Origin of the sequence: Bradyrhizobium sp. 134, from assembly GCF_023074155.1 — a bacterium.
Lineage (GTDB): Bacteria > Pseudomonadota > Alphaproteobacteria > Rhizobiales > Xanthobacteraceae > Bradyrhizobium.
This window is the reverse complement of the sequence record NZ_JADPKX010000026.1, coordinates 57,041-169,647: the sequence shown is the minus strand read 5'-3', so window position 1 is coordinate 169,647 and position 112,607 is coordinate 57,041. Positions and strand designations below refer to the sequence as shown.

Genomic DNA, 112,607 nt, shown 5'->3' with positions numbered 1-112,607 from the left:
TGAAGGTCAGCGACGAGTTCTCGCGCGGCACCACGATCTCGTTCTACCTCACGGGCCTCACCGTACTGCTGGCCTGGAAGATCGCGGCCGCGCGCTTCACCGCGCACGGGCTTCGCACCGGCGCCTTCGCCAACGGCCGGGCGATCATGATCGCCGAGTTCGGCCTTGCCACCTCCTCTAACACGGTCGACGACCTCGGCCAGCACGGCTACCGCCTGATGAGGTTGATGGAGATCCCCGCCAAGGAGCTGGCTTCGCCGCTGCTGCTGTCCTCGCTGGCGCCGCGCTTCGAGGAGCTGATCACGTACGCGCGCGAGCAGCGTATCGAGCACGTCTTCCTCTTGATGAACTGGAGCCGGCAGCACGCAATCGACAGCATCCTGGATGTGCTGAAGATCCTCCCCATCCCGGTGCATCTGGTGCCAGACGCCAACGCCGCGCGGTTCCTTCGCTATCCGCTCGTGAGCACCGGCAGCATCTTTACCGCCGAGCTGCGCCGCGCGCCCTTGTCCTGGAAGGAGCGCACGCTTAAGCGGGCGCTCGACCTCGTCGGCGCGAGCCTTGCACTACTGGTGTTCGCGCCCGTGATGCTAGTGACCGCGCTGCTGATCAGGGTGACCTCGAAAGGCCCGGCGCTTTTCCGCCAGACTCGCAACGGCTTCAACGGGCACGCATTCAAGATCTTCAAATTCCGGACTATGCGCGTGCTTGAGGACGGGCCGACAATCGTGCAAGCGCAGAAGAACGACCCGCGCGTCACCGCAATCGGCAAGTGGCTACGCAAGACCTCGATCGACGAGCTGCCGCAGCTGTTCAACGTGCTCAAGGGCGACATGTCGCTGGTCGGCCCCCGCCCGCACGCCGCCGCTCACAACACCGAATACGAGCAGATCATCGGCAACTACGCCTTCCGCCACCACGTTAAGCCTGGCATCACCGGTTGGGCCCAGGTCAATGGCTACCGGGGAGAAACTCGCGCGCTCGAGCTGATGGAAAAGCGAGTGCAACTAGACCTCTGGTATATCAACAACTGGAACATCTGGCTCGATCTCAAGATATTGGCTCAGACTGGAACCCTTGGTTTCACGCAGGGAAGGGCCTACTAACCCGCCCGCTGCTCATCCGAGAAGGATGCGAACCTCAAGCGAGTTTAACAGGGGGACAACAGTTCATCGTAGGTCTCCACGTACTGCCGCGCAACTTGTCGTATATCAAATCGATCCTCGACATCCTTTCGCCCCTGAAGAGAAAGGCGCTTGTACAAGTTCTGATCCGATAGAATTTTTTCCACAGTCGCAGCAATAGCTGGCGGCTCTTTAACATCCACGAGACCCACCTCACTATTTCCCATGACGTAAGGAACTCCGCCAGAGTACCGACCGGCCACAACCGGGATCCCAAGCGCGCGCGCTTCTATCAAAGTGACAGGACATATCTCCTGCAGCGACGGATGAAGTAGGATTGTCGTGCGCTGTATATGGAAATTCCGTAGTTCTTGGTTAGGAATACTTCCATGAACAAAGACATTCCGTTCTTGCGCGTAACGATCGAGACCGGGACCGAAAAGATGAAGTTCGGCCTCTACAATTCGGGACTGAATCAATCTGAATGCAGACACCGCCGCGTGAACATTCTTGCGAGGCATACCATTCCCAATCGTCGCTATTATCGGTGGGCTTGTAGGGAGGTTTTCCCCTCGAAAGGGCCACCTCGAAAGATCTAAGCCGTTAGGGACGACACGAATCTGACGCAAGAAGCCGGCATACCGCGTGTGGGGTGCGAGATAAGGCGCCACAACGGACAAATTCCTGATGCGAGGTGTCGTTCGTAATGCCATGAGCAGTCGGAAGAACCTATAAGCATCACGTTCAATCCAAAGTGTTTCCCACGCGCAATCGTGGCCGGTAACTAACGTAGGTCGCCCTGACCTTAGAGCGGCCTCCGCGAACTCGTACGTCCAATGAGCGTGGATGATATCGGGATTTATCCGAGCATACTCTTCTTTCAGAGCAGCGATTTCTGCCGAAAAGAGGCTAAGCGCTAAATCGCGAGCACGCGTGCGACGAGGCAGATAAACGACTTCAATTCCAGGCCGAACAACGCGCACGCGCTCGAAAATCTTATTATCGAGCGTAACTACGCTTACTTCATGCCCCTGACGAACGTACTCGACAGCGAGAACATCCACCGGGGTTGGAGCCATACCTTTAGGCAGGCCATCTATGTCACCGAGAACTGGCTCAAGCGCACTTGTTTCGATCGGACCAGCTAGCAATATCTTCATCGACCTCCCTCAACTCAATATTCTCGGCCGTCGCGTAAGCTCCAGACTTGGCCGAGCTGTGTGAGCCCCTTCCGTGGTCAGCGAACGCCAAGAGAGCCCCTCCGTCCAACTTGCCTGACCGACAACAAACGGCGCAAAATAATCAAATTTCCCGCGTGAGGAAATCGTCGCAAGCGACTTCAGCCAAAGCTTAAGCAGTTCATGCAAGCTTAAATACAAACAGAAACAAGAGCATCGCCCTTCAAGATCAAACTACTCGATTGCCGCGATCTTGGCGACATTCCCGAGAGTCACGGCCCTCCCTCCCCAGCGCCCGCTCGACTCCCTTGGCAAATTCGGCGACCATACCGTCAATCGAAAGCTTCTGAGCTTGCTCTCGGCATCTTGAGGAAATCTCCTCTAAGTTATCATTCCTTAACATCGTCACGACAGCAGCAGCATAGGAGTCAGCCGAGGTCCATGGCGTCGAAACAGCCCCGGTAACGCCGTCGATGACATACGCAATTTCGGGGCTGTGATAAGGATAATTAGTCGTCACAACCGGCAATCCGACGCTATAGGCGTCCAAGACCGCCAGGCCGACCAGTCCAGGCATGAGAAAGACCCTTGCCAAAAGCATCAGCTCGACCTTCTCAGCGCCGAACTTTGGACCGGTAACCTTGAGCCAAGGTCTCGTCGCCGCGGCTGCCTGCGCAACGGCCAAATCGGCCCCTCCTCCCACTATGACGAACTCAAAATCAGGAATTGTTGAGCGGACAATATCAAGTGCCTCAACTAGGAATTCGATACGCTTCTCGCGATACACCCCTCCCACGTAAATCCCTACATTGTTTCCGCGCAAGTCAAGCTCACTTCGAAGCTCTTTTAGCCGCTCCGGCGATATCGCTCGTTCAAAGCGCCGGAGCGCGTCGGTATCGATTGCATTATTAAAAACAGTGATCCGCGACTCTGGGAATCCCAGACCCGATAGAACCGACTTACTTCCTTCGGTATATGCGAACCACCAACTTACTTTCGTTGCCCAGAATCTCTTCCACCTTTCACTTAGAGAGTTCGGATTCTCAGCCTGAAAATTCCTCCCATGCCCGAAGAATGCAACCCGCTTCAAGTGAAGTAGACCCAACACCTGATATAAATAGTTTATCAGAAGCCTATTTTCCTGTTGCACTATAACAAGATCGCACGTAACGATTTCCCGAAATGCCAATTGCAGTAGAAGCCCACCATTTCGAAATTTCAGAAGCGGCACCTTGCGTCCCCAAGGGATCTGGACGGTATCCTTCTTCTCAAGATTTTCACCGAAGGGATTGCTGTAGCAAACTTCGTACTGAATCTGCTTTTCTCTCAAAGCAATTCTCAGCTTCTCATGGAATGGAAGCCGAAAATGATGCGAGATGGGAAATATGTAAACAACCCGCAATGTCATTTACGAAGTCCATTGGCTAGACCACGTTCGTGCACCTCAATCTCCCTAGCGTTGAAACGGCGGCCGATTGGTCGCGCTGGATTACCTCCAACGATATCATATGGAGAAACACTCGTGGTCACGACGGCCCCTGCCGCAATGATCGCGCCACGCCCGACTGTGATACCCGACAGAACAGTCGCGCCGAAACCAATCCACACGTCATCCTCGATGCAGATCCAGTTTCTTGGATCACTGACTAGTCGACCTGAACTACCAATCCAGTCCGCATCGCGGATCCAAACACCAATCTGATGCAAATCATGGTCCCTTCGCCCCACAATGCCAACGTTGTTTGCGATAAGAACACCGCTTCCAATCTTGCCGCTGCATTGAATTGAGCAAAATTTACCAATGTACACGCTGTCGCCAATGACCAATTGGCGGGCGGCACTAATGTACGAGAAGATGCCCAAATGAAAATTCTTCCCGATTTGAACCGATTTCCCTACGAACACCCGCCGCTTGGCCGTTAGCCAAGCCATTGCAAACCAGCCGCGGACCCAATTAGACATAAAGCTGAACCGTTGTAGACCAGGTGAACGAAGAAACGTATTATGGCATAAAGCCCACTCGAATTCAGCGGTACAATGAAGCTTTGGTATAGATGAGGAAGCATGTTGATAGAGCTAAAGGAAAGCCTTAAAGGAACGGCGATTTGGCGCCAGGTCTTGAAGCCCATTCGCGCTGAGCGTGAGAACGCGATCTGGCGATCCGCTGGAAGCCCGACACCCCCACCTCATTCAATCAAGGCGCGGAATATCCTCTGTTTAGCCGATTTATATCAGATAGACACACTCGTCGAAACCGGCACATTTCGGGGCGATATGATTGCAGCAACAAAAAATCGGTTCCGGCAGATCATATCAATTGAAGTGTATGAGCCGCTTGCTCAGGCGGCCGCTGATAAATTCAGTCGAGATGCGAACGTTAAGATCATTTGCGGGGATAGCGCCGAGGTCCTGCCGGACGTCGCTAGGCAACTCTCAACACCGGCCGTTTTCTGGTTGGACGGCCATTACAGCGGCCCCTCCACTGGGACCTCGACAGTTGAGACTCCCATTCTCGCAGAGATCGAAAGTCTCGCCACCCTCCGCCGGGGAATGAGGGATGTAATCTTGATTGACGATGCGAGGGCTTTTGGGACGGAGCGCGACTATCCGCCACTTGAAGATTTCGTCGAGCGTTTGAGCGAGATATTCGCTAGACGCCCCATCATTGCGAATGATGCGATTATAGTCCTTCCTTCCAGCGAAGCTGCCTAAACTCTGCAGGACTGTCTTACAACACCGTATTGGACCAGATCGGAGCTAGCGCTCTTCAACCGAAGCGTGCTCTCTAAATCGCTGATAAGCTCAGAGGGAAGAGAACCGTCTAAAGAAATTGGAATCCCCTTTGGGCGTATCGCCAGTTGAGGAGCTTTGCTCACCGCCTCTTGGGAGCGCGTCGTTTCACCTCTCTGCGAGGACTGGAATGGCTCATGCCCCCAGATGGAAGCGTAACCATCTCGACAGGTTAATTGCGGCGCGAACCATCCATAGCGCGTATCGGACAAGAAGGTTGCCCAGGCGCTAAAGCTCGAAATTGAGCAGAGAACAAAATCGCATGCAGACAACGCGAGTAGGTCGGATACATCACGGAATGGCATATCGCTGGTTGTGACGCATGGAAACCGCTCTGTAAGGGGACGCAGTTCTTCCAGCGTCGCATCTGATACTATGAGGATCGATACACGAGTGCCTAAGGCTCGAACGAGCTGAGTTGCGACGGCAACATACCACTCAATTGGAATGGCAATGTTAAATCGCCCGGCGTAGTCCTCAGTTGGAACGGAAAAATCACCTCTTCTTATGTGAAATCCCACTCTAAGGACATCGGAGCTGAACCGCCTGTTAAGCTCATACAAGTTCCGGATAGTACACTTCGTTCCCAAGAGCTCTGCTCTAAGAAAGTCCCGCGCATCTCGTAACGCTCGAAATCCACCCCACAGCCCTGAAAACGAGACTACGTAAGCGCCACGACGCCGTAGATCGTGACGCCTTGCAAATGCGACGACGGCCGCGTGCAAATCGTAATCAGCCGAGGCACGATAATCACTCTCTTCAAATTCGAACGTCGGAAGAGCTGCTCGAATAACATGATGAGTTATCCAATCAGCCCGCGAAGTCTCGAAGTAAGCGCTATAGTTGCGACGGTTAAGTCCCCAAGCCGGATGCAAAAGACGAAGCCCAAGTGCTTGAGCACCAATGAATGCCTTTGCCCATACAATTAGCTCGTTACCTAGCCCCGCTCCTTTTCCCTCAACTCGAGGAATTGCAAACCTTAAGCTCATGAGACCCCGCCATTAGAGGTATTGCGATTTAGTCCAAACGCTGAGCTCAATCCCGGCGAAAAGGAACTCATCAGATCAACAAACGGCGCCATCTCGCGAAGGCGGAGGATGGGAAGCGCGACCAGACAACACAATATGCCAGCTATGAGCAACTCGAGTAGGAGATGCGAAAGCTGCGTTTGGATAGATAGTCGAATAGCTACCTCGTTGCCGAGCAGGGCTCCGATTAGCGCAGCAACGCCCAGAGCTGTCCCAGGCCGCAGCAGCCGAAGCACCTCCGGGAGATCGCTCCATCTCTCACCAATTCTCCAATGTAAGAGCAGTGTGGCAATCAGCATCGAGCCCAATGGAGGCGCGGCAATAAGCAAGACGTCGTCTGACGGCGTTACAACAATAAGAGCAACGAGGCTCAATACCGCTGCTGAGGAGCAGAGATACCGATCAACGAAGCGCGCTCTCAATTCCAACGACATGCCGGCGGCTTGATTGATCGTTGAAATTCCGAAAGCGACAATCAAGAGTCTCAGCATCCATCCTCCTGACTTCCAGTTTTCTCCTAGCAACACACCTAAAATCGGCTCTGCTCCAATCATCACGAAAGCGACGATAGGAATTACTAAAGTCGCGAGACACAAGAGCGTCAATCGATACAACGCTTTGCTGGTAGAACGTCCTTCTCCTCGACTAGCCAGCGCTGCGTATAAAACTCCTGTTACGCGCCATACGGTCATTTGAAGCATCACGTCGGCAACGAATTGCGTTCTTTGATACAATCCGGATAGACTTGCGGGCGACCGCAAGCCCAATACAACGAGAGGCAACTGGACCCAAGCAACGTCCAACGCGCGAAGTCCATTCATAGCAACCGCCTCGACCAAAAGACGCCTCAGCTCCCTCGGATACCAACCAAGACTTACGGCATAGCGTCCGAGCAACAAACTAAGCACGAGTGTTACTAAAGAACTGGCTGCCGCACCGCCCGCAAGGCTCCATGCCCCCCAGTGATGAACGGCAAGAACGGCCGCGACGCCACCATTTCCGACGAGAATGCCGATAACCGAAATCGCGTTTACCCTCACCATCGCAAGCTCTCTCTGTAGGAGAGAAGTAGACGGAGTAGCCATCAGCTGAAAAATCACTGGAACCGACATGAAAAGCAGAAGATCTGCCTGCTCAGCAAAGGCAACACCATTTACAAGTCGCAGAATGGTCGAACCGACGGTCGTCAAGACGGCCAAGCCTATCGCAAGTATTCCTGCTACGACATAAGCATTTCCTAGGTCGCGCGCGGACACCACCTGCTGGCGCAGAATGGTGGTAGCCAGCCCGCGCTGCGAAAGATGCGTTCCGAAGACGACGATTGAATTCGCAAATGCAAAGATGCCGTAGTCACGAGGGGTGAGAAGCCTACCCAGTAGCATCGTCGTGCCGATTTGGACGCCGACAGACACGACTACAAAGGACAGATTCCATCCGATGGCCGAAGCTACCCTTTTTGCGTCATGATTCATTCTTGCACCTGAACCGACTACCGATACCGGTCTTGCCGCACCAGGCCAATTGCGTCTGCAACGTCGTCCCGCAGCCAGCGCTTTTCGGGATCGTAGTCATAGCTCGTTTGGCGGGGGAATAGCCAAAATGCATGCTTGAAGTCCAGCGAACTCAGCGAGTTTTTGACGTCTGTTAGCCAACGTAGCTCACTCTTCCTCGGCCCTTCATCTCGAGGCACCGGCCCAATTACCGCTCCCCACTCGCCCATGAAGATTCGTCGGCGGGGAATGCGTCTTAGGTCAGCCCACTTCGCAACAGCAGACAACCTTTCTGCAATCGAATCTTTCGAGAAGGAGGAATTTAGGTATCGCGCAATATCATTCTTAGCGTACCGACTTCTCTTGGGATCAATCTGATCGGAAGATGGTAGTGCCGCCGAAAGCGAGAACTGTTTGTCGGGCGGGTACGGAACGAGATAGCCCGGCACGCCATAGAATGCCGATTGGTGCGTGTAGGCAAATGGCTCATAAAAATGGAAAGAGTACATCAAGTTCGGGTCACCAAAATCGATGCCTCTCAACTGCAATAGCCCGTCGAGTTGACCACCGCAGCCGGTGACGACGATGGGCAAGCTCGATGCAAATCGCCTGATATCGGCGACGAGCGATACTTGCAACTGGGTCCAATCATACCCTACATCGTTGCACGGAGGGGGCTCATTTAGTAACTCCAAAGCGACCTGTGCCTCGTGGGTACCTGCCAACTGGAATGCAAGTTCACCAACACCACGCTTAAACGCCTCTCGTAGAGGCCTCTCCAGAAATATTTTCTTTCGGGTAGCGTCGCCATTGGGAGACCAAAAGTGAAGATCCACGACTACTGCGAGACCAGATGCTACAAATGAATCGGCAACCTCAAGAATTTGGACAATTGCCTTCAGACGATCTTCGTCGTCAGCTTGCAGTAGGGGTAGCGGATTGGTGACTAGCCTGACTAGCTCAACGCCCTGCCTTCGGAGTTCTCGAGAGAACGAAGGCGACTGAAACTCCGCATCGACGCGATAAGATAGATGCTCTTCGGGAGCATCGCCATGCGATTGGAGCGCCACAAGAGCGAGAACAGAGATACCGGCTCTTGCTTGGAGCACGGATGGGACGCCTGCAGACCCAACCGACGGGAAGAGGAGCAAGATCAAAATTCCAAGCTTGCCGAAGGACCGCCCGCAGCCCGCAGCTATCCTACTCATTGAAGCCGTGTGCGTATTCGGCACGCCCTTTCGCCCTTGGCTTGATACGTCGCATCTGCGCGCCGGATCGAACATTTGATCTGCGTGCATACTGCACTGCTACCAGCAAAAATAGCGCAGCTTCCCCACGCAATTCATAGCTAAATCCGAAGACGGCAAGCAAGACTACCAGCGACGCGATCATCGCACCTCCGTCAAATCCAGGAAACAAAGTACTGACGACAATCGACCGGAACGCAAGTGAGAACAAGGCCGCTATGTAAACCAGTAATCCAACGACACCGACCTGCGGAAGTAGTCCAAAGTACATACTATGAATACTGTTCTTCCAAACCGTCCCTCCCCAGAGAGGAACTATTACGACAGGCTTAACGCCCGCAGGCAGGCCCAGTGCTTGATTTTCGAATGACCATTCGTAGAAGTCTCGGAGAAGGCCAGCCCAAACAAGCTGACGGGTATCAAGCGTCTGCACTCGTCGCAACGTGTCTCCTACTATTGCTTTCGGGGCGATCGAATCGAGTGTCTCTGGATCAAGAGCAGACGGCAAAATCGTAGAGAAGAATATCGTCATCAAGAGGAGAAATCCGAGGAGCCAAATGCGGAGCGGCCGAGAAGGCCCCGGCTGAAGTGCAAAAAACGTAACGACGGCCGATACGGTAGCAATCGTTGCAGTGGCCTGTCTTGTGAGCAGAAGGGCCGGAACGAGAACGCAGAGGCTTAGCAACGCGAAATGTTCTTGCCGGCACGCTTGCCGAAATTGCAGGAGCACTGCGGCACCAACAATCATAGCTCCCTGCGCACTTAAGGCTCGTCCACCATCGTTAATGGTAGATTCCTCCAGATACTGTGCTTGTATGAGAAAGGTGGGCCCTAATACTATTCGAAGAAAGACGAGGCCGGCAAGTCCTGCTCCAGCAAATACGATTATCTTCTGCACCTTCGCCCAAAGCTGTTCATTCGGAGGCAATACGCATGCCATGAATAGCATGGCAGTAAACGGTCCATTGTTTCGAAGCGAGAAGAATGCATCGTAGGGACGAACAAGAAGTCCCCTTCCGAAGCTGACCAAAGTTAGCGCGGCAAGGACAACTAACAGCAGCACGCGGAGATCAAAGTGTAATTGCCGACGCAAGACCATTGTCACTGCGGCGACCATGGAGGCGCCGAGCACGGGCTCTGCCGTCGTAAGGTTGTACGAACCGATGAAAACAAGTGTTGAATGCCCGACAGCTTCACTATAGATGGCCGCTGCAAGCGAAAGCAGAGCCGAGAAAAGGAATAGCCGGAGGTCGAGGGCCATCCGTCGAGCAATCCGCAATTTTGCAGTCATCTTACCCTCTATTGCGCTAGGAATTCCGCGCCATCAGCCGTCAGATCAATAAGGCTCAAAATAGGCGGCGCGAATTCAATTTCCTTTTTCGTATACCCGGCTTGTTCCGCCCGAAACGTAAGGTGAGATTGATTGCACGAGGAACATCAGACTATTACAGCCGGAATTCTCACCGTTCTCTGCCTCTTCGCAGGACCTTTCGAACAGTCGTTCTAGCTGGCGTACGCTAAAGCAGTAAAGGGACGAAGGGATGTTTCGCGCGGCAACGAGAAGGCGCGCAATCATACCGACAGCTCCGCTCACATTAGCTTCTCTTCGGAACCAACCAGGCCCTCAGCAGCGTGAAGTACGGGGCAGCGACAACAACTGGAGCCCAAATTCCATAGTTGCGACTGTAAGCAATGTTAGGTTTGAACGGATACCCGAGCGGATGCTGCATTATTCTGAGGCGGTCCCACAGTCCAAGATCAGGCTGATTCCAATTCTTGCGGCCTGTATTTGCATCGCAGACGCCAGCAAAGCCAGCCATCACCCAGTTGCGAGCACCCATCTTCTTTGCTTTGATACCAAGAACCAAATCAGCATGCATCTGGACGTAGGCTGGATGTATATTTCCTATTCGGTGTGCAACGTCATTGGGCACTAGGACAAAATTTCCATTGACGGTGTCGCATTCGATCGGCCGCCGCGGGTCAGGAATAGCCTTTCGAAATTTCCAAGGGAACACGCGCGAAGCCCGAACTAGACCGCTATAAGTTGTGGTAACGCCGTCCTCGGCTGACATGGCGCCTACGATCACGTGCTCTCCTCCGACATGAACTCGCAGCTCATCCAGCGTTGCAATCGCTCGCTGAATAGAGTCAGGCTGAAGGTCAACGTCATCGTTAAGCCAAAGGTAGTAGTCATGACCTCGTTCTAGAGCTGCTCCGTAAGCGATCCTCATCCCACCGGCCCAATAGAGACTACCGTCTCCCTCAAAGAGCCGAACACTTGGAAACTCAGTCCGTATTGACGACGACGTCCCGTCGCTACTACCATCGTCCACCAGATAGATGGACAACCGAATTTGATCTGGAAGAGACGCTTGGTGAAGCGATCTCAAACATCGCAATGTTTTCTCGCGGCGGTTGAAACTCGTAAGGCAGACTCCGATCGTCTTCACAGCTTTTCTGCCGTTTCCTGATAACCAATCGAGAGATGTTGGATAACTTTGGCAGGAACGCCACCTGCCACACAATTACTGGGGATATCGCTAACCACCACACTGCCGGCTGCGACTATCGAACCATTTCCAATGCTCACACCTTTGGAGATCGTCGAACGGGCGCCAACGAATACGTCATCTCCGATCTTAACGGGCCGACTTATCAACTTCCAATCCGGCACGCTATATCGTCTTCCGACAGGCTTATGATTGTGGAAATCGGTATCGAATATCATGACATCAGCGCCAATGAGACAACGCTGCCCTATTTCGACTCGGACGGCTGCGCAGATGGTCGTGCCGCTCAATCCTGTATCTGAACCAATGTGTAGCGCCGCTCCAGGAGCCAAACACCGCAGAATGACAGGGCATCTGACCCCGAGCGCTGTACCACGCGGATCGCTCACGAGCGAAACGTTGTCGCCGATGATGATTTCTCCATAACGCGAACCGGACACAATGGGCAGCCCTAGATAGCGAACATTGGCACCGAGCGATATTCCCACCCAACGACTCGTTAGCCGTCCTATGATGGTAGTAATCTTCCACTTCAGCCCCAGCAATTTTCCCATGACAAGGTCACACTTTAAGATCGAAGATGGTCCGCAAGACGAACAACCTCGTTTCGAAAGACTTGAACTACAAACATGGGAGCCAGCACTAGATACCTCCGCCAAAGGCGGCGGGGCTCACACAGCAGTCGGAAAAACCATTCCAAACCGGACGACTGCATCCAGATCGGCGCCCTCCTGACGTCCCCCGCATGAAAATCAAAAGCAGCTCCCACACCAATCAAAACTGTTCCTGGGACGGCGCGCACGTGGTCGCGCATCCAGTACTCTTGCTTAGGTGTACTGAGGCCTACCCAGACGATATCGGGACGGGCCTTGTTTATGCGGGCAATATATTCCTCATCTTCTTTAGGAAGCAGCGCACCGAAGGGCGGGACGTCTATGCCTGCGACGATCAATCCGGGATACCTCTCGATCAGCTTTGCAGTCATCCGCTCCGCAACGCCCGGCTTTCCGCCGTAAAAGTAGTGCCTCAGACCCAGAGGAACTGAGGATCGGCAAACCTCATCCACCAAGTCGGGACCACAGACCCTGCTGATCTGCGAATGCCCTTTCCATCTGCAAATCCAAACTAACGGCATTCCATCTGGTGTAATGATATCTGCTCCCTCGTGGATACGACGCAATTCAGGATCGTCTTGCGCCCTCATTATACCGTGAACGTCACGAACGCAGACGTAGGCGGAAGTGCGTGACTTTGCACGCCCGACGATCTCCCGAACTGCCAACTGCATATTGATCAGACTAATCGGAACACCCAACACGCTAGCGGCTGGTAGCTTTCCCGAATGGCCTTCCATATAGCCCCCCACCTAACAGTTTAAAAGTTACTGATCATTGCTGGAACAAAGTGTAACGGAATTGAGCGACCTTACTCGTGGTCCCAATGACCACGTCTTCTCGTTTATAGGCCGTCACATTAGCCTTTCTGCACAGGTAAGAGGCAAACCTTGGCCCTAATGATTCGATTGCAGTTGTTCTTCAAGAACGGGACATGGCCAATCCGGATTGACCACGTGTGCACGAGCTGCGACTTCCACATTGAGCCAAGGTCTTCCTAGTGGTTCTCGGACGACCGAGTTGCCATTCTGCTGGGCCCGTCCCCGAAGAACGAGACGAATCGTGCCTCTTAGTTTGAGCATTGCTTGCCTGAAGCAAGGTCCCTTTCTTGATTGCTCTCCGAGCTACCGCCAAGGCCTTTCCTCCAATTCAATACCAGGAATAGCAACTCGGATCCCGATACGCGAAAGTTGACGGTTTAATGCTTCTCGCTCACGCAAATCAACAGAAGTCAAACCACTCAATAGACGATCCCGACTCTGCCATCCGCTGTTCGCCAGAATGAATGCCCCGACCTCAACGAAGTCTGCATCGACGATGCCGGCGTACTCGGAGACAACAGCTTGCTGATACCCGTTTCCAAGGAATGACATCGTGGACAAAGCCAAGCTATTCCTTCTGAGAGCGATCCACCCCTCCCAAGGCCCAAACTGGTACGACGCCTCAAGAAATTTGACCTTCGCCAGATCAAAACCGTTGCGTGTGGCGTCGATCGAAAACAGAAGAAGCCAACAAAAGGAATCGCCCGGATTGGATAAAAGCGAAGTTCGAACTTCAGCTACAGCCAAATCGGCATCATGATCGGCATCCTGGGACGTCTTTCGCTGCATACTTTCCTCAGCCACGCGCACTGCAGTGAGCGCCCTTGCTCTCAACAAGTCCGACTGGTCAAGCAACCCATATGAACGGCTAGTAATCCTCGCGAACGCAGTGGCCAACGTCCCAGATTTGAAGCGATCATCGTTCATTATCCGAAATGATAAATCCCGAGCAGGCCCCGTTATCCAGAAAGAAGGCATAACCACGAGACACCACGCGATGCAGGCGAGACCAACAGCCAAAAGCAGAAGACGTTGCATAAAGCGAGCCAAAGCGCACTCCAGCTACTCGATGTAACCGTATCTCCCGTAGTATTTCTGATAGTAGTAGCGCCCATGATACGATTCATACCGAGCCAAGACCTTGGTATCGGCTTTGTTCAATACAACACCGAGAAGCTTGTCTTGAATTTCGGGAGACGTGCGCAAGTTGTGACGAACAACATCTATGTTGGTCTTTCCCCACTCAACCACAAAGACATAGGAATCGACAAAAGACGAGGTGACGCGAACATCAACCACCGGCGCCATCGGAGGCATATCGAGCACAACGTAGTCGAATTTCGATCGCAAAAGCCCGATCAAGTCCTGCATAGCCTTGGAGGCAAGGACCTCATTTGTATGCAAGAGCTTCGAAGTCGTCCCAGCAGGCAAAACGGATAGTTTGGTTTCCGGGTCCTCAATCAAAGCATCTTCCAATGCCGCCCGCCGCGCGGCTACGTCGACCAGCCCAATCTTTGCGTCGGGGACAAGAGAACGAGAGAGCGAGGGATTGCGGAGGTCAGCGTCGACCAAGATAACTCGCGCACCACCGTGCGCCATTAGCTGAGCCAAATTGGTTGATAGCGTACTCTTCCCTTCGTTCGGTATTGTGGAGGTCACTGCGAGTACACGGTTCTCGCGAACGATAGTATTAAGATCGATCGCGACTTTGACCGAACGAATAGCCTCGGAAAACCGGGAAATTGGATTTTGAATGACATATCTCAGCAGATCGACATCCGTATCTCGCTTCCGTGTCAATCTGCCACCAAGAGCCGAAATCCCTGCCTCGGAAGAAACGGACAGGGAAGGAAGAATTGCGATACAATTCGTTCCTAGGATTTCTTCCACCTGCCCAGTAGTTCTGAACACTTTATCGGTCAGCTCACGAGCGGCCGCAACTCCAAGCGCAAGCATGAGCCCTCCAAAGAGAGCTGCCGCCAAGATGAACGGCGTCTTCGGATAGCTCTTCCCGAGTGGGGTCGTTGCCGCACTTATGACGCGAGCCTCCGTAATCGGAAACGACTGCTGCTGAACAGACTCCATGTATCGCTGCAAGAAATTATCGTACATCGCCTGATAGGACTGCGCATTGCTTTCAAGCTCGCGAAGTTGGATCTGAGCTTGATTGGTCAATTGCGACTCGGAAACAACATTGTTGAGGCTAGTCTTGATGCTCTCCTCTCGTGTAAGGGCGATGTCGTAATCGCTCTTGTAGGATTCCTGGATGCGCTTCAACTCGTCGATAATGTTCTTCTTGATCTCGGCCATCTGCCGACGAAGATTGACGGCGGCCAGGTGATCCGAGCCGTATTTCATCGACCAGATCGATTCCTTCGAAGCGAGATCGACATATTGACCGCGCAGCTTGACGATGGTGTCGTTCTTCAGCGCGTCGGCGACAGATGCATCTGGAACTTCCTGCTTGAGGATGTCGTTGATGCGGTCCATTCGCGCTTTGGATTCGGCGGTCGCTGCATGCGCCGTTATTAGCTGGCTATTCACCTCAGCCAGCTGCTGCTCGTTCATCAGCCCTCGCCCGGTGGCGATAATGTTGTTGGCGCTCTTGAAATCAACGACTGCCTTCTGCGCGGCCGAGGCTTGAGTTCGCAGCTCCTTGATGCGGTCCTGGAGCCAGACGCTGGCGCGACGGGTGGCTTGGTACTTCGCCTCGAGCTGGTCGACGATATAGGCGTCTGCGATCGCATTGGCGATCCTTGCGGCCTTCGCTGGATCTTTCGAGGTATAGCCGATCTCCATCACATAGGTGAGGCCTAGGCGCTTGATGGTTCGATTTTTCTCGAATAGGCCAAGCGCCTTGCGGGTCTGCTCGAACTCGGATGCAACGTGGCTCTCCGAGAAGAAACTAGAGACGGCGCCGATCACGGTGCCGAGCAGGCCCCCGCCGGAGCCGGTAAACTCGGGATCGTCGATCAGGTGCAGGTCGCGGATCACGGCGAGGCTAATGTTCTCGGACTTCAGGATCTCGACCTGCGTTTCCACCGTCGCGGAATCGATCGCGATGTCGCCGAGCACCGATTGCTGCTGGAACAGCTGTACCTTGCGGGTGTCGATCACCATCGTGGCCGTGGAAGTGAATCTCGGGGCCGCAGTGAAGAGATAGAGCAGCGCCACAATCACACAGGCCGAGACAATGGCAACAATGGTGGGGAACTGACGGCGAACGGTCTCCAGGTAAGAAGTCAGCGCAAAAGACGGAGAGCCGTCAGCCTCGGCGTAATCCCGGTTGATCTCCGAGGTCGGCTTGTTCACCTGCAACATCTAGCAATTCCTGAAAATGGATCGATGTGTGTTCTTGAGATTAATGTTCGCCAGAAACCCGGCTGCGTCCGGAGCAAGCCGGATGCCAAAGCCCGCGCTGCGCGCAACACTAGCACAACCCTGCCTGCAATTGAACGCGCTGGATGCAGTGCAACGCGCGGCTTGCGCTACTTTTTACATGAAGCTTAACGGCGCAAAAGCAAAGCGGCGCCCGTGGGCGCCGCTGCCGTGAGTTCTCATGGGCCGGCGCCGAGGCCGGTTCCGATCACCGCCGCTGGCTGACGGCGTTGGTGGTGCCGTTGACGCCGGCGCTCGCGTTCGGCGTGACCGTCGTCGCATAGTGGAGACCGCCGAAGGTGCCGAGGGTGCCGCCCGATCCGCCGTTGGCGAAGCCGCCGGCTCCGGTAGGGCCACCCGCGCCGGACGAGCCACCACCGCCACCACCGCCGGTCGCGGCGATCGCGACGTCGCCGGTCGCGGCCTGATAGGCGGCGATCACATCCTGGTTGCCGGTGTTGGCAATCGCGGCCTGGATCTCATTGGCATAGCCTTGGTCGGCCTGCGCGGCCATGCGGGCGACCTGGGCGAGGCCGCCGACGATCGCGCGCATTTGGTCCTTTGTGGTTGCAGGATCCTTCAGGAGCGCGATCAGGCCCGGGAGCGTGGTCGGATCGGAGGCGCCGAGATCGCGCACGCGCGAGATCAGCTGCGGGCCGCCGGTCGGATATTGCTGCAACAGGCTGCTGGGTGCGGCCTTGAAATCGGAAACGACGGTGGCCGGCAGCTGGCGCTGCGGCGGGTAAATGGCCGCACTGGCGGCCGAGGTAATGGTCGCGGCAAGGGCCGCGGCGGCAGCCATGCGAAGCGCAATCTTGATAACGCTCATAAACGAACCTCCAAAAATCAGCTGCCCCGAATTCGGTCTTGGCCCGGGCAAATGGCTGTGCAGTGCAGGAACCTAGCGGAAGCTAGAAGGGCTGTCCACTTATTCTAAAGACTTCGTAAACAGCGCAACTGCTTCAAAACTAGACAGTTTTGTGAAGCTCGCGGGCGCGGCGCAGGCCTCGCGCGGGCCGTGCCTGGCGCCCCTGCTGGTCCGGTGCGGCGATCGCCTCGCCTTGCGCCCGCGCCGCCTCGCTCGAGCGGAACGATTGCGCCAGGCCGGCGCCGAAAAGCGCAAAGAACGGAATGGAATAGCCGGGGATCTGGAGCGTGAAGTCCAGGCAGGAATGCAGCAGCGACAGGCTCGCGGTCGCCGCTGCCGCCAGCGGGATGATGGCGTCCCGCCGCCGGGCGAACACGCCGCGGCTCAGGATGCCGAACATGACCGCCCATGCGGCCGCCACCAAAAGCGCCATGGGGATGCCGACGTCGGAGGCGAGCTCCAGCGGCGTGGAATGGGCGATATCCCAGATTCCGCGAATCGAGATGTTGGGGCTGCGGTAGGGCGGGAAGGCCCATTGGAAGGTGCCCATGCCGGTCCCGAACCAGGGATTGTCGGCGATGATCTTCAGCGTGGACTTCCAGGCCTCGATGCGGCCTTCGTCGACCAAGCCCTGGCTGTCGAACCGGCTGGAAACGCGGCCGCCGAGTAGCTGCATCAGGCCGAGCGCCACCACCACGCCGGAGCCGAGCGAGATCCAGATTCCGGTCCGCGGCGGCAGGTCCTTGCGCAGGAACACGGTGAACGAGGCGATCATCGCGAGCAGCGACAGGCTGACGCCGGCGCGCGAGCCGGTCATGAACATCGCCATCAGGCAAATCAGAAGCGCTCCGAGATGCGGCAGGATCTGGCGCGGCGCGATCTCGGCCACGTCGCGCGACACGCGCTTCCACTCGATGTGCCGCTCCGGCAAGCGCCGCCGGACATCCTCCAGGATCAAGAGCATCCAGATCACCGCGCAGGAACCGAAATAGGCCGCGGCCGTGTTGCGGTTGATGAAGGTGCCGGTGACGCTGCCCATATAGGCGGTCTTGTCCCGCCACAGGATCATGGTGGGCTCGATCAGGAACGAAGCGACGCCATAAAGCGCGTAAAGGCTGCCGGAAACGGCGATGACCCAAAGCAGACGTCGGGCGCGCTCACGCTCGGCACCGACGGTGATGCCGAGGAGGATCGCCAGAATGTTGGCGAGCGGCGCGCCCAATGCGAAGAACGCCTCGTTCTTGACGATGGACGCCGACGGCGCAATCGGCACACCCAGGAGGTCGGACGCCTGCTTCCAGATCGGATTGAACGGCGCGATCCAGGGATGATCGGACAGCTGTTCATGCAGCACGAAGGCGTATCCGGCCACGATCAGCCCGATGCCCGCGATCATCCAGAAATGGGGTCGGCGCAAGTCGCGCGTCGGCGCCACTATCAGGGCGAGGCCCAGACACAGGCACCAGAACGCGATCGAGAGGTCGTTGGTCGAGCCGAACGGGAACGGCGCGCCGGCAGCGACGAAGAACAGGATGAAGGTCGCAGGCCAGCTCCACGACCAACTTATACGGGGAAGCGGAAAGCGCATCGTCGGTTAGCCGGCCTTTGGCTCTAGCTCTAGAGGAAGCAATCGATCGGATAGATCTTCAGATCCACATTCAAGCGGCTGATCCGGGTCTGCGCCCGGAAGCCATAGAACAGCCCAAGGTTATCACTCCCCTGATCGAGCTTTATTCCAGGGGTTAATTCGTCGGGTGGCACCAGATTGCCTATGTGGCGATTGATGCCGGATATCTCGATACGCCCCCCCTCCTCGCCGAAATGCCCGGCGAGTCGAGTGACCGTCACCTTGGGCAAGCCCCGCCGCTGATGGCAGACCTCCTCCTCCCATAGCTTTGTTTGTGGGACGAGAGGTTTGCCCGCGCCGTCGGGAACAACAATGTCTGAGAATGTGGGGTGCAGCATTCCGAAGAAGCGGCTCTCCTTGGAATTCGCCGACAGGCGCACTGTGAATGAAACTTCCCCCTTGGCACCCCGAAGGCGCTGAAAGATCGGCGCGTCGGGCTCGGCAGAGACCACGACATCGATCCGGTGGCGTACTCCGAACTCCCCCGCCGCAGCGGCAGCCTGCTCGAGCAAAACAGGACCCCCGATGATGAGGGTCAGAAAACACCAGAATGCTCGTCGTCGAAAGCGCATGACGCCCCTCGCAACACTGCGGGGTGACCGATGATCGGCACGCCTTGCTCAGTGGTGCCTTGATCCATAACCCGAACTGCGTCGCCTTGATTGCTAAACGAAAATGGCACCGGGACAAAGCCCCGGTGCCATCGTTTCGTGGATCAGGTTGGCCCCGCCTTACGGCGCCAGCTTGATGTTGTTGCGGAAGATCAGGGCGTCGTTCGACAGGTTCACCGCATCGCTGCCGGTCGCCATGATCACTCGCAGGAACTGCAGGAACTTGGCAGTTTCGACGTTGCGAGAATTCGAGACATAGAGCACGTCGCCATTCTTCATCATGACCTTGGTGGCCAGGAAGAAGCCACCCGGATCGCGGAAGTTCACGTTGAAGATGACCGGGACGGTCTCGGAGGTGTACTTGCTGACGTCGATGCCAAGCTGGGCAGCAACCTCACGCGGCTCGCGGCGATACAGATACACCGCAGCCGGATCGGCCTGACCATCCAAAAGACCACCGGCCTTGCCGACCGCTTCGCCGAGGTTGATGCGCCATGCGTCGAAGTTGAACTCGCCGCTCTGGCCGCTGGCACCGAACGCCAGGAACTTCTGCTGTTCGCGATAGACATAGACGCTGTCGTCCGGACGAACATAAATGTTGTTCTCGGGCGCCATCACGAGATTCTCGAACGGAACGGTTGCGCGCCGTCCGCCACGCTCCAGCATGACCCAGGTCTCGAAGCCCTGGCCCTTGATGCCGCCAGCGCGGGTGATCGCGTCAAGCACCTTATCCTTGGCACCCGCGGCACTCGCCGGATAACGCGCCGGCGCATTGACCTCGCCAAGAACGCTGATGAGCTGTGTCCGCTGCGAGGACATCGCCACCACGACCTGAGGCTCAATGGCGCGGTTGGAGATCTTTTCAATGATCGCGCGCTGAATTTGTACCGCCGTGAGGCCCGCCGCCTTGACCTGGCCGGCGTAGGGCACCGTGATGAAGCCGTCGTTGTCGACTGACTGATCCGGAATGGTGACAAAGTTGCCGGGTCTAACGCCGGCTTCCGCCGGGATGAACAGACCGCCCGCGGCGGCTTCGAAGATGGTAACCGCAACGACGTCGCCGATGCCGAACACGATGCTGGCCGGCGGACGGCGATCGGTGAACACGCCGGCAAGCCCCTTGGGCTCATGGGTGTGCAGGATCTTTACCGTAGCCGGATTGAGCGGCACCAGCTCATAGGCGGGCGCATTGTCGGTCTGGATCTTGTTGTTAACGTCATCCGTTAGCGGTCCCGAGCCGGGATTGGTTGCACAGGCTCCGAGCGCCAAAGCGACCGCCAGAAGCGCCGGCTTGAATACATAGGTCTTGGCAAAGGAATACATGAATGGCCCCTGAGTCCCCAATTACCTCCGATTGGTACGGCTTAGTGGGCAGTGCGACAAGAGTTCCCAGGTGCAACCGGCCGGAACCGGCCCAATGAGTCGGCCACTGTTGCGTGGGGGCCACGATTCAGCGCCCCTGTTAACCCATTGTGACTGTTTGTTGTAATCCGTGTGCCCGGTGAGGAGGCAATCTGCCCGCGAGGGCGGCGGCTCAAAAGCCAAGCTGGCGCGGTCCCTCTCTGCTAGTAGGATTGTCTCGAGCCATTTCATGGATACCGACGTGTCGATTTCGGTCGTTGCTTTGCTAGCGCTGCTCTCATCCCCTCTGGCGCGGGATCCCGGCTCCCATCCTGGCCATTGCGCGGGCGGGTTGCTCACGCCGCCCCGGACGGCCTGCCCGCTTCAGGTGGCGGGTGCGTCCTCAGTCTGGAAGTTCGCCCGCACCCAAGGCCCCAAAGAGGGTGAGAGCTTCGCTTCCATCTCCAAGACAGCCGAGACGATGCAGTCCGACCCGGAGTTCGCCGGCCTGATCGTCCGCTGCGCGCCTAAGGGCAAGATCGACGTGCTGGTGGCCCTGATCCGCCCCTTCCCGCCCAAAAGCCACCCCAAGGTCACGCTCGCCTCCGCCACAGGAGGCGCCGTGACGGTGGAGGCCAGCATGGCGGCGGGCGGTGCTGCCGTCCTTCTGCCGGACGAGGTCTCCGCCTTTGCCGCCGGTAAGTGGCAGACGACGGCCTCGCTTTCCGTGGTGGTGAAGGAAAGTGACACCGAAATCAAAGGCGTGGTGGCCCTGAACGGGCTTCGTGAAGCCTATAATTCTCTGGCGGCAAGTTGCGGCCAATAGACAAAATTTAGCCATACGACTTAAGGGTCTTTTTAGGGTGGGGAACCTAAGGTCCGGAGCACGGAGTGTTTCGGATGACCGAGCTTTTGATCTTCAGCTTTCTGGTAGGCGCAGTTCTGGGCCAACGCTTTCGCGTCCTGGTGCTCTTGCCGCTGACATTCGTCATGCTGCTCGTCGCGATCCCGGTTGGCTGGATGGCCAATCTGGGCTTCCTTGACGGCCTGAAGGGCGTCGTGCTCGCGGCCATCGCGCTCCAGGCCGGTTATCTCTTCGGCTCGGCCGCCCGCTTTGCTCTCGCCGCCGGTCGTGCCGCCCGCGTGTTTGCCCGTCCGCTCAAGACCGCCCGATGACCTCTGTGGCGCATCAAGAGTCCGCCTGATCCCCGCAGGCGACGCTTCGTTGATGTGGGGTTGGGTTCGGGCTCGGAGCTGCGTTGGCTGCAGAGCTCTGTTTGAAAACTCGCCTCCGGCTTGTATGGTGGCCTGACCCTTTCAGGATTCCTTCCAGGCGCACGTTTGTCCTTCGCTTATTTTGCCCTCATCGTTTGCCTTGTTTCTGCATCCGCTCTCGAAATTGCCGGCGCCAAATTCGGCGTTCAGCTCGGGATGACGGCTACGGCCCTGGGGCTATTTGCAGCGGTCTTCAGCGCACGAAAGGCCGACTACGAGCACTATTTGCGTGCCACGGTCTGGGGCCGCTGGGTCCTGATCGCCATTCCCCTCGGCATCGCAGCCCAGCTGGCGCCGCTATGGCTGAGTTGGGCGCATCCTATCTGGGTGAGCAGCCATGATGCTCTGGGTGGCCTGTCGCTTGGGCCAGTGACGGCGGATCTCGGCCTCACCCTGAATGCGCTGTTTCAAGCCCTCGCAGCGATCTCGTTGCTCAGCCTGACAATCCTCGTCGTCCGTGACCGCAGCCGTGCCGAACTGGTGCTGTTCGTGCTGAGCGGAGTAACAGCGGTGTCGGCTCTGACCTTGGATTTGCTTCCGGTCTCGCCCGCCCTTGCAACCGCCGTTCCTTCCGACCTGGCGACAACGATGGCCGGTCTTGGCGTCATGCTTAATCTAGCCGTCATGCAGCTGGCCGCCGAGCGGGCCGAAACGCGCCACTCGCTCGTTCGTTCGGTCACCATCGGCCTTTGCGGCCTTGTGGGCGCTCTGGCCAGCGCGGTTGCGGTTTTTGGCTTGTCGGGGACGAACAGCGCGATCGCCGCGGCGTTTGGCCTCGTGTTGATCTTGCTGATCCTTGTCATTCGAAGGATCGACTTATCGCCGTTGGCCGCAGGCGCGCTGTCCTTAGCCGCGCTGGTCGGAGCGATGATTGTCCTGAGCTTCTTGTTCGAAAAGAATGCGGGGCCGATTCTTTTGCGGCTTGTCCCGGATGTGGGAGCCGAAACCAGAGCCACACTTGAGCGAATGTTGGCCGACACGAGATGGTTCGGTGCGGGCGCAGGCACCTTTTCTGCCGTCGGCAGGATCTACCAAAGCGATGCCGGCGCGCCTTTGATGGCGCCCTCGACGGCTTTTGCCATCTTCGCGGATGCCGGATGGATCGGTTTTTCCGCCGCGCTGCTGGCGGGCATGTTGGCTTTGGGACGCTTGTTTGTTGGGGCTTTGCAGCGCGGCCGCGACTCGTTCTTCCCTGCGGCGGCCGCGGCCTGCCTTGTCTTCGCGCTGGTTGAGAGCTTCGCTGGCTCAGGACTGCTGCATCCGGCAGCAATCCTCTGTCTGTCAACGATCATGGGACTCGGATTGTCCCAAAGCATCACCCAGTCCGCACGCGGCACGGGCCATTAGTCGTTCGTCGTTAGACGTCGCGATCAGCGAGTGACGCCCAGTAGGTCGGGTTCTTGGGCATTTGGATGCGGACCCACCGATAGGACTTCTTCGACCACGGCAGGATGTGCCCGGTGAGATTATCCAGCACGAGATCGCCGGAGAACGTGCGCACCACGACCACGAGATGATGCTCACCCCAGGTCGTCACGACCTCGCTGAGCAACACCGATCGCGCCGGGAAGCCCTTGGCGATCAGATCGTGGCGTTTTGTCACGGCATAGTCGTTGCAGTCGCCGCTGGTGGGATGCAGCAGCCACTTCTCGCCGCGCAGCCCCTCCAAATTGGGCTCGGGTCGGATCGCGCTGTTGACCCGCCGATTGACCTCCTGAAGCTGGGCCATGCGCTCGGCCGTGAGCTTGAGACGTCCGCCCCTGAACACGATTTGCTGGGGTCGCGGCTTACACTCGCCCTCGTACTTCAGGCAAAAGATCGTGAATGCCATCGGCGCCAGGGTCGGCTGGTCGAACTTGATGTACTGGATGGCGCCGCGCAACGCCGACGGCGCACCGACAAAGGCGGCCTCGGCCTTGTGTTGAGCCGACCCAGCCAATAGAGCGGCGGCAATCGCCAGGAACTTTAAAGTCTTGCGCATGTCGCGCTCCCCATTTCTCGTTGGGGAAACGCTACGCGAGACGTCTTGAAATCCGGCTCAAAAGCCGAGCAATCCTTTAATCAAAACCGCCGCGCCTTCGTCAGAAACAATTAAGAATACCGATGCGTAACTTGTTCTGCTATGAGCGATCATGCCCTCCATTCATGACGCCAGACCCGATTCGACGAGCTGATGGGCCTTTCCAAGCGCTTCCGTAAGAACATCAAGCCTCGGCTTCCCGACGGCGTGAGGATCTATGCCATCGGCGATGTGCATGGACGCGCCGACCTGCTTCAGTCGCTCTTAACCGTCATCGACGCCGATCTTGCTCGGTCCGCTCCCGAACGAGCGATTCAGGTCTTTCTCGGCGACTATGTCGACCGGGGCCCGGACTCGCGCGCTGTGATTGATCTCCTGATCGAGCGCTCGAAGTCGCATGAGACAGTGTGCCTCAAGGGCAATCACGAGGTGTTCCTGCTCGAGGTCCTCAAGGACCCGGCGCGCCTGGAGGAATGGCGCCGCTATGGAGGCCTGCTGACCCTTGTTTCCTACGGCATCAACCCGACGATGAATCCTACGCCGGAACAGCAGATTGAATTGATCGAAGGGTTGAGGCGCGCGCTCCCGCCGGAGCATCTTTCGTTTCTTCAGCAGCTCCGCCCGTCCTTCGCGTGTGGCGACTTCTTCTTTGTGCACGCCGGCGTCAAGCCGGGCGTAGCCCTGGAACGTCAAAAAGAGGAGGACATGCTCTGGATCCGCGAGGAATTCCTCGAGTCCGAAAGACGCTTCGGCAAATATGTCGTCCACGGCCATACCCCGGTCAGCGTCCCGGATATCCGCTCAAACCGGATCAATATCGACACCGGCGCGTACGCGACCGGCAACTTGACCTTGCTCACAATCCAGGGCGATAGTCTGCTCGCAATTTAGGACTTTGCAGAGTTGCTGGCCAACTCCCGCGCCCTTCCACGCGGACATCGAAATTCATCATGAGCCGCATGATCTTGCTTCGCATCATTGGCGCCTGCATCGCAGTGATGTTGCTGCTTTACGCAGCATTGGGGTTTTACGGCGATCTCACGCGGTCGAACTTTAGGGCGAGCGATTTGTTCTTGGGCGAGTTTCCGCCCGAGAAGGTCAACGTAGCCGCTTCGGGCGTTCTGGCGCCCCTTTCATTAGACGGCGACTTGCTGGCGAATTATGCGGCAGCCAAAGCCGCGGACTTTCTTCACCATCCTGCAGCCGATGCGAACAGCAGGGCCACCGAGAACAAGGCGGCCCAGGATGCCGTTGTTGCGGCCCTGAAAGTATCGCCCATCCGGCCTGCGCTTTGGCTCACGCTCGGCACGCTGAAGGCGCAATCGGGTGAGCTGGTGACGCCCGCAGTGAAGATGTCTTATCTGGCCGGCGCAGTGCCGATCGCCGTCGCGTTCGCGCGGCTCCAAACCGTCACCTCGAGCGCGGCGGCAGCCGACGAAGAGATCAAGCTGCTGGCGCAATCGGACGTTCGCGCGGTGCTTGTCAACCGCTCTCGCTACGAGCAGCTCCTGATCGCGGCCTACCTGCAGGCCACTCCGCAAGGCAAGTCGCTGCTTCTGGACGCGACGCAGGGGACCGATCCGAAGTTCAATCAGATTTTGCGGCGGTACTGACGTTCGAGCGCGACTTGGCCTGCTGGATCGCCGTCAATTTCAACGCGTCGCTTTTGGCGCGATCGGCACGAAATCCTGCTCGCGGCGCGGTTGATCCGGCCGCCCCTGGTAGACGAACATACCCTTCTTGGTCGAGACGATGTCGCCGCGCTGCAGGCTGTCGTCGTTGAGGAGGCGTTCGGTCGCGACAAGGTCCGGATCCTCTGGGACCGGTTTATAGAGCTCGGGATTGTCCCGCCGCTCGCGCGAAACCTCCTTGGCTCGTCGCCGCGCATCTTCGATACGCTGACGCCATTCGTCACGGCTGACTTCCGGCTCGCTTGGTGGAAGATAGTCGCTGACCGAGGGCTCCGGGTCGGTCTGGGCCAAACACGACGGCGAACTCGCGAGACCGAAGCCGATTGCACCGGCAACGGTCAGGACCGCTCCAGACAGCTGCCCAAGCCGCCTTGCATGAGCTCGTGAGGTGTGGGGTCGCGCGGTTCGCACGCTGTAACTCCAGGCAGAGCACAAGAACGAGCAGGGGCCGGAAAATTCTCGTCCAGTCGATTCAATCTATACGTTTGCCGATTGCACGAAAGCCAAATCGCGGGCAAGCTTCGTGCTTTAGCTCGCGAGGGTATTGACCAGTGGTCCGCAACATTACTTTCCTAATTCTGGTGATCTTTTTAGGCACTCACTCTGCGACGGCAGGCCAGATCGAATACCCGCAAGTGATCCATACGCAATACGAAGCCGTTGATCAGAAGGCCGGCGGTCACTTCATCCTGTGGTCAGAGCGGGAAAAGATCTTCTATGGCCTCGACCAGAAGCTTTTCCCGGGAGCTCGGTTTGTCGACATCACCCAGGTAACCCCAAGCGTGGGTTCGATCACGCTCACCTATGTCGAGGTGCGGACCGTCAGCAGCACGACGTCGGATTATCTGTATCTGGCGGGAAATGTCCGCTTTCGCGTCAGTGGAATGGCGCTCAAATCCAGCAACTTCCCCACCGGCGGCGGAATGACACCCAACGCACAGTAGCCAGACTAGCGCCTGCTCGAACCACTAGTCCGCGTTCTGTTGCCGTGATAGGGGCGCGCGCGCCCTCCACTGACCAGAGGCGGCTGAATCTGGCTCGGAATATTCCGCGTAGCCGTGCTCGGCGCGGGCTGCGAGGGATTGACGATAATTACATTTCGATTGGGGGTCGATGGATCATTGACACCCTGGGCCCGAGCGCTAGGGGCCCACGTGCTTGCCGTCATAAGAAGCGTAAACGCGGTCAGGACTAGTCGTTTCATGAAAAGGTCTCCCAAGCGAGAACATCGGGAGGCGATCACCGTTCCTTCACGGTTGCTTGGGTCGTCATTGCCGAGGCACGGCGATCAACTTGCCGTCTCTCCAGACCCCCTGAGCCGCCATCCCGCTCGGCAGCTTGCCCGGCGCCAGGATCCGGGTGGCTGTGGGTCGCGAGGCGCTCTGGGCCGTTTGGGTTTTCTTCGTAGGGGTCGTCACGATGCTGGTGCTCGTCAAATTGGCCTTGTCCTTGGTCCCTTGTGCAAAAGAAGGTTGCACCAGAAGAGCCACAAACGTGAGTGCTATGAAACCGTCGCGCATGATCAAAATACCGGAAAGAGGAGCTCGTCGGACTGTCACAGCTTTCCGCCCAAAAGCAAGCCCCCGAAGCTGTTCGACGAGGGCTCTTGCAAGGCTGGCGTCAGAGCGGCTTTCGCAGAGATAGGATTTTGACGCGGAAAAACCTAGCGAAACAGCCTGTTCCGGGTTACTTGATCGGCCTTGATGACCGACCCCAGCGACACCGCCGCCGGCGCTCCAAAGACGCACGCGATCAAGGCCGGGTTTGTGCGCCTCCTGTCCGGGCGGATTCGCGATATTTCCGGCGACCCGCGGCAGATCCGCGAAATCGTCTACGAGCTGGCTCGCATCAAGCTTCTGGAACAATTCACCCATGGCGACGCACGGGAGTCCCGCGAGCTCCAGCAAGTGCTCGAGCGCGCCATCCGGGACGTTGAGCTTTCATTTGAACGCAGCGAGCGCGACGCGCTGTCCGCAGCGCCGGCGTCGGAGCTAGACGTCGCTTCGCATCAGTCGCCACTCGATCCCTCGGCTCCCCAGCCCGCTCCGCATCTGGCACCCGTTCCGCCTTCGCCGCCCGTCCCGACGCATGCGGAAACAGGACGCGGTTCTGTCGCACCGCCAAGACCGCCCGACCGGTCTCAGCGAAGCGGCATCCTCAACTCCCTCATCCGATTAGCCGCCATCCTGGTCATCATTGCCGGCGCCAGCGCCGCGGTTACTTATTGGCCGCGGTTGAGAACACAATCCCTCGCATTGTGGCAGTCCGCGACGCTCTCCAAGCGCAGCTCGACAAGCCCCGAGCCTCAACTCACCGTGGCTGTGACTCCATCGAGCGGTGAGAGCGTCGAACGCACACCGGATCAACCGAAGGAGCCGACGCCGGCTGCGCAACCCTCGATGCCGTTGCCGACAGCGTTTGGCGTCTACGCCCTGAGCGAGGGCCAGCTCCAGGAGCTCAAGCCGGTCCCCGGGAAGATTCCGGACCGTCGTGTCGCGATCTCAGCGGCAATCACCACGCCCAGCGCGACGACCCTTACAAGCGGAGATGTCAGCTTCATTGTGTTCAGGCCCGACGGTGGTGTCGATGCAACCGGGACCGAGGTTCGGGTGGTTGCAAAAGTCTCCCGAGCGATGGGCGTCGATGCAACCGGGAAAGCAGCCATGGTCACCGCCGGCGACACCTGGGTCATCCGCAGCATGTCCTTCCCTTACAAAGTAGGTCCGGTCGAGGATCAGCCGAGAATGCTATCGCTGCAGCCGGAGCAGGACGGCTTTACCCTTTCGCCGGGTCGCTACGTCGTGGTCGTCAAAGGTATGGGCTATGACTTCACCGTGGCTGGGACGCCGACTGATCCCAACCAATGCGTCGAACGCATCAATGCAACGAACGGCGCATTCTACTCACCCTGCCCGCCACGACGTTAAAGCGCGACGGGATTGGACGAATCTTCTTCGCGTCTACGGTTATTTTTTGGCTTTGTTGTCCTTCGGCACGTCCGCCGGCGCATCATCGACCTTGCCGTTGTTCGCGACGCACTTGCTCAAATAATCGCGCCGCTCCTTGACTGTCCCCGCGCTGCCGGCAGCGGGATTGCCGACTTGCTTTGGGGGATAGGCCTTGGCCAAAGCTGCGTCGCATGCACGCGCTACTTCTACCGTGACGGCCGAAGCCGTTACTGGTGCGCCAATAGCCAAAACAAATGCCAATCCCAGCGACGTTTGCAAACTTCTGGAGATCACCTGGCTCGCTCCTTCAATCCGTCCGAGAACGCTGGACGGGACCATATCAAAACCGGCAGCAGGGCCAAACGGCAAAGCGGCGCCGAATTGTCCCGTGGCAACTGCTCTGCGAGATAGTATGCTTCTCGGACCGAGATATCCATCGTGTCCAAACCTGCCGCGTTTTACCAGACGGCAGGCTGCCGAGCCAAACCCGCGATCCTAGCTATTGAGCTGCGGCGGCTTCAGGTTCGGAAAGCGCGTGAGCATCGCGGTCCTGATAAATCTCAAGTGAGCGATGGTGCTTGCCAATTCCTTGAGCCGCCGCTGGCCGTTGGAGATGTCGGCCGCAAAGAGATCTTGATGATGGCTGTCGATCGGCTCCCGTTCGAGATATTCATCGGTGCCGTTGCCGAAGGTGACGGATGCACGCGCAAGTGCGTCATCAACACGTCGTCCGAGGCCGACCTGCTCCCTCTCCGCATCGCGCAATGCCGTATCGATCGCGACCATGACGGCATCGATTCGAACGCGGTCCGTCTCCGCATCGCGCTCGATGGTACGGGCCTTGAAGCCCTTGTCCTCACGGCGGGAGCTGAGAAAATTGTGTGCGCGCGCTCTCAGGAACAGCTGAAACATTTGGGCCATCCCACGTTCGAGATTTGGACCGCTAACATCGGTCAGACGTAGTTAACAAAGCCTGAATCTTGTGGCTGCGCCGCCTGGCTTTGTGCGATCCAGGCCCGCCAGGCTCCTTCGTGTTTGGAATAGAGCTCAAGCCATCGAGCTTCGTCCACCGCGGCGGCTCCATCGCCCAGGCCGATTTGAACCGTCTCTCCCGATGTCATGTCCAGCGCTTCGAACTCCGCCGTTTCCGGAAGGGACAGCCCTATCAACACCCGCTTCCCTTGCGCATCAACGAAATACCTGCGGGGCGCGTTATACCTTTCAGTCATTCGAATGAGCCTCGTCCATGATCCAAGGACCTGGAAGATCTTTCAGGTGTCGATCATAGGCGCGAACGAAAACCATCAAAACAACGATGCAAATTATCGCGCCCAGCAATACAATCAGATACGTCATTTACGCCTACCCTAACGCGGGCCCCGGAAAAATCGGGGCGGCTAAACTTTCGCCGTCAATCGATATGTTCTAGGTGGCATTGGCTAGGCTCTCAAGAGCTGCGACAAGTTAACCTAACCGCACATGGTTATTTCGATCATTCCACAGAGATCGCTCGGCAAATAGGCCAGGCGCGAAATGCCACCATCACGACTGCGACCGACTTCGTCCCGCCCCTGTTGCCGCGGGAGTATAGGGCGCGTAGAGACGATATCTTGCCGATCGCTTGCGCGAGCGCCACGCCCTCGCGCCATAGCCGCAAGCAAAACCGCCGGCGAAGATCGACCCCAAGACCACAATTGCCAACATTTGAACGTCCCGTTTTTGCAGCGCGTTCCTCCCATTGCATTTCATCTTGTCGTTGTGACGACATCAAGATCGGCACCGCTGAAAGTTTTGTCAGGCGATGATGAAGTTTGTGCAAGAACTGATTGAAGTTTGGTCGTTGCCCGATAGCTGGGAGGCTGGAAATGACAAAACGTCTCACTGATTGAAGTTAGATCCGGCCGGATGTTAATCCGGGTTCACGCAGTCCATGCAACCTTCAGAACCGGCGCCGACAATTTCGGCTTCCACCCATTCAAAGCGCGGCAACGGCTGCTGATCAGCATTGACGCCTCCGTGGTAATACGGAGCCACGAAGTCCGGATTACGCGCGGTAAGGTTGAGCGGTTAGCTTAATCCGCGTTGATTGTTGCGAAGTCTCACCGATCGCTTATCCATCGTCTCACCGGGCTCCCCAAGCTCGGCCCCACCCAAGCAAAGCCGTCGAGCGACATGGGTCCGCTTGGCGGCTTTGTCCTTGTCGCGACGAGAGGATGATTTCGGTTATGGCGCGCAAGCCCTGGTCGTTCAAGGAAGACCGCCGGCTGATGGAGTTGGCCAAATCTTCGGCTACATTGGAGGAGGCGGCGAAACAGCTCGGACGCTCGCCCGATGCAATCAAGCGCATGGCCTTGCGCCTTGGTCTTGCATTGAAAACGAAGGCGAGCAAAAAGGCCTAGGGAGCGTGCGGTACTGTTCCGCCAACGACGCCATGGGACGACCGCGGGCGCTCGATCGGGTCGCAGGCGGAAGGCTCGAATCCAACCGCGTCAAATAAAACGTCCTCACCCTTTCTCGCCAGGGAACCAAACCAGCGCGCCCGCGTTCACCTCAACTTCATCGCGAGGTCTGGCCGTGGCACATCTTGCCATTTCCGTCATCCTGGTCTGGTTGGCTATCAATATCGCCTTCGTGGTCTTGCGCTTGCGAGCCGCCCGGCCACAGCATGGTGGCAGCACCCGGCAGGCTTCCATCGCGTCCTACAATCCCGCACCCGCTTCCCTCCGCCATCGAATGGGCCGCCAGAACTTGGGAGCGGAAGGTTAAGAGGCATTTTTCGATAGGCTCCCCGGTGCGGGGGCAGACGGGTCTCTCGCCCGCCCCCGAAAGGCCGGTTCCACATGCCTCGTCCGGCCATTAAACCCTATCTTAGCCCCTCTCAACTAGGATCGGCCGACGCTTCCCTCTGTTCCGCCGGGCCGAATGAGATTGCAGCGACCGACTTTCGCATTTGCGGCGCTCGTGCTCGCGAGCACGGCCGCGTTCGGCGTGGCCGGCCACTTTGCGGCGACTTCGTTCATTCGGTACCAGCAGGCCCATCAGCTCGACGAATTGACCGAGGTTGTTCTGCGTCGCGCCGAATTTGCGGTCGACTTTGCCGGCGCGAGCTTGGGCGAACTTGCGCGGCGCGACCTTGCTGATTGCGGGCCCGCGACGCTGCAGGCGATCCGGCTCCACGTCTACCAACGTTCCGCAATCAAGGACGTGCGCCTCGTCAACCCTGATGGCTCGGTGATCTGTTCCGCCTATTCCGAAACGCTGGAATTCGACAAGGGATGGATCGACCGCCGCGATATGCTTCCCTCGCGCGACAAGAGCCTTTCGCTCTTCCGTGTTGAGCAATTCGGCGGAGATGCTCTGGGCGTGCTCAAAGACATCAATGGCAATGCCGCACTGGTCGCCATTCTTGGCGTCAACGCCAGCCTGTTCGACATCATGCCCGCCGAGTTGCGCGCCCACAGTGAAGTGATCCTCGCCTTGAGCAACGGCGAGAAACTTGGGGAATTCCTGCTCGATCCCGACAAAGCCTTGCAGGCCCCGATCGATCTCGACAAGAATTCCGCTCGATTCCCCCTCCATGCGACCATCCGCCTCGAACGCGGCATCCTCTCGACGTGGAACAGCGAGGCTTACTGGCCGACGCTGGCCGTAGCGATTGCAATCGGCGCGCTTTTCGGCGGGCTTTTGGCGCGGAGCCGCCGCATGGAAGGGCCCGTCGCAGATCTCGATCGCGGGCTGGCCGCGAACGAATTCAAGCCGTACTACCAGCCCATCTTCGAGCTCAAGACTGGTCGGATCAAGGGCTGCGAGGTGTTGGCTCGGTGGCTCCTCAAAGACGGATCGGTCGTGCCTCCGATGAACTTCATCCCGCTCGCGGAATCCAGCGGCCGCATCCAGGTCATGACCTGGCAGATCCTGCGATCAGCGCTGTCGGATCTGCAGCCGCTGTTGAAAGTGAACAAGGATTTTAAGCTCTCCCTCAACGTCGTGCCAAAGCATCTCTTGAGCGCGGGCTTCATTGAAACGCTCCGCCGCACAGTCATGGCGGCACAAGTCTCCGCGCGCCAGATTGTCATCGAGGTGACCGAGCGCGACGAGCTCGACGATCTCGCACGCGCCGCAGCCGTGGTCAGCGAACTCAGGGACTACGGGTTTCGCGTCGCCATCGATGATGTCGGCGTCGGTCATAGTGGGCTATCTCGGCTCAAGGGCCTGGGCGCCAATACAATCAAGATCGACAAATTTTTCGTCGACACGATCACCGTGGACGCATCGACTGCCACGATCGTGGAGATGCTGGTCGCACTTGCGAAGGACCTCCAAATGACGGTGGTTGCGGAAGGCATCGAGACGGAAGAGCAGGTCCGGGCGCTTATTTCATCCGGCGTGGAGGAGGGGCAGGGCTATCTGGTCTCCGCCCCACTGCCCTTCCCGCGATTCAGCGAGCTGGTCGAGACACGCTGCTTGGCGCAGAACGCTAAATTGCCGACCGACGCGGTGTTGGTGGCCTGACTGGATCGAGCCTTAACCCGAGACGGCAAAACGCTCCGCACCGGGCCCTGCTCAATCAGCCTTAACGATACTCTCAGCTTTCAACGCGGCCTGGCTCCGGTCCGGCTATGGTCGTCCAATGCGCCGAAACCACCTTATCGCAGCCGCAGGAATCTGCTTCGCGCTCATCGTCTATGCCACGCTTGCGAGACTGGCGGGAAGACCCGTGCTTATCGGTCATCACGAGGCTTATTGGGTCGTCGTGATCGAGCGCTTCAGCGCCTACGGGCTGCTGGGATTTCTCTTGTCCTTCCTGTTGCCCGGTCGGCTCACCCTCGCATGCTCGCTTGTCGTGGCGGTCGCAATGGGGCTCGAAGTCCTGCAAGCAATGACGCCCGATCGTGATCCGGGTTTCCTAGACGTGCTGCAAAAAGCGGCAGGCGGGACCGTCGGGGTCCTCCTCGCTCAAACAATCCTGGCCTTCTTACCGAGACCGCCCTCCTGAGCAGATGCATGGCCTGCACGTCCGCATCGGGAAAGTCGCCGTCGCTATTTCGTCATCTGTCCGCGTAGTTCACCGCCCGGGTTCGCGGCCGTATGAATGTTGGCGTACCACTTCCCGGCCAGCAGATCCGCAGCCTGAGCTTCAGTGAGCGTCGCACTCCCCTGAATCGGGCTTTGGACCGTCTTGAACGGCAGCACGATGCCGGCGTTCTTGCCGGGCTCCACGGGGCCATGGAAATGTGCCCCCATCGCCGGCCCGGTCAAGCCGGCAAAGCTGACCGTATAGGTGAGGGTCTTCGCCTCGATATCATAGGTCGCCTCGGCCTTGCCTGTTCCAGGCGAGTTGTTCGGAGGCACTTCATTGCTGCCTTTGAGATCGGCCTGCAACTTCACCAGCTCTGCGTTTGCCGTTGCGGCTGTCATGATGATCAGCCCACCCAGCATCGCCGCTCCCAACAGTGTCGCGTAGCCTCGATCGCTGTCGTTCCTCATGGCATCCTCCTGCAGGCTCTGCGGCCCGCTGCGGTTAAACCCCGGCCCGCAATGGAAATTCCGGATAGAGATTTATGCCTGATTCGGAACAACTATCGCGAGAATCTCGGCTCCTTATACCCGGAGCCTGATCGATCGCGTGCGGGAGCTAGGCCGAGCGGCGCTGGCCCAGGAACTGGTTCGGCGTCAGGAGTTCTGCCATCTGCCGATGGGTGGCCTGGAGCGCCTCGATGGCGCCGTCCAGATCAAAATCGGCGTCCCGGACAGATGCGAAAAATTTAGCCGTCAGCGCAAGATCGAGCTTGACGCGGGTTGCGCCATCGCGGCTTTTGCGACGGTCAAGTGACAAATGGATGGCCCGCATTCTGGCCTCGGCAGGCGTGCAGCCACTCAGCCCGGCCAGTTCGTCATAAGTCATCCAGATCTGTGCCATGTTTCAGTCACTCCTTTACTCGGCCTCAGCTTATTTTTCGTGCTTAAAGCTTCGGTTGCCGCCGCGCGCGCGCCGACCATTTCGCAGCGATAGGGTCAATGCGAGCTAAACGAAGAAGGACTATCGTGCCGAGCCCCGGTGGGTTGCATACAGCGAAGATCGATCTATGCTCAACCGATCGATCAACTGTTGAACTGAGGCAATCACATTGGGACAGATCACTTCGGAAGCCCTCTCCTCGAGTGATGTCCTGTCTCGTGACGCCACGCGGCATGTCCCCGCCTTCGGCAAACGTCCCGCATGGCTGACGCTTGCGGTGCTCGTGCTGTGTGCCGATTTGTTGCTGGCGGCGGTTGCCTGGATAATCGTTGATTTCGCTCTGAGGTAAGCACACATGAACGACCGACCGACTGTCCTCGTTACGGGAGGCGCGGGCTATATCGGCTCGCATGCCTGCCGCGCATTGACCGCGGCCGGCTATCAGCCCGTCGTTTATGACAATCTGTCGACAGGTCATCGCGGCTTCGTCGCCGGCCCGCTGGTAACAGGCGATCTGCTCGACGGCGCCACGCTGGCGCGCGCCTTCGCTGAGCACAACATCACGGCGGTCATGCATTTCGCGGCGGCGAGCCTCGTCGGCGAGTCCATGACCGACCCGCAAAAGTACTACATCAACAATGTGCAGGGCACGCTGTCGCTCTTGCAGGCGATGCGCAATGCGGGTTGCCATCGTATCGTCTTCTCCTCGACCGGCGCCGTCTACGGCAATGCCGATTCCAAGGAACTGCCGGAAGACTTCCCCTGCGCGCCGATCAACCCCTATGGCGCATCGAAGTGGATGATCGAGCGCATGCTGGCCGATTACCGGTCGGCTTACGGCTTCGGCGCGTTCTGCCTGCGCTATTTCAACGCCAGCGGCGCCGATCCTGCCGGCGGCATTGGCGAATTGCGTGACAACGAAACCCATCTCATTCCGCGCGCCATGATGGCGTTACAGGGCCATGTGGATTTTGCCGTGTTCGGTGAGGACTACGACACGCCCGACGGCACCGCGATCCGCGACTACATCCATGTCACCGACCTCGCCGCGGCGCATGTCGCGGCGCTGAAACTGCTGGAACAAGGGCATGCCGGCGGCAGCTTCAATCTGGGCACCGGCTCCGGCTTCTCGGTGCGGGAAATCCTGACTGCCATCAGGCAGGAGACCGGGCGCGAGGTGCCCCACACCGTCAAACCGCGCCGCTCCGGCGATCCCACCTATCTGGTTGCCGATCCCTCCGCAGCGCGAAAAGTGCTGAATTTCGTGCCGCGACATTCGGATCTACCGACCGTGATCCGCACCGCCTGGGCCTGGCACCAGAGGGCTCATCCGCTTAAGCAGGCCTGACAACATCGTCGACGTCGATCTGGCCTTATGGTCTATTCCGTTCTGAGCCAAGCGATCCCGGCGCAAACGGATGGCGCGATCGCGAACGGCCGTCGAGCCCCTTGGGCAGCTTGTCGGCATTGAGCTTCACGACCGCACCTCTGGCGTCAGCGGCCGGCACCTCGTCCTGGCTGTAGATCAGCGTCGCCTCGAAGGTCACATCGGGGGCCTGCTCGGCCGTACCGGAACAGGTCGCCATCGCGCCGCTGCACACGCCCGAGAGCTTGACCTCGACCTCGTCGAGCCCGAACACGGTCGGCGGACCCTCGGCATGTCGCCGCGTGGTCAGAACCGCCGTGAAGCGCTGCTCGTCGATTCGGTAAGAGCCGCCATACGTGAAGAAGCTATCGCTGCCGGAGATTCGTCCCTCCGCCAGATGCACGACGCCCGTGCCCTGACCGCGCGGGGTCCTGAACCAGGCCGCATATTTGCCGTCTCTCATCATGAAAATATCCGCGGTAAAACTCAGGACGCATTTGCAACCAATACTAGGGCGCGACAATGATCCGCGCGGAGAGCATTCCGCCACGGTTAACACCCTGGAAAGCGAGCCAGTCAAATTGCTACCGACGCGCAGCGACGTGGGCAGCGCAGGCTCCTCCGCGCAGCGGGCAAGAAAGCTGGACCTCGTTGCATACCGCGCTAAAAACGATCGGCGTGCCGACCTCGTTTGGCAGCTTGCATACAACCGCTATCAACTCAGCCTTCGTGACAGCTAGCCTTCCTGTCGCGCTGGGAGGAAGTGGTCGAGATCGCCGCCGGTCAGCAGGCGACGCCGTATCAGATGACCGAGGCCACGCTCGCGCCCATTACAGGTATAGAGAGTGCAGCGGAGGGCCACCCGGTCGAGGCCGTCCCAGCCGAATGAAATTATCCATCCGGCCAACAGCTTGCCGGCGCACTGTTTTCTCCGGTCGCCGGTTTGAACCTCTTCCTGATAGAGTGCACCAATATCTGAGAGTGATTCCGGTCACACTTGCCTGGGCGTTTCGCTGCTAAGCATCGGCCCTGGACGGGGACCGGGCAAATATCGGTCGAACTGGATGAGATTTCCCATGAAAAGCCTGATCGGCGCTGTTGTCGGCGCGTGCTGTCTTGCTGCCCCCGCTTTGGCGGAGACGCCGGCCGCCATCGTCGAGGACGTGCAAGGCAAGATCGACGGCGTCGCGTTCATGGATTATGTGGCGCCGGGCAAGATCATCAAGCTGGGCCCCAAGGCAACCATTACGCTCAGCTATCTCAAATCGTGCCAGCGCGAGACCATCAGCGAAGGCGTCGTCATGGTCGGCACCGAGCAGAGCACCGTGCAACTCGGCGAGGTCAAGCGGGAAAAGGTGCCCTGCGATACCAACGCGGCAAAACTGTCGGAGCGGGAGGCGAACCAGAGTGCCGCGACGACCTTCCGCACCATGCGGTCGGACGCCAAGGGCAGCGCTCCGGCCAAGCTGCCGACGCTCTACGGCATCGCGCCGTTGGTGCAGGCCAAGAGCGGCAGCACCCTGGTGATCGAACGCACCGATGGCAAGGAGCCGACCATCAGCGTTCCCCTCAAGAGCGAGACGATGGTCGGAGGCAAGTTCTATGACTTCGCGAAGGCCGGGAAGTCGCTGACGCCGGGCGGCAGCTATCTCGCCATCCTCGGCGCCAAGCGTTACGCCTTCCAGGTCGATCCCAGCGCCACGTCGTCGCCGACGCCGATCGTCGGGCGCCTGCTGCGGCTCGAATAGGCAGCTAGCGACGGGGCGATGCGGCGGATCGGCAGACGGGACATCGTTGCAGCGATCCTGATTGCGCTTCTTGCAGGCGCCATCGTGACGTCTCCGCCGTTCCAGACGCTGCAGGGCCTGTCGCTCGACATCCTCACGGCACTGCGCGGCAAGCTCGTCGGCGACCCCCGCGATCCCGCCACATCACCGGTCGTCGTCGTGGCCATCGACGGCGAGACCTACGACACTCCGCCGTTCAAGGGATCGCCAACGCAGACCTGGACGCGCGAGATCGGCCGGGTTCTCGGCAGCATCGACGACGGCGGCGCCAAGGTCATCGGCTTCGATGTCATCTTCCCGAGCTCGATCGAGCAGTCGGAGATTCCCTTCGGCGACGCCTCGCTGGGCAGCCGCATGAGAGGCTTCGATCGGGACTATCTCATCGCCCTGCGGAAGCTTTCCGACAACGGCAAGCTGGTGCTCGGTGAAATCCTGAGCAACGACCGTCAGGAAAGGCCCGACCGCGCGCAGCAACTGGCGGTGAGAAACAATATCCGCGCCCTCAACGTCCATACCGACACCGACGACGTGATCCGGCGGATGCCGCTGAGCTTCTCGATCGACGGCAAGCCGGTCCCCGCGATGGCGGTCGAGCTCGCCGCGCGCGCGCTCGTAGTAAAGCCCGAGATTGCACCGTCCGGAACGACCGAATTGTCCGGTTATGCAATTCCGAGCGCGGTACCGAATACACTGGCGCTCAATTTTCGAGGACTGGGCCGCGACATTCCGACTTTCTCCTTCGCCGATCTGCGAGCCTGCGTCGAAAAAGGCGACCGCGATTTCTTCCGCCGCGCCTTCGGCGGCAAAGTCGTGCTGCTCGGCACCGCCCTGAATTTCGATGATCGCAAGCTCACCTCGATGCGACTGTCCGGCGGATATGACGGAACGCCGGGGCAACGATGCGCCCAGCCCGCTCCGGCAAGCACCGTACAAAAGGCCCGCAGCGACATCGCCGGTGTCTTCGTGCACGCCAACGCGGTGCGAAATCTGATCGAACGCGATGCGGTGACCGAGCTCGGCTTTCCGCTGCGGAGCATTCTCACCGTCGTGTTCGCAGCGATCGTGGCCTGCGCGGCCTGCGTGCTTGCACCGGGTGGCGCACTGATCGCATGGCTCGGCCTCACCGCGGTATACGCCGCCGTGGCCGTCAGTTCATTCGTCTATGCCTTGGCGCTGCCGCTGACGGAGCCGGCACTCGCAAGCCTTGCCGCGCTCGCGATGATGATCGGCTACCGTTTCGTGCTGGCCGATCGTGACGAGCGTTTCCTGCGCAAGAGCTTTGCGTTCTATCTCGCCCCCGAAGTGATCGACACCATGGTTGCCTCCGGCAAGATGCCGGCGCTCGGCGGCGAAATGCGCAACATCACCATGTTCTTCTCCGACCTGAGCGGCTTCTCCTCCATCGCCGAGACGATGACGCCGGGCGAGCTGGTGACGCTGATGAACGAATATCTGTCGGCCATGACCGACATCATCGAAAGCCATGGCGGCTATGTCGACAAATATATCGGCGATTCCATCGTCGCCATGTTCGGTGCGCCCGCCGACGATCCCGCGCATGCGCGCCACGCGGTCCATGCCGCACTGAAATGTCACGCAAAGCTGGCAGAGCTCAACGCCGGCAGCGCCGCTTTCGCCGGCCGCGGCCTGTCGCACCGCATCGGCCTCAACAGCGGCGAGGCCGTGGTCGGCAATATCGGCTCCCGCCGCCGCTTCAATTACACCGTGATGAGCGACACCGTGAACGTCGCTTCGCGGCTCGAAGGCGCCAACAAATACTACGGCACCGCAATCATGGCCTCGGAATCGACGATGGCGCAGACCGGCGACGGCTTCGCCTGGCGGGAACTCGATGCGATCCGGGTGCTGGGGCGCGGCGAGGCGATCAGGGTATTCGAGCCGCTCGCGGACAGAGGCGCGGAGAGCGCCGGGCAGAAAAAACTCGCCGCGGCTTACGCGGAGGGGCTCGCCTGCTGGCGGGCGCGGGAGTTTGCGAAAGCGGCTGGTGCGTTCGGGCGAATGGCGGAAATGGATCCGGCGTCAGCGCTTTTTGGCAAGCGCGCAACTGCGCTCGCTACAAATCCACCAGGGTCGGACTGGACGCCGGTGAACATCCTAGAACGAAAGTAGCGCGGCGTCGCACCGCTTTTCGGGTCCACTCCACGCTAAAACGGCAACCCCACATAATTCTCCGCGAGCAGGCGCTGGGCCGTTTCGGACGAAAGGAGGTATTCCAGTTCAGTCTGCTGGAGCCGGTCCTCGTATTCGAGCCGGTCGGGGAAGCGATGCAGCAGCATCGTCATCCACCACGAGAAGCGTTGCGCCTTCCAGATCCGCGCCAGCGCCTTGGCGGAGTAGCCCTGGAGCCCGGAATCATCGTCGTTCTGATAGTGCGCGAGCATGGCGTGGTAGAGATAATAGATGTCGGAGGCGGCGCTGTTCAGCCCGCGCGCGCCGGTCGGCGGCACGATGTGGGCGGCATCGCCGGCGAGAAACAGGTGGCCATAGCTCATCGGCTCGGCGACGAAGCTGCGCAAGGGCGCGATGCTCTTCTCGATGGACGGTCCCGTGATCAGGCGGCCGCCGACCTCGTCCGGCAAACGACGCTTCAGCTCGGCCCAGAACGCATCGTCGCTCCAGTCCTCCACCTTGTCGGTGAGCGGCACCTGGACGTAGTAGCGGCTCAGCACTTGCGACCGCAGGGAACACAGCGCAAAGCCGCGCTCGTGCTTCACATAAATCAGCTCCGGCGACACCGGTTTCGTGCGCGACAGCACGCCCAGCCAGCCGAACGGATAGATCTTCTCGTATTCCCGCAGCACGTCCTTCGGGATCGACTTGCGGCTGACGCCGTGAAAGCCGTCGGCGCCGACGATATAGTCGCAATCAACTCGGACGGTCTCGCTGTTCGAACGATAGGTCACGTAAGGCCGGTCCGAGGTCAGCTCATGCGGCGTCACGTCCTCGGCGTTGTGCACGACGTTGCCGCCGAGGCGGTCGCGCGCCTCATAGAGGTCGCGCGTCAGCTCGGTCTGGCCGTAGACCAGCACCGAATTGCCGCCGGAGTGCTTATGGAGGTCAATCTGAGAGAGCACCCCGTCATGGGCGATCTCGAATCCCTTGTGGATCTCGCCCTCGCGGTCCATCCGCTCGCCGCACTGAGCCTCGCGCATCAGCCTGGCGAAGCCGTGCTCGAGCACGCCGGCACGGATCCGGGCAAGCACGTGGTCGCGGCTGGATTTTTCCAGCACGACCGTGTCGATGCCCTTGAGATGCAGGAGCTGGGACAACAGCAGCCCGGACGGCCCGCCGCCGATGATACAGACCTGAACTTTCATATTGCGTCCTCCTCTGCACCTTCTTGCAGATTCAGCGCCGCTGACCGATGGAGGCTTTCGTCTTTGTCTTGTACTATTCGAACATGAGAAGCGCACTCCCCGCCCCGGCGATCCGGGTCTACAATTTGTTCGGCGAGTCCGGCGATCTGCCCGATGTCGTGCATTGCGAGACGATAGCGTCGCGCTCGGTGCTGCACGATTGGACGCTGGCCGTGCACCGCCATGCCCGGCTGCACCAGGTGCTGCTGATCGACCGCGGCGGCGGCGAAGCCACGCTCGACGGGCGCGTGGTGCAGCTGAAGCCGATGCAGATCGTCAACGTGCCTGTCGGCCACGTCCATGGCTTCCGGTTCGTGCCTGACACCCAGGGCTGGGTGCTGACCATCGCCGCGGAAATATTGGACGAAGCGCTGCTCGCCTCCGAAGGACTGCGCGGCGCCTTGTCGCGCTCGGCCGTGATACGTGGCACGCCGCAGATCCGGACCACCATGAAGCAGATCTTTGCCGAACACGCCGCGCGCGATTTCGGCCGGGCGCATGTGCTGCGCGCACTGTCGGCGGCCATGATCGGGCTGGTGGCCCGCGCGCTCACCGGCGAGAGCGGTGGCAACGGCACGGCTGAAAGCGGACTATTCCGCCGCTTCGAGGCGCTGCTGGAACAGCATCATCTGGAACGCTGGAGCGTTGCGGACTATGCGGGCGCGCTGTCGATCACGCCGACCCATCTCAACCGGGTGACGCGGTCAGCAACCGGCGACACCGCCTCGCACCTGATCCTCAACCGGCTGATCCGCGAAGCGCGGCGCAACCTCGTCTACACCAACTTGCCGGTCTCAACGATCGCCTATGCGCTGGGCTTTGAGGACCCCGCCTATTTCAGCCGGGTCTATGCCGCCGCCACGGGCGTGCCACCGCGCGCCTTTCGCGCGCAGCTCCACGGCGAGGAGACCTGAGACGATCACACGTCGAAGAACACCGTCTCTTCCGGCCCCTGCAAATTGATCGTGAAGGAGTACACGATCTTGCCGGCGCGTTCGCTGCGCTTTGCGATCAGAGTCGAGCGCCGGACCGGCTGCTCGATCAGGTTGAGCACGGGGTCGGCGGCGTTGGCGGCCTCTTCGTCCGAGAAATAGAGGCGCGTGTTCAGACCGATGTTGATACCGCGCGCGACGATCCAGACATTGATGTGCGGAGCGCCTTTGCGGTCCGTCTTGTCGATGATCGCGCCCGGCTTGATGGTCTCGAAGGTGACGAGACCACTCTCGAAGTCAGAGCCCGCGCGGCCCCAGCCACGAAATTCCTCGTCAAGCGCGCCGGTCGACCGATCGGCCGAATGGTTGTAGCGGCCGGCCGCGTTGGCCTGCCAGATCTCCAGCAGCACGTCGCGCAGCGGCGTGCCGCTGCCGTCGATCACCTTGCCCTCCAGCGTGATGCGTTCGCCTTGCGTGTTCGGCGTCACCAGCACGTTGGAGAAATCCTTCTCGAAAATGTCGAAGCCGGCCATGGCCGGGATCAACCCGATATGCACGTAGGGCCCGGCCGTCTGCGAGGCGGTTTCCTTGAGGTAGTTGAGCGGCTGCGGCATGGACCTAGTTCCCTGCGGTGCGATTTTCAAAGTAGGTGGAGCGCTGGCCGCGCAAGACGATGTCGAAGCGGTAAGCGAGCGAGTCGAACGGAGCCGATGCGTTGAGGTCGAGCGGCGCGACGAGACGCTCCAGCGCATCCTTGTCCGGGATCGTCGTCAGGATCGGGCAGGCCGGGATCAGGGGATCGCCCTCAAAGTACATCTGGGTGATCAGACGCTGTGCAAAGCCCGAGCCGAACACCGAAAAGTGGATGTGAGCGGGACGCCAGCTGTTGACGTAGTTGCGCCAGGGATAGGGTCCCGGCTTCACGGTGCGGAAGTAATAGTAGCCGGTGTCGTCGGTCAGCGCGCGACCGCAACCGCCGAAATTCGGATCGATCGGCGCCAGATAGGTGTCCTTCTTGTGCCGGTAGCGGCCGCCGGCATTGGCCTGCCAGAACTCGACCAGCGTATTCGGCACGCCGCGGCCGGTCTCGTCCAGCACGCGGCCGTGGACGATGATGCGCTCGCCGACGGGATCACCGTCCTTGGCGTAGTTGCGGATCAAATCATTGTCGAGCGCGCCGAGGTCGTTGTGACCGAACACCGGCCCCGTAATCTCCGAGTCCGAGTTCTCAAGCGACAGCAGCGCCTGGCGCGGCGAACGTAGCACCGATGATTTGTAGCCCGGCGCGTGCGCGGGCGGATGCATGGAACGGTCGCGCTGGAAGAAGCCGCCGTCACCGAGCGGCGGCGTGAACGGCTCGGGGTGGTTGAGGCGGGGATCCCGCGAGGCTGGCGCCTGGGCATGCATCGGCGTTGTCTCTCCCTGTGGCGCTCCCGTTGGGGCGCACGACTTATCGGGAGATGATGGCGCCGGCTATTCTCAAGATAAATAGATTGATTATAATGAATTCCATGAACAAAATCGATCATTTGGCGCTTGATGGCCACGCGCTGGAGCTGTTCCTGGCGGTGCTGGAGGAAGGTTCGGTGACGGCGGCCGCAACGCGGCTCGGCCTGACGCAATCCGCGGTCAGCCACGCCCTCAACAAGCTGCGGCGGATCGTCGGCGATCCGCTGTTTGCCAAATCTGGCCGCGGCATTGTGGCCACGGCGCACGCCCAGGCGCTCGCGGCAAAGGCGCGAGCGCTGATCGACGAGATGCGGAGCTTTGCCGGCGGCGTCACGTTCGAGCCGGCGAGCGCGCAGCTTTCGCTGACAATCGCCGCGAACGACTTCCAGCGCGACCTGCTGCTGCCGCGGTTCTTCGATCATGTCGCCGCGCAGGTGACGAGCTTGAACCTGCGCGTGATCCCCTCGCAGTCGCCCTCGCCGGCGATGCTGCGCGAAAACCGCTGCGATCTGCTGATCACGCCGCTGCCGCCATCCGGCGTGGACATCGTGCAGAAGCGCCTGCTGCAAGACCATTACGTTTGTTACTATGACCCCAAAGCGCGTGCCGCGCCGGCTACGCGCGACGCCTATCTCTCAGCTCGTCACATCACGGTGGTCTACACGGACAATGAGCGGCTCGACTTCGATCGCCGGCTTGCAGCCAACGGCTTCCACCGCGACATCGCGATCTCCGTGCCGAGCTTCTCCGGCGTGCCGTCCTTCCTGCGTGGCTCGCAGATGCTGGCGAGCATGCCGAGCCTGCTGGCGCCCGGCGTGATGCGCGGCTTCGCGCAGGTGCGGATTCCGCTGGCCTCGCGCACGCGAACCCTGGCCGAGCTGCCGATGTTCATGGTCTGGCACCAGCGCTATCAGAAGGACCCGGCGCATCGCTGGATCAAAAGCCAGCTCGAGACCGTGGCGGCGACGGCCTCGCACCCCTGAACACGCGGGCTGCGGCGCATAAGCCACACCCAAGTCCGGAAACGACTCTTCGAATGCGGTAGCCGGTCGAGTTCAACCGAACGGTTGATGCACGTTGTGTGATTCCGCGCCACGGTCGCGCAACTGGTGCGACGAGGTGAATATAGTGAAGAAGAATCTTGCGGCGCTCATGCTCGGCGCGACCGCGGCATGGACGGTCACCAGCGCCACCGCCGGAGAAATCGAAGACGTCAATGCGCGCCTCGAGGTGCTGGAAAGGCAGAACGCCGCAATCCGCAAGGAAAATGCCGCGTTGCGCGCGAACCAGCAGTTGCGCGAAGAAAATACGCGGCTGAAATCGCAAGGCGAACGCGCAACGAGCGAACCTGCCAGGACCGGGGCCCGATCACACCAGGACAATTCCGCATTCCGGGCGGTCACTGCTGTTTCGCAACAGGCCAGAAATCCGTTGCAGGCGTATGCCGCAGACCTACCGGTCAAGGCACAACTGCTTGCCGGTCCGGGACAGTTCAGGGCCTGGATCGAAGGCGGCGCCATCTTCAGCGGCGGGGATCCGATATCAGACACTTACGGTCTCACCGGACAGTTCGACCTGACGCCAAAGGTCGGATGGGAAACGGCTACTGGCTTCGATTATCGCTTCGCCGGATCTCCCTGGCACATCAGCGGCCAGTTCCGCTACGGCGAGGGAGGCAAGAGCACCGGCCTGGACTCACTGACGCAAACAATCGTCGTTGGCGCTGCGAGCCAGACAGGCACGGAAATCTTCGCCAATACTTACAAGGAAACCCGCTGGCTCGCCGATCTCGCGGTGGGACGCGACATCGCCGGCAGCGGACCGAGCACGCTTCAGCTGAAGGGCGGCCTTCGCGTTGCCGAATTCGTCACCCGGAGCTCAAGCTCGGACGTCCAGGCCGCGACCAGCACTGGTGCTGTGTTGCCTGGCTTTCCGGCGATCACCAGCTTTTCCACAACGCTCTCGACGTTGCGCGATACGCGCGCGAACTTCCTCGGCGCGGGACCACTCATCGGTGTCGAGGGCTCGGTCCCATTTGGCGGCAAATGGTCGTTCGATTATGCCGGCGACGCCGCCCTGCTACTCGGCCGGCAGCAGTCGGCGACCAGTTCGTCGACCCTGTTCTCGGTAACGCCGTCGGTCCTTTCTCCCCTCTTTCCAGTCGCGAATACGCTCTCGACGAGCAACGATCGGTTGTTTGCCGGGGTGCTCAGCGCCGACATTCAGGTTGGCGTCTCCTATTGGATGACGCAGAACCTGAAACTCGGCGCAGGCTATCGGCTCGATGCGTTCATCAATGTGTTCAACCAGGCAGGCTCCTCCAACTCCGGTCTGACGCCCGACCGCTACACGCACGGCCCCCGCGTCACGCTCACGGGAGCGTTCGACGCCATGTAAGCCACCCGGACCGTCCGCAGACCGGTTCGCGAACGGGCTCTCGGAGCGATTTCGGGCCGCCTTCGCGCAGCCGGATGCTCGGCGATGGCCTGCCCTTCGCCAAATCCACTGGTTGCGCACGGGGAGCCACGCTAGAATTCCACCCATGACAGTGACCGACATTGCGAGCCGGACCTACAATCACAGCTGGCGGCTGGATCCCATCATCCGCAGCCTGCTTGATACCGATTTCTACAAGCTATTGATGTTGCAAATGATTCGGGAATCCTACCCGAATCAGCAGGTGACATTCTCGGTCATCAACCGATCGCGCCATGTCCGGCTCGCCGAAATCATCGACGAGGGCGAACTGCGCGCCCAGCTCGACCACGCCCGCACCATCCGCTTCACCAAAAAAGAGCTGATCTGGCTTGCCGGTAATACTTTCTACGGCAAGACACACATGTTCTCGGCGGACTTCATCCGCTGGCTCGCCGAATTCCGGCTGCCCGAATACGAGCTGCGCAAGGTCGAAGGCCAGTACGAGCTGCACTTCCACGGGCCGTGGAGCCATACCACGATGTGGGAGATTCCTGCGCTCGCCATCCTCAACGAATTGCGCTCGCGGGCAGCGATGAAGGGCCGCGGCCGCTTCGAGCTCGACGTGCTCTATGCCCGGGCCAAGGCCAAGCTGTGGACCAAGGTGGAACGCCTGCGCAAGCTGGATGGCTTGCGGCTCTCCGATTTCGGCACCCGTCGCCGCCATGGCTTCCTCTGGCAGCGCTGGTGCGTGGAGGCCGTGAAGGAAGGCCTGGGCCCGTCCTTCATCGGCACTTCCAACGTGCTGCTCGCGATGGACAATGATCTCGAAGCCATCGGCACCAACGCCCATGAGCTGCCGATGGTCGCCGCGGCGCTCGCCAAGGACGACGAGGAGTTGCGCTGGGCGCCCTATCGCATCCTCGACCAGTGGCGCCAGACCTATGGCGGCAACCTCCTGATCGCGCTGCCCGACGCTTTCGGCACCAAGGCTTTCCTGCGCGATGCGCCGGAATGGGTCGCCGACTGGACCGGCTTCCGTCCCGACAGCGCGCCGCCGATCAAGGCCGGTGAGGAGATCATCAAATGGTGGGAGCAGAAGGGCCGCAATCCCAGGGACAAGCTGCTGGTGTTCTCCGACGCGATGGACGTGGGCTCGATCGAGGAGACCTACCACCACTTCACCGGCCGGGTGCGGCTCTCCTTCGGCTGGGGCACCAATCTCACCAATGATTTCGTCGGCTGCACGCCGGACGGCTCGTTCAACCTCGATCCAATCTCGCTGGTCTGCAAGGTGTCGTCGGTCGACGGACATCCGGCCGTCAAGCTCTCCGACAATCCCGAGAAGGCGACCGGCCTGCCTTCGGAGATCGAGCGCTATTTGCGCGTCTTCGGGGACGCCGGCCGCGTGCGGAAACCGGTGCTGGTCTAGCGCCAGAGCATTCTCTCTCCATCAGGTAAACCACTTGGGGCAAATGCGCGACATCGGCTCGCCGATGCCGCGTCAGTTCCGGTTCGGCGGCATTTGCAACGATCTGCCAGCATCCGCTTCACAACGCCTTCACCCTGCGACGCAGTCTCCTGGCATTTTCAAGTCGAGTTAAGCACCTTTGGCGCGTAATCCGCGTTATGAGCGGATCGCTCCGCTGGGGTCGTTGAGCGACTTGGGGAACGCAACGTGTTTCGCAGAACAGCGCCATCAACGAAGGGACGCAACTTCCTTCACGTGATCAAGCTCGTCTCGCCATTCGTCACGGTCGTCCTGCTGCAGGCGGCGATCGCCGGATTCAGCCTGGAGGTGATGTCCTCGGTTCGCGCCTATGTCGCGGGCGAAGCGCTATGGTCCCGCTCGCAGAAGAACGCCGTCTATTTCCTCAATCTCTATCTGCATTCGGGCGACGCCAGCCAGTTTGCGCAATATCAGACCTCGCTGGCCGTTCCCATCGGCGACGAGTTCGCGCGCTGGGCGCTCGAGCGCGATCTGGTCGACGTCGAGGCCGCCCGCATCGGCTTCCTGCAAGGTGGCAACCATCCCGATGACGTGCCGGGACTGATCTGGCTGTTTCGCTACTTCAAACAGGTCAGCTTTCTCAAGGAAGCGATCCGCGAGTGGGCTGCCACAGACCCCATGCTGCTGGAGCTCAGCGTTTTCGGCGAGGTCATCCGGTCAGAGCTGAAGAACGGGCCCGTCCAGGACAGCAAGCGCCTGCAATTATTGTCGTCGCGGCTGTCGGAGCTCAACACCCAGTTCACGGTGCACGCCAAGCGGTTCTCCACCGTTCTCGGCGAAGGCTCGCGCGCTATCAAGATGACGCTGACTGCCGTCAATATCGTCACAGCCATGACGCTGATCCTGCTCCTGATCTGGCACACGCGGCGATTGGTGCTGCAACGACAGGCGTTCGAGGATGCCTTGCATGCCGAGAAGGAGCGCCTGGCCTGGCAGGCGTCGCACGACTGGCTGACCGGCTTGTCCAACCGCCGCGCGTTCGAGGCCCGCCTGCAAAGCGAGTTGGACGGCACCGCGGCGAGTTCGCTGGGCCTGATCCTGCTCGATCTCGATCAGTTCAAGGACGTCAACGACAGCTGCGGTCACCTCGCCGGCGACCGCCTGCTCCGCCAGATTTCGCGCCTCCTGCAGCAGGAGCGGCGGCCGCATGACCTGGTGGCCCGGCTCGGCGGTGACGAATTCGGCCTAATCCTTCCGCAATGCACGCCGTACGACGCCGTCGATATCGCCGAACGGCTGCGCCGGGCGCTCGAGCTATCCGTCTTCGCCTGGGACGATCATTGCTTTGCAGTGACGGCCAGCATCGGCGTTACCTGCATCAGCGACGGCAACACCACGCTCGAGGACGCGATGCGGCGCGCGGATGCCGCCTGCTATCGCGCCAAGGAGAACGGACGCAACCGTGTTCAGGTCGACAACGGGACGACGGACGTCATCGTCGTCACCTCTCGGCAACGCAAGTCCGCCAGCGCATAGCAGCGCTCAGCACTTTATCGTATGGGCAGAATCCCGAGCCCCGCGAGATGCGCATCCAGAAATTGTTCGACCTGCTGGCGCAGCATTTGCGGCGGTACGGCCACCATACGCTCTTCGAGGCCGAGCGAGATGATCCCGTGCACGGCGGAAAACAGGGTGCGTGACAGCAGCGCGATCTGCACGTCGTCTGCATTCGGAAGCAGCCGCACCAGGGGCGCATGCATCAGCGCGAAGGCGTCCATCACCATCTGAAGGATGTCATCGGGGTAAGGGCGGTCGTCCTCCATCCGATGCTCGAACAGCGAGCGCAGCAGATTGGCGTTCGTCGCGAAGAATTCGAGGTAGGTCGCGGCCAGCCCGTAGAGCTGGCGAACGGGATCCTCGGCCGGAACCTGGCCCAACCGCAACGTCAGCGCCTTAACGGTCTCCCGATTCACGGTCAGGATCACCCCGTCGAAGTCGCCGAACTCGTTATAGACGGTGCCAACCGAGCAGCTGGCGGCGTCCGCGACGTCCCGGACTTTCAACGATTTCAATCCCTTAGCTGCAATAATGCCGCGTGCGATCTCCACGATCTGCTGCCGCCGGCGAGACTTTTTTCGATCTCGCAACGATTCATCTTGAACATTGTTCATTTTCAGGATACTCATTTGAACAATGTTCAAGTTAACCCGGAGACCTGCAAAATGCAAACCCTCGCTGTTGATATCGCTTCCACCTTCGTCGATGACGCCACAGCTCTCGTGACCGGATTTGGCCGCGCCCTCCTGCGGTTCGCGACGGGGCCGATCGATCGTATCGCAAATGCCTGCGACATCGCCGGTGTCCTGACTGAGCGCCGCGCGACCTTCCGGATGTGGCGGGCCAACCGTGGCCGTGCCCGTCATGAGGGCCGCCGCATTAGCCTGCTCGGCCGCCTCTCGCCCTTTCGCCGCCTCGCCCACCTCACCTGAGGCGAGCGCAGCCGGCACGTTCGGGTCGCCCCGAATGCAATATCAAACCGCAAGGAAGGACTTACCATGTCCCGACATTCGAGCCGATGCCGCGGCCTTCGACGATGCGGTTCAGGTTTCCCTCAGCGCCCTGAGCAATATCCTGGCAGGCGCAGCCTGTCTGGATAACGCCGCAACCGAACCATTGCGAACCAAACCACGCCACGCGGAGACCAACAGGATCGGAAGGTAAGCGCGCAGAGCAGGCCGGGGCGACTGTCGTCAACCCACAATAGCCCGTCGCATATCCTCTGGACCCAAAGTCCATCCGACAATGAAACTTCAGGCAGCCTTTCCAAAACAGGACTAGTCATGATCAGGGATTTGATGTCGTCACGCCGCTTCGCGCCGCTGTTCTGGGCGCAATTCTTCTCGGCGCTGAACGACAACGTGCTCAAGAACGCACTCGTCATCATCCTGCTTTACAGTGCCGCGACCGGCCACGGCGATGCGCTGGTGACGGTCGCAGGCGCCGTCTTCATCTTCCCCTATTTCATTCTGTCCGGGCTCGGCGGCCAGCTCGCCGACAAATACGTCAAATCCGTCGTCGCAAGGCGACTCAAATTCGCCGAGATCTTTGCCGCGGGCTTTGCCGCGGCCGGCTTCTTCCTGCACTCGGTGCCGCTGCTGTTCGCAGCACTCGCACTGTTCGGCGTCATCGCCGCGCTGTTCGGTCCCGTGAAATACGCGATGCTGCCGGACCAGCTCGAGCTCGGCGAGCTCGCGACCGGCAACGCGCTGGTCGAAGGCGCGACCTTCATGGCCATCTTGCTCGGCACCGTTGCCGGCGGCCAGTTCGTGGCCGGCTCCGCGCATATGGGCTGGGTCGCATCGGCCGTGGTCGTGCTGGCCCTGCTGTCCTGGGCCTTCGCCTCCCGCATTCCAGCGACGACGCCGTCTGCACCCGATCTGCCGGTCAACGCCAATCCCTGGACCTCGACGCTCGGCCTGTTGAAGACGCTGCACGCCGATCACCGGCTGTGGGACGGCACCGTGATCGTCTCCTGGTTCTGGCTGGTGGGCGCCATCGTGCTCTCACTGCTGCCGGCACTGGTCAAGGAGGTCATCGGCGGCACCGAAGGCGTGGTGACGTTGTGTCTCGCGATCTTCGCAATCGGCATTGCCATCGGCTCGCTGTTCGCCGCGAATCTGAGCCACGTTCGCCCGAACCTCGCGCTGGTGCCGATCGGCGCCATCATGATGGGGTTTGCCGGCATCGACCTCGCTTGGGCGATCGGCGTGACCGCCAAGGGCCAGGACATCACCGCCGCCGACTTCGCGACCTCGTTCGCGGGCCTGCGCATGCTCCTCGACTTCGTCGCTTTCGCATTCGGCGGCGGCCTGTTCGTCGTTCCGTCCTTCGCCGCCGTCCAGGCCTGGTCCGCCCCCTCCGAGCGCGCCCGCATCATCGCCGCCGGCAACGTGCTACAGGCCGCCTTCATGGTGGCCGGCTCGCTGTTCGTCGCGCTGCTGCAGGCCGGCGGATTGCACATCGGCTGGATCTTCTTCGGCCTCGGCGTCGCCAGCTTCGGCGCGGTCTGGTTCGTGCTGACGAAGTGGGGCAAGGAAGGCGTGCGTGACTTCGGCGGGCTGCTGTTCCGCGCGCTGTTCCGCACCGAGGTCCGCGGGCTGGAGAACCTGCCGCCTGCTGGCACGCGCATGCTGATCGCGCCCAACCATGTCAGCCTGATCGACGGGCCGCTGCTGCACGCCGTGCTGCCGATCGACGCGAGCTTCGCGGTCGATACCGGCATCGCCAAGGCCTGGTGGGCCAAGCCGTTCCTGCGGGTAGTCAAGCACTACACCATGGACCCCAGCAAGCCGCTGGCCGCGCGCGACCTCATTAAGCTCGTCGCCGCCGGAGAGCCGGTGGTGATCTTTCCGGAGGGACGCATTACCGTCTCCGGCTCGCTTATGAAGGTCTATGACGGCACCGCGATGATTGCGGACAAGGCCGACGCAGTCGTCGTCCCGGTCCGCATCGAAGGCGCCCAGCGCTCGCATCTCAGCTATCTCAACGGCAGCCAGATCAAGCGCTCGTGGTTTCCGCGGGTGACCGTCACCATCCTGCCGCCGGTCAAGCTTCCGGTCGATCCATCGCTCAAGGGCAAGACGCGCCGCAACGCCGCTGGCGCAGCACTTCAGGACGTGATGATCGACGCCATGGTGAAAAACGCCATGCTCGATCACACCCTGTTCGAGGCGCTCGGACACGCTTACCGCGATCGCGACACCGGCAAGGTCATCATCGAGGACGCGCTCGGCACCAAGCTGACCTATCGCAAGCTGATCCTGGGCGCGCAGGTCTTGAGCCGGAAGCTGGAGAACGGCACCGTCATCGGTGAGAATGTCGGCGTGCTGCTGCCGAACTCCGCAGGCGTCGCCGTCGTTTTCATGGCGCTGCAAAATATCGGCCGGGTGCCGGCGATGCTCAACTTCTCGGCCGGCCCGGTCAACGTCCTCGCCGCCATGAAGGCCGCACAGGTCAAGACCGTGCTGACGTCCAAGGCCTTCATCGAGAAGGGCAAGCTCGACAAGCTGATGGCTGCGATCTCCACGGAAGTTCGCGTCGTCTATCTCGAGGATGTCCGCGCCTCGATCGGCACGGCCGACAAGATCAAGGGCCTGCTCGCCGGTACTACGCCGCGCGTCGTCCGCCAGGCGAGCGATCCGGCCGTCGTGCTGTTCACGTCGGGCTCGGAAGGCACACCCAAGGGCGTTGTGCTGTCTCACCGTAATATCCTCGCCAACGCCGCACAGGCGCTGGCGCGGGTCGATGCCAACGCCAATGACAAGGTGTTCAACGTGCTGCCGGTGTTCCATTCCTTCGGGCTGACCGGCGGAATGATGATGCCGCTGCTCGCGGGCATTCCGATCTACATGTATCCCTCGCCGCTGCACTACCGGATCGTGCCCGAGCTGATCTACCAGACCGGCGCCACGATCCTGTTCGGCACCGACACGTTCCTCACCGGCTACGCCCGCTCGGCGCACGCCTATGACTTCCGCACCCTGCGTCTGGTGATCGCCGGCGCCGAGGCGGTCAAGGATCGCACCCGGCAGGTGTTCATGGAACGCTACGGCATCCGCATCCTCGAAGGCTATGGCGTCACCGAGACCGCGCCGGTGCTGGCGATGAACACGCCCATGGCCAATCGCCCCGGAACGGTCGGCCGCCTGTCGCCGCTGATGGAAAGCCGCCTCGACCCGGTCCCCGGCATCGAGGAAGGCGGCCGCCTGTCGGTGCGCGGCCCGAACGTGATGCTCGGATACTTGCGGGCCGAAAGTCCCGGCGTGCTCGAACCGCTCGCCGAGGGCTGGCACGACACCGGCGACATCGTGGCGATCGACGCTGCCGGCTTCATCACCATCAAGGGCCGCGCCAAGCGCTTTGCCAAGATCGCCGGCGAAATGGTCTCGCTGTCGGCGGTCGAGAACATCGCGACGACCCTGTGGCCGCAGGCCGCATCGGTCGCGGTTTCGATCCCGGATCCGCGCAAGGGCGAGCGTATCGTGCTGCTGACGACGGAAAAGGGTGCCGAGCGCAGTGCAATGCAGGGCCAAGCCAAGGCCATCGGCGCATCCGAGTTGACCATTCCCGCGGCGATCATGGTGGTGGACAAGGTGCCACTGCTCGGCACCGGCAAGACCGACTACGTCACCGCAACGACGATGGCTCGCGAGCAGGCGTCTGGACCAGAGCGCGAGGTGGCATAAGCGAGATGCACGAGGCGCCTCAATCAGGTGACGCGCGATGCCCGGGAGTGGTTCTGCTTCACGGCATCGCGCGAACCTCGGCATCCATGAAAAGTCTTGAACGGGCGCTCCGGGCAAGCGGCTTCGCAACGCTCAACATCGACTATGCCAGCCGCCGCAAGCCGATCACCGCGTTCGCGGACGATATCCATCCAGAGGTTGCCCGCTTCGCCGAACGTGATGCGCCGCTGTATTTCGTCGCGCATTCCATGGGCGGTCTGGTGACGCGCGCCTATATCGCAAAATACCGTCCGGACCGGCTTGCCGGCCTGGTGATGCTGGGCACGCCGAACGGCGGCAGCGAGGTCGCCGATCTCCTCAGCCGATATCGCCTCTACAGCGCATTCTACGGCCCGGCCGGACTCGAGCTCACCACCACGTCCACGCCCCGGCCTGACGCCCTGCCCGCGGTGGACTATCCCGTCGGCGTGATCGCGGGAAACCGCTTCCTCGATCCCGTCGCAGGTCTCTTCGTTCTGCCGAAGCCGAATGACGGACGGGTCTCGGTGCAAAGCGCGATGGTCGCCGGCATGGCCGACCATATCGTCGTGAAGGCGTCCCATACCGGACTTCCGCGTCACGCCGCCGCGATAGAACAGACGATCGCTTTCCTGCGCGACGGCCGCTTCCGACCGTCTGAATCTCAGGAGCCTGCTTCACTGCGCCGCTCCTGCGCGTAACGCACCAGTGCTGCGAAGCGATAGATGCCGTGCACGAACTTGCCATAGGGCATGGTGATGAAAAGCGCGAAAACTGCGCCCAAATGCAGCGCCAGCAGCGGGCCCATGGCGGCGGTGTCCCGCAAGAGCAGAAGCAGCATGCCGGTGAACCCGGTCAGGAACAGCATGGCGATGAAGCCGACATCCATGCCGTAGCGCTGCTCGTCGAGCAGCGCCGGATCGCGCCGCATCTTGGCGACGAACAGGCCGATCGGCCCGATGATCAGGCCGATGCCACCGAGCGTGCCGAGCACCACCGGCAGATCCCACCACGGATACGGCGCCTCGCGGCCGAGCAGATAGTGATACAGCGTGGCGACCGAGGTCGCGGCGAAGCAGAGCAGGAAGCCATAGAAGGTCAGGTGATGGAAAAGCTTGCGCCGGTCGGTCGGCTTGTCATCCTCATTGTAGCAGCCAACGCCGCCACCGTGGAGATAGCGCAGCTCACCAGCGTCGCGTATCGCCTGAAAGATCGAGCGACCGTCCGCACGGCCGCCGATCGGCGGACCGATATCTCGCCAGAAGGCACGCACGCTCATCACCAGCGCGAAGATCGCATAAAGGATGGCGGCGCTGAACAACGCTGCCATCGCGTTGTGCGGCATCAGCTTGTAGAACGCGCCGGGGCCGGTATGCACGCCAAACAGCACGCTGCGGTCGTTCAGGGCAGCGAAGCCGAGGATGAAGGCGGCCATGCTGAGCGCGGCGACGATGCTGATGACGAGACCGTTACGCGCGAAGGCACCGGACAGCGCCTGCGGCCAGGCATAGGCCACGTAGGATTCTGCGCGCGCGATCGCCAGCGTCTGCGGGACGTTGACGTTGAATTCGTGCGGCGGCGAGAACTGGCAGTCGACGTAGCAGGCGCCGCAGCCATGGCAGAGATTGGCGAGATAATTGAGGTCGCCATCAGAGAAGGCGCGCCGCATCTCCATGGCGGGAAACACCGCGCAAAGACCCTCGCAGTAACGGCAGGAATTGCAGACCGTCATCAAGCGGTCGGCTTCGTCCAAAATTCTGGTTCCGTGCATGGCTTTACTTCGTCAGACCTTTGCCCTCGAGCCATTTCTGAATCAGGGCTGCGACCTCGAGGTTGTTCTTGTCCATCATCACCATATGCGAATTGCCCTTGATGCCGGCCTGCGGGAGATCGACGATGTCGACGCTGCCCCCGGCTGCCTTGATGGCGTCCGCAAAGGCGATGCCATTGGCGCGGATCTTGGGCCAGCGCGAATCGCGCTCGATATAGTCGCCGTAGATGATGAGGGTCGGGATGTTCTTCAGCACATCCGCCTTGGCGGGATCGCCGATGCCGGCCGGCTCGATCGCAATCAGCGCCTTGACCTTGTCGGGGCGGGCTTGCGCGACCTTGAAGCCGAAGGTGCCGGCTTGGCTGTGGAACAGAAGCACCGAGGGGCCGACGCGATCGATCTCGGCGATATAGGCGGCGATGGTCGCATCGTCGGTCGTGGTCCAGCGCGGTACGTTCTGCTTGACGAAATTCTCGTAACCCTCGACGGGGAACTGGTTGCCCGGCAACAATCTTCGCTTGGCGGGATCGGGATCGTAGGAGTTCGGCCCATCGCCGATGCGGAAACGCTCGAACGGATTGGCCGTGGTCAGGAAGACCGGCTCGCCTTTGAAGATATCGGGGTATTGCGCCCAGCCCGCGCGTCCGCGCTCTACCGCGTCGGAATTATAGACCGCCCACCCCTTGCGCAGAAAATAATTCAGCCAGCCTTCGCGTCCGTCCGGCGTGGTCTCGTAGGTGACGCCGGTCAATCCCCCGCCGTGCCACATCAGCAAGGGATAGGCACCCTTCTCGTTGGCGGGCAGGAAATACTGCACGTACATCTGCTCGACCTGATACGTGCCGTTGGGATCGACCTTGGCCGGCACGCCGCCGGGCGCGAACACGACCTCCCTCACCGGCTTGCCGGAGATTTCGACAAGGCGGCCGCCGACATGGAACGAACCCATGTCTCGCAGCGTGATCGGCTCAGCCGCGTGGGCGTGGCCGACGATCAGCAGCGCCGCGATCGCGGCAGTGGCAATGCGTGACATGGTTTCTCCCTCTGCCTCTCCTTCGCCCTAGTTCTTGGCGTGGCGCGCCGCTTCCCGTCCTGCAATCCGTCCGAACACGCTGCCGATGGTCATGCCCATGCCGGCGGCATAGCCCTTGCCGAGCACGTTGCCGGCCATGATCTCGCCGGCCGCGAACATGTTCGCCGACGGCTTGCCGTCGGCCATCAGCATCCGCGCTTCCCTGGTCACGCGCGTGCCGAGATAGGTGAAGGTGATGCCGGGCCGCACCGGATAGGCAAGATAGGGCGGCGTCTCGATCCGCCGCGCCCAATGCGTCTTCTGCGGCGTGATGCCTTCGGTGCGGCAATCGTCCAGAATGGTGTGGTCGAAGGTGCCGGGCTGCACCGCGGCGTTGAATTCGGTGATGGTCTTTTCCAGTGTGGCCGGATCGAGCTCGAGCTTGCCGGCGAGCTCAGCCACGGTCTGCCCGGCGATCGGAGGAAACAGCGTCGGCATGAAGCTGGTGACAACGGTCGAGTCGAAGATGACGTAGGCGATCTGGTCGGGCTGCGCGGCCACCAGCCGACCCCAGATCGCGTAGCGCTTCGGCCAAATGTCCTCGCCCTCGTCGTAAAAGCGCTGCGCGTGCTTGTTGACGACGATGCCGAACACGACCGAATCGTGCCTTGTGATGATGCCACCGTCGAATTTCGGCGCGCGGGCGTCGATCGCGACCGCATGGCATTGGGTGGGGTCGCCGACCTCCTGCACGCCGTTGGCGAGCAGCATCTTCAGGATTGAGCCGCGGTTATAGGGCGTGCCGCGGATCAGGAAATTGTCGGCGGCGTCGCCCCAATATTGCTTCAGCCATTCGATGTTGGCCTCGAACCCGCCGGCAGCGGCGACCAGCGATGTCGCGCGTATCTCGGTGTCACCCTTGATCGGCCGCTTGAGGCGGGCGGCGAGGAACATGCCGTCCTCGATCACGAGGTCGGTGACCTCGGCGTCGTATTCGACGTCCACGCCGAGCTTCTCGGCGGTGAGATAAAGTGCGTTCAGCATCGCGCGGCCGCCGCCGAGAAAGAAGGAGTTGGTGCGGCCGAGGCTCAGCGTGCCGCCGAGCGAGGGCTGCCAGCGCACGCCCTGCTCCACGATCCAGCTCAAGATGTCCTTGGATTCGCGGATCATGTGCCGGGCGAGCACCTCGTCGGTCTGCCCGCCGGTGACGCGCAGGAGATCCTCCCAAAACTCCTCCTCGGTGTAGGGGCCGGTGAGGATTTCGGTTGCCTCGTCATGGGCGCAACGCATGTTGCGGGTGTGGCGCGTGTTGCCGCCGCGATAGAATTTTGGCGCGCCTTCGAGCACCAGCACCGATGCCCCACCGCGTCGCGCGCTGATCGCCGCACACAGCGCTGCATTGCCGCCGCCGATCACCAGCACATCGTATTTGCTGCTCATGCCGTCTGCCCGATGCGACGAAGTTGGAGACATTCTGCCCCGCCGGCGGCCCGGTCAATCCGGCTTGCCATTGCGCACCTTTGTATACAAAGATATACAGAAATCCAGCAAGCGCCATCGCTGCATGGGCAGGATGCGCGAGCCCACGGGGACGCATGGCAAGACGCCCGACAAAGGTAGGCGGCTCGATCGCGCGCGGCGGCGGCGTGGCGCTCGGCGAAGCCGTGTTCCGCTCGCTCTGCGAGGCGCTGCAGGCCGGCAGCTACCGTGCTGGCGACCGCCTTCGCGAGGAGGAGGTCGCCCAGCGGCTGAAGGTCAGCCGCACCCCGGTGCGGGAAGCTCTCGGGCGGCTTGCGGCACGCGGGTTCGTCAAACCTGCCGGCGGCCGCGGCCTGATCGTACGCAACCTCGACATCTCGGAGGTGCTAGAACTCTACGCCATGCGCGAGATCATGGAGGGCGCCGCTGCCCGGCTTGCGGCCGAGCACGCCTCGACGCCCGAAATCGACGCACTCCGGGATATCGAGCAGGCCTTTGTCGAAGCCTCAGAGACCGATGCGGCCGAGACGGCAGGAGACATGGCAAGGCTCAACCGCGCCTTCCACGAAGCGATCTGCCGCGCCGCGCGCAACCGCTATCTCGATAACGCATCAGGCGAATTGCAGGACTGGATCGCACTGCTCGGTCCAACGACGTTCACGGTATCGGGCCGCCCCTCGACCAGCCACGGTGAGCACCAGGCCATCATCGAAGCCATCGCGGCTCGCGACGGCGGCAAAGCGGAGCAGCTCGCGCGCACACACATCCGCGAAGCGCTGCGCTGCCGGCTGAAGCTGTTGCAAAAGCAGTAGCAGAGCCCGGCGCTCAGGCGACCAGTTCTGCGGCAATCGCCTTCGAGACATCCCGCACATCGCCTGGACTGAGCCGCACCTGCAGTCCGCGCTGACCGCCATTGACGTACACATAGTCATGCGCAAGCGCGCTCTGCTCGATCACGGTGCGCACGGGCTTCCGCTGTCCGAACGGGCTGATGCCGCCAACCTTGTAGCCGGTGAGGCGCTCAGCCTCCGGCGGTTTCATCATCTGCGCCGACTTGCCGCTGAAAGCGGCGGCGAGCTTCTTCATCGAGACTTCCTGATCGGACGGGACGATCACGCAGACCGGCTTGCCGTCGACGAGCGCCATCAGCGTCTTCAACACGCGCGCGGGGTCCTCGCCAAGCGCAGCAGCCGCCTGGAGGCCGATGCTCTCGGCATCGGGATCATAGCCGTAAGCGTGGACGGTGAAGGCAACACCGGCGGCTGTGAGCGCGCGTGTGGCTGGGGTGGCTTTGGACATGGACGATGTTTACTACCGCCATTGCGAGGAGCGAAGGAACGAGCACGGCGCAGTCTCTCCCCGAGTCGTCCTGGCGAAAGCCAGGACCCATTACCCCAGGGAGGCGTTTGGCGCTAGACTCTTAGTGCGGTACTGCGACCAGCTACAATCGATGGATCACGCGGTATGGGTCCTGGCATTCGCCAGGACGACGCCGGGGTGTTGGATGGATCCCCGCGCCGCCTAACGACCGCCGCCGTCCTACTCCGCCGCGTCGCGCATTTCGGCGCGCTCGGCCCTGGCCGCGCAGAACTTGAACTCCGGGATCTTGCCGAACGGATCGAGCGCCGGGTTGGTCAACAAATTCGCCGCCGCTTCCGCGTAGCAAAACGGCATGAAGACCATATTCTCGGGAACGTCGCGGTCGGAGCGGACCTTGACCTCGACCGCGCCGCGGCGAGTCTCGAGCCGAATGAAATCGCCCGGCGCGAGCTTCTTCCTGTGCATGTCCTTTGGCGACATGAACGCGACCGCCTCGGGCTCGATCTGGTCGAGCACCTGCGCGCGGCGGGTCATGGAGCCGGTGTGCCAATGCTCCAGCACGCGGCCGGTCGAGAGCACCATCGGATATTCGGCGTCGGGGATCTCGTCCGGCGGGATCACGTGAGCCGGAACGATCTTGCCGCGGCCGCTCGCGGTCGGGAAGCCCGTGGTGAAGATGATCTCGTTGCCGGGCATGTCGGGACCATCGACGGGATAGGTGACCGCGCCCTCGCGGACCAGCCGCTCCCAGGTGATGTTCTTCAACGACGGCATCAGCTCGGCCATCTCGGTGAAGACATCGCCGGGACCGGCATAATTCCACGGCAGGCCCATGCGCTTGCCGATCTCCTGGATGATCCAGAGATCCTGCCGCGCATCGCCCGGCGGCTTGATCACCTGGCGCGCGAGCTGCACGCGGCGATCGGTGTTGGTGAAGGAGCCTTCCTTTTCGGCAAACGCCGAGGCCGGCAGGATGACGTCGGCGTGGAACGCGGTCTCCGTCACAAAGAGATCCTGCACCACGAGATGATCGAGCATGGCGAGCGCCTGGCGCGCATGCTGGAGATCGGGGTCGGACATCGCGGGGTTCTCGCCCTCGATATACATGCCCGTGATCTCGCCCGCGTGGATCGCGTTCATGATCTCGACCACGGTCAGGCCGCGGACGGGATCGAGATCCTGGCCCCACAGCTTCTCGAAGGCACCGCGCATGTCGTCGCGGCCGACCGGTTGATAATCCGGCAGGAACATCGGGATCAGACCGGCATCGGAGGCGCCCTGCACGTTGTTCTGGCCGCGCAGCGGATGCAGGCCGGTGCCGGGACGACCGACCTGGCCGGTGATCAGCGCCAGCGCAATCAGGCAGCGCGCATTGTCGGTGCCGTGGACATGCTGGCTGATGCCCATGCCCCAGAAGATGATCGACGATTTTGCCCGCGCATAGGTTCGCGCGACCTCACGCAGGGTCTGCGCCGGGACGCCGCAGATCGGCTCCATCTTCTCCGGGGTGAACTCCTTTATCTTCTCCTTAAGGTCCTCGAACCCCTCGGTGTAGCCGGCGATGTACTGATCGTCGGTCAAACCTTCCGTGATGATCGTGTGGATCATCGCGTTCAGCATGGCGACGTCGGACCCCGGCTTGAACTGCAGATGCTTGGTCGCATGGCGCGACAGCGTCTGCCGGCGCGGGTCCATGACGAACAGCTTTGCACCGTTCTGCTTGACCGCGTTCTTGATGAAGGTTGCCGCGACTGGATGGTTCACGGTCGGGTTGGCGCCGATCACGATGATGACCTCGGCGTCCATCGCAGCCGAGAACGGCGCGGACACCGCGCCCGAGCTCAGGCCTTCGAACAGCGCCGCGACCGACGAGGCGTGGCACAGACGGGTGCAATGGTCGACGTTGTTGGAGCCGAAGCCGGTGCGCACCAGCTTCTGGAACAGATAGGCCTCCTCGTTCGAGCCCTTCGCCGAGCCGAAGCCCGCCAGCGCCTTCACGCCCTTCTCGTCGCGGATCTTGACGAGGCCCTTGGCCGCGATGTCGAGCGCTTCTTCCCAGCTCGCTTCGCGGAAATGCGTGAAGGGATTGGCCGGATCGACCTGGTCGTTGGAATCCTTCTTCGCGTTCGGCAGCCGCACCAGCGGCTTGGTCAGTCGATGCGGATGGTGGATGTAGTCGAAGCCGAAGCGGCCCTTGACGCAAAGGCGGTTGTGATTGGCCGGGCCATCGCGGCCCTCGGCATAGATCACCTTCTCGTCCTTGACCTCATAGGTCACCTGGCAGCCGACGCCGCAGAACGGGCAAAGCGAATCCACCTTCTTGTCGGCGTAGACGACACGGGTCTGCGCCTCGTCGAGCATCACGGCCGGCATCAGCGCTCCGGTCGGACACGCCTGCACGCATTCGCCGCAGGCGACGCAGGTGGACTCGCCCATGGGATCGTCGAAATCGAACACGATTTTCGAGCCGTGGCTGCGATAGGCCATGCCGATGACGTCATTGACCTGGACCTCGCGGCAGGCGCGCACGCACAGTCCGCACTGGATGCAGGCATCAAGATTGACGCGCATCGCCGGATGGCTGGCGTCGGTCGCCCAACGCTCGGCGGCGGGGAAGCGGCTCTCGGTGACCCCAGTGGTTTCGGCCCAGTGCCAGAATTTGGACTCCGGATCGTGCGAGGTCTCGCGCGCCGGCTGATCGGCGACCAGCAGCTCCATGACCATTTTTTGCGCGGACACAGCGCGCGCGCTCTCGGTCTTCACCTTCATGCCGACCGATGGCGTGCGCTTGCAGGACGCCGCGAGCACACGCTCGCCCTCGATCTCGACCATGCAGGCGCGGCAATTGCCGTCGGGGCGATAGTCGGGCGCGGGCGAATAGCACAGATGCGGAATCTCGCGGCCCTGACGTTTTGCGACTTGCCAGATCGTCTCGCCTGCATTGGCCTCGACCTGCTTGCCGTCGAGCTCGAACGTAATCTTCGTCATTCGGCCGCTTCCTTGAACTCGTCAGGGAAATATTTGATCACAGTGGACAGCGGATTCGATGCCGCCTGTCCAAGCCCGCAGATCGAGGCATCGCGCATCGCCTGGCTCAATTCGTCCAGGAGAGCGCGGTTCCAGACCGGTTGCTGCATCAGCAGTGCGGCCTTCTGGGTTCCGACGCGACACGGCGTGCACTGGCCGCAGCTCTCGTCCTCGAAGAACTTCATCAGGTTCAACGCGGCCGCGCGCACGCTGTCCTTCTGCGACAGGATCACGATCGCGGCAGAGCCGATGAAGCAGCCGAATTTTTCAAGCGTGCCGAAATCGAGCGGGATGTCGTCCATCGCCGCCGGCAGGATGCCGCCGGACGCACCACCCGGCAGGTACGCATAGAACTGATGGCCGTCGGCCATGCCGCCGCAATATTCCTCGATCAGCTCGCGCACGGTGATGCCAGCAGGCGCGAGCTTCATGCCGGGATTCTTGACGCGGCCCGAGACCGAGAAGCTGCGCAGGCCGTGACGCTCATGGCGGCCGTGGCCCTTCCACCAGTCGGCACCCTTCTCGACGATGTCACGCACCCACCACAAGGTCTCGATGTTGTTGATCAACGTCGGCAGCCCGAACAGGCCGACCTGGAATGGGTAAGGCGGCTTGTGCCTGGGCAGGCCGCGCTTGCCCTCGATGCTTTCCAGCAGCGAGGATTCCTCGCCGCAGATATAGGCGCCGGCGCCGCGGCGCATGTGCAGCGTCGGACCGCCCGGCGGCAGCTTTGCGATCTCGCGGTCGAGGATTTCGCGTGAGGCCGGATATTCGTCGCGGAGGTAAATGTAGATATCCGAGGCCTGCACCACATGGGCGCCGATCAGCATGCCCTCGAGGAAGCGGTGCGGATCGCTCTCGAGATAGACGCGATCCTTGAACGTGCCGGGCTCGCCCTCATCGCCGTTGATCGCCATCAGCCGCGGGCCGGGTTCACCAAGCACCGCACGCCATTTACGTCCCGTCGGGAAGCCGGCGCCGCCGAGACCGCGTAACGAGGCATCGTCGAGTGCCTTCAGCAGGTCGTCCGTCGGTAGCTCACCCGAGCGCAGGCGATTGAGCAGCTTGTACCCGCCGCCGGCGACATAGGCGTCATAGCCGACATATTCGGGCAGATGCGCGTGGGTGTCGCCAGCCTTCGCCGCCGCCGTGACACTGGCGACCGTCGCATGGTCAACAAAGTTGTGTCCGACTTCCGCGGCCGGCGCCGTGTCGCAGCGACCGACGCAGGGCGCACGCACCACGCGGATGCCGGGACCGGACGCGTCCTGCAAATCGGCGAGCAGCTTCTCCCCGCCGAGCATCGCGCAGGTCAGCGAATCGCAGACGCGGATCGTCAGCGGCGCGATATCGGGCTCGCCTTCCTTCACCACGTCGAAATGCGCATAGAAGGTTGCAGTCTCGAACACCTCGGCGAACGCGAGCTTCATCTCGTCGGCGAGCGCAGCGAGGTGCGCGGCCGAGATCTGGCGGTACTTGTCCTGGATCAGATGCAAATATTCGATCAACAGGTCGCGCCGCCGCGGTCTGTCGCCGAGCAGCTGCTCGATCTCATGCGCGGCGGTGGGATCGACCTGCCGTCCCTTGGGCGTGGATTTGGCGCGCTTCCGTCCCTGGCCGGGATGTTCGAACTCGCGAACCTTGTGAACGTCTTCGTTGCTGCTCATGGAGACGTCGCGTTCTCTTTAAATGCGTGATCAGTCTAGGCCGGATCGCCAAAGCGATCAGCCTTCGTTTCCCGATTCGATCAGCGGAACACCGGTTCTGGGTCCCGCCGACCAAGCCAAATTCGACGCAACTCTAGTCTCTGGTATGCCAGATGCAAGACAATTTAGAGCGTCTCTAGAATGATTTAGGAGGCAGGCGGTCGCCCGCCATGCCCCTTTACGCGTGCGCCAGACGGAACCCGATCTCAGGTCTTGCTCATGCACTCTTCGATGTAGAACCAGCGGTCATCGCCGGCGAGGCCCTTGGCCTTCACGTCGGCGCGGCAGGCTTTCAGCTTCGGCTTGTTGGCTGCCCATTTCGCCTTCATGTCTTTCAGCTTTTGCATGGTGAGTTTCATCTTGCCAGGCTTGGCTTCGGTCGTTGCAGCAGGCGCCGCCGGTGTCGTTGTCGTCTGCGCGGATGCGGCATGAAGGCCAGCGACGAGCAACACGGCCGCAAGGCCAATTCGGGTGCGAAGCATAAAAGTCCCCCTGAGTCACATTCTTGATCATCTGGAAAGGCGAGCGCCGCGAGGTGCTGCGTTGGGCACCTCGCGGCAGCGTGGGTTTTACAATCAGAGAATTCTGACGGCGCTTTCGAGCGTCTTGTATACGCCCCAAGCCAATGGAATGGCGACAAACGCCCAGAATAGCGCGGCCTTGCCATCCAAGCCGCCCGTGCCGATCCCGAATGACCCGGACTGACCGCCACTGGCGCCACCGATCGAGGCCTGGACCTTCGCCACCTCGGTGTCGCTCATGTACCACTTCGGATCGACCGGCTTGATCAGATAGTTGCAGATCAGGCCCGCGATCAGCATCGCACAGAGGATGTACATGGTGGTGTTGTAGAGCTGGTCGCGCGGCACGCCGGCCGCGAGCTGGAACTCGCGGATGTAGTTGACCACGACGGGTCCGATGATGCCCGCGGTGGACCACGCCGTCAGCAGCCGGCCATGGATGGCGCCGACAAACTGCGTTCCGAACATATCGGCAAGATAGGCCGGCACGGTCGCGAACCCACCGCCATACATCGACAGGATGATGCCAAAGCCGAGCACGAACAGGAGCTTCGAGCCCATCGCCGCAAATGTCGGCGCCAGCGCATAGAGCACGATGCCGAGAATGAAGAAGGTATAATAGGTGTTCTTGCGGCCGATATAGTCCGACAGCGACGCCCAGAAGAAACGGCCGCCAATGTTGAACAGCGACAGCAGTCCGGCAAAGCCAGCCGCAATTCCGGCGATCTGCGCCTTTTGCGCCACGCTCAATGCGTTGAAGCCGACTTCAGGCAGGCCGATCAGCTTACCTGCGAAAACTTCCTGGAGTATCGGCGAGGCCATTCCCAGCACGCCAATCCCGGCCGACACGTTCAGGCACAGCACCCACCAGATCAGCCAGAACTGTGGCGTCTTGTGCGCGTTGTTAAGGTGGACGTGATGCTCGGAGATCATCGTCTTCTTTTCGCTCGGCGGCGTCCAGCCATCTGGCTTCCAGCCGGCCGGCGGCAGGCGATAACGAAAGGCGCCGATCATCATGAAGACGAAATACCCCGCGCCCAAGATAAGAAAGGTCTGCCAGGCCCCAACATCCACCGAGCTCTTCAAGCCAGAAAAAGTGAAATCGCGTACGTAGTCGACGCCGATATAGGTGAGATTGATTTTCAGGAAGCTGCCGCCGTCCATTAATACGCTGGCAAGTGGCGATCCTATCATGGCGCCGCCGCCGAAGCCCATGATGGCCATGCCGGTCGCCATGCCCCGCCGGTCCGGGAACCATTTCACCAAGGTCGACACCGGTGAGATATAGCCAAGGCCGAGGCCGATGCCGCCGATCACGCCGGAGCCGAGCCACATGATCCAGAGCTGATGGAGATAGATGCCGATGGCCCCGAGTAGGAGGCCGCCGCACCAGCACAGCGCGGCGACAAAGCCTGCCTTGCGCGGTCCGACGCGCTCGAGCCAGCCGCCCCACATTGCGGCAGAGAGACCGAGCACAACGAAGAACAGTGTGTACATCCATCCCATGCTGGCGACCTTCCAGTCGCAGCTGGTCGTGAACAGCTCCTGAAACAGCGACATGTCTGCGCACGCCTTCGGCGCGGTCACTCCGATCGCGCGCGACAGCGGCAGCCAGAACACCGAGAAGCCGTAGGCCATGCCGATGCAGAGATGGATGCACAGGGCGGCCGGTGGCACCAGCCAGCGATTGAACCCCGCGGTCGCGATGGTCCGCTCGCGATCCAGAAAACCTGCGCCGGCACCCGAAAGTGTTCCAGCGCTCTCGATGGTAGACATGCATTCCTCCCCTGAAGCCGCCCTTCTGAACGGCCTGCCACGATGGTCCTGTTCCTCAGCCTGCAGCGCAGCCTTTGTCCCTGCTGCTCCGCACAATGATCGACGCGCGCCAGGATCGTCACGCGCATCCGAGACGTTAAACCCCTAACCTCGGGGGCTATGCCCGACGCCACGGCCGGGCTTCTTTCGATGGCCCATTTGCTCCGCATATCGCAGGCAAGACTCGACCTCCGCGTCTCGGCGGAGGAACTCAATTGGGGCAGAAGTGGTGATCGATGTCGATAGACAAAAGGTAGGTATCAACCGAATGACCGCCGGCTAAGTGGGCGGCGCACCATTGAAATTTTCTATCGATCGATTGGCCTTCTCAATCAAGAACACGATACGCGCGTCGTTGCGCTCGGTGATCTCCACCGTGTCGCCGGTCTCTCGGATCAGGTTCGGAATGTCAATCACCGACAGGGGATCGGTGCAGTACACCTCGAGCTGATCGCCCGGCTGCAACCGCTTCAGCGCTTTGCGCGTCTTCAGGGCGGGCAGCGGGCATTTCAATCCGGTGAGATCGAGCGTCGTTCTGGTCATCGGCGCAACATGGCGGGAGGGGTCGATGGCGTCAACGCTTGGACAGCGCCAACATAGCACTCAGACTCAGAGCAAATCGGCATAGGACAAGAAACCCACGCTCTGCCCCGGCTCGACACGCGTAACCTCCTCATCGAGCTCGATGAGGCCGTCGGTGTCGACCAGAGAGGATAACAGCCCCGCGCCCTCGCGTGGAAACTTGATTGCCTCGAGTGCGCCGTCCTGCATGCGCCGCAAGGAGGCGCGAACATACTCGCGACGCCCCGCCTTCTTCTTGTAGGTGAACGCCGCGCGCACCGGGATCGGCAACGGCGGCGCCTGCAGGCTGCCCGCAAGCGCCAGCACCGTCGGCCGCACCACATGCACGAAGGTGACGAAACTCGCGACGGGATTGCCCGGCAATCCGATCAGCGGCGTGCCCTCGATGATGCCCATCGCCACGGGCCGTCCCGGCTTGATCGCCATCCGCCACAACACCAGCGAGCCGATGCTCTCGACTGCCGCCTTGACGTGATCCTCTTCCCCGGTCGAGACGCCGCCGGTGGTGAGGATCAGATCGTGCGTGCCGGCGACTTGCTTGAGGCCATTCGCAAGCGAGATACGTTCGTCGCGCAAAATGCCGAGATCGCTGACGTCGCAGCCGAGCCGGCGCAGCATCGCCATCAGCATGAAGCGGTTGGAGTCGAACAGCTGCGGGGCCGCGCGCGGCTCGCCGGGCGAGGCCAGTTCGTCACCGGTCGAGAACACCGCGACGCGGATACGCCTGACGACGTCGAGCCTGACCAGGCCGAACGCCGCCGCGAGCGCGACATGCTGCGGCAGCAAGCGCTGGCCTGCGCGCAGCGCAATGTGGCCCTGGGGAATGTCCTCTCCCGCAGGGCGGACATTCGCACCCGGCTTCAGCCCCGGCGGCAGCACAATTCGGCCGGCATCATCGACACGAACATCTTCCTGCATGAAGACGGTTTCGGCATCCGGCGGCATCGGCGCGCCGGTGAAAATGCGCGCGGTGTGGCCGGCCTTGATCGGCGCCAGTGCCAGACCGCCGGCCTGGATGCGGCCGTCGAGCGGGAGTGCCCGCTCGGCGCTATCCGGAAGATCTGCGTTGCGCACGGCGTAGCCGTCAACAGCGGAATTGGTGAAGGGCGGCAACGGCAGCGGCGCCGCGATATCTCGAGCCAGCACGCGCCCATCGGCATCGACCAGCGCCACGGTTTCGAGATCGAAAATCGCGTTGACGCGCGTCGTGATCAGACCAACGGCCTCGTCGACCGACATCATCGGTCCGCCGAAGGCAAAACAATCGTCCGACAGTTGCGCCATGGTGCCTCGTCAGCGCATCGCAGCGCTTTTCGCGACCGCTTCCTCGACCGGCATCGCAGCGCGCAGCAGCAATTCCGCGGCGGCGGCGATATCGTCGAGATGGACCGTCGGCAGTCGGGTTTCAATGGCGACATCGGCCGCGATCCCGAAAATTCCGGGATCATCGGGAAACAGCAACGGCTTGTCGTTGGCGGCGCGATGCACCTCGATCTTGCGATGCGGCTCGCGCTTGAAACCCTCGACCACGACGAGATCGACGGCCGACAATTTGCTCAACAGTTCCGGCAGACGCGGCTCCGCCGCTCCGCGCAATTCGTGCATCAGCGCCCAGCGATTTGACGAAGCAACCAGCACCTCGGCCGCGCCGGCCTCGCGATGGCGCCAGGAATCCTTGCCGGGCACGTCGACGTCGAACTGGTGATGCGCATGCTTGATGACAGAGACGCGCAAGCCAAGCGCATGGAAATGCGGGATCAGCCGCGTCAACAGCGTGGTCTTGCCCGCACCGCTCCAGCCTGCAAGGCCGATGACTTTCATTGCAATGTGATCTCCGCCAGCCGCATTGCGGGGCTGGAACCGCCCGTTCCGTCATTGCGAGCGCAGCGAAGCAATCCAGAGTGCCTCCGCGGATAAATTCTGGATTGCTTCGCTGCGCTCGCAATGACGAGAAGAGACATTTTCGCTTTCCACCGCCATGCTTATATCGGCTTGATCCGAATGTCATGCTAACGTCGCGGCCATGATGAAAATCGACAAAGCCCCAACGCCCCTGATCGTCCCTGACACGGACGACCCGCGTCTCACCGAGAGCGTGACCGGGACCGACCAGTCCGGCGCCAGGATCGAGATCAAGGTGCCGGTGGAGCGCCCCCTGACGCTCTACCTGAATTCGCAGGAGATCGTCACCATGATGACGATCGGCGACTATCCGGAGTATCTGGCGCTGGGCTATTTGCTCAACCAGAATATGCTGAAGTATAATGACGCGGTCACCGAGGTCGAATACGACGACGACCTGCAGGTGGTGGTGGTGCGCACCGAGCACCACACCAATTTCGAAGCCAAGCTGAAGAAGCGCACGCAGACATCGGGCTGCGCGCAGGGCACCGCCTTCGGCGATCTACTGGAGGCGGTCGAGAGCGTCGCGTTGCCGAAGGCGGAGCTGCGTACCTCCTGGCTCTACCAGATGACCCAGACCATCAACACCATGCCCTCGCTCTATCTGGAGGCCGGCGCGATCCACGGCTGCGTGCTGTGCAGAGAGGGCGACCCGCTCTGCTACACCGAGGATGTCGGCCGTCACAACGCCGTCGACAAGATCGCAGGCTGGATGTACCGCCACGGCGTCGATGCATCCGACAAGATCCTTTATACCACCGGACGGCTCACCTCTGAGATGGTGATCAAGACTGTCCGCATGGGAATTCCGATTTTGGTGTCGCGCTCCGGCTTCACCGCCTGGGGCGTCGATCTCGCCCGGCAGGTGGGCTTGACCCTGGTCGGCCGCGCACGCGGCAAACGGTTCATCGCGTTGTCGGGGGCAGAGCGCATCGTCTACGACCAGAACCTTGCTTATGTCGAGGAGGAATCGGCCAAGCACAAGCGCAAGGGTGAAAGTGGTGACGATTAGCTTTCCGACCACGCAAGGCGTGCTGCTCGCCGGCGGCCTCGCGCGGCGTATGGGCGGCGGCGACAAGCCGATGCGCACCATCGCCGGCCGCACCATCCTGGAACGCGTAATCGCACGCCTGAAGCCGCAATGCAGCGGCCTGATCCTCAATGCCAACGGCGATCCCGACCGCTTCGCTCCGTTCGGTTTGCAGGTCGTTGCCGACGACGTGCCCGGCTTTCCCGGTCCGCTCGCCGGCATCCTTGCCGCGCTCGACTGGACCGCGGCGAACCGGCCTGAGGTGGAATGGGTACTCAGTGCCGCCGGCGACTGTCCGTTCCTGCCGCGAAATTTGGTCGCGCGCTTGCATGAAGAACGCATCGCGGCGAATGCCGAGCTCGCCGTTGCGGCGTCAGGTGGCCAGTCGCATCCGGTGATCGGCTTGTGGCGGGTTGGCTTGCGCGACGACCTGCGTCACGCGCTGGTGGTTGAGGATCTCCGCAAGATTGACCGTTGGACCGCACGCTATCCGCTCGCGACGGTGACGTGGCCGACGGAGCCGCTCGATCCGTTCTTCAATGCCAACACGGTCGAGGACATCGCGGAAGCCGAGCGGCTGGCCGCACTGGATGCGGCGTCCTAACCAAGCTCTACGCCGGCCGGAATCCGGCCCGCTCCAGCGCGGCGCGCGCTTCGTCCGAACCGAGTGCGGCGAGAAAGGCCTGTACCGCAGGACGCTGCTTGCGCGCCGTCACCAACGCGAAGTCATAATGTTCCTCCGCGAGCGGAATGAAACCGAGGCCGACCGCATGGGCGACCGGCGCAATGGTCACGCCCCAGTCGGCGCGGTGCTGTGCGACCGCCGCGGCCACCGCGTTGTGCGAGCGTGGCTGGTTCCAGTAGCCTTCCGGGCGCGCACCACCAAGCAACCGGTCGATCAGGATGCGCGTGCCGGCGCCCTGGTTGCGGTTGACCATGATGCAGGAGGAATCAGCGAGCGCCGCGACGACGGCGTCCTTCGCGCTGTGGCCTTCGAAACGCTTGTCGTCCTTGCGAAACACGATGCCCTGCATCCGTCGCCAGCCTGGCACGAGCTCGAGTCCTTCGACGAGGTAAGGCGTATTGTAGGTCTGGCTCTTGTCGTCGAACAGATGGATCGGCGCCAGATCGCATTCGCCGCGCCGTGCCGCCGCAAGTCCGCCGAGACTGCCGACCGCTATCGAGCGCACGCTCAGGCCGCCATGCGCGAGTTGCGCCGTGACGAGATCGAGGCCGGTGCAATGGCTGCCGACGATGACGAGATCGGGCACCCGCACATTCGGCGTGAAAAGCGTCACTTCGGCTTGGCTCCCGGCCGGCATCTGGTCGGCGAGCGCGTCGATGCGCAGAAAACCGTCAGCCTGCGCGAACGATGTGATCGCACCAGACCCCTTGCCGGAGGGATAGGCGATCAAGCCGTCCTTGCCATCGACCAGCGAGACCATGACGAATTCTGTGCGGCCGAGCTCGGAAGCAATGCGCACCGGCACGGTCGCGCTCACCCTGGCATCAGAACGCGGCGGCATTCCGGCCATCTTGCGAAGCACCGGCACGATCATGTCGTGAAAGGTGAACATCGCCGAGGTCGGAAAACCCGGAAGGATCACCACCGGCTTGCCGTCGCACACCGCAAGACACAGCGGCTTGCCGGGCTTGAGCGCAATGCCATGCGCGATGATGCCGGGCTGGCCGAGCCGGCCGATGATGCGATGAGACAGATCGCCCGCGCCTTTCGACGTACCGCCGGAGAGCACCAGCATGTCGGCGTCCGCCAGCGCACGCCGCATGGCAGCTTCGAGCTGGGCTTCGTCGTCGGAAATGGCACCGAGGAAAACCGCCTCTCCGCCGTTCTCCTCGATCGCAGCAGTGACGATCGCGCCGTTGGTGTCGTAGATCGCAGCAGGCGCGAGCACCTCGCCCGGCTGAACCAGTTCATCGCCGGTGGAGATCACGGCAACACGAGGTTTGCGCACGACGCGCACCTCGGCAAGACCGCAGGCCGCCAGCATGCCGACCTCGCGCGAGCCGATGATCGTGCCGGCGCGCAGCAACGCCTCGCCGCGCGCGATATCGGACCCTGCGTAGGATATGAATTGCCCGGGCGAGGTCGCGCGCCGGACGTCGATCGCACCGGATCCCGCCGGCTGAGTATGCTCGACCATGACCACGGCATCGGCACCGCGCGGCAGCGGACCGCCGGTGGCAATCGGCGTTGCCGTTCCCGCAGCGACTTGCAGCGCCGGTACGGTGCCGCAGTGAATAGTCTCTCCATTCAATCCAAGGCGAACCGCCGCGCCTTCGCCGGCTGTCGCAAGGTCCGCTGAGCGCACCGCGAAGCCGTCGACATTGGAACGGTCGAACGGCGGTACGTCGATTGGCGCAGTGATGTCTTCAGCGAGCGACGCACCGAGCGCAGCACCGAGTTTGCGCATGTCACACAGAAGCGCGCGCGGGAACAGCGCGCCCTCGAAGCGAGCCAGGGCCTCCTCGCGGGAAAGTATTTTGAGGAACTGTTCCTGTTCGAGCGCGCTGCGGACTTGCGATTGCGGGATCATGGTCATGCTAAACCCATATCATTCCCGCATCAGATAGGCATCGACCGGCGCGCCCGCTGCAAATCCCTCGTGACTGGCGGGAACAAGCAGCCATGCATCCGCGCGGGCAATTGCCTGGAGCGGCCATTCTCCTACCGCAAGTGGCACCCACGCATGATGTTCCTCGGCCAGCAGGACCATTTCGGCGATGCCGACGCTGGATGCAATTTTTCGCGCGAGCGGCAAGCTTACCTGTCTGCGTGGCAGTCGAGCCGACAGAAGGTCGACGAGCGGCAGCACGAGCGCGAGCCAGACCGCGAGGGCGTGATCCGGTGATCCGGGCAAGGCGACAACAGGAATCGTTCCAAGCCGCCCGATCGCGGCGGAGCGTCCGGGCTGGAGCGCAAGACCATGGGCGAGCACGTCACCATGCTGGGCCAGAGCGGTGACCACTGCATCCTTGCGACCGACACCGCTGCCGCCGATCGTCAGCAGGAGATCGCAGGTAGGCGCCCCCAACGCCTCCGCGATCGATCCCGCGTCGCGCGCACCGGCCTCGCTCGTTTGCACATCCAGTCCTGCGGCGCGTGCGATGTCCGCAATCAGATGCATGGTCACCGTTGCACCTGGTACATTGATGATGCGCAGTCGCGGACGGCGCACGCTCAGCCGGTCCAGTCCGGCGGCACGCGCGAGCAACAGAGCGGCAGGACCAAGCGCATTCCCCTCTGCCGCGGCAGGCGTGCGTCCGTCGATGTCACTTCCAGCGCGCCGGACACCCTGCCCCGGCACGCCCTCCGCCAACACCTGGGCGAGCGGACCAGACACCTCGACCGCGTCGGCATCGAGCACACAGTCGCATCCCGCGGGCATTGCGTCGCCGGCATCGACCCAGGCCGGCGCTGTTGCGAGAGGCAGCGGTGAATAGGAGGACGCGCCGACCAGATCATTGGCGCAGAGCGCCCAGCCGTCCGCGGCAGCGACGTCACGAGACAGTCGGGCTGGGAGCAGCGGATTGCCCGCCGCGATGCAGCCGGCCGCTTCGCTCAGCTGCAACTCCATCGGCGCGAGCGGATCAAGCCCTGTCAGCAACGCGGCGAGCGCGGTGTCGAGCGGCGTCAGCGATGGCGGCAGGCGCTGGGTCATGCGCCATGATGGATCATGCATCGCCCGGTTTGGCAACCGCTCGCGATACGAACGTCAGCCGCCCGATTTGTCCGCATTGGGGAAGAACAGCTGTTGTCCGTCGACCTTGTATCCGGCGATCGCCGCCTGCCCCTCGGGCGAGATCAGCCAGTCGACGAAGTCTTGCCCCAGTTCCTTCTTCACGTTCGGAAACTTCTCGGGGTTCACCAGCATCACGCCGTACTGATTGAGCAGACGCTTGTCGCCTTCGACCACGATGTCGAGATCGCCGCGCTCCCGAAAAGCGATCCAGCTGCCGCGGTCGGACAGCACATAGGCGTTCGCCATGCGCGCTGCGTCGAGGGCGGAAGCCATGTCCTGCTTGGCCTCGCGATACCAGGCGCCCTTGGTGCGGGCGATGTCGATGCCGGCGACGATCCAGAGCGCGAGCTCCGCGGCATGCGTGCCCGAGCGGTCGCCGCGCGTCACGAACGGCGCGCCCTTGGCCTCGATCGCCTTCAGCGCGGTCGCGATGTCCTTGCCCTTGACGCCGGCGGGATCGCTCTTCGGCCCGATCAGCACATAGTCGTTGTACATCACGTCGAAGCGCTTCGCGGCAAAACCGTCGGCCACGAATTTCTCCTCCTGCGGCCGCGCATGCATCAGCACGACGTCGACTTCGCCCCTTCGCGCCCCCTCGAGCACCTCGTCGGCGCGCCGCGCGATCACGGTCACGTCGATGCCGGTCTTGTCACGGAAGATCGGCAGCAGGTAATCGAGCAGGCCGGACTCCTGCGTCGCTGTGGTCGTGGCCAGCACGATCTCGCGTTCCTCCGCGGATGACGCCGCAACGCCTGCGGCAAGGCCGCAGAGAAGCGCGAGTGCAACGGAGAGGCGGCGGACGGCCATGTTCGGGTTCCCACTGGCTATGACGCGCTCATGATGATGATCGATTGCGCCGCACTCGTGACGCGTTTGCTCGGTGCAGCGTCGGATGCGGACAACAAAAGATAGAGCGCGGGTCAAACCACTACCGGCGACAGACTTTACCCTTCGCGTCGGGCGCCGACGACTCGGGAAATCTCGGCAACGCGCGGAGCGGCACGCCGATTGCTGTTACGCGCGACAGCCGCAAGATCCGTTCCGCGCGATTCAGCATCGTTCACCAAAGCAGAGATCGCGCGTGGGGATGTGTTGCAAAGCAGCGAGATGATCGGGCATGGTCATGGCGGACAAAACTGGAAATGCAGAATTCCACCTGCGCCGAGCTCCAAAAAGAAGCAAGAATTTGCATAGGAATGCAGGATGGAATTCCTGACGACCAGCGAAGCCGCCGACTATCTTCGGCTCGGCGAACGCAAGCTATACGAACTCGTCACCACCGGCGCGATCCCCTGCACCAAGGTGACCGGAAAGTGGCTCTTCCCGCGGCACGAGCTCGACCTCTGGGTGCTGTCCGGACTGGCGCGCCCGGCCGGCATGCTGATTGCGGAGCCGCCGCCGGTCGTCGGCGGCAGCCAGGACGAGCTGCTGGATTGGGGTCTGCGCGAATCCGGCTCGGGCCTGGGATCGATGAGCGAGGGCAGCGCGCGCGGGCTCGAGCGCTTGCAGCGCGACGAGGTGATGGCCGTGGCGGTGCACTTCCACAGCCTCGATGCCGACGGCAATCTCGCCGCCGACGCCAATGCGACGGTCCTGCGAGACGCTCCGGACCTGCATGATGCATTGCTGGTCGCGTTCGTGCGTCGCGAGCAGGGTCTCGTGCTGCCGCCGGGCAATCCCAGGCGGCTGCGCGGCCTTTCCGACGTGCTCGCGCTCGGGGCCAAGGTGGCGATGCGGCAACAGGGCACGGGCGCGCAGATGCTGCTCGATGTGCTGCTGAAGCGCGCCGGCGCCTCGACGCGCGATTTGCGCCGGATCGAGACGCCCGCTCTGACCGGGCCGGATCTCGCCGAGATCGTCCGCGCGGGACAGGCCGATTGCGGCATCGCGACGCGTGCGTCGGCGCGCTCGGCCGGCCTCGATTTCGTGCCGCTGGTTTGGGAGAACTTCGACCTCGCGATGCGGCAGCGCAGCTATTTCCGCCCCGCCATGCAGGGCCTGATCCGGTTCCTCAGCGAAAAGCGCCTGCTCCAGCGCGCCGGGGAGCTGACCGGCTACGATCCCTCCCCGGCCGGACAAATCCGCTTCGCCGCCTGACGTTGACGCCCGCCCCCAAATAGTTGCAAAAGAAACCAATTCAGCCGGGCCATACCCGGAGGGCACACCGGCCAACGCGCCGGATCAGGGGAGGACAAGCATGAAGCCAACAAGATTTGGACTGCCGGTTGCTGCCGGCTTTGCAGCAACGTTCCTGGCGGCGCTGATGCCGGGCGCTGCGATGGCGCAGGTGTCCGACGACGTCGTCAAGATCGGCGTGCTCACCGACATGAACGGTCCGGCCTCGGCGCCGACCGGCCAAGGCTCGGTGACGGCGGCGCAGATGGCGATCGACGATTTCGGCGGCACCGTGCTCGGCAAGCCGATCAGCATCGTCGTCGGCGACCACCAGCTCAAGGCCGACATCGGCGGCGCGATCGCACGGCGCTGGTACGACGTCGACCAGGTCGATCTGATCGTCGACGTGCCGGTCTCCGCGGTCGGGCTCGCGGTGCAGAACATGGCCAACGAGAAGAAGCGGCTGTTCATCACCCACTCCACCGGCACCGCGGATTTCCACGGCAAATTCTGCTCGCCCTATGCGATCCAGTGGGTGTTCGACACCCGCGCGCTCGCGGTCGGCACCGCGGACGCCGTGGTCAAGCGCGGCGGCGACAGCTGGTTCTTCATCACCGACGACTATGCCTTCGGCCATTCGCTGGAGCGCGACGCCTCGGCGGTGGTGACCGCCAATGGCGGCAAGGTGCTGGGCTCGGTGAAGCCACCCTTGGCAACGCCCGACCTCTCCTCGTTCGTGCTGCAGGCGCAGTCCTCCAAGGCCAAGATCATCGGCATCGCCGCGGGTCCGCCCAACAACATGAACGAGATCAAGACCGGCTCCGAGTTCGGCGTGTTCAAGGGCGGCCAGCAGATGGCGGCACTGCTGGCGCTGATCACCGACATCCACGGCCTCGGCCTGCAGGCAGCGCAAGGGCTGTTGCTGACGACCTCGTTCTATTGGGACCTGGACGACAAGACCCGCGAATGGTCGAAGCGCTACTTCGCCAAGATGAACAAGATGCCGTCGATGTGGCAGGCCGGCGTCTATTCGAGCGTGATGCACTATCTCAACGCCATCAAGGAGACCGGCACCGACGATCCGCTCAAGGTCGCAGCCAAGATGCGGGAAAAGCCGATCGAGGATTTCTTCGCCCGCAACGGCAAACTGCGCGAGGACAATCTGATGGTGCACGACCTCTGGCTGGTGCAGGTGAAGACGCCGGAGGAAAGCAAATATCCGTGGGACTATTACAAGATCCTCACGACGATCTCGGGCGACAAGGCGTTCGGTCCGCCGGACCCGGCGTGCGCGATGGTGAAGAAGTGAGGGTGTAGCGAGGCGCGAGGGAAGTCGTCATGGCCGGGCCTGTCCCGGCCATCCACGATCTCCGAGCGGCGCCGAGAACGTGGATGCCCGGGACAAGCCCGGGCATGACGATTGTGGGTACAGCGGCGCCCTACTTCACCACCCCGATCTCGCGAAAGTACTTCATCACGCCGGGGTGGATCAGCTCCGGCTTCGGCGCGGCCGCGACCGTGTTTGCCGCCGTGGTCTCGCAGGCCTGCGCGAGCTGCTTGCAGAATGTCGGCTCGACGCCGTGAAGCGTCTTCGCCAGCCGATAGGCGACGGGCAGATCTTCGCGCGTCAGCACAAAGCTCCAGGACCCCAGCGAGGCGATCGGCTCGGACTGGTTCGGGTAGCTGCCGGCGGGCACGGTGAGCGGCTTGAGGAACGCGTGTTTGGCGCGGATGCGCGTGATGTCCTCGGTATCAGGCGCGATGAAGCGCGCGCCTGATGCGCTCGAGGCCACCGCTGCAAAACCGGGCCAGCCGATGCCGGCGCCCCAGAGTGCGGCGACACGTCCATCCTCGACCATCGCGGGGCCATCGCCGGCGCGGTCGAGATAGACGGCCTTGAAGTCTTCGTCCTGCTTCAACCCGAGACCATCCAGCACGTAGCGCGCCAGGATCGGCAGGCCCGAGCCCTTGGCGCCGAATGCGACGGGCTGACCGACGAGATCGCGAATGGTGTTGTAGGGACTATCGGCGCGCACCACGAACATGCCAGGGTTGGAATAGATCGCGGTAAGGATCTTCAACCGTACCGGCGCGCGGCCGATGCCGGCGAAGGCTTCATAGGCCGGCTCGCCCGCGACCAGAGCGAGATCGAGCTCGCCCTTCTCCAAGAGCGGAATGTTCTCGTTGCTGCCCTTGGTGTTGCGCGGGGCGATGATCACTTGCGGATCGGCCGCGTTCATCGCTTGCGCAAAGGCGTTGCCATAGAGCGGAAAGCCGCCGCCGGGCGTCGCGGTGCCCAAGCTGATCGTCAGGCCGGGAGTCGTGGTCGGAATGGCGTTGCCTCCGGTTTGAGCGGCGGCGGGGCTTGAAAGCAGCGCCGCAGCGAGAAGGAAAAGAAGAACGAATCTCATGGTCGGTCCCGGCGGGGGCGCGTCAACATCGACTTGCGGCGATGTAGGCAGCGCCCCGTTTTTGTGAAAGCATGCAGCCCAACGACAATAGAACAATGGGAGGCGTCATGTTGCGAATTTTGCGTAACAGTGTTTTCGGGCTGGTTTTCCTTGCAACGCTGTTGGGCGCCGCACCTCCCGCCTCCGCTGCTTATCCCGACCGTCCCGTGCACTGGATCATCGGCTTCTCCGCCGGCGGCCCGGTCGACATCGTGGCGCGGATCATGGCGAACTGGCTGTCGGACCGCTTCGGCCAGCAATTCATCGTCGAGAACAAGGCCGGCTCCGGCGGCAACATCGCGGCGGGCGCCGCGATCGCCTCGCCGCCGGACGGCTACACGCTGCTGTTCGTCGCGCCCAACAACGCGATCTCGACCTCGCTCTACAAGAAGCTGCCGTTCGACTTCCTGCGCGACACGGTGCCGGTCGCGAGCATCATGCAGCTTACCAACATGCTGGTCGTCTCCAACGCGTTTCCCGCCAAGACGGTTCAGGAGTTCATCGACTACTGCAAGGCCAATCCCGGAAAGATCTCCTTTGCCTCGTCCGGCAACGGCACCTCGGTGCACATGTCGGCGGAGCTGTTCAAGGTGATGACCAAGTGCGACATGGTGCACGTGCCCTATCGGGGATCTGCCATCGCCTTCCCCGACATCATCTCCAACAAGGTGCAGCTGATCTTCGACAACCTTCCCTCCGCGATGGAGCAGGCCAAGGGCGGCAATGTCCGCGCGCTCGGCGTGACCTCGCCGCAGCGCTGGCCGAGCGTGCCCGACGTGCCCGCGATCGCCGAGACGTTGCCCGGCTTCGAATCGGTCGGCTTCTACGGCATCTCCGCACCGAAGGGCACGCCGCAGGACGTGATCGAGATCCTCAACAAGGCCGTCAACGAGGCGCTGAAGGACCCGAAGCTGGTCGCGCGCCTCACCGAGACCGGCGGCATCCCCAAGCCGATGACGCCGGCCGAGTTCGGCAAGCTGGTCACCGACGAGACCGAGAAGTGGCGCAAGGTGGTGGAGTTCGCCGGGGTGTCGGTGGACTAGCGCCGCGGAACTGCCTCGAGCCTGCAGCGCGCCGACGCGACATCGGAGGGGATCGGAAGACCCCTCCCAACAAAATGTGCGAAAACAACCCCATGCACAGTAGAAAGAGCAAGCGATCACAAGGGGTTACGGAATGGAAAAAACGAGCCCCCGCTGGCGCGATTGCCAGAGGGCGGGGCGAAGGCTCGGCGAGGTGGGCTTGCGCCGTCGGGCAAAACAGGATTATAAGGGCATCATCGCCTAATTCGGTTTTTCAAAAACACCAGGTGTTGCCGCGCCGGCGTTTCCATCCGCCAGACCCAGCATTGCACCCCCGCCTCCGTCCCTGTAAACGAACCGCGCACCGTTGCTGGCCGCAGCTTTCGCGGCCGTCTCGCGGCGGGGCCTGTAGCTCAATGGTTAGAGCCGGCCGCTCATAACGGTCTGGTTGCAGGTTCGAGTCCTGCCGGGCCCACCAGCCTTCGCTCGCTTCGCGAGCTTCGGCTAGGCAAGCCGGTGCCTCTTAGACTTTTTGATCGAGGACCGCGGGCCTGCGCGCGTAAACTGTCTTTGCCCTCGCTCAATGGTTGCGCTTGCATCGACTCTTTCGGCGGGGGAATTCAGCGTGCGTATTTTAGTCTTGGTGGCGGCTTGCGCCGCGCTCACCGGCTGCATGACAGCTGGGGAAACGGTCTCGTTCAAAGCTTCTAATCCACAGCAACAAGCTCTCATGAGGGATGGGCAGCCTGCTCTCGTCTCGCGGCAAAAGAGCTCCCTGGTCCTCGTTCGGCCGGCATCCCGACAGCTCCAGGCGAACGGCCGGCCCGTGTTCGTGGTCGGCATCAACAATCTCGGCCGTCAACCGGTCGAGTTTCGAGTCGGGCAAGTTGAAGCCGTCCAGCACGCCGCGGGGTCCGACTTCGAAATGAAGATCGTGACATACGAGATGCTTGTTCAAGAGGAGAAGAACCGGCAGGTCGCGGCTGCGCTTCTGACCGGGGTCGCCGCCGGCGCCAACGCCTACGGCGCATCGCGAGCAGGACATGGCACCTATACGACCCCAAGTGGCCGGACCGGCTCATTCTACAGCCCGACAGCCGCGGCGATCGCGCAAGGCAACGCGGCCGCACAAAATGACGCGATGATTTCCGGGACGATTGAAGCAGGTCAACGCAACATGGCCGTGCTCGAGCAAGCGGCGATCAAGGACAACACGCTCTTGCCCGGCGAATGGTACGGAGGCCAACTACACCTCGCGCCGCCCACTGATCAGGCCGGCGCGCAAAAGAGCTATACTGTGGTGATCACCGTAGGATCGGATCGCCACGTGATCGATGTGGCGCAAAGCGCGCCTGGGGCGTGACAGGTCCAACTTGATCGATATCGCGGAACTAGGATGACCGTGCACTCAATGATGCGCTTCCGCTTTAATAGGCGTCCGGCGAGTTAAATGCACCGTCACCCTAATACCTCCATCCCTGTAAACGAACCGCGCAGCGTTGCCCGCCGCTGCCAAAATGGCCGTCTCGCGGCGGGGCCTGTAGCTCAATGGTTATTTTGACGACATCGGTCACGCACGATTCAAATTTCGTCTTTTGACCTTTGGGCAGGCAAATATCCGCCCACGTGGTCGTTGCCACCGTGCGCGGCAATGAACATGGCGACGGCCGACCGGCAATAGGATTCGATTTCGTCGTCGTCCTCTGCTCTCGCCTGATCGAAGCGTGCGATCATCAGGAGATCGGATCCTTTGAAAAGCGCGGCAAACAAGCGGGCGGACCGGAGAGGATCGGGCACATTCAGAAGCGCCTTCGCGTGCAACTGACGCAACAGGGCCTCGATTTGGGCGATGACATGCGCGGGGCGGGCTTCGTAATGGAGCTTGCTTAACGACTTTTGATTGGTCGTGTCGGCCATGATCATGGCTTCGACATTGCGGACATCTGATCTCAACAGCGTGCGAAGCAGGGATGATCCCACCGCCATGAGCTGATCTTCGGCCGAACCATCGACGCCTTCAAAAAGAGCCTGTGTAAACTGATGGCAGCCGGCCGCGATGGCCGCGCTGAACAGCGCCTCCTTGTTCTCGAAGTGTCTGTAGATGCTGAGCTTGGATATCTTCGCCCGCTGGGCGACCTTGTCCAAGGTCGTCGCTTGAAAACCCAATTCCACAAAGAGTTCGCGCGCGGCGTCAAGGATCGTTTGGCCAAGCGCCTCGTTGGCGGGCCGGCCGCGCCGTCCCTGTCTGTTTTCGGTCACCACAATTCCAGTACTTGACAGTATTCTAATACTTGAATTACGATACCACGCAGTGTCTGAAATATGCAAGCCAATGGGTAGGTTTCAACCTGTCCTCCAACGGAGCCCATCACCATGGATGACGTCATCATCATCGGCGGCAGCTTTGCCGGTCTCGCCGGCGCCCTGCAGCTCGGCCGTGCCCGCCGCAAGGTCACCGTTCTCGATACCGGCCTGCCGCGCAACCGCTTCGCTGGCCACTCGCATGGCCTGCTCGGCCACGATCACAAGGCGCCGCTGGACATCTTGGCCGAGGCGCGACAGCAGCTGGCGCGTTATCCCACGATCAAGCTGGTCAGTGCCCGGGCCGACAGCGTCTCCGGCGCCATCGACGGTTTCTCTGTCCTCACCGGCGATGGCGAAAGCCTTGGGGCGCGGCGCTTGATCCTGAGCTATGGCGTCGCCGACCAGATGCCTGACGTTCCGGGCTTTGCCGAAAGCTGGGGGACGTCAATCGTGCCCTGCCCCTATTGCGACGGCTTTGAAGTCGCCGGCCAGCATTGGGGCCTCGTCTGGTCCGGCCCGCAGTCGCACAATCAGGCCAGGCTGTTCCTCGACTGGACCGACAAGTTGACTGTCTTTGCCGATGGTCGGGACATTCCGCCTGATATTAAGGCCGATCTGGCGCGCCGCAACATACCTGTCGTCGATGGCCGGATGTCCGGGATCGCCCATCACAAGGGGCATATCGCCACCGTCAATCTCGATACCGGCCGCAATGTCGCAGTCGACATCCTGTTCGCCCATCCGCGCACCAAGCCGTCCGCAAGCCTGCATGAATCACTGGGCCTCGCCACGGTGGATACGCCGGGCGGCATCGTTCTCAAGGTCGACGAGCGCCGCCAAACAAGCATGCCCGGCATCTACGCCGCCGGCGACCTCACCACGCCCTTCTTGCCCTCGGTCACCACGGCGTCGTGGCAAGGCGCGATGGCGGGTATCTTCGCCCAGCAGTCGATGCTGGTTTGAGATCAAAGTTTCCCTTTTCCGAGATCAGGATTTCCGATGATCGACGACCTTCCCATTGTGCTCCTCCATGGCTCCGCCACCGGCTCCCACTCCTGGGCCGCGGTCCGCACAGGTCTTGAGGCGCGCGGCGCCAGGGCGTTGGCACCCGACATGCTCGGCTACGGACGGTCGCCGACACCGAGCGAGGCGTGGCAGCCAAAGGACGAGGTTTCCCACCTGCGCGGCTGGCTCGACATGCAGGGCGTCGGCGCGTTCCACCTCGTCACCCACTCACTCGGGGCATTTTTCGGACTTCACCTGCGGCTGGCCGTCGGGTCTCGCGTGGCGCGGCTCACGTTGATCGATCCTGTAGTCGTCAGCGTGCTGCGCGTGCCCGGGGAAGAAGACGCCCTGCGCGAGGGGCAGACCCTCTGCGATCGGTTCATGCGCGCGTGGCCGGATCACGGTGCGGCCGCCTGCCTGCTGGTGGAGCACTGGAGCGGCGCCGGCACGTGGAACGCGCTGGGCGAGAAGGGGCGTGCGCTGGTTACACGGCTCGCACCGCGGCTAAGGCTCGAGATGACCGCCAGCGCAGCCGATCGGACCACGCTCGCCGAGTTCACCTCGACCGCGGTGCCGACCTTGGTGCTCGTCGGCGAGCGGACGTCGGCCGCTCCGCGGTCGGTGAGCCGTCTGCTCGCGGGAGCGTTCGACGCCCGCACGGTCGTTGTCCCCGGCGCTGCACACATGATCCCGCTGACCCACCCCGCCGCGGTCGTCGAGGCGATTCACGCCGACATGGTGGCGTCGTGAGTCGCGCCGAGCAGAAACGGCACAGCCGAGACGCGACGTCCGCGGGCACTACCAATTCAACATCAGGTCCACGACTCGCCAGTGAAGTTGTTCGGTCACACCATTCTCGTCACCGGCACGAGCGCCGTTATTGGTCTCGCGGAGAAACCTCGACATGAAACACTCCCATCCCATCCTTGTCACCGGTGCCGCTGGCCAAGTTGGAGCGATCGGACCGAGCGTGACGAAGTCTCTGCTGGAGCGCGGGCTGAAGGTGCGCGCCATGGTCCGGCAGGATGACGGCCGGGCGGAATCGCTGAGGGCACTTGGTGCCGAGGTGATCGTCGGAGATCTGCTCGACCTGGACGCGGTGCACCGCGCCCTGGATGGCTGCAAGCGCCTGTACTTCAGCATGTCGGCCAGCGAGAAGTATCTCGAGGCTACGACGAACGTGGCGGCGGTTGCCCGGCACCATGGCGTCGAAGCATTCGTCAACATGTCGCAGATGACGGTCTCGGAGATGAGCATCCGCGAGACCGCGCGCAGCCCGCAGCACAAGCAGCACTGGCTGGCCGAGCAGGTGTTGCGGTGGAGCGGCTTGCCGGTGGTCACGATCCGTCCCACCGCCTTCATGGACGCGTTCTTCTGGCGATTTGCCGTTCCGACTATCACCGCTCAGAACGCGCTGATGTTGCCCTTCGGAGAGGCAAAGACGTCGCCAATCGCCGCCCACGATGTTGCGCGCTGCGTGACAGAGGTGTTGGTGAATCCCGAGTCTCACCTTGGAAAGGTTTACGAACTGACCGGTCCCCGTGCGGAGACTCTTCGCGAGGTCGCCGAAGATTTCACAAGAGTCTTGGGGCGTCCAATCACCTACATGAACATTCCGTTGGAACCGTGGCTGGAGAGCCTGCGATCCTTTGGCGCATCCGCACACGTGGTCGCGCACTTGGAGTCGATGGCACTGCTGCACCGGGACGGCCGATACGACCGATCCTCGGACGATGTGAACCTGCTGACCGGTGTGTCGCCGATGTCGGTCGAGGAATTTGTGCGCGCGCATCGGGACGACTTTCAGAAGGCAGACGCGCGCAAGCCGTAATCTTTCGCTTATAGGCCGGATGAACTGCATCGTCTCGGAAGTCCCCGGCGGTCGCCACTGCTTCCAGTGACCGGGCCAGAACAAGGACATGTCATGGCAAAGCACAATGCCGATCAGGTCGCCGACTGGAATGGCCAAAGCGGGGAGCGCTGGGTCGCCCACCAGGCCCGGCTCGATGCCAGGGTGGCGGTGTTCGGCCAGGCCGCGATCGAAGCCGCAGCGCCCGCCACGGGCGAACGCGTGCTGGACATCGGCTGCGGCGCGGGCGCGTCGAGTCTGGCTCTGGCCGCCCGCGTCGGCGCGGGGGGCTATGTGCTGGGCGTGGACATATCCGAACCGCTGATCGGCCGAGCGCGCGCGCTTGCGCCACCGGATACGCCGGTCCAGTTCCGAGTGGCCGACGCTGGCAGAGCCGAGCTGCCCGAGGGCGCGTTCGACATCCTGTTCTCGCGTTTCGGGGTGATGTTCTTTGACGATCCTACGGCGGCGTTCGCTCATATGCGCCGTGCGCTCAAGCCGGGCGGGCGGGTCGCTTTCGTCTGTTGGCGTGGTGCGGCCGAGAACGATTGGGTGCGATTGCCGATGGACGCGATCAAAGGCATCGTCCCGCCGACGGCGCCGCCCGATCCCGAAGTGCCCGGCCCATTCTCGTTCGGCGACCGGGGGCGGGTGGTTCGCATCCTGACGGCGGCCGGCTTCACCGATATCGCTATCGCGCCCTTCGATGTTTCCATCCCGTTTGGCGAGGGCGAGACGCGGGACGCGGCGGTCGACGACGCGGTGAAGATGACGTTCGAGGTCGGCCCGCTAGCGCGCGCGCTCGCTGATCAGCCCGACGACATCCGCGCCCGCGCCTCGGCCGCGGTTCGTGCCGCCTTCGCGGGCCGCGCCGGCGAGCGGTCGGTGATGATCGACAGAGCGACCTGGATCGTCACGGCGCGCAATCCGGCAAGCTGACAAGGGATTAGCAGGGGAGGCGCCCCGCTCGGTGCAAAGCGAGTGAGGCTGCCGCGCGGAAGCCCATGGGCGAAGGCGGGCTGCAACATCAATTGCTTGAGCCGTTACCGAACTTTCCGGTGGACCGGCTGATTTTGTTGGTGCCAGACGAGGTCAAGATCACGACACTCCCCGTTGCGACACGCGATGTCCGCGAGCGCATCCAGCGGCGGATGTGCGGCGCCGCTCCTGCCTCTCACTCCTGCCTCTCTCATTTCGGGACTGAACATGCGCAAGCTTCTGGCGATTTTGGTGATCTCGTGCTGGGCCAGTTTGGCTTACGCACAAAAGGCCGACCTCATTGTCACGAACGCGAAAATCGTGACGCTGGATCCTGCATCGACGATCGCGCAGGCACTCGCCGTCCGCGACGGCAAGATCGTTGCAGTTGGCGGCAACGATGCCATGGAAGTCCTGATCGGGCCCGCGACGCGCCGTGTCGATGCCGGCGGACGCACGATCATTCCGGGATTGATCGATTCCCATATTCACGCCGTGCGCGCCGGCCTCACCTACGCAACCGAGGTCAACTGGATCGGCGCAAAGACGATTCCCGAGGCCATGGAACGCTTGCGCCAGGCGGCAACAGCGCGGCCGGCGTCCTGGATCATCGTGGCCGGTGGCTGGAGCGAATTGCAATTTGCGGAGAAGCGGCGGCCGACGCTCGCCGAGGTGATGTCGGCCGTTCTCGACAATCCGGCTTACATCCAGCTGTTCTATTCGGCGGTGCTGATGACGCCGAAAGCGCAGCAAGCCCTCGGGATGTCCGCGGATCAGTTGCCGGCCGGTATCACCGCCGAACCCGCCGCATCGGGCGACACCACGGGCTGGTTCAACGGCTCCATCGTCAGTATCTCCGCGCTGTTCGATCGGCTGCCTCGGCCGAATTTCGATGAGAATGTCGCCGGGACCCGGCAGTTCTTTACGGAGCTCAATCGTCTTGGCGTGACCGGGATCGTGGATCCCGGCGGCTTCAGCATTTATCCCAGCCATTACGCCGCCTTGCAAAAGCTCTGGCGCGACAAATCGCTTTCGGTTCGGGTTGCCTTCAGCCTGTTCGCCCAGAATGTCGGCGCGGAATTCGAGGAGTACAAGACTCTCACGCCGTTCCTGCCGATGGGATTCGGCGACGACATGCTGCGGTTCAACGGAATCGGTGAACGGATCACCGGCGCCATGTACAACAACAACGCGCCCGACGCGGCCGCCAAGGACAAGTTCCGCGAGATCATTCGCTGGGCGGCCAAGCAAGGGCTGACCGTCACCATCCATTGGCAGGAAGACAAATCCGTCCATCACCTCCTGGACCTCTACGACGAGGTCAACAAGGAGACGCCGCTCGCGCCGCTGCGCTGGTCCATCGCCCATCTCGACAACACCTCGCCCCAAACGCTGGCGCGCATGAAAGCCCTTGGCGTCGGCTGGACCATGCAGGACGCGATGTATCTCGGCGGCGACCGCATCGTGGCGCAGGCCGGCGAAGCCGCGCGCAGCATGCCGCCCCTCGCCACGGCGTTACGCATTGGGGTCCATGTCGGCGCCGGTACGGATGCGCATCGGGTCGCATCCTACAATCCGTTCGTGGCGCTGCAATGGATGCTCGACGGCAAGACCGTCGGCGGGCTATCGACGCGCGGCCCGGACGAAACACCCAGCCGCGAGGATGCCCTGCGCCTCTACACCGCGGGAAGCGCGTGGTTCTGCTTCGACGAGACGCGGCGCGGCACGTTAGAGACCGGCAAGCTCGCCGACTTCGCGATCCTGGATCGGGATTTCATGTCCATCCCCGTCGAGCAAATCGGCGCCACGGCGTCGCTGCTGACGGTCGTGGGCGGCAAGGTCGTCTACGCAGCGGATGCTTTCGCGAGCGCGAAATGAGAGCTGGAGGCCTGAGGCGAGCATCTGCCCTGCGGGCTGCGCGTAGCGCAGCCGCGCGGAAAACGAGGGGCGAGGCGTGGTGTCCGGCGCAGCCTGAACGAGGTGAGAGCAACTAAACCGCAGATCCGGCATTATCCCCGCGCTACGGAGCCGTTTCGCGGAGGTCTGACGATGGAAGACCAGAATCGGATGACCCTGGTTTTGAGTGCTATCGCCCTCGCCGTTGCCATCGTGGCCACGATCACGATGGAGCGCGTCAACATGCCTGCGGTCAGCAACGACGCAGCTCCCGGAACAGTCGGACTCGCCAGGCCGCACCCGCCACTAGACCGCGCGGCCGGTGAGCCGATCCAGACGGTCGGCGGCCCCTCCAACGCGAGTATTCGCGGACGTCCCTGATCGAGCTCGGGGATTGCGGCACAGCACTCTTGATAATTTCTGCCGCTTCGCGGGTTCGATATCCTATACAAGGCGCCCGTCCCCCCACCGCGGCAGGAGCCATCCATGACCAGTGAAAAAGGCCCGAACATCAAGAAGAAGCAGAAATGCAAGAACTGCGAAGGCAAAGGCCTGCTCAAGAAGGGCGACAAGGTGGTGAAGTGCCAGCGCTGCAAGGGCACGGGCGTGCGGTGACAATGGGTTGATGACTGCCCCGCCGCGCTAATTCGCGCGGACCCCGCCGGCAAAGTGCTTCTCGACGATGTATTTCGAATGCACCACGATCGGCTCCACCAGCTCGAAGTCGGTGGCGCCGCCGACGTAGAACGTGCGGTCGGCGCCCTGCATGCGGGCGAGGTCGGCATAGATGCCGGTCTTGATCTGGTCCGGCGTGAAGTGCTGGAAATAGGTGAACTCGTCGAACGTGTGCCAGCGCGGCTGGCTGGTGTCGATCGTGCCGCCGAGCAGTTTGGTCAGGCGCTTGACCTCCGCGATGACCTCGTCGCCGGTCTGCTTGTCCCTGGGGCGGGTGTAGAACTGCGTGAACATGTTGCCGCTGTCCTGGAACTGCCGCGCGACCGCCCATGGCGTACCCTGTGCAGTGAGCGGCAGCACTGGCGCGACCGGCGCCTTCATCGTCATGTCGATCCAGAACGTCGTCATGCAGTACGGATTGAACGTGATCTCGTGATTCACTTTCTGCTCCGCGAGGTTGGGAGCAAGGCCGAGCTGCGTGAACACGTCCTTCGTCAACGGACAGGCGAGCACCAGATAGTCATAGAGCTTGCTGTCCTTGACGATCTTGAGGTCGTTCAGGTCCTGCTCGGGATACTCCATGTCGATCCGGACACCGGCCGCCGTGCGCTCGATCCTGGTGATGTTGACGTTGAGCCGGACGTTGAGGCGCCAGGACACCCGTTCCCACAGCCGCTGAAACCCGTCGGTGAAGCGCCGCGGCCAGCTCCCGATGATCCAGTTGACCGGGCCGAGCCCGAACACCATCGGAAAGAACGTCCGAACCGACATGTAGCGCAGCGCGTAGGGCGTCGCGATGTCATCGAGCTGGCCGTAGCCCATGATCGTGATCGGAAACTGGAACAGGGTGGCGAGCGGCATCAGATCCTGTTTTGCCAGCCAGGACTTGAAGTCGACGCAGAGCTCGGGACGCTCGTGGATCTTGTCGAGATAGTCCGGCGCGTCGATGACACCGCTCAGTTGCCAGCGGACATAGAGATATCGAACCGCCGCCCAGAGGAAGGTCCACAACGAGATCGTGGACTTGGCGTAGGGGTCGTAGAGCACGGCATCCCTGAGCGATCGGTAGGTGAAGCTGTTGCCATCCGGCGCGATGTCGATCGAGGTGTAGGGCTCCTCGGCATAGGTGGTCGCGCCGACCTCCGCCGCGATCTCCAGCGTCTCCTGGTAGGCCCAGGTGACGTAGTTGGCACCGAGGTCATAGCTCATGCTCCAGCACCGTAACGTTGTGAAACCCGTTCTTCGACAGGAACCATGCGGTCGACAGGCCCGCCGGGCCCGCGCCGATGATTGCAATGGTCGCGTGGCAGTCGACTGCGTCGATGCGGGTCATGGGTTTTCCAGGGTGAAGCGCGGATGTGTCGGGCCGATCCCGACGATGACGCCGTGACGCGGTGGCATCGTTCAACTTGAGATCAACCATGAGCCAGCATGCATACTGCTGGTTTTCTGGCGGCCGCGCAAGCTCTGGTTGTGATCGATTCCGTCATCCCGCAAATGGGAGCCGTCCCGGCGTGTGCAACCTCGATTGGCACTTCCGGCGGCAAGGCGCGTTGCGGTCTTGTCGAAGGAGATGCAGATGACCAAGACCGACGCGCAAGGCGCCAAGACCGGGACATCGCCGACGGATTCGGCAGCGCTCAACCCCGGCGATGAAGCCGCACCGGGAACGACGGGCACCGGCGAAGACGTGTGCCCCGATTGCCATGGCAAGGGGCGGATCGACGGCGCTCCCTGCGCGACGTGCGGCGGCAGCGGGACCGTGATCCGGGCCGTCGGTGGGGCCTGAGCAGCTCGGGGCGCTTGCGCCCGGCTGTGACTCTCGATCGCAGCTTCATTGTTCCAGCAACGAACAGCCTGCATCCGTGTTTTCGGATGCGAGACATAATGAGGCGCGCCATGACCAGGGATCCCGGACTGAAGCCCGACGATTTTCCCATCGAAGCCGACAAGGACAAGCTCAGGACCCACAAGGGCGAGCCGGTCGCCTCGGCCGAGTCGGAGAAGATCGCGGATCAGATCGCCGAACGGCTGAACGAGCATGCCCACCGGGAAGAGCAGGATCGTTGGTCGGCCTAGACGCTTCGCCTTGCCCGGCATCAATCCGGGAAGAGCAATGCCGATAGGAACGGCTTTGTAGGAACGACCTGGGCCGTTGCGTATTGGGCCGCGCCGGGTCCTTGCGATTCCGGCACTGGCGGCCTCGGCTCGAAGCCCCGCCCCCGGGCCACAGGCCGGGGCCGCCTGATGGGGATCAGCCCGTCATCTTAACCCGTCATGGAGCGCTGCGCGAAAGACCATGGAGGCGCCCACACCAGGGATGCAAAACCCGCTCCGACAGGCGCGGCTCTACGGCTACCTGATCGAACGGGAGGGCGCGCTGTTTCATCCCGGCGGCGGCCACCCGCTGTGCAGCGCAGGCATGACGCGACGCATGATCGAGGCTGGCTGGCTGGTGAAAGCCGGCGACCACTATGAGCTGACGCCGCAAGCGCAGGAAATGATCGCCTCGCGCGCGATGAGTCCGGGGTGAGTCGTCGGCGCTGGTGCGGCATTTCCGCCCCCGCGCAGGAACAGGTGCGTGCCGAGATCTTTGCCTCGACACGGTATGTCACGACGTCAGGCACAGGAGCGGACATGAAAAAGCTGGTTCTCGCGGGGCTCGTTGCGGCTCTCGCATTTCCTCCTGCCGCATTCGCGCAAGGCGCGGGTGCCTCCACGACCGGGTCGAGCATCGACTCGCCGGGCACCGGCGGCACGACGGGAGCGGGAGCCTCCAGCCTCAACACGTCATCGGACAACAATGGCGGCGGCGCGAACGCACCGGCCAAATCGTCGACGACGCGGCCAGGCGACAACGACACAAGGCAAACGCAAGGAGGCCAGCAGGCCATCCCAGGCTCCGGCTCCACGGGAGCGAACCGCAAATAGGCCCGCCGCGAACGATTGACCGATTGCCCTCACGCTAAAGGCCCGGATGATGATCCGGGCCTTGTCTCGTCACCACCAGGGATCCCAATAGGGCGGCGGAGCGTAGGCGTAAGGTACAGAATAGGCCCGCCGCACGACGCGCGGTCCATAATAGCCGTAGGGCGGGCCATAGTAGCGCGGGCCATAATAGGCATCGGCCCGGAATTTTATTCCGACCTTTCGGCGCCCCGCCGAGGCGCGCCCTCACCCCGCCAGCGACTTCCTCGTCGCGCGAAGAATATCGTCCGACAGCTTGGGATCGTCCACGGCGCGGGCGAGCACGAGGGCGCCAACCATGGATGCGGCCGCCGCGAGCGCCTTGTCCTCACGCTGCCGCGGCTTCAGCGTGGCGGCCATCCGGCTGCTCAGCAGGGCGATCGTGCCGCGCACGCCGGCGGTGAAGCGCGCTCTCAGGCCGCCGCCTTGACGTGACACCTCACAGGCGAGCGCAGCGAAGGGGCAGCCGGCGGCGGGATCGTCGCGATGCCCCGGCGATAGATATTGCGAAACATAGTCCTCGAGCGCGAACGCCTCGGGCAATTCCTGGCCTTTGGCCTCGATCGCATGGGCCACGGCTTCCTCGACCAGCCGCTCCTTGGAGCCGAACTGGCTGTACAGGCTGCCGTGCGTCATCCCGGCCGCCTCGGCGAGCGCGTCGACACCGACACCTGCGATGCCGCGCTCCCGCAGCAGGCGCGAGGCGGTCTCGAGAATATGCTCGCGATTTTTGGCGGCCTGTTCCTTTGAGACGCGCATGGGACTGATCCTTGGATGCCGGGATTGGGCACTGGGGCTTGACTTTTATAATTACGATCGTCATCTATATCAATAGTTACGATCGTAATCAAACGATTTCAGGCCCGGTAGTGGCGTCGGAGAGGCATTATGAACAGGATTACACCGAAGATCGCGCTGGTGACCGGCGCCTCCTCAGGCATCGGCCAGGCCACGGCGGAGCGGCTCGCGAACGCCGGCTACAAGGTGTTCGGCACCAGCAGGCGGGGCGCGCAGCCGGGCAAGCAGGCGTTCGAGATGCTGGCTCTCGACGTCACCAGCGATGCATCGGTGGAAGCCGCCGTCGGCGAAGTGATCCGGCGCGAGGGCCGCATCGACCTGCTCGTCAACAACGCCGGTTTCGGCGTTGCCCCTGCCGGCGCAGAAGAGAGCTCGATGGAGCAGGCGCGCGCGATTTTCGAGACGAACTTTTTCGGCCTGATCCGGATGACGCGCGCCGTGGTGCCGCACATGCGCCGCCAGGGAAATGGCCGCATCATCAATATCGGCTCGGTGCTCGGCTTTCTGCCGATGCCCTATGGCGCGCTCTATGCCGCGACCAAGCACGCGGTGGCGGGCTATTCGGAATCGCTCGACCATGAACTGCGCACGCGGGGCATCCGGGTCTCGGTGGTCGAGCCCGCCTATACCAAGACGCCGTTCGACGCGAACTTCATGGAGCCCGACGCCACGCTCGACGAATATCGCGAGGCCCGCGCCGGCGTGACCAAGCGGGTGAACGAGGTGATGGCGACGGCCGAACAACCCGGCGTGGTGGCCGAGACCGTGCTGAAGGCCGCGAGCGCGGCGCGCCCGCAACTCAAATACGCGGCCGGCAGCCTTGCGAAGCGCCTGCGATTGCTACGCAGGTTTGCGCCCGCAGCCCTGGTGGATGCCGGGATTCGAAAGGATTTGCGGCTCGATGCGACGGCGGCGCCGCAGCCCGCCCGCACCGCGCGGGCGTTCTGAGGGCGACTCAGCCCTCCACCCGCCACAGCCGCCAGCGCTCCGGCACGCCCTTGAGCTGGTGTACGCCGTGATCGGCGAAGCGGATCTCGGACTTCGGCGCCAGCAGCTCCTTCACCGCGCTGGAGACCAAGACCTCGCCGGCGCGTGCCTTGGCGGCGACGCGGGTGCCGATGTGAAAGGCGAGGCCGACCGCCTCGGTGCCGCTCACGGTGTATTCGCCCGCATGCAGGCCGACTCTGATCTCAAGGCCGAGCGTACGCACCGCCTTCTGGATCGCGGCCGCGCAACCGATGCCGGCAGCCGGCGTCTTGAACGTCGCCAGCACGCCGTCGCCCGTTGTCGTGACTTCCTTGCCGCGCGAATTCTTCAGCTCCTTGCGGACCGCCGCGTAATAATGGCCCATGATCTTGGTCCAGCGGACATCGCCGAGCTTTGCAGCCTTCGCGGTGGAGCCGACGATATCGACGATCAGGATCGTGGCGAGCGCTCGCTTGAGCTCGGTGTTGCCTGCGGCCGGTCGGCGCCGCAGCACGATCGCGCCGGCGAGAGGTTCATAGCGATGGTTGCGGCGCCGCGCGATCGCCGCCTTGGCGTAATCCTGGGCACGCTGCGCGCTGCCGCAGCGAATTGTCTTCTCCTGCGGCAGACGGGTCCAGTAGACCTTGCGTCCGTCGCCTGCGCCCTGGACCTCCACGGCGCCCCATTTCAGGAGGATCGCCGTGCCAACGCGCCGGACACACCACGCCTTCGACGTGTAACCCGATACGTTCGACTGATGGACTCCGATGCGGAGGAATTTTGGCATGAACGTGCGGCCGATCGAAGCAACGTTTGGGCGACCCAGGGTCAAGCGTAGTGACACACTCCGGCATTGGCAATACGATCCGCGGTCTAGACCTGTTCATTTCAAACCAGTGCAATATGCAAAACTATTTCCGCGCTTCTTATGAAGCCGCCCTGTTGTCGGCCGCGCTCGCAATCGTCGTCTTGCCCGACATGGCGCGTGCGCAGTCGGGAAGCGCCGGCGGCAGCATCGGCAATGACGAAAAATCGCTGTCCGGTTCGCGCGAGACGCCGCGGACGGCCGAGCCTTCGAAGCCGGCACGGCGCAGCAAGCCCGCGGACGACGAGCCGCGCCGCGCGCCGCAAAAGAGCGGCGGAGGCAGCAATCTCGACGGAGCATGGGTTCTAACCAGTGTCGGCACGCCCTGCGGCACCTCCTCCGACACGGTGGTCATCACCGGCGGCAAGTTGGTCGGACAGTACGGCACCGCTCAAGTCAGTCCGAACGGCTCCACCTCCGGGGTCGGTGCCGCCGGAAGCCTGACCTGGACCATGTCCGGGCGGTTCTCAGGCCGCAGCGGCTCCGGGTCGTTCCGGCGATCCGATGGATGCGTCGGAAGCTGGACCGGATCGAAACAGTGATCGTCGCATATCGGCTTTGCCTCACCCCTGATACGCAAACAGCTCGATCGGCTCGCTGAAGCCGCGCACACCGTGCTCGCCAACGCGCTCCAGATCGAACTGGCCGCCGACGAGATCGGCGAAGTCGCGTGACAGCAGCACCGTCTTTCCCAATTGCTTGGTCAAGGCTTCGAGGCGCGAGGCCATGTTGACGGCGGGACCGATCACGGTGAAGTCGAGCCGGGTGGACGATCCGATATTGCCGTACATGACGTCGCCGACATGGACGCCGATGCCGTAGTTCAGCGGCGCGCGGCCGGTGCCGTCGTTGCGCGCGTTCAACGCGATCATGGCCTGACGGGCTTCGGTCACGGCATGCAGCAGGTTTGCGCCGGCCTCGGGCTCGCTCAGCGGAAAGATGGCGAGCAGGCCGTCACCGATGAATTTCAGGATCTCGCCGCCATGCCGCGCGATCGGCTCCGACATCGCGTCGAAATAGTCGTTGAGCAGATCGATGACGTCGTCGCGCGGCCAATTGTCGGAAATCTTGGTGAACTCGCGCAGATCGCAGATCATGATCGCGGCACGCACCGTCGTGCCGGTGCCGCGCCGCGTGGCGCCGGCCAGGATGAGCTCGCCGGCATGGGAGCCGACATAGGTCTCGAGCAGCGTTCGCGCCAGCCGGTTCTTGATGCGGATCTCGCTGACCAGCGCCAGCACCGGCAATATGTTCTTGAGGGCGGCGACATGGGCGTCGTCGAAACCGCCGGGCCTGTCGGTCGCGAAAGTGACGAGATGGCGCTTGCCGAGCGTATGATAGAGCGGCCAGGCCACATAGTCGGTCAGGCCCTGCGCGCGCATCTCGCGATAGAGCGCGTGCTTGCGGCCGAGCGCTGGGTCCTGCTCGAGATTCTCGCGCACCTCGGTTGCGCCGTCGAACATTTCGTTGGCGGGACTGCCGATGTATTCGGACCGCTCGCGGACGTCGTAGTCGACCCGCGCAATCTCCGCCTCGCGCATGCCTTCGGCCCACATGAAGCGGGCGCCCAGCCATTGCGGATGCTGGATCAGCACGTGAACCGTCGACCGCGCCAGCGGAATGCCGGCCTGCTGAAGCCGGATGCACATCTCGGCAAAGATCTTGTCAATGAAGCGCTCGTCGCGCGTGCCGTTGATCAGCCAATCGACGACACCGTCGGATAGCGTGGCGTTCTTGTCTCGCGCGGTCATATCTGCCCGTTCATATCGTGGCTGCCCATATCGTGCTCTGGGCAGCGGCTGCATCAGGGCAGATATCGTGCTCCGGCGCGACGGCGTCAACCTAGCCAGTTGCACGGATTGTGCGCACCGCTCCGGCGGCGGGAACGCGGTTCAGCCGACGATCTGAATAGAGCTCAGCACGGCCAGCCCCGACACAAGCGCAAGCGTCGACGCCCCCGTCAGTTCAACCTTCAACGTGTTTTCGTGCGAAATCGAAAAATCCGTGCCGTCGAGACGGATGCCGCAGTCGCCGCGCGCCGCATAGATCAGATGCGTGCCGGCGGACAACCGCCGCTCGCCGGGCGCCTTAAGCGCTTCGAGCTCAAGCGCCACCGCACCGCGCCGGCCCATCAAATTCACCACCTCGACTGGCCCTTCCTCGAGCCTGGTCACGATCTCGAGTTCGCCGGTGAATCGCACCGTCGTGAACGGCTCGCGCTCGTCGAATTCCTGGGTGGGCGATTTCAGCACCAGCCCGCGGCCGCCGACCACCATTTGCAAACGGTCGATGCCGGGCATATGGGAGAACGGCCCGGGTGCCACGATTGGCGTGGCCGCGAAGCGCCACAGCAGGCTGTCCCAATCCTTCACATTGGACTCAGCGCGATGGGCATCCGCGATATCGGTAAAGATGCCGCCGCCGTTCTTCCAGGGCGAGCGGGTATAGTCTTCGGATTTCAGCAGTGTGGTTTTCATGAATTGAGGTGGTCCGGGAGCGCGAGAGGGCGGGTGTCAGTTACGTATCATGCAGGCAGAATCGTCGCCAGCTCTCGTCCGTCAGCACGCCAATCTTTCGCGACTACTTCGTCGTCAGTGCCGCGACCGGGCGCCACGCAAGATCAGGCGCGCTCTCAACCAACTGCCGGCAGCGGTCGCGCATCAGTTCAGCAGGGCGATCCGGGCCGCGCATATTCAGCACGGCTTCGAAATCAGCGAGTGCAGCCGCAAAATGGCGCCCGCGGTAGTTAGCGAGGCCCTGTTCATAGCGTACGATCCAATCAAGCCTCTCCCCGCCGCTCTCCCCGGCAAGTCCGATCAATTCGTAGACCGCAAAGCCCTCCTCACGTCCATACACGGCGATGCTGTCGATCTCGCGCGTGACGATGGCGCCGCGTGCGAGACGTTCGGTCGCTTCGCCAATGAGGATTTGCGTGCCGTAGGATTTGTTGGCGCCCTCGAGGCGGCTCGCGACGTTCACGGCATCGCCGATCACGGTATAGTTCAGGCGCAGCTCGGAACCGATATTGCCGACCAACATGCGGCCGGAATTGATACCGATCCGGATCTGGAGCGGCTGGCCAAGATCGTCGGCAAGGCCCGAGGCCGCGATCGCCCTGCAACAGCCGAGCGCCGCACGGCAGCAGCGTAGCGCGTGGTCGGCCTGCGGCTGCGGCGCGCCCCAGAACGCCATGACGGCGTCGCCGATGAACTTGTCGATGGTGCCGCCATTGGCGACGACGGCCTCGGAGGCGAGGTCGAGATAGCGCGACAACAACGGCACCACGCGATCGCCCAGCCGCTCGGACAGCCCGGTGAAGCCGGCGATGTCGACGAACATCACGCTGAGCTCCTGCATGCTGCCACCTGGCCTTGCCTCGACGCCCTGGCGCAACAGCGAGCGGACCAGATCGGCCGGGATGAACTTGCGAAACGCGGACAGGCCGGCCGCCATCTCGGCGATCGCGCCGGACAGGCTCGCGATCTCCTTGAGCCGCGACGGATGGCGGCGGACCTGCTCCAGTGCGAAGGCTTCGACATGGCGGAGCTCGCCGACGACGCGCGACAGCGGTGCGGCGATGACGGAACGCGCCAGCATCGCCGAGGCCAACGCTGCGAGCACGGCGCCGATGCCAAGGCCGATGATCAGGCGGCGCAATGTCGTCTCGACCGGACCGAGGAACTCGGCCTCGGGGATCACGGTTGCGAGCGACCAGCCGGGAAACGGCAGCGGCGTGAGCGCCACTTCGTAAGCGCCGCCAGCCGATGTCAGCCGACTTCGCCAGGCTTCCTTCCGGCCATCCTCGCCCGCCTTCACGAGTGCCATCCGCGCCAGCGGTAGCAGCGTCGTATCGCCCTTCGCAGCGTGCAGCTCGTCGGCGTCCTTGTCGGGCGCCGCGATCAGCTCGCCGCTGCCGTCGATGATGAAAGCCGTTCCGGTGCGCCCGACCTCGAGCTGGGACAGGAAGCGCGCGAGCCTGGTGTACTCGATGATGACCGCGAGCACGCCCTGCCGCTCCTGGTAGACGTCGATCGGACCGGCAAAGGCAATCGATGGCCGCTCGCCGGTCGGATGGTCCATGACCTTGAACCACTCCGGCTCCCCGGCCGCCAGCCCGGTCTTGAACCAGGCGCGATCGGCGAGGCGAAAATCGGTCGGCTCGAAACGGCGATTGGCGAATTCGATATCGCCGGGCACCACCTCGTATTCGTCGATGCGGCGCTGGCCGGCATGATCGGTCAGCGAGATCTCCATCATCTCCAGGCGGCGGTCGCCGAGCTTGTGCGCGGCGAAGAAGGTCCCGTCGGGCCAGCCAAAGGCGACCCAGGAGATCGTCGCCTGCGACTGCAGTTGCGACAGGAACACGAATTCGCGCTTGTCGGCCTCGCGGGTGTCGAGCACGTTCTGCAAGAACAGCGTTCGAATGGCGGTGTGGGCCGCACGCGCCTCGTCCACAATCGCGGCGACCTCCTTGCGGACAGCGGCCACGATCTGCTCGTTGATGGTCGATGCGAGCTGCCGGCTCGCCGCCTCCGCCGTGCGCCACCACAACAGGCTGGAGAGGGCGGCGGTCAAAAGGATCGCGGTCAGGACCAGCGCCGAGACGGCGAGGCGGATGCTGACCGTCAGCTTCGCGATCGCGCGCAGGTGCCGTCCGGGATCAACATTCATAGCTGTTTCCGTTCTCCGGCAAAGCGGCGACCGACCATCTCCTATTACCGCTCTACGTGGCACGCGTGCATTCGTTACCTGTGGCAGGCGCCGCGCGTCGCCGCCAATGCTCTCCGGCTAAGGTCTCGATAGAGACTAGGCATTGGATTGACCGGCCCGTCACCCGCTAATCCGATCCAAGCGCACAGCCCGTGCGCCCATCTAACGGCCTCACGAACTCGTGACCTGCTCGATCGGTAACGCGAGCGGCTGCGGGGCGAACCGAACAAGGCGCTCTTCGCCTGCCAGGCGATGCCATCTCGAACAGGAGAAACTTCGATGTCTGCCAAACTTGCCGTGACCACGCTCGTTCTCGCCGGCGCCATGTCGACCGCACTTGTCACGCTGGCCACTGCTGCTCCGCTGACCAAGGCCGAGGGCGACGCGGCCGTCGCCGCCAAGAAGGAAAAATGCTTCGGCGTCGCGCTGAAGGGCCAGAACGATTGCGCGGCCGGACCGGGCACGACCTGCCAAGGCACCTCGACCGCTGACTTCCAGGGCAATGCATGGAAATTCGTCCAGGGCGGCACCTGCACCAGCATCGACCTGCCGGGTGGCAAGAAGGGCTCGCTCAAGCCGGTGTGACGCGCTGCGTCGCGACCATCACAACAAGGAACAGCGGAGAGAAACCATGACGACGGCAATCGCGCCTGACATGTCTGCGGTGCCCCTCCGCTATTCCGCGCCGATCGGCGGCGTCGCCGGGACCAGCTTCAAGCCTGAACATCTTCAGGCGATCCTGGGCGCGAAACCACAACGCGGCTTCTTCGAGGTCCACGCCGAGAACTACATGGGCGCAGGCGGACCGCCGCACCGCGCGCTGGAAGCGATCCGCCGCGACCATCCCCTCTCACTGCATGGCGTGTGCATGTCGATCGGCGGACCACAGCCGCTCGACAAGGCGCATCTGGCCCGCTTTCGCGGACTGGTGGCACGTTACCAGCCCGCGCTGGTATCCGAGCATCTCGCCTGGTCGACGCATGAGACCAGCTTCTTCAACGATCTGTTGCCGCTGCCCTACACCGCGGCAACGCTCCGGAACGTCTGCGATCACATCGATCAGGTACAGGACGCGATCCGCCGCCCGCTGCTGCTGGAAAACCCGTCGACCTATGTCGCCTTTCGCGAATCGTCGATGAGCGAGACCGATTTCATCCGCACTGTTGCCGAGCGGACCGGCTGCGGGCTGCTGCTCGACATCAACAATGTATTCGTATCAGCGACCAATCACGGCTTCTCGGCACTCGACTACCTCGCGGACTTTCCGCTGCCGCGCGTCGAAGAGATCCATCTCGCCGGCCATGCCAAGCAGGTCGACGACGAAGGCGATCTGCTGCTGATCGACAGCCATGACGGCCCGGTCGCGGACGCCGTGTGGAAGCTGTACGAGATCGTCGTCCGGCGCCGCGGCGGCGTGCCGACGCTGATCGAGTGGGACAGCAAGATCCCGGACTGGGCGGTCCTGCGAGCGGAGGCGGCCGCTGCGCAGGCGATCCTCGACCGTTGCCGCCCGGTCGGGCTGACGGGAGATCGTCATGCCGCCTGAGCCTGACCTTTGCTTTGCCGCAGCCTTTGCACCGGCGCTGCTGGACCCGGTGCGCCCTGCGCCCGAGATCGTGACCGGCCCGAACGGCAAGGCACCTGGCAAGCGCTACGATGTCTACCGCAACAACGTCACGGTCAGCCTGATCGACGCGCTCGCCGCGATCTATCCGGCGGTGCAGCGCATCACCGGCGCCGACTTCTTCCGCGCCATGGCGCGCTTCCACGTTCGCCTGACGCCACCGATCTCACCGCTGCTGTTCGACTACGGCCGCGACTTCCCGGTCTTCATCGCGCAATATGAACATGCGCAGATGATGCCATGGCTCGCAGATGTCGCCCGCATCGAGCGAGCCTGGCTCGATGCCTATCACGCCGCCGACGCCGCACCGCTGTCGCCGGAGCAGCTTGCCGCGGTTGCGCCGGATCGGCTGGGCGATCTCGTTCTCCTACCGCACCCGGCGACGAGAATCGTGCGGTCGCAATTCGCGGCGGTGACGATATTCGCCGCCAACCGCGACACGTCGCCGGTCGGGCGCATCGGCGCTGCGACACCGGAAGACGCGTTGGTCACGCGCGCCGAATTCGATGTCGTGGTCCGGCACCTGCCGCCGGGCGGCGCAGCATTCGCGAGCAGCCTGATGTCGGGTCGGCCGCTCGGCGAGGCCGCCGCACGCGCGCTGGACGCGGCGGCCGACTTCGACATCGCTTCCAACATCACCGGCCTGATCGAGGCGGGCGCCTTCACCTCGATCGCTTTCGGAGACGTCTGATGATCACGGACCAACGCATGCAGGCGGGCGGCGGCCTGCCCTCCCTCGGACTCCTCGTCGACAAGGCCAATCATCTCGTGCAGACCATCGCCTCGCCGTCAGTCGTTCAGCTCGTGCTCCGCATCGCGCTGGCGGTGCCGTTCTGGCGTTCCGGCATGCTCAAATGGGCAGGCTTCCTCAAGCTCAACGACACCGCCGTGACCTTGTTCAGCGACGAGTTCATGCTGCATCTGCCGGGCGGGCCCTATCACTATCCGGCGCCGACCGTCATGGCCTTTCTCTCCGGATGCGGGGAAATCATGTTCCCGATCCTCCTCCTGCTCGGCCTCGGCACGCGGTTTGCGGCGCTCGGACTGCTGTTCATGACTGTCATCGTCGAGCTGACCGTGCCTGACGGCTGGCCGATCCACATCACCTGGGCGGCGATGGCGCTCGGCATCATGGCCTACGGGCCGGGACGCGTCTCGCTGGACCACCTGATCAGCGGAGCGCGCGCTCCTGGGCCATAGGTGTGAGGCGCCCTCTCACATCCCGCTCAGGCCGCTATCGACCGCGAGCGTCTGCGCGGTGACGTAGACACTCTCGTCCGAGAGGAAGAACAGCACGGCATAGGCGATCTCCCAGGCGGTGGCCTGGCGGCCGAACGGGACATGGCCCTTGCCACGGTCGGGTCGGCCGGCGCCGGCCTCGCGGCCGTTCGGCGTGTCGACGAGGCCGGGATAGACCAGGTTGGCGCGGATGCCGCGGCGCGAGCCGAAATGGGCGATGTTGCGCATGAGGCCGCCGAGCGCGGCTTTCGAGGAATCATACACCGCCATCTGCGAGCCGGCTTTCAGCGCGGCGATGGAGGAGATGAAGACGATCGATCCGCCGCTGTCGAATTTCGGCAGGCCTGCGCGGCAGCACAGCATCGGGCCGCGAACGTTGACGTCGTAGATCGCATTCCACTCCTCGGGGCTGACGGCATCGAGCCCGACCTTGCCGAAGGTGCCGATGTTGAGCACCATGCCGTCGAGCCCGCCCATGGCGCGATGCGCCTCGTCGATCATGCGCAGGACGTCGGCCTCCGACGTGACGTCGGCGGCAATCGCAAAGGCTTCGCCGCCTTCGTCGGTGATGCGCTTGACGGTGTGCTCGGCCGAGGTTCGGTTGAGGTCGGCGACCGCGACCTTGGCGCCCTCACGCGCGCACAGAATGCTCATGGCGCGGCCGTTGCCGATCGGATCGGTGGCGGCGTCGAACACGCGCTGGCCACCGCCGACGATCAGGATGCGGCGGCCCCTAAGGCGTCCCCTCCCCGGCGCTTCGCCCAGCGACTCCGCACTCGGCGGGCGGACGTAACGGTCCCGCTTGCTATCGGTATCCGTCATCTCAGGCGCCCGGCTTCTTGCCGCCGTCATAGACCGCCATGCCGGCCGCGGGATCGAGATCGGTTTCGGTCGCCTCGGTGACGCGCGCCATCATCATATAGAAGCCGAGGGCGACGATGGATTCGACGATCTCCTGGTCGCTGAAATGTTCGCGCATGGCGGCGAAGATCGCCTCGGGAACGCGGACGTTCTCGACCACTTCGCGGCCGAATTTCAGCAGCGCGCACTCGGCCTCGCTCAAGCCGGCGGCATCGTAATCGGCGCGCTCGACCGCGTCGATCTGCGCTCGCGTGCAGCCTACGCCGAGCGCGATCGGCACGTGCTGGCGCCATTCATAGGCGCCGCCTTCGAGCTGGGCTGCCTGGAGGATCAGGAGCTCGCGATTGACCGCACTGAGCTTCTGCTTGTGCAGGATCGAATTGCCGAGCCGCATCGCCGGGATCATGTTGGCCTCGGCGTGCGCCATCATGCGGAAAATATTCAGCTTGACCGGCATGCGGTCGAACGAGGCGCGGATATCGCCGCTGGTGGTCTCCGGATCAATCAGGGGCAGCCTTGCCACGATTCTCTCCCTTGGCTTTTCGTTTCTTGTTGTCCCGCGTCCCGCCATCCGCCGCGATCAGCGACAGGAAGAAGGCGAGATAGCGGTCGATCGCCTCGATCACCTTCGGCCGCGGCGACGGTGCCGCGCCCATCACGTAATGCTCGAGACGGATGTAGATCAGCCCGGCGGCGAACAGCCGCGCGGTCTCGCGCGGGTCCGGCGTCGAGACCAGGCCGGCGAGCGCAAAGCCGCGGAAATAATCCGTCATCATGCTCTGCTCGCGCGCATAAAAATGATCGGCGAATTTGGCGCGGATGCCGGGCACGCGGTTGCGCTCGGCGGTGATGACTTTCTGGAACTGGTGCTCGCGCGGATCGGACCATTGCTCGACGAGGTCCAATGCAAACTGCCGGCAGAACGCGGCGGGCTGGCGCGCGAGCTGCTTGTAGCGCGGCTCCTCCAGCCGGCTCGCCGAACTGGCCGGACCGTGCTCGCTGACGATGGCCTCGAGGATCGCGGCCTTGCCGGCGAAGTGATTGTAGAGGCTGCTCTCGCGAATGCCGACGCGACGCGCGAGCTCGCGCATCGAGGCGCCGCCATAGCCGCTCTGCGCGAACAGATCGAGCGCCTCGGCGAGGATACGCGCGCGGGTCGTGGGCGCAGCCGCTTCCGCCGCGCTGGTGGTGTGGACAGCCATGCAACTTGACTAACGAACGATCGTTCGCTAGTCAATCATACGAACGATCGTTCGTTTCAACTCCGCTCTCAAAGAAGCGGAGAGCAATCTGGGGAGACTGGGTCATGGCGCGCTTCGTCCATTTTTGTCTGCTGCGCGCCGCAACATTGTCATTGGTCGTAACGTCCTCGGCAATGCTGCCTGCGCGGGCCGAGGACCCGGCCGCCTATCCCACGCACAAGATCAGGATGCTGTTGCCTTATGCGGCCGGTGGCGGCGGCGACGTGATCGGGCGGCTGCTCGGCGACAGGATGGGCAAGACGCTCGGACAGAGCGTCTATATCGAGAACCACACCGGGGCTGCCGGCACGCTCGGCACCCAGATGGTCGCGGCGTCGGCGAACGACGGCTACACCATCACCGTCGGCGGCATGACCACGCATGTGCTGGCGCCGGCGATCTATCCAAAACTGCCCTACGATTCGATCAAGGACTTCACCACGATCGGGCGCATCGGCACGTCCTCGATCATGCTGGTGGCGACCAAGGATTTTGCCGCCAACGACATCAAGGGCCTGATCGCGCTGGCCAAGAAGGGTGAACCGATCCAGTACGGAAGCTGGGGCGTGGGCTCGACCGGACAATTCTGCGCGGAAATCCTGATGCAGCAGACCGGAATCAAGATGGACCACGTGCCGTTCAACGGCATCGCCAAACTGGCCGGCGATCTGCTCGGCGGCCACATCTCGCTGGCGACACTCGACATGGCGACCGCGACGCCGCTGGTGAAGGACGGTTCGATCAAGGCGCTGGCCGCCTGCGGCGAGCGTTCGCCGAGCCTGCCGGATGTCGCCAGCTACAAGGAACAAGGCGTGCCGTTCGACCGCAGCCTGTCCTGGGCGATGTATGCGCCTGCGGGACTTGCCGAGCCGATCGCAAGAAAGCTGTCAGCGGCACTGAAGGACGCGCTCGCCGATGACGAGGTGAAGCAGAAGCTGCTGGGGCTCGGCATCACGCCGCAATTCGTGCCGGGCGACGAGCAGCGTGACATCAACGCGCGCGACATCGCGGCCTGGAAGCAGGTTGCCAAGGACGCGGGCATTGAAGTGAAGTGAATCGAGATCAGGTGAACGAGGTGACAACGGGGGCGCCGATATGAGCCGCATCTTCGGCGCGGTGCGCCAGAACGGATATGTGGTGCGGGACATCCACGCCGCGATGAAGCACTGGATCGAGGTGATGGGCGTCGGTCCGTGGTACTACATGGACCGCGTCAAGACCGACTGGTTTCGCCATCGCGGCGAAAACTCCGCCGTCGAGATGAGCATCGCGCTGGCCAATTCCGGCGATCTCCAGATCGAGCTGATCCAGCAGCGCAACGACGCGCCCTCGCTGTACAGGGAGTTCCTCGAGTCCGGCCACGAAGGCCTTCAGCACATGTCCTACTGGAGCCACGACTACCAGGCGCTCTACGACAGGGCGCTCGGGCTCGGCTACAGGATCGGCCACGAGGGCCAGATCGGCGGCGACAAGGGGCGCTTTGCCTATTTCGACACCCAGGCCCATCCGGGCACCGTGATCGAGATCTCCGACATCAGCGGCACCAAGGGGCCATTCTTCGAGAAGGTCCGGCAGGCTGCTTTGAGCTGGGACGGCACGCGGCCGATCCGCGAGGTCGGTGGGAGCCGATGACGCCAGCCCGCAAGGCGATGCAGGAACCGGCCGGGTTCACCGCGCTGCTGGCGCGGTAGACGGCAATCCATGATAACGTGAGCTTCGTGTCCGAACCTTCAGCGAGGCAAGCATGTCCAACACTGACAAGGTTTTCGCCGGCTCGATCCCTAAACTTTACGACGAATATCTGGTCCCGATGATCTTCGCCGTTTACGCCGACGACATCGCAAGACGTGTCGCGGCCCGGTCCCCCTCCGTGCTGCTCGAGATCGCGGCAGGCACCGGCGCCGTGACGCGCGCGGTCGCGGCGGCGCTGCCGCGCGGCGTCCGTTATGTCGCCACCGACCTCAACGAGCCGATGCTCGCCGTCGCGGCGCAGCGTCAGGCAGATGACGATCGCATTTCGTGGCGCCAGGCCGACGGATCGGCCCTGCCCTTCGACGATGCCGCCTTCGACGTGGTCTGCTGCCAATTCGGCGCCATGTTCTTTCCGGACCGCGTCAAGGCCTACGGCGAAGTGAAGCGCGTCCTGAAGGATGGCGGCACGTTCGTGTTCAACGTCTGGGATCGCATCGAGGACAATGTGCTGACGCATGAAGCAACCGTCGCCCTCGAAAAGCTGTTTCCCGACGACCCGCCCCGTTTCATGGCCCGGACGCCGCACGGCTATCACGACAAGGCGGTCATCAGAACCGACCTCGAACGCGCAGGCTTCCGTGACATATCGATCGAAACGCGAGCTGAAATAAGCCGCGCGCCGTCGCCCGAGCACGTCGCGATCGCGCTCTGCCAGGGCACGCCGCTGCGCAGCGAGATCGAGGCACGCGATGCCAGCAAGCTTCAGGCTGCGACCGACATCGTCGCCGAGGCCATCCGAACGCGCCATGGGTCCGGACCGATCGAGGGCAAGATCCAGGCTATCGTGATCGAGGCGCGGCGATAGTGGCGGACTTCGATCTGTCCGCCTCCTACCAGAAGCCCCGCTGCATCGGCTGTGCCGGCTGATAGTATTGATACTGGCCACGCCGGCGCGGATTGACGGGCTGCGGGTTCGGATCGCGCTGGAAGAAGAAGCCGAAACCGTTGCCGCCATTGTCCCAGCCGTCGTCGCTCGCCATGGCCATCGGAGGCGCGGTCGGCTTGCGCGTGATGAAACCGCCCTGGGGCTGGTTGCTCAGCACCGCGACGAACTCGGTGCGGTAGTTGGTCTCGCTGCTCAGCGGCTCGTCCGAGATGATGATCGAGGACCGCGGCAACGCGGTCGGGGCGATGCGATCGAGCACCTCCTGCGGGATGGTGATGCGATCGAGCGCGTTCCTGGCGTTGTCGCCGTCTTCGATCGTGACCACGCTCCAGCGCAGGCCGGTGTCGTTCTTCGCCATCGCCGTGAAGATATGCGTGCCGAGCGGCTGGTCGGGATTGCGGATCGTGACGGGAACCTCGATGCTGGTGTCGAACACCTCGCCGCCGCCGTCCGGTGCCGGCTTGTGCGTGTTCCGCCGCACATAGAGCTTCTGCGTCGCGCGGCTGATGTAGACCGAGACCGGTTCGAGCGCGAGCTTTGCGTCGGTCGCAGCCTTCACGGCATCGGCCTTCCTGGCCGCTGCCGCCTTGGCGGCCTCTTTCGTGGCAGCGACCGCATCGCGCCTCGGCTGTGCGGCGGCCTTGGCGGCATCGAGCTGCGCCGCCGCGTCGGCGGCCTTGGTGGCGGCCTTCTGCTTCAGCTCCTCGGCCTTGGCGCGGGCTTGATCGGTCTTGGCGGCCGCGAGCTGCTTGTCGGCGAAGGCGAGCTCGGCGTCGGCCCGGGTCTTCTGCTGTTCCAGCTTGCGCAGCGAGGCGGGTAGCGAGGCCGCCTCTTTCGCGGCCAAAGTCGCAGCCTTCTTGGCCTCGTCGGCCGCCCTTGTGGCCTCCTCGGCCTCGCCGGAGAGCTTGCCGATCTGGCCCGGCGCCGCCGCAATGGCGTCCCGCTTCGGCATGAACAATGCGGGATGAACGATGTCGATCGGGGCCGCGTCGTTCGGCGAGATGATCACGCGCATCCCGATGTTGGTCTTATCAAACAGGCCCTCCGCGAAGCCGAACGGCATCCGCACGCAGCCATGCGAAGCGGCGTAGCCGGGCAGCGGCCCGCCATGCAGCGCGATGCCGTTCCAGGTGATGCGCTGCATGTTCGGCATCCAGGCGTCGTCATACATGGTCGAGTGGTGGTCCTTGTCCTTCTCGACGATGGCGAAAACGCCGGCCGGCGTCTCGCGTCCCGTCGTGCCGGTGGACACCGGCGCGCGAAAAATCCAGCCCGCGGCGTCGTAGAAGGTGACCTGCTGGCTCTTGATCGAGACGATCGCCATGATCGGCTCGCCGGCCTCGCGGGGCGCCACCGCCTCGGCCGGCTGGCGCGCCTGCTTGGCCGCATTGGCCGGGGCCAGGGCCGCGAAGGCGAGCATCGCCGCCAAGGTCACAATTCCGGGAGGCCCCCAACGCCGCATCGCCACGGTAGATTGCGCCGTTGTCATCAGGTTTCTCATGCCATCCTCGGTCGAAATGCCAATCCGCCGGTCATTGATCAGATTGCGATCATTGAATTAAGAAATCGCAGCCGCCTTACGTTCCGTCTGTGGCGACATTCGGCACGTTCCGGCGATAAATCTCATATACGACGGTTGACGCAGGCGGAAGGGCGGCGCGCGGCCGAAGCTCGCGCTCTATCGCTGCGACAGAATGACCGGGGGTCGGTGACACGGCTGCCAGCGCCTGACGTCGGACGGCGAGGCCACCTTGAACGGGCGCTGAACGCCCATCGCCTTTCCGATCGCGCGGATTCACGCCATTCGGCGGCCGCGCGGGGGCGGTGTAAGCGAAACCGCTGGGGCCAAGGCCGCCTTTTCAAACAAGCTTGGCTCCCTTTCCAAACAAGGCCGCCTCTCCAAAGGAGACGAGCCGCTGCCGCTCCTCGTCCCACAAGGTCAGCCGCACGGTCCGCAAACTCTGGAGCAGCGTTATCCGCCCGACACCAGCGAACTGCGGATTGTCGCGCAAGACGTCCTGCAAGCGATAGTAGGGAATTCGACTGGACAAATGATGGATGTGGTGGACGCCGATATTGGCCGTGAACCATCGCAAGACAGCCGGCAGTTGGTAGTGAGAGCTTCCGTGCAGCGCGGCGTCGTGAAAATTCCAGGTCTCGTCGTGGGCCCAGTGCGTGTGCTCGAACTGATGCTGGACGTAGAACAGCCAGACGCCGATCGACGCCGCCAGAACAATGATGGGCAGATGCACGAGCAGGAACGGCCCATAGCCGACCAGCTGGATCATCGTGACGACGAGAACCGCGAGGGCGATGTTCGTGCCCATCGTGCTTAGCCAGGGTTTCCAGCCGCGACGCATCATCCCGACCGGCAATCGGTGCTTCAAGATGAACAAATACGAGGGGCCGACGCCAAACATCACCAGGGGATGTCGATACAAGCGATACAGCGTCCGACGCCATCGGGACCGCCCGAGAAATTCACGCGTGGTCAGCGTATCGATGTCGCCCAAGCCCCTTTGATCGAGATTGCCGGAGTTCGCATGATGGCCTGCATGGTTACGCCGCCAGTAGCCGTATGGCGTCAGTGTCATCACGCCGAGGGCACGGCCGACCCAATCGTTGGCAACGCGGCCGCGGAAGAACGAGCCGTGTCCGCAATCATGTTGGATCATGAAGAGGCGGACCAGCAAACCCGCCGCGGGCACCTCAAGCAGCAGGGCAAACCAATAGCCCTGGTCCAGAGCGGCCCAGATCAGAGCCCAGATGACAACGAACGGTATCGCCGTAATCGCCAGTTCGAGGACACCCCGCGCATTGTCGGGCTCGCGATAGCGGGCGAGCAACTGCGCCGATGCGCGGATTTCCGGTATTCCTTGGGTCATAGTCTGCTCTGCTCCCGACATGCGGCCCAAGAAGCACGGTTATGGCCAAGGATGCAACAAAATCGCCCACCACCTGGACCGCTTCCGGCCGAAACCGAGCCATCGCCAAGTCAAGCGGCGCTTTCAGGGCTTCAGACGGTGAGGACGAGCCTCGTCAGACGCCGCGGCTAAACGCCTAACGCCTTCCGATTGAAGGTTCGCAGGAAACGCAACGACAGCGTCCGGACATTTGCGACGTTCAGCAACCACGCTGCGGCGGCATAAGCGAGGCCGCCCGCAAGGCTCACAACCATGAGCGGGACGAGGCCGATGCCATTGACCTGGGATCGTGCAACGAGAATCGCAGCCGCCATCGCCGCGGCGGAGACGGCAACGCCGGCGAGGCGGTGGAGGTCGAACGGAACCGGATGGGCGCGATGCATCAGGGCGACGGCAACGAGGAAGCCGATCGCCTCGGTCGCAAGCGTTGCCAGCGCCGCGCCGTAGAGGCCATGGCCGGCCACCAGCACGAACATCAACGCCACGCTGACGACCAGCGTCAGGAACGACTGCGCCGCCAGCATGAACGGCCGCTCGGCAAGCTGGAAGCTGATCTGCACGTAGAATTGATTGGCGATGCCGAACAACCGGGCGAGCACCAGGGTCGGCAGCAGCGCCGATACGCCGGCGCGGAAGTCGACGCCGACGAGTGTGCCGGCGACCTGGTCGGCTGCGAGCGCGAGCCAGACGGCGACGGGCGCGACCACGACGAGCAGAAGTTCGAGGCTCTCGGTCAGCCGCTCCCGCGTCGTCTCGTTGTTTTTTTCCGACAATGACCGGAACACCAGCGGCACTGTTGCCGCAGCGACGCTGGAGGCGATCATGACCATGAACTGTCGCGGCAGATCGGCAGCGACGCCAAAGATGCCGGCGGCGTCCTTGCCGAGCAAATATGCCACGATGAGGCGGTCGCAGGCCGAGTAGACCGCGACGGACAATCCGGCCAGCGTCAGCGGCAGGCCGTAGCGCGCGAGCTGCACGAACTGGCTGCGCTGAAAACGCGCGATCCTGGTGCGGTCACCGACGAGGTTCAGGATAATCCCGGCAAGCGAACCCAGGCCGAATGCGGCGAGCAGTCCCAGTCCACCCCAGCCGAGCCAGATGCCGAGCAGGCCGAAACCGACGCTCGACACGCTGCGCACGATCGAGATCGCCGCGAATCTGTAAGGGCGCAATTTTGCGCGCTCGAACTCCTGGCCGACATCGACGGCATTCGCCATGATCGCGACGAACATGCTGGCAAGCAGCAGCCCGACGCTGAGATCACTGCGGAACAGGAAGACCAGCGGCGTGGTGGCGCAGAGGACGGCGACGGTAAGCGCGAAGGCGACCATCGCCGTGCCGCGAAAATCCACCTCGGCCGACATCGCCTGATAGCGGGACACCGAGAGCTTGATCCAGGCGAAGAAGATCGCGCCCAGAATGCCGGCCAGGCTGATGCCGACGACATAGACGCCGTACTCCGCCGGCGTCAGCAGCCGCGTGTAGGCCGTGACGGCGAAGAAGCCCACCGCCGCAGGCAGGATGTAGGCGACGAGATAAATCGAGAAATGGCGGTTCAGCATGCGAGCACGGGACCGGCAACGTTGTTGCGAGTGTGACGGCCGTTCATCAATTGGACCATGGCGGGGCGAACGAATTGCGCCGCAGCATCCCTCAAGAGTGTCACATAAGTCTGGAGATCGGGCGGCGAATGCGGCTTTGAGGCCGCTTTCGCGGGTTAGCGTTAAATTTGCCCTTCCCTGACGGGGCCTGGCCACCGAAAGGAACCGTGATTTCGCAGATGGCAAAGTTAACCCAACGAGGGGAAAACCCCGGCGGTGCAAGGCGTCGCTTGGTACGATGGCGCGTTGGCTCCGATTAAGGAATGCCGTGACCAGGCTCGACAGACGCGAATTTCTCCTCGGCAGCGCCGCCGCACTTGCGGCGGGCGCATCGGCGTCCGCAGCGCCGGCATCGAAACTCGCCCAGCGCCATCAGGGATTTGGTGCCGCGGCCACGCTCTGGGATCTGCAAGCCGATCCCAGGCTCGGCGAAGCCATCAGCACGTATTGCACGCAGGTGGTTCCGGTGCTCGAGCTGAAATGGCCGATGCTGCGTCCGGACGCGCACACCTTTGCCTTTGAACGCGCCGACGCGATACTGGATTTCGCCCGGCAGAACGACCTGACGATGCGCGGGCACGCGCTCGCCTGGTATCACGATATTCCGGACTGGACCAAGCAGATCAAGGATGCCAAGGGCGTCGAGCGCGCCTATGTCGACCACATCGGCACGGTCGTCTCCTATTACAAGGACAAGCTGACGTCGTGGGACGTCGTCAACGAGCCGATCCCCGACAATCCGCGCAGTCCGAAAGACCGGCGCGACTCGTTCTGGACGCAGCATCTGGGCAATCGCTGGATTCCGCTGGCGTTTCGCACGGCGGCCGCGGCCGACCCCTTCGTCAAGCTCGCGATCAACGAATATGACATCGAGTCGGCCAAGGACACGTTCATTGCGAAGCGCGCGGCCTACCGCCAACTCATCATGGAGCTGCTCGACCAGGGCGTGCCGCTGCACGCCGTGGGACTGCAATCGCATCTGCATGCCGAGCTCGAGATCGACACCCATGGGCTCGCCGAATTCGTCACCGAGCTGCGCGCCTGGGGCCTCGAGGTGTATGTCACCGAGCTCGATGTCGACGACCAGAAGCTGACGGGGACGCCGGCGGAGCGCGATGCCATCGTCGCCAAGCGCGTCGACGATCTCCTGACCGCGATCTCGACCAGCGGACCGGTGCGCTCGATCCTGACCTGGGGTCTCTCGGACCGCTATAGCTGGATCAACGGCACCTTTGCCCGCGCCGACAAGCAGCCGAACCGTCCTCTGCCGCTCGACGGCGAGTTCAAGCCGAAGCCGTTCATGAACGTGATCAACAAGTTCACGAGGGACGCTTAAACGGCTTTATTTTGAGCATGGTCTTTTCGGAAAACCGCTGCACACTTTTCCGGATCATGCCCTAGCGCGTCTTCGTCGGTGCTTCGAACTCAACCGCATCGCCCATGTGATCGGGCGAAAGGCTCGGACTGCGACGGTCGCGCGAGCTGAGGCGGAACACGTCGCGGATGTCGTCGATCGAGGTCGACGAATAGGACTGGATGCACAGCGCCACCTGGTCGGGCGAAGCGGCGCGCATCATCGCTTCGATGGCCGGGCGGTCGAGGCGCGTGTCATCCCAATGCGAGACCGCGATGCTATCCTCGGTGACCCGATGAGTGGCCAGATGCGCGGGCGCGTTCGCGACGAAATGGCCGTACATGAGATATTCCGAGAACTTCTTTTTCCGGCACAGCGCCAGAACCCAGTTCAATCCCGTCGCCGACTTGATCGCGTCGGTCATCGCGCGCGCGGTGTCCTTGTCCCACACCAGTGCGTTGCCGACATAGTCGTCCGCGGGGAAGGACCTTTCCTTGATGCCAAGGAGCTGATCGACGGTGCGGAGCCACAGGACATGCAAGGGGTGGGCGGCGTCGATCCCGTTGCGCGTGACGAACAGCGGCGTCTTCTCGCCGCCGGCATACTGGCCGACGTCGAATTCGCGGAAGAACAGATTGTCCGAATCCAGGATGCAGACGCGCTGCTCGGGCGCGTTGAGGACGCCGGCGATCTTGAGGATCTGCTGGATGTGCCAGCCATGAACGGGTGACGACAGCAGCGACAGCCAGACGCGCCGTTTGCTGATGAACTGCAGAGCCGGCGGCAGCGCCCACAGCCATTTCGGCAAATAGCGCGAGGCCGGAACGATGACACGCTTGTCGGAAGCGAACCGCGCGAACAGCGGCAGATCCTCATCGTTAACGAGAACATAATGCCGCGTGTAGCCCGTCAACCAGGTGTCGATGCTCTCGCTGAGCAGCGAAAAACGCTCGATATCCTTGGCGTAGCTGGCGGTCAGCAGGGCAACGGAATGCATGGCGCGCGCTCGTATGGCGATCAGGCCGTACTCATAG

General features: G+C 62.4%; 109 protein-coding genes and 1 tRNA gene (1 of these 110 cut by a window edge). 52 read left to right on the top strand and 58 right to left on the bottom strand.

All coding sequences use genetic code 11. The features are described from left to right. Positions 1-1,106: the 3' portion of an undecaprenyl-phosphate glucose phosphotransferase gene (locus tag IVA75_RS09035; protein ID WP_247282690.1), read on the top strand. It extends 337 nt beyond the left edge of the window; the window shows 1,106 of its 1,443 coding nt (coding positions 338-1,443); the start codon falls outside the window, past its left edge; its stop codon occupies positions 1,104-1,106. 44 nt (positions 1,107-1,150) lie between these two features. Here IVA75_RS09035 and IVA75_RS09030 read toward each other — a convergent pair whose 3' ends face one another. The 3 genes from IVA75_RS09030 to IVA75_RS09020 all read right to left on the bottom strand — a co-directional run bounded on the left by IVA75_RS09030 (position 1,151) and on the right by IVA75_RS09020 (position 4,264). Continuing rightward, positions 1,151-2,284, bottom strand: coding sequence for a glycosyltransferase family 4 protein (locus tag IVA75_RS09030; RefSeq protein WP_247282689.1), 1,134 nt, complete (start codon positions 2,282-2,284; stop codon positions 1,151-1,153). A gap of 247 nt (positions 2,285-2,531) precedes the next feature. Next, entirely contained in the window at positions 2,532-3,710 is a 1,179-nt protein-coding gene (locus IVA75_RS09025; RefSeq protein WP_247282688.1) for a glycosyltransferase, read from the bottom strand. Then, entirely contained in the window at positions 3,707-4,264 is a 558-nt protein-coding gene (locus tag IVA75_RS09020) for a DapH/DapD/GlmU-related protein (RefSeq protein WP_247282687.1), read from the bottom strand. The genes IVA75_RS09025 and IVA75_RS09020 overlap by 4 nt, the downstream gene beginning before the upstream one ends. A 102-nt stretch (positions 4,265-4,366) precedes the next feature. Here IVA75_RS09020 and IVA75_RS09015 point away from each other — a divergent pair, with 102 nt between their 5' ends. After that, positions 4,367-5,014, top strand: coding sequence for a hypothetical protein (locus tag IVA75_RS09015; protein WP_247282686.1), 648 nt, complete (start codon positions 4,367-4,369; stop codon positions 5,012-5,014). Positions 5,015-6,077: 1,063 nt separating this feature from the next. Here IVA75_RS09015 and IVA75_RS09010 read toward each other — a convergent pair. The 12 genes from IVA75_RS09010 to IVA75_RS08955 all read right to left on the bottom strand — a co-directional run bounded on the left by IVA75_RS09010 (position 6,078) and on the right by IVA75_RS08955 (position 20,612). After that, positions 6,078-7,592 carry an oligosaccharide flippase family protein gene (locus IVA75_RS09010; protein ID WP_247282685.1) on the bottom strand — a complete coding sequence of 505 codons (1,515 nt, stop codon included), beginning with the start codon at positions 7,590-7,592 and terminating at the stop codon, positions 6,078-6,080. Positions 7,593-7,609: 17 nt separating this feature from the next. Beyond that, complete coding sequence (locus tag IVA75_RS09005) at positions 7,610-8,719, bottom strand: cellulase family glycosylhydrolase (RefSeq protein ID WP_247282684.1); 1,110 nt, start codon at positions 8,717-8,719, stop codon at positions 7,610-7,612. Between the two features lie 91 nt (positions 8,720-8,810). Further along, positions 8,811-10,148, bottom strand: a complete 1,338-nt coding sequence (locus IVA75_RS09000) for a hypothetical protein (RefSeq protein ID WP_247282683.1) — start codon at positions 10,146-10,148, stop codon at positions 8,811-8,813. A 304-nt stretch (positions 10,149-10,452) separates the two neighbouring features. After that, positions 10,453-11,310, bottom strand: coding sequence for a glycosyltransferase (locus tag IVA75_RS08995; protein ID WP_247282682.1), 858 nt, complete (start codon positions 11,308-11,310; stop codon positions 10,453-10,455). Beyond that, entirely contained in the window at positions 11,307-11,924 is a 618-nt protein-coding gene (locus IVA75_RS08990; protein ID WP_247282681.1) for an acyltransferase, read from the bottom strand. The genes IVA75_RS08995 and IVA75_RS08990 overlap by 4 nt, the downstream gene beginning before the upstream one ends. A 14-nt stretch (positions 11,925-11,938) precedes the next feature. Beyond that, positions 11,939-12,724 carry a WecB/TagA/CpsF family glycosyltransferase gene (locus tag IVA75_RS08985; RefSeq protein ID WP_247282680.1) on the bottom strand — a complete coding sequence of 262 codons (786 nt, stop codon included), beginning with the start codon at positions 12,722-12,724 and terminating at the stop codon, positions 11,939-11,941. Between the two features lie 384 nt (positions 12,725-13,108). Then, positions 13,109-13,594, bottom strand: a complete 486-nt coding sequence (locus IVA75_RS08980) for a hypothetical protein (RefSeq protein WP_247282679.1) — start codon at positions 13,592-13,594, stop codon at positions 13,109-13,111. A 273-nt stretch (positions 13,595-13,867) separates the two neighbouring features. Then, positions 13,868-16,126 carry a polysaccharide biosynthesis tyrosine autokinase gene (locus IVA75_RS08975; protein WP_247282678.1) on the bottom strand — a complete coding sequence of 753 codons (2,259 nt, stop codon included), beginning with the start codon at positions 16,124-16,126 and terminating at the stop codon, positions 13,868-13,870. Between the two features lie 265 nt (positions 16,127-16,391). After that, the gene (locus IVA75_RS08970) at positions 16,392-17,012 is read right to left on the bottom strand and encodes a hypothetical protein (protein ID WP_247282677.1); all 621 of its coding nucleotides are present in this window, start codon (positions 17,010-17,012) and stop codon (positions 16,392-16,394) included. Between the two features lie 139 nt (positions 17,013-17,151). Next, entirely contained in the window at positions 17,152-18,639 is a 1,488-nt protein-coding gene (locus IVA75_RS08965) for an O-antigen ligase family protein (RefSeq protein ID WP_247282676.1), read from the bottom strand. A gap of 29 nt (positions 18,640-18,668) precedes the next feature. Continuing rightward, positions 18,669-19,250, bottom strand: coding sequence for a hypothetical protein (locus IVA75_RS08960; RefSeq protein WP_247282675.1), 582 nt, complete (start codon positions 19,248-19,250; stop codon positions 18,669-18,671). A 159-nt stretch (positions 19,251-19,409) separates the two neighbouring features. After that, positions 19,410-20,612 (bottom strand): polysaccharide biosynthesis/export family protein, encoded by a 1,203-nt coding sequence (locus IVA75_RS08955; protein ID WP_247282674.1) that lies wholly within the window; start codon positions 20,610-20,612, stop codon positions 19,410-19,412. A 268-nt stretch (positions 20,613-20,880) separates the two neighbouring features. Between IVA75_RS08955 and IVA75_RS08950 the strand changes: the two genes are divergently transcribed. The 3 genes from IVA75_RS08950 (at position 20,881) to IVA75_RS08940 (ending at position 23,252) form a co-directional block, all read left to right on the top strand. After that, positions 20,881-21,456, top strand: coding sequence for a hypothetical protein (locus tag IVA75_RS08950; RefSeq protein ID WP_247282673.1), 576 nt, complete (start codon positions 20,881-20,883; stop codon positions 21,454-21,456). 74 nt (positions 21,457-21,530) lie between these two features. Then, positions 21,531-21,806 (top strand): hypothetical protein, encoded by a 276-nt coding sequence (locus IVA75_RS08945; protein ID WP_247282672.1) that lies wholly within the window; start codon positions 21,531-21,533, stop codon positions 21,804-21,806. A gap of 165 nt (positions 21,807-21,971) precedes the next feature. Continuing rightward, positions 21,972-23,252: a hypothetical protein gene (locus IVA75_RS08940; RefSeq protein WP_247282671.1), complete on the top strand. Its 1,281-nt coding sequence runs from the start codon at positions 21,972-21,974 to the stop codon at positions 23,250-23,252. A 10-nt stretch (positions 23,253-23,262) separates the two neighbouring features. Here the strand turns inward: IVA75_RS08940 and IVA75_RS08935 are convergent, their stop codons facing one another. Continuing rightward, on the bottom strand, positions 23,263-23,886 hold the full coding sequence (locus IVA75_RS08935) for a transglutaminase-like cysteine peptidase (protein ID WP_085350024.1): 624 nt from the start codon (positions 23,884-23,886) through the stop codon (positions 23,263-23,265). Positions 23,887-24,078: 192 nt separating this feature from the next. Between IVA75_RS08935 and IVA75_RS08930 the strand changes: the two genes are divergently transcribed. Next, positions 24,079-24,816, top strand: a complete 738-nt coding sequence (locus tag IVA75_RS08930) for a metallophosphoesterase family protein (protein WP_247282670.1) — start codon at positions 24,079-24,081, stop codon at positions 24,814-24,816. Between the two features lie 59 nt (positions 24,817-24,875). Then, the gene (locus IVA75_RS08925) at positions 24,876-25,538 is read left to right on the top strand and encodes a hypothetical protein (RefSeq protein ID WP_247282669.1); all 663 of its coding nucleotides are present in this window, start codon (positions 24,876-24,878) and stop codon (positions 25,536-25,538) included. Between the two features lie 39 nt (positions 25,539-25,577). Here the strand turns inward: IVA75_RS08925 and IVA75_RS08920 are convergent, their stop codons facing one another. Beyond that, a complete protein-coding gene (locus IVA75_RS08920; RefSeq protein ID WP_247282668.1) occupies positions 25,578-25,907 on the bottom strand; it encodes a hypothetical protein in 330 nt (109 codons plus the stop codon). Positions 25,908-26,167: 260 nt separating this feature from the next. On the opposite strand from IVA75_RS08920, the gene IVA75_RS08915 reads away from it, so the two are divergent. After that, entirely contained in the window at positions 26,168-26,560 is a 393-nt protein-coding gene (locus IVA75_RS08915; RefSeq protein WP_247282667.1) for a hypothetical protein, read from the top strand. Positions 26,561-26,884: 324 nt separating this feature from the next. On the opposite strand, the gene IVA75_RS08910 is transcribed toward IVA75_RS08915, so the two are convergent. Next, positions 26,885-27,490, bottom strand: coding sequence for a hypothetical protein (locus IVA75_RS08910; RefSeq protein WP_247358983.1), 606 nt, complete (start codon positions 27,488-27,490; stop codon positions 26,885-26,887). A gap of 525 nt (positions 27,491-28,015) precedes the next feature. On the opposite strand from IVA75_RS08910, the gene IVA75_RS08905 reads away from it, so the two are divergent. Next, entirely contained in the window at positions 28,016-28,543 is a 528-nt protein-coding gene (locus tag IVA75_RS08905; RefSeq protein ID WP_247358980.1) for a hypothetical protein, read from the top strand. 39 nt (positions 28,544-28,582) lie between these two features. On the opposite strand, the gene IVA75_RS08900 is transcribed toward IVA75_RS08905, so the two are convergent. The 3 genes from IVA75_RS08900 to IVA75_RS08890 form a co-directional block, all read right to left on the bottom strand. Beyond that, entirely contained in the window at positions 28,583-28,858 is a 276-nt protein-coding gene (locus tag IVA75_RS08900) for a hypothetical protein (RefSeq protein WP_247282665.1), read from the bottom strand. Positions 28,859-29,059: 201 nt separating this feature from the next. Continuing rightward, positions 29,060-29,476 carry a hypothetical protein gene (locus tag IVA75_RS08895; RefSeq protein ID WP_247282664.1) on the bottom strand — a complete coding sequence of 139 codons (417 nt, stop codon included), beginning with the start codon at positions 29,474-29,476 and terminating at the stop codon, positions 29,060-29,062. Positions 29,477-29,517: 41 nt separating this feature from the next. Next, entirely contained in the window at positions 29,518-29,793 is a 276-nt protein-coding gene (locus IVA75_RS08890; protein WP_247282663.1) for a hypothetical protein, read from the bottom strand. Between the two features lie 996 nt (positions 29,794-30,789). Between IVA75_RS08890 and IVA75_RS08885 the strand changes: the two genes are divergently transcribed. The 3 genes from IVA75_RS08885 to IVA75_RS08875 all read left to right on the top strand — a co-directional run bounded on the left by IVA75_RS08885 (position 30,790) and on the right by IVA75_RS08875 (position 33,560). Next, positions 30,790-30,963, top strand: a complete 174-nt coding sequence (locus IVA75_RS08885; RefSeq protein WP_247282662.1) for a hypothetical protein — start codon at positions 30,790-30,792, stop codon at positions 30,961-30,963. A 562-nt stretch (positions 30,964-31,525) separates the two neighbouring features. Next, positions 31,526-33,076 carry an EAL domain-containing protein gene (locus tag IVA75_RS08880; protein ID WP_247282661.1) on the top strand — a complete coding sequence of 517 codons (1,551 nt, stop codon included), beginning with the start codon at positions 31,526-31,528 and terminating at the stop codon, positions 33,074-33,076. A gap of 118 nt (positions 33,077-33,194) precedes the next feature. Continuing rightward, positions 33,195-33,560: a VanZ family protein gene (locus tag IVA75_RS08875; protein ID WP_247357165.1), complete on the top strand. Its 366-nt coding sequence runs from the start codon at positions 33,195-33,197 to the stop codon at positions 33,558-33,560. Positions 33,561-33,604: 44 nt separating this feature from the next. Here the strand turns inward: IVA75_RS08875 and IVA75_RS08870 are convergent, their stop codons facing one another. Together IVA75_RS08870 and IVA75_RS08865 are read right to left on the bottom strand one after the other, a co-directional pair. After that, on the bottom strand, positions 33,605-34,051 hold the full coding sequence (locus IVA75_RS08870; RefSeq protein ID WP_247282659.1) for a CHRD domain-containing protein: 447 nt from the start codon (positions 34,049-34,051) through the stop codon (positions 33,605-33,607). Between the two features lie 148 nt (positions 34,052-34,199). Beyond that, positions 34,200-34,484 carry a hypothetical protein gene (locus IVA75_RS08865; RefSeq protein ID WP_247282658.1) on the bottom strand — a complete coding sequence of 95 codons (285 nt, stop codon included), beginning with the start codon at positions 34,482-34,484 and terminating at the stop codon, positions 34,200-34,202. 394 nt (positions 34,485-34,878) lie between these two features. Between IVA75_RS08865 and galE the strand changes: the two genes are divergently transcribed. Beyond that, on the top strand, positions 34,879-35,871 hold the full coding sequence (gene galE, locus IVA75_RS08860; RefSeq protein ID WP_247282657.1) for a UDP-glucose 4-epimerase GalE: 993 nt from the start codon (positions 34,879-34,881) through the stop codon (positions 35,869-35,871). A 25-nt stretch (positions 35,872-35,896) separates the two neighbouring features. On the opposite strand, the gene IVA75_RS08855 is transcribed toward galE, so the two are convergent. Continuing rightward, positions 35,897-36,355 (bottom strand): hypothetical protein, encoded by a 459-nt coding sequence (locus IVA75_RS08855; RefSeq protein ID WP_247282656.1) that lies wholly within the window; start codon positions 36,353-36,355, stop codon positions 35,897-35,899. 610 nt (positions 36,356-36,965) lie between these two features. On the opposite strand from IVA75_RS08855, the gene IVA75_RS08850 reads away from it, so the two are divergent. Together IVA75_RS08850 and IVA75_RS08845 are read left to right on the top strand one after the other, a co-directional pair. Continuing rightward, positions 36,966-37,637 carry a hypothetical protein gene (locus IVA75_RS08850; RefSeq protein ID WP_247282655.1) on the top strand — a complete coding sequence of 224 codons (672 nt, stop codon included), beginning with the start codon at positions 36,966-36,968 and terminating at the stop codon, positions 37,635-37,637. Between the two features lie 18 nt (positions 37,638-37,655). Beyond that, complete coding sequence (locus IVA75_RS08845; protein WP_247282654.1) at positions 37,656-39,806, top strand: adenylate/guanylate cyclase domain-containing protein; 2,151 nt, start codon at positions 37,656-37,658, stop codon at positions 39,804-39,806. Between the two features lie 35 nt (positions 39,807-39,841). Here IVA75_RS08845 and pobA read toward each other — a convergent pair whose 3' ends face one another. Continuing rightward, complete coding sequence (gene pobA / locus IVA75_RS08840) at positions 39,842-41,014, bottom strand: 4-hydroxybenzoate 3-monooxygenase (RefSeq protein WP_247282653.1); 1,173 nt, start codon at positions 41,012-41,014, stop codon at positions 39,842-39,844. 47 nt (positions 41,015-41,061) lie between these two features. Here pobA and IVA75_RS08835 point away from each other — a divergent pair, with 47 nt between their 5' ends. Further along, positions 41,062-41,967 (top strand): helix-turn-helix domain-containing protein, encoded by a 906-nt coding sequence (locus IVA75_RS08835; RefSeq protein WP_247282652.1) that lies wholly within the window; start codon positions 41,062-41,064, stop codon positions 41,965-41,967. Between the two features lie 5 nt (positions 41,968-41,972). Here the strand turns inward: IVA75_RS08835 and pcaG are convergent, their stop codons facing one another. Both pcaG and pcaH read right to left on the bottom strand, forming a co-directional pair. Beyond that, complete coding sequence (gene pcaG / locus IVA75_RS08830) at positions 41,973-42,599, bottom strand: protocatechuate 3,4-dioxygenase subunit alpha (RefSeq protein WP_247282651.1); 627 nt, start codon at positions 42,597-42,599, stop codon at positions 41,973-41,975. Between the two features lie 4 nt (positions 42,600-42,603). Continuing rightward, on the bottom strand, positions 42,604-43,392 hold the full coding sequence (gene pcaH / locus IVA75_RS08825; protein WP_247282650.1) for a protocatechuate 3,4-dioxygenase subunit beta: 789 nt from the start codon (positions 43,390-43,392) through the stop codon (positions 42,604-42,606). 95 nt (positions 43,393-43,487) lie between these two features. On the opposite strand from pcaH, the gene IVA75_RS08820 reads away from it, so the two are divergent. The 4 genes from IVA75_RS08820 to IVA75_RS08805 all read left to right on the top strand — a co-directional run bounded on the left by IVA75_RS08820 (position 43,488) and on the right by IVA75_RS08805 (position 48,835). Next, positions 43,488-44,417 (top strand): LysR family transcriptional regulator, encoded by a 930-nt coding sequence (locus IVA75_RS08820; RefSeq protein ID WP_247282649.1) that lies wholly within the window; start codon positions 43,488-43,490, stop codon positions 44,415-44,417. A 169-nt stretch (positions 44,418-44,586) separates the two neighbouring features. Further along, complete coding sequence (locus tag IVA75_RS08815) at positions 44,587-45,831, top strand: Lpg1974 family pore-forming outer membrane protein (protein WP_247282648.1); 1,245 nt, start codon at positions 44,587-44,589, stop codon at positions 45,829-45,831. A gap of 145 nt (positions 45,832-45,976) precedes the next feature. Further along, entirely contained in the window at positions 45,977-47,281 is a 1,305-nt protein-coding gene (gene pncB, locus IVA75_RS08810; RefSeq protein ID WP_247282647.1) for a nicotinate phosphoribosyltransferase, read from the top strand. A gap of 246 nt (positions 47,282-47,527) precedes the next feature. Continuing rightward, positions 47,528-48,835 carry a GGDEF domain-containing protein gene (locus IVA75_RS08805; protein WP_247282646.1) on the top strand — a complete coding sequence of 436 codons (1,308 nt, stop codon included), beginning with the start codon at positions 47,528-47,530 and terminating at the stop codon, positions 48,833-48,835. 14 nt (positions 48,836-48,849) lie between these two features. On the opposite strand, the gene IVA75_RS08800 is transcribed toward IVA75_RS08805, so the two are convergent. Further along, entirely contained in the window at positions 48,850-49,470 is a 621-nt protein-coding gene (locus IVA75_RS08800; RefSeq protein WP_247282729.1) for a TetR/AcrR family transcriptional regulator, read from the bottom strand. 51 nt (positions 49,471-49,521) lie between these two features. Between IVA75_RS08800 and IVA75_RS40340 the strand changes: the two genes are divergently transcribed. From IVA75_RS40340 to IVA75_RS08790, 3 genes are all read left to right on the top strand, one after another. Beyond that, complete coding sequence (locus tag IVA75_RS40340) at positions 49,522-49,788, top strand: hypothetical protein (protein ID WP_027567861.1); 267 nt, start codon at positions 49,522-49,524, stop codon at positions 49,786-49,788. A 351-nt stretch (positions 49,789-50,139) separates the two neighbouring features. Then, entirely contained in the window at positions 50,140-53,544 is a 3,405-nt protein-coding gene (locus IVA75_RS08795) for an acyl-[ACP]--phospholipid O-acyltransferase (protein ID WP_247282645.1), read from the top strand. 5 nt (positions 53,545-53,549) lie between these two features. Further along, entirely contained in the window at positions 53,550-54,263 is a 714-nt protein-coding gene (locus IVA75_RS08790; RefSeq protein ID WP_247282644.1) for an alpha/beta fold hydrolase, read from the top strand. On the opposite strand, the gene tcuB is transcribed toward IVA75_RS08790, so the two are convergent. The 3 genes from tcuB to tcuA are packed head-to-tail and all read right to left on the bottom strand — an operon-like array spanning position 54,227 to position 57,785. Continuing rightward, the gene (gene tcuB, locus IVA75_RS08785; protein WP_247282643.1) at positions 54,227-55,333 is read right to left on the bottom strand and encodes a tricarballylate utilization 4Fe-4S protein TcuB; all 1,107 of its coding nucleotides are present in this window, start codon (positions 55,331-55,333) and stop codon (positions 54,227-54,229) included. The genes IVA75_RS08790 and tcuB overlap by 37 nt on opposite strands. Before the next feature lie 4 nt (positions 55,334-55,337). Continuing rightward, positions 55,338-56,366, bottom strand: a complete 1,029-nt coding sequence (locus IVA75_RS08780) for an esterase (RefSeq protein WP_247282642.1) — start codon at positions 56,364-56,366, stop codon at positions 55,338-55,340. A gap of 27 nt (positions 56,367-56,393) precedes the next feature. Continuing rightward, entirely contained in the window at positions 56,394-57,785 is a 1,392-nt protein-coding gene (gene tcuA, locus IVA75_RS08775) for an FAD-dependent tricarballylate dehydrogenase TcuA (protein WP_247282641.1), read from the bottom strand. Between the two features lie 155 nt (positions 57,786-57,940). Here tcuA and IVA75_RS08770 point away from each other — a divergent pair, with 155 nt between their 5' ends. Continuing rightward, the gene (locus IVA75_RS08770; RefSeq protein WP_247282640.1) at positions 57,941-58,636 is read left to right on the top strand and encodes a GntR family transcriptional regulator; all 696 of its coding nucleotides are present in this window, start codon (positions 57,941-57,943) and stop codon (positions 58,634-58,636) included. Between the two features lie 13 nt (positions 58,637-58,649). Here the strand turns inward: IVA75_RS08770 and ybaK are convergent, their stop codons facing one another. The 8 genes from ybaK to mobB form a co-directional block, all read right to left on the bottom strand. After that, the gene (gene ybaK, locus IVA75_RS08765) at positions 58,650-59,123 is read right to left on the bottom strand and encodes a Cys-tRNA(Pro) deacylase (protein WP_247282639.1); all 474 of its coding nucleotides are present in this window, start codon (positions 59,121-59,123) and stop codon (positions 58,650-58,652) included. A gap of 240 nt (positions 59,124-59,363) precedes the next feature. Next, on the bottom strand, positions 59,364-62,132 hold the full coding sequence (gene fdhF / locus IVA75_RS08760; protein WP_247282638.1) for a formate dehydrogenase subunit alpha: 2,769 nt from the start codon (positions 62,130-62,132) through the stop codon (positions 59,364-59,366). Further along, positions 62,129-63,838, bottom strand: coding sequence for an NADH-ubiquinone oxidoreductase-F iron-sulfur binding region domain-containing protein (locus IVA75_RS08755; RefSeq protein ID WP_247282637.1), 1,710 nt, complete (start codon positions 63,836-63,838; stop codon positions 62,129-62,131). The genes fdhF and IVA75_RS08755 overlap by 4 nt, the downstream gene beginning before the upstream one ends. Before the next feature lie 245 nt (positions 63,839-64,083). Further along, positions 64,084-64,359, bottom strand: coding sequence for a hypothetical protein (locus IVA75_RS08750; protein WP_247282636.1), 276 nt, complete (start codon positions 64,357-64,359; stop codon positions 64,084-64,086). A 93-nt stretch (positions 64,360-64,452) separates the two neighbouring features. Further along, on the bottom strand, positions 64,453-66,174 hold the full coding sequence (locus IVA75_RS08745; protein WP_247282635.1) for an OFA family MFS transporter: 1,722 nt from the start codon (positions 66,172-66,174) through the stop codon (positions 64,453-64,455). Positions 66,175-66,492: 318 nt separating this feature from the next. Next, positions 66,493-66,756 carry a sulfurtransferase TusA family protein gene (locus tag IVA75_RS08740; RefSeq protein ID WP_247282634.1) on the bottom strand — a complete coding sequence of 88 codons (264 nt, stop codon included), beginning with the start codon at positions 66,754-66,756 and terminating at the stop codon, positions 66,493-66,495. A 66-nt stretch (positions 66,757-66,822) separates the two neighbouring features. Further along, the gene (gene glp, locus IVA75_RS08735) at positions 66,823-68,079 is read right to left on the bottom strand and encodes a gephyrin-like molybdotransferase Glp (protein ID WP_247282633.1); all 1,257 of its coding nucleotides are present in this window, start codon (positions 68,077-68,079) and stop codon (positions 66,823-66,825) included. A gap of 9 nt (positions 68,080-68,088) precedes the next feature. Further along, on the bottom strand, positions 68,089-68,616 hold the full coding sequence (gene mobB / locus IVA75_RS08730; protein WP_027567848.1) for a molybdopterin-guanine dinucleotide biosynthesis protein B: 528 nt from the start codon (positions 68,614-68,616) through the stop codon (positions 68,089-68,091). Positions 68,617-68,818: 202 nt separating this feature from the next. Here mobB and fdhD point away from each other — a divergent pair, with 202 nt between their 5' ends. Both fdhD and mobA read left to right on the top strand, forming a co-directional pair. Then, complete coding sequence (gene fdhD / locus IVA75_RS08725) at positions 68,819-69,709, top strand: formate dehydrogenase accessory sulfurtransferase FdhD (RefSeq protein ID WP_247282632.1); 891 nt, start codon at positions 68,819-68,821, stop codon at positions 69,707-69,709. Then, positions 69,654-70,331: a molybdenum cofactor guanylyltransferase MobA gene (gene mobA / locus IVA75_RS08720; protein WP_247282631.1), complete on the top strand. Its 678-nt coding sequence runs from the start codon at positions 69,654-69,656 to the stop codon at positions 70,329-70,331. The genes fdhD and mobA overlap by 56 nt, the downstream gene beginning before the upstream one ends. Before the next feature lie 7 nt (positions 70,332-70,338). Here the strand turns inward: mobA and IVA75_RS08715 are convergent, their stop codons facing one another. Genes IVA75_RS08715 through IVA75_RS08705 form a run of 3 tightly spaced genes read right to left on the bottom strand, consistent with a single transcriptional unit; the run spans position 70,339 to position 74,295 of the window. Next, a complete protein-coding gene (locus tag IVA75_RS08715) occupies positions 70,339-72,288 on the bottom strand; it encodes a molybdopterin biosynthesis protein (RefSeq protein ID WP_247282630.1) in 1,950 nt (649 codons plus the stop codon). A gap of 12 nt (positions 72,289-72,300) precedes the next feature. Further along, positions 72,301-73,407 carry a molybdopterin-binding protein gene (locus IVA75_RS08710; RefSeq protein WP_247282629.1) on the bottom strand — a complete coding sequence of 369 codons (1,107 nt, stop codon included), beginning with the start codon at positions 73,405-73,407 and terminating at the stop codon, positions 72,301-72,303. Between the two features lie 54 nt (positions 73,408-73,461). Further along, entirely contained in the window at positions 73,462-74,295 is an 834-nt protein-coding gene (locus tag IVA75_RS08705) for a substrate-binding domain-containing protein (RefSeq protein WP_247282628.1), read from the bottom strand. Positions 74,296-74,691: 396 nt separating this feature from the next. Here IVA75_RS08705 and IVA75_RS08700 point away from each other — a divergent pair, with 396 nt between their 5' ends. After that, positions 74,692-75,585: a helix-turn-helix transcriptional regulator gene (locus IVA75_RS08700; RefSeq protein ID WP_247282627.1), complete on the top strand. Its 894-nt coding sequence runs from the start codon at positions 74,692-74,694 to the stop codon at positions 75,583-75,585. 100 nt (positions 75,586-75,685) lie between these two features. Next, entirely contained in the window at positions 75,686-76,912 is a 1,227-nt protein-coding gene (locus tag IVA75_RS08695) for an ABC transporter substrate-binding protein (RefSeq protein ID WP_027567841.1), read from the top strand. A 130-nt stretch (positions 76,913-77,042) separates the two neighbouring features. Here IVA75_RS08695 and IVA75_RS08690 read toward each other — a convergent pair whose 3' ends face one another. After that, a complete protein-coding gene (locus tag IVA75_RS08690) occupies positions 77,043-78,014 on the bottom strand; it encodes a TAXI family TRAP transporter solute-binding subunit (protein ID WP_247282626.1) in 972 nt (323 codons plus the stop codon). A 107-nt stretch (positions 78,015-78,121) separates the two neighbouring features. Between IVA75_RS08690 and IVA75_RS08685 the strand changes: the two genes are divergently transcribed. The 3 genes from IVA75_RS08685 (at position 78,122) to IVA75_RS08675 (ending at position 80,438) form a co-directional block, all read left to right on the top strand. Beyond that, positions 78,122-79,096: a tripartite tricarboxylate transporter substrate binding protein gene (locus tag IVA75_RS08685; RefSeq protein WP_247282625.1), complete on the top strand. Its 975-nt coding sequence runs from the start codon at positions 78,122-78,124 to the stop codon at positions 79,094-79,096. Positions 79,097-79,477: 381 nt separating this feature from the next. Continuing rightward, a tRNA-Ile gene (locus IVA75_RS08680) sits at positions 79,478-79,553 on the top strand. A 147-nt stretch (positions 79,554-79,700) separates the two neighbouring features. Further along, positions 79,701-80,438 carry a hypothetical protein gene (locus tag IVA75_RS08675; protein WP_247282624.1) on the top strand — a complete coding sequence of 246 codons (738 nt, stop codon included), beginning with the start codon at positions 79,701-79,703 and terminating at the stop codon, positions 80,436-80,438. 218 nt (positions 80,439-80,656) lie between these two features. Here IVA75_RS08675 and IVA75_RS08670 read toward each other — a convergent pair whose 3' ends face one another. Further along, positions 80,657-81,334, bottom strand: a complete 678-nt coding sequence (locus IVA75_RS08670; RefSeq protein WP_247282623.1) for a TetR/AcrR family transcriptional regulator — start codon at positions 81,332-81,334, stop codon at positions 80,657-80,659. A gap of 114 nt (positions 81,335-81,448) precedes the next feature. Between IVA75_RS08670 and IVA75_RS08665 the strand changes: the two genes are divergently transcribed. The 7 genes from IVA75_RS08665 (at position 81,449) to IVA75_RS40125 (ending at position 87,722) form a co-directional block, all read left to right on the top strand. After that, complete coding sequence (locus IVA75_RS08665) at positions 81,449-82,342, top strand: NAD(P)/FAD-dependent oxidoreductase (protein WP_247282622.1); 894 nt, start codon at positions 81,449-81,451, stop codon at positions 82,340-82,342. Between the two features lie 36 nt (positions 82,343-82,378). Then, positions 82,379-83,134, top strand: a complete 756-nt coding sequence (locus IVA75_RS08660) for an alpha/beta hydrolase (protein ID WP_247282621.1) — start codon at positions 82,379-82,381, stop codon at positions 83,132-83,134. Between the two features lie 154 nt (positions 83,135-83,288). Beyond that, complete coding sequence (locus tag IVA75_RS08655) at positions 83,289-84,215, top strand: NmrA family NAD(P)-binding protein (RefSeq protein ID WP_247282620.1); 927 nt, start codon at positions 83,289-83,291, stop codon at positions 84,213-84,215. 93 nt (positions 84,216-84,308) lie between these two features. Further along, a complete protein-coding gene (locus IVA75_RS08650) occupies positions 84,309-85,172 on the top strand; it encodes a methyltransferase domain-containing protein (protein WP_247282619.1) in 864 nt (287 codons plus the stop codon). A 267-nt stretch (positions 85,173-85,439) separates the two neighbouring features. Continuing rightward, the gene (locus tag IVA75_RS08645) at positions 85,440-87,089 is read left to right on the top strand and encodes an amidohydrolase (RefSeq protein ID WP_247282618.1); all 1,650 of its coding nucleotides are present in this window, start codon (positions 85,440-85,442) and stop codon (positions 87,087-87,089) included. A 171-nt stretch (positions 87,090-87,260) separates the two neighbouring features. Then, positions 87,261-87,488: a hypothetical protein gene (locus tag IVA75_RS08640; RefSeq protein ID WP_247282617.1), complete on the top strand. Its 228-nt coding sequence runs from the start codon at positions 87,261-87,263 to the stop codon at positions 87,486-87,488. Positions 87,489-87,593: 105 nt separating this feature from the next. Then, the gene (locus tag IVA75_RS40125; RefSeq protein WP_007600646.1) at positions 87,594-87,722 is read left to right on the top strand and encodes a hypothetical protein; all 129 of its coding nucleotides are present in this window, start codon (positions 87,594-87,596) and stop codon (positions 87,720-87,722) included. A gap of 27 nt (positions 87,723-87,749) precedes the next feature. Here IVA75_RS40125 and IVA75_RS08635 read toward each other — a convergent pair whose 3' ends face one another. Both IVA75_RS08635 and IVA75_RS08630 read right to left on the bottom strand, forming a co-directional pair. Continuing rightward, on the bottom strand, positions 87,750-88,991 hold the full coding sequence (locus IVA75_RS08635) for a hypothetical protein (protein ID WP_247282616.1): 1,242 nt from the start codon (positions 88,989-88,991) through the stop codon (positions 87,750-87,752). Further along, positions 88,981-89,115, bottom strand: coding sequence for an FAD-dependent oxidoreductase (locus tag IVA75_RS08630; protein WP_247282615.1), 135 nt, complete (start codon positions 89,113-89,115; stop codon positions 88,981-88,983). Before IVA75_RS08630 ends, IVA75_RS08635 begins: the two co-directional genes overlap by 11 nt. Before the next feature lie 246 nt (positions 89,116-89,361). Here IVA75_RS08630 and IVA75_RS08625 point away from each other — a divergent pair, with 246 nt between their 5' ends. From IVA75_RS08625 to IVA75_RS08610, 4 genes are all read left to right on the top strand, one after another. After that, on the top strand, positions 89,362-89,571 hold the full coding sequence (locus IVA75_RS08625) for a hypothetical protein (RefSeq protein WP_247282614.1): 210 nt from the start codon (positions 89,362-89,364) through the stop codon (positions 89,569-89,571). 110 nt (positions 89,572-89,681) lie between these two features. Beyond that, positions 89,682-89,861, top strand: a complete 180-nt coding sequence (locus IVA75_RS08620; protein WP_027568146.1) for a hypothetical protein — start codon at positions 89,682-89,684, stop codon at positions 89,859-89,861. Between the two features lie 241 nt (positions 89,862-90,102). Then, positions 90,103-90,315, top strand: coding sequence for a hypothetical protein (locus tag IVA75_RS08615; protein ID WP_247282613.1), 213 nt, complete (start codon positions 90,103-90,105; stop codon positions 90,313-90,315). Positions 90,316-90,419: 104 nt separating this feature from the next. Further along, complete coding sequence (locus tag IVA75_RS08610; protein WP_247282612.1) at positions 90,420-90,713, top strand: hypothetical protein; 294 nt, start codon at positions 90,420-90,422, stop codon at positions 90,711-90,713. 243 nt (positions 90,714-90,956) lie between these two features. Here IVA75_RS08610 and IVA75_RS08605 read toward each other — a convergent pair whose 3' ends face one another. Further along, a complete protein-coding gene (locus IVA75_RS08605; protein WP_247282611.1) occupies positions 90,957-91,508 on the bottom strand; it encodes a TetR/AcrR family transcriptional regulator in 552 nt (183 codons plus the stop codon). A 129-nt stretch (positions 91,509-91,637) separates the two neighbouring features. Between IVA75_RS08605 and IVA75_RS08600 the strand changes: the two genes are divergently transcribed. Next, positions 91,638-92,495: an oxidoreductase gene (locus tag IVA75_RS08600; RefSeq protein WP_027568150.1), complete on the top strand. Its 858-nt coding sequence runs from the start codon at positions 91,638-91,640 to the stop codon at positions 92,493-92,495. A gap of 7 nt (positions 92,496-92,502) precedes the next feature. On the opposite strand, the gene IVA75_RS08595 is transcribed toward IVA75_RS08600, so the two are convergent. Further along, the gene (locus IVA75_RS08595) at positions 92,503-93,300 is read right to left on the bottom strand and encodes an adenylate/guanylate cyclase domain-containing protein (protein ID WP_247282610.1); all 798 of its coding nucleotides are present in this window, start codon (positions 93,298-93,300) and stop codon (positions 92,503-92,505) included. 116 nt (positions 93,301-93,416) lie between these two features. Between IVA75_RS08595 and IVA75_RS08590 the strand changes: the two genes are divergently transcribed. Beyond that, positions 93,417-93,920 (top strand): hypothetical protein, encoded by a 504-nt coding sequence (locus IVA75_RS08590; RefSeq protein ID WP_247282609.1) that lies wholly within the window; start codon positions 93,417-93,419, stop codon positions 93,918-93,920. A gap of 21 nt (positions 93,921-93,941) precedes the next feature. Here the strand turns inward: IVA75_RS08590 and IVA75_RS08585 are convergent, their stop codons facing one another. The 3 genes from IVA75_RS08585 to IVA75_RS08575 form a co-directional block, all read right to left on the bottom strand. Next, the gene (locus tag IVA75_RS08585) at positions 93,942-95,129 is read right to left on the bottom strand and encodes an adenylate/guanylate cyclase domain-containing protein (protein ID WP_247282608.1); all 1,188 of its coding nucleotides are present in this window, start codon (positions 95,127-95,129) and stop codon (positions 93,942-93,944) included. 141 nt (positions 95,130-95,270) lie between these two features. Beyond that, the gene (locus IVA75_RS08580) at positions 95,271-95,855 is read right to left on the bottom strand and encodes a HutD family protein (protein WP_027568154.1); all 585 of its coding nucleotides are present in this window, start codon (positions 95,853-95,855) and stop codon (positions 95,271-95,273) included. Between the two features lie 103 nt (positions 95,856-95,958). Then, positions 95,959-98,049, bottom strand: coding sequence for an adenylate/guanylate cyclase domain-containing protein (locus tag IVA75_RS08575; protein ID WP_247282607.1), 2,091 nt, complete (start codon positions 98,047-98,049; stop codon positions 95,959-95,961). 318 nt (positions 98,050-98,367) lie between these two features. Here IVA75_RS08575 and IVA75_RS08570 point away from each other — a divergent pair, with 318 nt between their 5' ends. The 4 genes from IVA75_RS08570 to IVA75_RS08555 are packed head-to-tail and all read left to right on the top strand — an operon-like array spanning position 98,368 to position 100,912. Next, complete coding sequence (locus IVA75_RS08570) at positions 98,368-98,673, top strand: DUF2282 domain-containing protein (RefSeq protein ID WP_247282606.1); 306 nt, start codon at positions 98,368-98,370, stop codon at positions 98,671-98,673. A 46-nt stretch (positions 98,674-98,719) separates the two neighbouring features. Beyond that, positions 98,720-99,634 carry a DUF692 domain-containing protein gene (locus IVA75_RS08565; protein WP_247282605.1) on the top strand — a complete coding sequence of 305 codons (915 nt, stop codon included), beginning with the start codon at positions 98,720-98,722 and terminating at the stop codon, positions 99,632-99,634. Then, positions 99,624-100,403 (top strand): DNA-binding domain-containing protein, encoded by a 780-nt coding sequence (locus IVA75_RS08560; protein WP_247282604.1) that lies wholly within the window; start codon positions 99,624-99,626, stop codon positions 100,401-100,403. The genes IVA75_RS08565 and IVA75_RS08560 overlap by 11 nt, the downstream gene beginning before the upstream one ends. Continuing rightward, the gene (locus IVA75_RS08555) at positions 100,403-100,912 is read left to right on the top strand and encodes a DoxX family protein (protein ID WP_247282603.1); all 510 of its coding nucleotides are present in this window, start codon (positions 100,403-100,405) and stop codon (positions 100,910-100,912) included. Before IVA75_RS08560 ends, IVA75_RS08555 begins: the two co-directional genes overlap by 1 nt. 15 nt (positions 100,913-100,927) lie before the next feature. Here IVA75_RS08555 and IVA75_RS08550 read toward each other — a convergent pair whose 3' ends face one another. Genes IVA75_RS08550 through IVA75_RS08540 form a run of 3 tightly spaced genes read right to left on the bottom strand, consistent with a single transcriptional unit; the run spans position 100,928 to position 103,014 of the window. Further along, positions 100,928-101,773, bottom strand: coding sequence for an SDR family oxidoreductase (locus tag IVA75_RS08550; RefSeq protein ID WP_247282602.1), 846 nt, complete (start codon positions 101,771-101,773; stop codon positions 100,928-100,930). A 1-nt stretch (position 101,774) separates the two neighbouring features. After that, on the bottom strand, positions 101,775-102,335 hold the full coding sequence (locus IVA75_RS08545; RefSeq protein ID WP_247282601.1) for a carboxymuconolactone decarboxylase family protein: 561 nt from the start codon (positions 102,333-102,335) through the stop codon (positions 101,775-101,777). Then, a complete protein-coding gene (locus IVA75_RS08540) occupies positions 102,313-103,014 on the bottom strand; it encodes a TetR/AcrR family transcriptional regulator (RefSeq protein WP_027520510.1) in 702 nt (233 codons plus the stop codon). The genes IVA75_RS08545 and IVA75_RS08540 overlap by 23 nt, the downstream gene beginning before the upstream one ends. 104 nt (positions 103,015-103,118) lie before the next feature. Between IVA75_RS08540 and IVA75_RS08535 the strand changes: the two genes are divergently transcribed. From IVA75_RS08535 to IVA75_RS08525, 3 genes are all read left to right on the top strand, one after another. Then, positions 103,119-104,108, top strand: coding sequence for a tripartite tricarboxylate transporter substrate binding protein (locus IVA75_RS08535; RefSeq protein WP_247282600.1), 990 nt, complete (start codon positions 103,119-103,121; stop codon positions 104,106-104,108). 40 nt (positions 104,109-104,148) lie between these two features. After that, positions 104,149-104,685, top strand: coding sequence for a VOC family protein (locus IVA75_RS08530; RefSeq protein ID WP_219685325.1), 537 nt, complete (start codon positions 104,149-104,151; stop codon positions 104,683-104,685). A 112-nt stretch (positions 104,686-104,797) separates the two neighbouring features. Beyond that, positions 104,798-105,610 (top strand): class I SAM-dependent methyltransferase, encoded by an 813-nt coding sequence (locus IVA75_RS08525; protein WP_247282599.1) that lies wholly within the window; start codon positions 104,798-104,800, stop codon positions 105,608-105,610. Between the two features lie 25 nt (positions 105,611-105,635). Here the strand turns inward: IVA75_RS08525 and IVA75_RS08520 are convergent, their stop codons facing one another. From IVA75_RS08520 to IVA75_RS08510, 3 genes are all read right to left on the bottom strand, one after another. After that, positions 105,636-107,192, bottom strand: a complete 1,557-nt coding sequence (locus IVA75_RS08520) for a L,D-transpeptidase (protein ID WP_247282598.1) — start codon at positions 107,190-107,192, stop codon at positions 105,636-105,638. Between the two features lie 358 nt (positions 107,193-107,550). Then, positions 107,551-108,576, bottom strand: coding sequence for a fatty acid desaturase (locus IVA75_RS08515; RefSeq protein WP_247282728.1), 1,026 nt, complete (start codon positions 108,574-108,576; stop codon positions 107,551-107,553). 167 nt (positions 108,577-108,743) lie between these two features. Next, complete coding sequence (locus IVA75_RS08510) at positions 108,744-110,180, bottom strand: oligosaccharide flippase family protein (protein ID WP_247282597.1); 1,437 nt, start codon at positions 110,178-110,180, stop codon at positions 108,744-108,746. 307 nt (positions 110,181-110,487) lie between these two features. Between IVA75_RS08510 and IVA75_RS08505 the strand changes: the two genes are divergently transcribed. Further along, a complete protein-coding gene (locus IVA75_RS08505; protein ID WP_247282596.1) occupies positions 110,488-111,555 on the top strand; it encodes an endo-1,4-beta-xylanase in 1,068 nt (355 codons plus the stop codon). Between the two features lie 61 nt (positions 111,556-111,616). Here IVA75_RS08505 and IVA75_RS08500 read toward each other — a convergent pair whose 3' ends face one another. Beyond that, a complete protein-coding gene (locus IVA75_RS08500) occupies positions 111,617-112,570 on the bottom strand; it encodes a DUF6492 family protein (RefSeq protein ID WP_027568169.1) in 954 nt (317 codons plus the stop codon). Positions 112,571-112,607 lie beyond the last annotated feature (37 nt).

Bases quoted from the DNA above. Each gene is read 5' to 3' on its own strand.
- IVA75_RS09030 (WP_247282689.1), bottom strand. From the start codon at position 2,284: ATGAAGATATTGCTAGCTGGTCCGATCGAAACAAGTGCGCTTGAGCCA.
- IVA75_RS09025 (WP_247282688.1), bottom strand. From the start codon at position 3,710: ATGACATTGCGGGTTGTTTACATATTTCCCATCTCGCATCATTTTCGG.
- IVA75_RS09020 (WP_247282687.1), bottom strand. From the start codon at position 4,264: ATGTCTAATTGGGTCCGCGGCTGGTTTGCAATGGCTTGGCTAACGGCC.
- IVA75_RS09015 (WP_247282686.1), top strand. From the start codon at position 4,367: ATGTTGATAGAGCTAAAGGAAAGCCTTAAAGGAACGGCGATTTGGCGC.
- IVA75_RS09010 (WP_247282685.1), bottom strand. From the start codon at position 7,592: ATGAATCATGACGCAAAAAGGGTAGCTTCGGCCATCGGATGGAATCTG.
- IVA75_RS09000 (WP_247282683.1), bottom strand. From the start codon at position 10,148: ATGACTGCAAAATTGCGGATTGCTCGACGGATGGCCCTCGACCTCCGG.
- IVA75_RS08990 (WP_247282681.1), bottom strand. From the start codon at position 11,924: ATGGGAAAATTGCTGGGGCTGAAGTGGAAGATTACTACCATCATAGGA.
- IVA75_RS08985 (WP_247282680.1), bottom strand. From the start codon at position 12,724: ATGGAAGGCCATTCGGGAAAGCTACCAGCCGCTAGCGTGTTGGGTGTT.
- IVA75_RS08980 (WP_247282679.1), bottom strand. From the start codon at position 13,594: ATGCAGCGAAAGACGTCCCAGGATGCCGATCATGATGCCGATTTGGCT.
- IVA75_RS08975 (WP_247282678.1), bottom strand. From the start codon at position 16,126: ATGTTGCAGGTGAACAAGCCGACCTCGGAGATCAACCGGGATTACGCC.
- IVA75_RS08970 (WP_247282677.1), bottom strand. From the start codon at position 17,012: ATGAGCGTTATCAAGATTGCGCTTCGCATGGCTGCCGCCGCGGCCCTT.
- IVA75_RS08965 (WP_247282676.1), bottom strand. From the start codon at position 18,639: ATGCGCTTTCCGCTTCCCCGTATAAGTTGGTCGTGGAGCTGGCCTGCG.
- IVA75_RS08960 (WP_247282675.1), bottom strand. From the start codon at position 19,250: ATGCGCTTTCGACGACGAGCATTCTGGTGTTTTCTGACCCTCATCATC.
- IVA75_RS08955 (WP_247282674.1), bottom strand. From the start codon at position 20,612: ATGTATTCCTTTGCCAAGACCTATGTATTCAAGCCGGCGCTTCTGGCG.
- IVA75_RS08950 (WP_247282673.1), top strand. From the start codon at position 20,881: ATGGATACCGACGTGTCGATTTCGGTCGTTGCTTTGCTAGCGCTGCTC.
- IVA75_RS08945 (WP_247282672.1), top strand. From the start codon at position 21,531: ATGACCGAGCTTTTGATCTTCAGCTTTCTGGTAGGCGCAGTTCTGGGC.
- IVA75_RS08935 (WP_085350024.1), bottom strand. From the start codon at position 23,886: ATGCGCAAGACTTTAAAGTTCCTGGCGATTGCCGCCGCTCTATTGGCT.
- IVA75_RS08930 (WP_247282670.1), top strand. From the start codon at position 24,079: ATGGGCCTTTCCAAGCGCTTCCGTAAGAACATCAAGCCTCGGCTTCCC.
- IVA75_RS08925 (WP_247282669.1), top strand. From the start codon at position 24,876: ATGAGCCGCATGATCTTGCTTCGCATCATTGGCGCCTGCATCGCAGTG.
- IVA75_RS08910 (WP_247358983.1), bottom strand. From the start codon at position 27,490: ATGGGTGAATTGTTCCAGAAGCTTGATGCGAGCCAGCTCGTAGACGAT.
- IVA75_RS08905 (WP_247358980.1), top strand. From the start codon at position 28,016: ATGCCGTTGCCGACAGCGTTTGGCGTCTACGCCCTGAGCGAGGGCCAG.
- IVA75_RS08895 (WP_247282664.1), bottom strand. From the start codon at position 29,476: ATGTTTCAGCTGTTCCTGAGAGCGCGCGCACACAATTTTCTCAGCTCC.
- IVA75_RS08890 (WP_247282663.1), bottom strand. From the start codon at position 29,793: ATGACTGAAAGGTATAACGCGCCCCGCAGGTATTTCGTTGATGCGCAA.
- IVA75_RS08885 (WP_247282662.1), top strand. From the start codon at position 30,790: ATGGCGCGCAAGCCCTGGTCGTTCAAGGAAGACCGCCGGCTGATGGAG.
- IVA75_RS08875 (WP_247357165.1), top strand. From the start codon at position 33,195: ATGCGCCGAAACCACCTTATCGCAGCCGCAGGAATCTGCTTCGCGCTC.
- IVA75_RS08870 (WP_247282659.1), bottom strand. From the start codon at position 34,051: ATGAGGAACGACAGCGATCGAGGCTACGCGACACTGTTGGGAGCGGCG.
- IVA75_RS08865 (WP_247282658.1), bottom strand. From the start codon at position 34,484: ATGGCACAGATCTGGATGACTTATGACGAACTGGCCGGGCTGAGTGGC.
- galE (WP_247282657.1), top strand. From the start codon at position 34,879: ATGAACGACCGACCGACTGTCCTCGTTACGGGAGGCGCGGGCTATATC.
- IVA75_RS08855 (WP_247282656.1), bottom strand. From the start codon at position 36,355: ATGATGAGAGACGGCAAATATGCGGCCTGGTTCAGGACCCCGCGCGGT.
- IVA75_RS08850 (WP_247282655.1), top strand. From the start codon at position 36,966: ATGAAAAGCCTGATCGGCGCTGTTGTCGGCGCGTGCTGTCTTGCTGCC.
- IVA75_RS08845 (WP_247282654.1), top strand. From the start codon at position 37,656: ATGCGGCGGATCGGCAGACGGGACATCGTTGCAGCGATCCTGATTGCG.
- pobA (WP_247282653.1), bottom strand. From the start codon at position 41,014: ATGAAAGTTCAGGTCTGTATCATCGGCGGCGGGCCGTCCGGGCTGCTG.
- IVA75_RS08835 (WP_247282652.1), top strand. From the start codon at position 41,062: ATGGAGGCTTTCGTCTTTGTCTTGTACTATTCGAACATGAGAAGCGCA.
- pcaG (WP_247282651.1), bottom strand. From the start codon at position 42,599: ATGCCGCAGCCGCTCAACTACCTCAAGGAAACCGCCTCGCAGACGGCC.
- pcaH (WP_247282650.1), bottom strand. From the start codon at position 43,392: ATGCATGCCCAGGCGCCAGCCTCGCGGGATCCCCGCCTCAACCACCCC.
- IVA75_RS08820 (WP_247282649.1), top strand. From the start codon at position 43,488: ATGAATTCCATGAACAAAATCGATCATTTGGCGCTTGATGGCCACGCG.
- IVA75_RS08815 (WP_247282648.1), top strand. From the start codon at position 44,587: ATGCTCGGCGCGACCGCGGCATGGACGGTCACCAGCGCCACCGCCGGA.
- pncB (WP_247282647.1), top strand. From the start codon at position 45,977: ATGACAGTGACCGACATTGCGAGCCGGACCTACAATCACAGCTGGCGG.
- IVA75_RS08800 (WP_247282729.1), bottom strand. From the start codon at position 49,470: ATGAACAATGTTCAAGATGAATCGTTGCGAGATCGAAAAAAGTCTCGC.
- IVA75_RS40340 (WP_027567861.1), top strand. From the start codon at position 49,522: ATGCAAACCCTCGCTGTTGATATCGCTTCCACCTTCGTCGATGACGCC.
- IVA75_RS08795 (WP_247282645.1), top strand. From the start codon at position 50,140: ATGATCAGGGATTTGATGTCGTCACGCCGCTTCGCGCCGCTGTTCTGG.
- IVA75_RS08790 (WP_247282644.1), top strand. From the start codon at position 53,550: ATGCACGAGGCGCCTCAATCAGGTGACGCGCGATGCCCGGGAGTGGTT.
- tcuB (WP_247282643.1), bottom strand. From the start codon at position 55,333: ATGCACGGAACCAGAATTTTGGACGAAGCCGACCGCTTGATGACGGTC.
- IVA75_RS08780 (WP_247282642.1), bottom strand. From the start codon at position 56,366: ATGTCACGCATTGCCACTGCCGCGATCGCGGCGCTGCTGATCGTCGGC.
- tcuA (WP_247282641.1), bottom strand. From the start codon at position 57,785: ATGAGCAGCAAATACGATGTGCTGGTGATCGGCGGCGGCAATGCAGCG.
- IVA75_RS08770 (WP_247282640.1), top strand. From the start codon at position 57,941: ATGGCAAGACGCCCGACAAAGGTAGGCGGCTCGATCGCGCGCGGCGGC.
- ybaK (WP_247282639.1), bottom strand. From the start codon at position 59,123: ATGTCCAAAGCCACCCCAGCCACACGCGCGCTCACAGCCGCCGGTGTT.
- fdhF (WP_247282638.1), bottom strand. From the start codon at position 62,132: ATGACGAAGATTACGTTCGAGCTCGACGGCAAGCAGGTCGAGGCCAAT.
- IVA75_RS08755 (WP_247282637.1), bottom strand. From the start codon at position 63,838: ATGAGCAGCAACGAAGACGTTCACAAGGTTCGCGAGTTCGAACATCCC.
- IVA75_RS08750 (WP_247282636.1), bottom strand. From the start codon at position 64,359: ATGCTTCGCACCCGAATTGGCCTTGCGGCCGTGTTGCTCGTCGCTGGC.
- IVA75_RS08745 (WP_247282635.1), bottom strand. From the start codon at position 66,174: ATGTCTACCATCGAGAGCGCTGGAACACTTTCGGGTGCCGGCGCAGGT.
- IVA75_RS08740 (WP_247282634.1), bottom strand. From the start codon at position 66,756: ATGACCAGAACGACGCTCGATCTCACCGGATTGAAATGCCCGCTGCCC.
- glp (WP_247282633.1), bottom strand. From the start codon at position 68,079: ATGGCGCAACTGTCGGACGATTGTTTTGCCTTCGGCGGACCGATGATG.
- mobB (WP_027567848.1), bottom strand. From the start codon at position 68,616: ATGAAAGTCATCGGCCTTGCAGGCTGGAGCGGTGCGGGCAAGACCACG.
- fdhD (WP_247282632.1), top strand. From the start codon at position 68,819: ATGATGAAAATCGACAAAGCCCCAACGCCCCTGATCGTCCCTGACACG.
- mobA (WP_247282631.1), top strand. From the start codon at position 69,654: ATGTCGAGGAGGAATCGGCCAAGCACAAGCGCAAGGGTGAAAGTGGTG.
- IVA75_RS08715 (WP_247282630.1), bottom strand. From the start codon at position 72,288: ATGACCATGATCCCGCAATCGCAAGTCCGCAGCGCGCTCGAACAGGAA.
- IVA75_RS08710 (WP_247282629.1), bottom strand. From the start codon at position 73,407: ATGACCCAGCGCCTGCCGCCATCGCTGACGCCGCTCGACACCGCGCTC.
- IVA75_RS08705 (WP_247282628.1), bottom strand. From the start codon at position 74,295: ATGGCCGTCCGCCGCCTCTCCGTTGCACTCGCGCTTCTCTGCGGCCTT.
- IVA75_RS08700 (WP_247282627.1), top strand. From the start codon at position 74,692: ATGGAATTCCTGACGACCAGCGAAGCCGCCGACTATCTTCGGCTCGGC.
- IVA75_RS08695 (WP_027567841.1), top strand. From the start codon at position 75,686: ATGAAGCCAACAAGATTTGGACTGCCGGTTGCTGCCGGCTTTGCAGCA.
- IVA75_RS08690 (WP_247282626.1), bottom strand. From the start codon at position 78,014: ATGAGATTCGTTCTTCTTTTCCTTCTCGCTGCGGCGCTGCTTTCAAGC.
- IVA75_RS08685 (WP_247282625.1), top strand. From the start codon at position 78,122: ATGTTGCGAATTTTGCGTAACAGTGTTTTCGGGCTGGTTTTCCTTGCA.
- IVA75_RS08665 (WP_247282622.1), top strand. From the start codon at position 81,449: ATGGATGACGTCATCATCATCGGCGGCAGCTTTGCCGGTCTCGCCGGC.
- IVA75_RS08660 (WP_247282621.1), top strand. From the start codon at position 82,379: ATGATCGACGACCTTCCCATTGTGCTCCTCCATGGCTCCGCCACCGGC.
- IVA75_RS08655 (WP_247282620.1), top strand. From the start codon at position 83,289: ATGAAACACTCCCATCCCATCCTTGTCACCGGTGCCGCTGGCCAAGTT.
- IVA75_RS08650 (WP_247282619.1), top strand. From the start codon at position 84,309: ATGGCAAAGCACAATGCCGATCAGGTCGCCGACTGGAATGGCCAAAGC.
- IVA75_RS08645 (WP_247282618.1), top strand. From the start codon at position 85,440: ATGCGCAAGCTTCTGGCGATTTTGGTGATCTCGTGCTGGGCCAGTTTG.
- IVA75_RS08640 (WP_247282617.1), top strand. From the start codon at position 87,261: ATGGAAGACCAGAATCGGATGACCCTGGTTTTGAGTGCTATCGCCCTC.
- IVA75_RS40125 (WP_007600646.1), top strand. From the start codon at position 87,594: ATGACCAGTGAAAAAGGCCCGAACATCAAGAAGAAGCAGAAATGCAAG.
- IVA75_RS08635 (WP_247282616.1), bottom strand. From the start codon at position 88,991: ATGAGCTATGACCTCGGTGCCAACTACGTCACCTGGGCCTACCAGGAG.
- IVA75_RS08630 (WP_247282615.1), bottom strand. From the start codon at position 89,115: ATGACCCGCATCGACGCAGTCGACTGCCACGCGACCATTGCAATCATC.
- IVA75_RS08625 (WP_247282614.1), top strand. From the start codon at position 89,362: ATGACCAAGACCGACGCGCAAGGCGCCAAGACCGGGACATCGCCGACG.
- IVA75_RS08620 (WP_027568146.1), top strand. From the start codon at position 89,682: ATGACCAGGGATCCCGGACTGAAGCCCGACGATTTTCCCATCGAAGCC.
- IVA75_RS08615 (WP_247282613.1), top strand. From the start codon at position 90,103: ATGCAAAACCCGCTCCGACAGGCGCGGCTCTACGGCTACCTGATCGAA.
- IVA75_RS08610 (WP_247282612.1), top strand. From the start codon at position 90,420: ATGAAAAAGCTGGTTCTCGCGGGGCTCGTTGCGGCTCTCGCATTTCCT.
- IVA75_RS08605 (WP_247282611.1), bottom strand. From the start codon at position 91,508: ATGCGCGTCTCAAAGGAACAGGCCGCCAAAAATCGCGAGCATATTCTC.
- IVA75_RS08600 (WP_027568150.1), top strand. From the start codon at position 91,638: ATGAACAGGATTACACCGAAGATCGCGCTGGTGACCGGCGCCTCCTCA.
- IVA75_RS08595 (WP_247282610.1), bottom strand. From the start codon at position 93,300: ATGCCAAAATTCCTCCGCATCGGAGTCCATCAGTCGAACGTATCGGGT.
- IVA75_RS08590 (WP_247282609.1), top strand. From the start codon at position 93,417: ATGCAAAACTATTTCCGCGCTTCTTATGAAGCCGCCCTGTTGTCGGCC.
- IVA75_RS08585 (WP_247282608.1), bottom strand. From the start codon at position 95,129: ATGACCGCGCGAGACAAGAACGCCACGCTATCCGACGGTGTCGTCGAT.
- IVA75_RS08580 (WP_027568154.1), bottom strand. From the start codon at position 95,855: ATGAAAACCACACTGCTGAAATCCGAAGACTATACCCGCTCGCCCTGG.
- IVA75_RS08575 (WP_247282607.1), bottom strand. From the start codon at position 98,049: ATGAATGTTGATCCCGGACGGCACCTGCGCGCGATCGCGAAGCTGACG.
- IVA75_RS08570 (WP_247282606.1), top strand. From the start codon at position 98,368: ATGTCTGCCAAACTTGCCGTGACCACGCTCGTTCTCGCCGGCGCCATG.
- IVA75_RS08565 (WP_247282605.1), top strand. From the start codon at position 98,720: ATGACGACGGCAATCGCGCCTGACATGTCTGCGGTGCCCCTCCGCTAT.
- IVA75_RS08560 (WP_247282604.1), top strand. From the start codon at position 99,624: ATGCCGCCTGAGCCTGACCTTTGCTTTGCCGCAGCCTTTGCACCGGCG.
- IVA75_RS08555 (WP_247282603.1), top strand. From the start codon at position 100,403: ATGATCACGGACCAACGCATGCAGGCGGGCGGCGGCCTGCCCTCCCTC.
- IVA75_RS08550 (WP_247282602.1), bottom strand. From the start codon at position 101,773: ATGACGGATACCGATAGCAAGCGGGACCGTTACGTCCGCCCGCCGAGT.
- IVA75_RS08540 (WP_027520510.1), bottom strand. From the start codon at position 103,014: ATGGCTGTCCACACCACCAGCGCGGCGGAAGCGGCTGCGCCCACGACC.
- IVA75_RS08535 (WP_247282600.1), top strand. From the start codon at position 103,119: ATGGCGCGCTTCGTCCATTTTTGTCTGCTGCGCGCCGCAACATTGTCA.
- IVA75_RS08530 (WP_219685325.1), top strand. From the start codon at position 104,149: ATGAGCCGCATCTTCGGCGCGGTGCGCCAGAACGGATATGTGGTGCGG.
- IVA75_RS08525 (WP_247282599.1), top strand. From the start codon at position 104,798: ATGTCCAACACTGACAAGGTTTTCGCCGGCTCGATCCCTAAACTTTAC.
- IVA75_RS08520 (WP_247282598.1), bottom strand. From the start codon at position 107,192: ATGAGAAACCTGATGACAACGGCGCAATCTACCGTGGCGATGCGGCGT.
- IVA75_RS08515 (WP_247282728.1), bottom strand. From the start codon at position 108,576: ATGACCCAAGGAATACCGGAAATCCGCGCATCGGCGCAGTTGCTCGCC.
- IVA75_RS08510 (WP_247282597.1), bottom strand. From the start codon at position 110,180: ATGCTGAACCGCCATTTCTCGATTTATCTCGTCGCCTACATCCTGCCT.
- IVA75_RS08500 (WP_027568169.1), bottom strand. From the start codon at position 112,570: ATGCATTCCGTTGCCCTGCTGACCGCCAGCTACGCCAAGGATATCGAG.